This is a genomic window from Paenibacillus barcinonensis, assembly GCF_003217495.1.
Taxonomy (GTDB): domain Bacteria; phylum Bacillota; class Bacilli; order Paenibacillales; family Paenibacillaceae; genus Paenibacillus; species Paenibacillus barcinonensis.
On sequence record NZ_QJSW01000002.1, the window covers coordinates 57,672 to 172,197 of the forward strand.

Consider the following 114,526-nt stretch of genomic DNA (forward strand, 5'->3'; position numbering starts at 1 on the left):
CAGGGTAGGCATGACTTTGAACACATTGCAAACCAATCACACCAATAATCTGTTCATCCACTTCGGCAACAAGCATGCACGCGTTGGGATTGCTCTCCAAATCTTCAATGCGTTCTTTCATAACATTGGTTGTTGTCGGATAGCTGACCTCTCGCATTAATCCCGTTACCGCTTCAGCATCTCGCAGCTCACACTCTCGGATCATCAATACAGGGGCCTCCACATTATTGGACATGATTTACCTCCACTTTCAGCATATTTGCGGCTTGAACCGCTGTTTTACGAGCTTCTTCCACATCTGTTCCAGCACTTAATGCTACAGCCATCCGGCGCCCGACTTTCGTTTCAGGCTTGCCAAACACACGAACCTGGGTACGTGGCAAAGCCAGAGCCTCTTCTATTCCACCAATGGTGAAATTGCTTGTTTCAACCTCAGCCTTGAGCGTTGCCGAAGCTCCCGGTGTCAGCAAATGTACTTCTGTTACGGGGAAACCAAGAATTGCACGCACATGAAGCGCAAACTCTGAGCTATCCTGGGTTACCATTGTGACCATACCTGTGTCGTGCGGACGCGGTGAGATTTCACTGAATACAACACCATCAGCAGTCAGGAAGAGTTCAACACCAAAAAGTCCATAGCCTCCGAGCTCATCGGTTACTGTCTTCGCAATATGACAGGCCTGTGTCCATTGCTCGGATGTCATCGCATGAGGCTGCCATGATTCGACATAGTCCCCATCCTTCTGAATGTGACCGATCGGCGGACAAAACACAGTACCCGACACCGATCTGACAGTAAGCAGCGTAATTTCGCTCTCAAACTTCACAAAGCTTTCCACAATTACACGCACAGATTTGCCGCGAGCCCCTGAAAGTGCAAGATCCCAGCAATTCGCTGCGTCTTCCGGTACACGGCACACACTCTGACCTTTACCGGATGAACTCATGAGTGGTTTAATGACACAAGGTGTGCCGAGTTCACGAACAGCTTCCTGAAGCTGCTCCAGACTATCCGCAAAAAGATAAGCTGCTGTGGGAAGGTTCAATTGTTCGGCCGCCAAACGACGGATGCCTTCGCGATCCATAGTTAAACGGGCAGCACGGGCCGTTGGTACGACACAAAAGCCTTCCTTCTCGAGTTCAAGCAGTGCCTCAGTTGCAATGGCTTCAATCTCAGGTACGATGTAATGCGGTTGTTCCTTACGGATCAATTGTTTCAATGCATCGCCATCCAGCATGTCGATACAGTGAGATCTATGCGCGACCTGCATCGCTGGCGCGTTCTCGTAACGATCAACAGCAATCGTCTCCACGCCCAGACGTGCAGCCTCAATCACGACCTCTTTACCCAATTCTCCGCTGCCAAGCAGCAGCATTTTTTTGGCTTGAGCCGAAAAAGGAGCACCCCACATGTTCTTTCCAATCCTCCCAAAGAGAAATCTTCTATATCTGTCTCTCTATTTTCGGGGTTTTGGTTAAAGATTGCAAGAGTGCTCCCTATTTTTCTTGTGAATTTTACAAGATTTTTTGTGTTTTTTCGATCAATTTTTACAAATTACATTTCTTGATTCGTCACTCCTTCCATTACTCCCAAAATTAAGGATATAAAAATAAATAGACGTGATCAGATAATTATGCATGTTAATTACGAGATTGCAATGATCATGTCTGTTGGTTATGCAAAGCACGATTTTTCTCCCGGAACAGCTCGTTATGCGAGGACACATAGGCCATTCCTGCTGCGTCAGGCTCCAAATACTTTTTTGCACTGTTAACCGCAACAATTGCATCATTAAAAGCACCAGCAATCAGACGCACTTTTCCTTCTCTCATCGCACAGTCTCCCGCTGTAAAAATACCAGGCACACTGGTTTCAGCCAACGGATTCATAACAAACATGCCTTCGTGCATATCCAGACCGCAGCGAGCGAGATTGCTGACATGACTTGTATAGCCATGACTTACGATCACTTCATCCACATCAAGTCGGAGGCTTTCTCCTGTCGCTGTGTTGGCAATGCCAACCTGCTGAATGATTTGTCCGTTACCGTAGAAGCCTTCAATGTAGCAGGGGGTGAGCACATCTGCTTTTCTCTTCATCTGACTTACATTGTGTTCCATAGCGCGAAATGAATCCTGTCTATGCACCACGGTTACCGAGTCAGCCCGTTCCGCAAGCTCAAGTGCCCAATCCACGGCACTGTTGCCGCCACCGGAGATTAGCACTTTTTTTCGCTCAAAATAATCCAGGTTCTGAATTGTATAATGGAGATTACTTCTCTCATAATTCTGCGCGCTAGGAATATCCAGCTTTTGCACTTCCGCTACGCCTCGACCAATTGCCATGATTACCGTGCGGGTAATGTGCGATTCACCTGAATCGGTCTGTAGCTCTATAATTCCATCCTGCAGATGATTCAACGTATCTACCGTTTGCTTCAGCACTATCGTTGGTTCAAATGTACCTGCCTGCTGCACAAGGTGCTCAATAAGCTTGGCGCATTTCATAGGCGGCAGCCCGCCGACATCCCAGAGCGTTTTATCCGAATACGTTTGTAAAAATCCACCCAGCTCGTCCTTACCCTCAATGAGCTTTACTTTCATCTCCCGCATGCCAGCGTAGAACGCCGCATACATTCCCGCCGGACCTCCACCAATAATCGTTACATCATATAAGTCCTGATTATGCATTACGGACACATCCTATTCCTCTTCTCGCCTTTATACCCACTTTCGTATAATCGGCAGCTTGTACCTTGGTCAGTTCTTTTCCTCAAATGCAGCAACAATATCATCAATAACATAATTATCAGCCAGCGGCGCCATGCCTAGATTAAACCACTCTTTACCGCCTACGAGATACAGATGATTTTCCTTGACAGCCTTCAGGTTTTTCCAGATAGAAGTACTTAACATTTCCTCATACTTTTTCTTAATCTGCGGGTTCTCGTTATCATCCAGTTGAATAATCAGGTGATCCGCGTCATATTCAGGCAGCACTTCCATGGAGATGGTCAATGACGCCTCATCTTTTGGAAAATTGCTCAGAGGCTTTAAACCGAGACGCTTGTGAATAAAAGCTCCGCGTGAGAGATTGGGGCCGTTCAGAATGATTTCCTTCTCCATAACTCTCACATACAGCACGGTCTCGTCCCCGATCAGGCTGTGCAGCTTCTCCGCCCCCTGCTTCTCATGCTGCTCCAAATCCGCCATGACTTTTTTAGCTTCCGACTCTTTACCAAGAACTGCAGCGATATCCTGCAATTCCTCTGGCCATTCCTCACGCTCAGGCAGCAGTACGGTTGGTGCAATGCGGGAAAGCTGGTCATAATCCTTCTTTGACCACCATGCAGGTGCAAGAATCAAATCGGGATTGGCGGCAAGAATCATCTCAAAATCAGGTGTTTTGCCAATGCCCATTTTTACAGTGCTCGCAAAGGGCTCCTGCAAATATTTTGGAAACTCTTCATGATAATTTTGTACAGCAACCGGTACAACGCCAAGTGCATACAGCAACTCCGGATATACAACGGACAACCCTACTACACGCTTAGGTGACGCAGGAATTGTAATCTCACCCATCTCGGTTTGCACAACCTTCACCTGACCTGCACTTGACTGTTCAGAATCACTTGTACTTGTATTGGATGTAGCCGCGGTGGACTGACTTGTAACGCCCTCTCCTGAACCGGACGCTTTGGGCTCGGCAGACTGTCCGCATGCACTAAGGAATAACAACAACAAAATAACTCCTGTAAATACCCCATACTTCAACTTCACTTCTTATGTACCTCCTATATAGTAATCAAAATGTGATTGCTGATAATCAATAATAATTATCATTATCAATTAGATATAGGAGTAGTATAGTCAATATCCGAGCCGCATGATATTGACGATTATGACTTTATCTTATGGACAATGTTGCCACAGGTTTAATACTTCGTCCAGCATGAGCTCATGAGTGAAGGCCGTGCACTCCAGCAGAACACCTGAATGCATCATGCCAATACAGCCCTGCTGCACGGCTTTGGTAGCCTGCCATATCTCGGAATTGCTCAGTTCTTGCCATGTCTGTCTTGATGCAGCATTTTCCCCGACGATAATCAATGCCCTGTCTATACATAAATGTGCCAGATCACTTAAATCATTCATATACAGATACTGCTTCTGCCAGATGTGTTCTATGCCTTCCGGGGACTTCAACTGTATATCGGTATAGAAAACGGAAGCGATCGTTTGCGGCCCCATCACATGAATGCAAGTATCCTGAATGCTGATGACAAGCAGCGTTTCCTTGCGAATTCGCTCAGACAGCTGTGAACGCAAGGCAGCAGCCTTATCGTCATACCTTTGCAGCCAAACCTCGGCAGCAGTCGAGCGATTCAAGCATTCGGCAACGGTTCTGAGATGATGCCGCCAATCCCCATCCAACTGCGAAAGCACACATACAGGTGCCAGTGAGCTTAAACGCTGCATCATATTAGGAGACATTTCTTCACGAACAGCAACGATATAATCGGGATGAATGGCCTCTAGCTGCTGCACAGCTCCATCCTCCGTCTCGACCAGAGGGATGACCTTATCTGTTTCATATTTCCTCCTGTAATACGCCGTCCAAGGATGATTCGCTCCTGCTGCACAGGGGATAACCTGAAGTGCCAACAACGTGCCAATCGCTAGTGGATGAACAGCAGCAATACGCTGCTTGCTGTTGCGAATAAAAGCGGCTGGCGGAAGACCTGAAATTTGTTTGAATTTACGGCGGAAATACATTTCGTCCGAAAATCCTACACAGCTCGCAATCTCCTTTAACCGAAGGCTGTGATCATTCCTCATCATGATCTGTGCCTGCTTGATTCGATACATAGTCAAATAGTCCACTGCACTGCAGCCATATCTTTTTTTGAACAAACGCATGAAATGGCGTGAGCTCATCCGTGCGGCGTCAGCCATATCCTGAATCGTTATTTTCTCCATATGATGCTGTTCGATATAATGCTTGACCTGCTCAATAGGCAACAGTGTATCCTGTGTTTCAACATGGAGCATGTCACTGAACATAAGGTATAACAGCTCTTGAAAACGAATCTGGCCATAATACCGCTTCAGGCCCTCTTTAGATTGGATGAGCTGCTCTATTTCCTGACATAACAGGCGAACAGCTGCTGGCGAGCTGCAGCTTCTCTCGCTGTTATTGCTTAGCATGTACATGTGATTCATGGTTTCCTGCACTGATGTACCCACCAGTTCCCCATCATATGTAACTCCAAACTTCATCAGGTACAGCCCCCGACTATCCGCTCCCTGAAACGCTGCCTCCACTAGCTGTCCAGGCAAACCGACATAAAAGGCTCCACTTCGGAGCTCAATAAATTGGCCATCTACCGTCAGCCACCCTTCACCGCTCGCAGCAAAAAGCAGCATATAACTTTCCAGAAAATGTTTACCCAGCCTCCAGCCAGATTCGTACTGGCTTGTAGCTGCTACTTGAAGCTCCTTCAACCTGAAATGCAGCTGGTCAAGCACATCAAAAGATGAATGTGGGCTGTGCTGTTCTGCGCTTTTGTTCTGCATGATCTTCCTCCAGACATCGCTGTAATGTTCCCTGATGTTTAAAATATAACACATTTTACTTCTCACCCAAGCGGTCTGACAAAATGATTCCAGTTGTAATGCAGCAAAAAAAATACACTTCAGCCTTATGATCTCATACTTTCATCAGGACAAGCTGATTGAAAGAAGAGAAGCCCATAAGGCTGAAGTGTGAATTCACACTGATTGATGCTGATTGATACTGATTTACTCTGGTTACTTGTTGATGATCTGATGTTATTGCGATATTTTATAAAAACCGATATTGCGCTTCAATCAAGCCGTTATATACGCCCTGCCTCTGGATGAGCTGTTCATGATTGCCCTCTTCCTTGATCTCCCCGTGATCCAGCACAATAATGTTATCTGCATTGCGAATGGTGGAAAGTCGGTGAGCTACCATAAAGGAGGTACGTCCCTTGAGCAGCACCTTGAGTGCCTCCTGGATTTTCAGCTCGGTTTCTGTATCAATGCTGGCTGTGGCTTCATCCAGAATCAATATTCGCGGATCAGCGAGCAAAGCTCTGGCAAACGATAACAATTGCCGTTGCCCCATAGACAGCACGTTACCACGCTCCTCAACCTCCGTGTCATATCCGCCAGGCAGTTTCATAATAAACTCGTGAGCATTTACGGCTTTGGCTGCCTCCTCTACCTCTTCATTGGTCGCGTCCAGCCGACCAAAACGAATGTTATCGCGGATGGTTCCCGAGAAAATAAATGTATCCTGCAGCACAATGCTGATCTGACTTCGCAGGCTTTCCACCGTCACATCACGAACATCATGTCCGTCAATCGTAAGACGTCCTTCACTGATGTCATAGAAGCGGCTGATCAGATTAATAATTGTACTTTTACCCGAGCCGGTGTGACCTACAAGTGCAATGGATTGCCCGGCCTTTGCCGAAAAGCTGATGCCTTTGAGCGCCTGTCTTCCTTTTTCATATTCGAATACAACATTGTCGAACACGATATCACCTTTAATCGAAGGCAGCGGTTTTGCTCCTGGTTTATCTGCAATATGCGGCTTCTCATCCATAAATTCGAAGATGCGCTCGGATGAAGCCATCGCCACCAGCAGCTGATTATACATCTGTCCCAGACGGTTGATCGGGTCCCAGAAGTTGCCGACATAGTTTGCGAAGGCAACAAGCAGACCGACGGTTAACATTTCATTCTGAATGAGATGTGCACCATACCAGAACAGAATGAGCGTACCGAAGCCGCCCGTGATTTCAATTAACGGACCGAAGCCCTGGTTCATGGCGGAGGCTTTGTCCCAGGACTTTTTGCTGGACATGTTCATATTGTCAAAGTATTTCATATTTTCTTTTTCCTGAGTGTAAGCTTGCGTTACCCGGATGCCTTGAATGGATTCATTCAAGTGTGAGTTAATTCTTGAGTTTTTCATCCGCACATCCTGCCATGCCCGGCGAATCATTACACGCAGCTTGGTGGATATAATAAACATGATCGGCACCGTAATAATTACAGCCAGCCCCAGCTTCCAGTTGATGAGCAGCAGAATAACGATAATACCCAGTAGCTGCACACAGTCGATCATGACATTAACCGCACCATTGGTAAACAAGTCCTGAAGGGAGTTAATATCATTCGTTACACGCACAAGCACTGAGCCTGCCGGCCTTTTGTCAAAAAAGTTAAAGGACAGCTTCTGAATATGTTTGAACAAGTCTGAGCGAAGGTCGTATATAACCCGCTGTCCAATTACATTTGTCAGCTTGATCCGATACGTATTGGCCGCCCACTGAATGATATACAGCAACAGGATTGAACCCGCAATCAGATACAGCAAGGTTACGCTGGGCACTCCGCTTTGCGGCGCAATCGCTTTATCGATAGCCAGACTGATAAGGAACGGTACAGACAATTTCGTAATCGTTCCCAGAATCATCATCAGAATGACAAGCGGCAGCAGCTGCTTCGCATACGGTTTCATATAAGCGAACAACCGCCCGAATTCTTGCCAGTTAAACGGCTTTTCAATCACTTCATCGTCTTGATAGACAAAACGCTCATTCTTTTTGGGATTCGAGGTCCCCTTGACCTCACGCCTGTCTGTTATCGTTTCGGCACTCATGAGTTCACCTGCTCCCCAGCCTCCCGCTTGCCGCGGGAAATGTAATCTGCATATTGAATGTTATAAACATCCTGGTATGGTCCAGGCACCTGTATAAGTTCTGTATGTTTACCACGTTGCACTACGCGGCCTTCATCAAGCACCAGAATCTCATCGGCATGACGCAGGGAAGAGATCCGGTGTGCAATAATAAATGTCGTTCTGCCACGCATAACCTCTTGAAAGCCCGACTGAATCTCATGTTCGGTTTCCATATCCACCGCACTGGTTGCATCATCGAGCACCAGAATTTTCGGATTTTTGAGCAACGCCCGGGCAATAGCAATCCTCTGTTTCTGCCCGCCTGACAGTCCCATACCACGTTCACCCACGACCGTATCATACCCCTCGGGAAACTCCATAATAAAGTCATGAGCCTTCGCCAGCTTGGCAGCACGGATAATTTCATCCATCGTTACATTTTTTAATCCATAAGAGATGTTGTTGCGAATGCTGGAGGAGAACAAAAACGTTTCCTGGAACACGGAAGCAATCTGACTCCGCAAGCTACGAATGCCCATGTCCTTAATGTTTCTTCCATCCAGCTTGATTTCGCCTGAATTGACGTTGTACGCTCGCATCAGCAGCTGAATAATGGTTGATTTACCAGAGCCGGTTCCACCAAGGAAACCGATTACAGAACCGGGTGGAGCATCAAAATTAATATCCGTTACAGCTGGCATTTTGTTGCCGTAAGCAAAGGTTACTGATTCAAAAGTCACATGACCTCTGACCTGATCTGATTCCACAATTACAGGGTCTTCTGTCTCTACAACATCAACAGGGGTGTTCAGCAGCTCTAGCACCCGCTCACCCGAAGCTTTAGACTGTGTATAGTTATTGATATGAAAACCAAGTCCCCACATTGGACCGATTATGTACCAGATCAAGCTGAAGAAGGCTACAAGCTGACCCAGAGTCAGTGTCTGCTGAATCACCATTCTTCCACCAACCACAAGCAAAAGCACAACACTTACCGATGCCAATATCTCCATAACGGGAAAATAACGGCTCCACAATGTAGCAGCATGGATCTGATTGGTTTTGTACCGTTCATTCCGTGTAGAGAATTTCTCTACTTCGTAAGGCTCGCGTGCAAAGGATTTCACTGTTCTAACACCTGTAATGTTCTCTTGTACCGCTGTAGTGAGCGAGCTTAGAGCCAGTCTCATCTCCTGAAAAGCAGGGTGAATTTTGGATTCGAATCGGAGCGCAACGAAGGCAAGCAGAGGAATGCAGACAAGGGTCAGCAACGTTAGCTTCCAACTCATCGTCATCATCATAATTGCGCCGAACACGACCATTAGAACCATGTTGAGAATCTGGGCGAAGCCGAAGCCGATAAAGTTACGGATGGCCTCCAAATCTCCCGTGAGGCGGGACATCAGATCACCTGTTTTGGCCGTATCATAATAACGGAAGGATAAAAATTGAAGCTTTTCATAACATGCATTACGCAGACGGTAAGCTAAATAGTTACCTAGACGTCCACCAAAGAAACCGTGTAAAAATTGCATTCCCGCTTTCAAAATAACAACACCTAACACAGTTAATGCAAGCATGGGAACGTCTTCAAAATTCCGCGGAATAATGACATCATCAATCAGAATTCGCAGCAGGTTCGGGTACACCAATCCAAGTGCGGTCGCTATGGCGAGGAACAAGATTGATACCAATAAATACGTTCGCTTCTCCCAAAAAAAGGTTTGCAGTTGCCTAAGAACATCCATGTTTCTCCTCCTCTGATGTTGCGTTAAATGATATGAACATTTATGAAGTTTATCACCGTCCCTCATTCGCGGCAAAGCGAATATTAGACCATATTCAGGCTGCTTTGAGCTTATTATCGCATTCATGGAGACCAATACCCGACTTTCAATCAAATGTTTGAATATTCTCTATATTTCAGGTTGTTCATACCAAAAAAAGGCTCCCTGTATGCCTTTACAGCGGGAGCCTTTTTGAATGTGTTTTCGCAACATTTTCAAAGTATTGCGGAATCACTCATTTATTTTACAAACGTTTCCATAATCACAACCCATATGTGGTTGACCAGCCTGGTCCCGGAGCACTAGACTACCTGCCGCATATCGCAAGTGATTCGCACAGGTTGATGAGAGCTCCCTAACCTTTTATTCCTGCATCTGTTCCAGTTGTGCAGACAAAGACGCCCATTGCTCGGCCGGAATTCCACTTTCAAGTGTTTCCTGTATGCCGCTAATGGCTTCATCCAGTCTTTCGGTGAGCTGGCGTGCTTGATGCTGCACCGACTGACCAACCTGCGCATCATAAAATTGAACCAGCGTTTGTTCCGAGGCGGGCAGCGCTTCAATAATCATCTGCTTCAGCACAGAATCAAGGGCCTCCTGAAGGCGCTGGCGTCCGTCTCCTTCAAAGAACTGCTTCGGATTACGGAAGTAACTCCAGTAGTTTTTCCAACCAGACGGTTCCTCCAGCCGGATCTCCTCCAGCACCGGTGTGTTCCATTTCTCTTCCAGCGTTAAGGATAAGTCAATGCCACCTGTCAGCTGCTTCACCTCATCTATGCATTCCGTCACTTGTTTGGCAACCCATGCTTGCCCGGTCTGCTCCAGTCTCAGTGTCGTAGCAAGCAATTCCTGCTCAAGCTCAATGCCAATCATTCGCAGCAGTTCCCGGCCACATGCGGCAAAAGCTGTTTTTAGATTGCCCTGATCTTCTCGCAGCACCGAGGGGTGGAACGCTTCTGCCATAAACTGACCGAGCCGGAACGCAAGACGCTGTCTGACATGGAAGAGCAATTCATTGGTTTCCTGTGCCAACTCATCCCTCATCGCCCGTTGTGCCAGTCGCTGTATCCGCTCCCTGGACTGGCCGGATATCGTTTCCAGTTCATTCCGACGCTTACGAAGTGTTTCTTCCCCTTGAGCTGCATCTTCAGCGCGTTGTTTCAACCGCTGAATTACTCTTGCCAGCTCCTCCGAGGCTCCGACTACTGCCAGATCAGCCAGCTCCTTGCCTGCAAACCGATTAAATTCCTCTTCGAAGCGGATAAATCCGGACTGCTGCAGCAGATCCGCATTCCCCTCCATCTTGCCCTCCATCGCCATAATGCTGGATACCGGGAAGAGACGCGGCAAACGAATGCCGTTGCTGCGAAGCTCTGTGCCTACATGCTCCAGCACCTGCTCCAGTTCTTCTTCAGACGACGATAAGTCACTCGCATTCACCACAAAGAACATTTGATCCATGGCAGAGCTGTCCTTGACCCGGCCCAGCTGATTCAGGAACTGCCGATCTCCTTGGGAGAAGGCGTGATTATAATAAGTGACAAAAATGAGCGCATCGGCATTTTTCATATAATTAAACGTTACACCCGTGTGCCGGGCATTGACTGAATCTGCTCCTGGTGTATCCACCAGTACAATGCCCTGTTCGGTTACATCACAGCTGTAATACAGATCAATCGAATCAACAAAACAGGATTTCTTCTCATTCGCTACAAAATTGCGATATCCATTCAGATCGACCAGCACGTCCTGTCCCAGCTGATCCTGCGTCTCCTGCCAGCCAGCCGCAGCAGCTTGCAAAAAGCTGTAATGCGGACGTCCTGCCGGATGAACATCCTGCGGTGTCAGAGACTTCACACGCTTCTGCCATTCCGCACCAGGCTCACCAAGCCCCAGCAGGCGGAAGGAATACGCCAGGTCCTCCTGGAAGGCGTCCAGGGTCTTCATACGGACCCGGGCTGTTCCATGCTCCGCGCCGCCGGCCGGAGCCATAATGCGGTTGATCGCCGCTGTCGTTGGATGCGGCGACACGGGTAAGACGGCTTCGCCCAGCAAGGCGTTGGCGAAGGAGGATTTGCCCGCGCTGAACGCACCGAACAGCGCGAGCGTAAACGTGCCGCCCGCAAGCGAAGCTGCGCGTGCACGCAAATCCCGTACCGCCGACCCCATGGCGGGGTACGGCTCCACCAACGCAGCAGCGGCTTCCAGCCGTGCCGCTGCTGCGTCCAGGCGCCGGCGGCGTTCCGCGCCAGCCGCCGCCGTTGCGCCCTGCGCCGCTGCTGCGCGCGGCGGCGCAGGGGCCTGCGTCTGTGGCTGCGCCGCCACAGACGCGGACGTGCCCGCCTGAGGACCGGGAGCTTCGCCCGGTCCAGGCGCGGGCACGTGCGGGCCCTTCACCTCCGGCAACAGCCCGGAGGTGAGGGGGCCCGCAGGAGGCAGCAGGCTGCGCAGCGCTGCTGCCTCTTCGGCGGCGGCGCGCTGAAGCGCCGTGTAGCGCGCCGCCGCCGCGGATTGCGCCAGCAGCGCTGCGCGGCTGGCGTCCAGCGCCTGGAGCGCGGCTTCGCCCTGCGCAGCCAGCGCCTCCAGGATGCGGTCGGCCAGCGCCATGGCCGACTTGCGATACCGGGCCTCGATCTCGCCCCGGACATCCTTGCTGAATTGCAGCACATACTCAGGCGACAGCTCTGCACTCGCACTTCGTTTCAGTTCAAGCAATTCTTCATCTATTGCAGGCAGCTCGTCATTCAATGCCTGCTCCCACTCTGCCCCCCAAATTTGATGGGCTTCCCCCAGCTGTCTGAGCATTGTGCGCACATGAACCTGCACTTGACTGGAGGTTTGATCCTCTAGCAATCTTACCAGTTCCGAAACCCGACGCTGCTTCTCCTGCTCCGTCTTGCCGCCGGAGAACAGCAATCCTACCCGGAAACCCGGCTTACGGCTTTCCAAGTAACTGCCTGCAGAGCTTCGAATATCCGCAGGTGTAAGATTGGCATTGGCCAGCAGCGAATCAAGCTCTGCTCTGAACTTTTCGCGTATCCGCGAAGGCATCGCCCGAAGGTCAGAAGCTTGTTCATCCAGAAGTGTCAGCTCCCGTGACAACCGTTCAATGCCTTCCTGTCCGCCAATCTCCTCCAGAAGTGCAGTCTCCTCATCTTCCCGTTTCCCAGCCTCGCGGCTCAGGTGCTGCTCTGTAATATGACGAGCCGAACTAGCCAGGCTGTGTGAGATCAGCTCCTCTTTGCTCTTCATCATCTGGGTAATAAGTTCAGGTAGCTGCTGCCACTGATTATATCTGTGCTGTTGATCCCGCAACGAGGTAAACAGCAGGCCATCATAACGCACTTCCCACGCTTCAAAGATGACCTCTACTCCTTGCACATATTGTTCAAACGAGAGCTCACGCTCCCGGTGCTTATCAATCTGGTTCACAATCAGGAACAGCGGCTTGCCCCAATCGGACAAACTTTTCGCAAAAGAAAGATTGGTTTCGGACTGAACATGATTGTAGTCCATCACATAGAACACAACATCCGCCAGATGCAGTGCTGAATGTGTCGCCAGGCTATGCCCACGATCCGTTGAATCTACGCCCGGAGTATCCAGTAACACGGCGTCATCCTGCAAAAGCGGAATATGATCCCATACTTCAATAGAGCTGTATGCCCCACCATTTTTACAGTACACCTCAAGTTCTTCGGGCGAAACCTCCAGTGTGCCTTTATTGCTGTTGTCATTGTCAGCGCTTACGTTCGGAGATGTATAAATAAGTGCTCTCGGCCTGCCATTACGAATGGCAACCACATTGGCACTGGTTGGCACAGGGCTGGAGGGCAGTACCCTTTTACCACACAAGCTGTTAATCAGACTCGATTTGCCTGCCGAGAAATGTCCGCAGAACGCAATCGTCAAATGTTTTGTTTCTGCCTTGCTGATTAAATCCGTTATTGCCTCTACAGCGGTTTGGTCTCCTGTCTTCTCCATTGCTTCACGCAGTGGATTCAAAGGTGTGGCCACTTCTGCTGGGAAATCTGTTCTGGACATGACTGGCCTTCCTCCTGGCTCCTCTAATTTGACATCCATATCGACGTCAATCTCTGTAATATCTCATATAGTTTAACATTATCATGTTTGAATTTGAACGTTTTCACGCGAATCTGCATGTAGATGGATTCCAGATCAATATCATTGCAATACGAGATCATTTCTACCCGCAATCCGTTCTTAACACAATGTATGTACCATTTACATGTATGGATAAAAAAATAAAACCGATCATGTCGGTTTTACAAGTCTGTACTATAGCTTCCGGCTCACACGGAATGTTCATCATCAAAAAACTGACCGCATGACATGCCATCCCATCAGCACATACCACGGAACTAACGTGTCACTGCAGCCAGGTTCTTGATCATAGATTTTGAATTATATAAAACTTAGGATACTGCATTTTCCATTTCAGGAAGCAAAATTTCAAAAACTTGTCCATGCTGCAGAATAGTAATGTTTCTGCCTTTGTCTCTCATCACAACGACTTCTGGTTTAGTAGACATACGCTCCAGATAATGTTCAGGCACATCGCCAGAGTGGCTTACAGTGATGCCCTCCACTTCTTTTTCTTCATTCTCAGCCATATCCTGTTCAACGATCTGTTCAAAAATATCGGAGAAGGCTTCAAAGTTGTCAGTGTACACGGAAATGCATTTCATCATTATTCATCCTTTTCTGCTGTTGAATTTAACTTTCGTTTTCGGGGAGTTACACGTTCCTTATCTTTCCTGATCTGGGACGTTTTCATACGTTTTTTCCCTTCCCTGCATATGTCCAGTAACGGACAGACATGACATTGGGGGGATTGAGCCTTGCAATGGTAGCGTCCAAAAAATATAAACCGGTGATGAGTTATAGTCCATTCATCCCGAGGTACGCGCTTCATCAGTTTCTTCTCGACTTCAAGTACCGAGTCATCCCAACCAGCAAGCCCAAGTCTCTTCGAGACACGTTCGACATGGGTATCTACAGCAATCGCCGGTACTCCAAACGCGTTCGACACAACGACATTTGCGGTTTTTCGTCCTACTCCTGGCAAAGTGACAAGCTGATCATGCTCCTGCGGTACGTCACCGCCATACTGCTCTATTAGAATTCGGCACATGTTCTGGATATGCTTGGCCTTGTTTCGGTACAGTCCAATTCGACGAATATCCTGCTCCAGCTCTTCAAGAGGAACCGACAGATAATCCGCTGGACTTTTGTACTTTTGAAACAAATCTGCAGTCACTTTATTAACCGTTTCATCGGTACACTGCGCAGATAGAAGCACCGCTACCGTCAATTCAAATGCATTGCTGTGATTTAATTCGCAATGTGCATCAGGAAACATGGCTTCCATTGTTTCGAGTATATGTCTAACCGTCGCTGCATTCATGAAGAGCTACCTCCCAAAAAGCTTGCAAAAAAAACGTCTTGATGCGGGAAAGATCCCGCATCAAGACGGTCATTCTTTTGATCCTCGAAAAGAAACGATTACTGTTTTTGAATCTCAAGCACAACATTGTTCAAGAGATACAATACAATATTATCATTATCTCTGAGAGATTGCACGCTTAAAGTATTGTCACCCTGGTGAACAAATACGCTCGAACCCAGTGCAAAACGATAATTGGTGTCCATTGTCGTTTCCCGTTTAACCAAAATCTGGTTTCCTACTCCATCATAGGACCAGAACTGTTTACTCATGACAGTAAGTACCCGGAACCGTGTGGAGTTATCCGTATCTTTGGTCATTTCTACACGATCACCCACTGTGAGGTTACTTAAAGAGGTTAATGTCGAGCCCGATTTCACAACTTTCACCGCTCCCGAGATCGCCACCTTATCTGTCGAACCATTGAACTGCTTCAAGGTTACGGAGGTAGCATCCACCGCTGTCACTTCAGCAAGTGTACGTTTGACAACCTGAACTGCTTTTGGTGTTGCCCCTTCAAAGGTCACATTAATCAGACTACCTGTAACCAGCTGTGCAGGAGTCATCGTTTGTCCGTTTTCATTCGTCAACACCGCTTGGTCCACGTAGAACTGACTTGTGAGCAGATCGGCCTTCACTCGAACACGACCATTGGTTTCCACACCTGTAACTTCAAACTGGGCCGCGGACTTCAGTGCAATCTTCTGTACCACATCCTGATTTGATCCAAGAGTAACGGTAACACTGTCCCCAATCTTCAGATCAGACAAGCTTGCACTGGATTTATTATACATTTCCACCGTCGGAGCCGTTGTGTATGGTACAGACACCGTTTGACTGCCGGATAACAAGCTGATTTTTCTGTTGGTTGTATCAATACTTGTGATCGTTCCCTCGTACTTGTAGATTACCTTTACAGATAATGCACGAGTGCCTACATAGGTCAGATCCAGTTTACGACCGTCGTTCAGCAAGGCTTCCAGTCCCGCCAAAGTCGGCTTCGCTGCGTTATAGTCCATTTTTGTTTTTTCATCCAGTGTAAACACATACGGCTTTTTATTGGCATCCAATACTGTGAGCACTTTTGTTTTGCTGTTGTACGAGACAACTGTAGCTCCGTTCAAAGGCTCCATCTGACGTCCAATGACCTGAATACGTGTCACCTGGTCATCGCTGTTTAACGTAAGCTCAACCTTGTCACCGTTGCTTGCATCTGTAATCAGATCATTCAGTGTTGCATCCTGGATGCCGTTAATAATTACTTCCGGCTTCTCAATCAGAAGCTTGGCTTCAAGGGAGCCTCCATCACGTTTAAACGTCACTGTAGACTGATTGCCACCGATCTCAACAAGTGTTCCGCGAACGGATTGTTCAACCCCTTGAGAGAGCTCAATCGTCTGCAGCACACTGTCTTTTACCGTATACTTCACAGCACTTCCTGCCTTCAGATCAGACAAAGACAGAATGCGATTCTGATAACGAATGATCAGATTATCAGTGTAGGTGTACTGTTCTGTCGCTCCTGCTGTATTGACCAGCTTGATCGTTTTTCCAGAAGTCTGAACTTCAGCAACCACACCGTTATCAGTTTTGTTCACAATACCGGATTTCACACGCACCAATACTGTCTTTTTGTCAGCTGAAAATGTCTCGCGCTGCACTTCAATAATACTGTCCGCCGTAATGTCAGACAATTTAATGGCAGCTCCATTTTGATCAACGAATGCCGTGCTCTCATCATACGCATAGGTTTCATAATTTTCACCTACGAACAGGCCAATTTTATTACCCGAAAGCTTCCGTGCAAACGTTCCTTCAATGCTCTCCACCTGAGGTTTCGCATCAACGACCTCGACGTAAGAGGCACCACCTGCTGAGCCTACAATCAGCACTTTGGTGTACAGCTTCACATCCGATGCAGCTGCTCTTGTTTCACTATCCTTGGTAAAATAAGGGGTACTGCTGTTCACTGCATAGTTCACGGTCTTGCCATCAACCACCAGCGTGATCTGCCCATCCTTTAATCCGGTCACATAACCTGTTGCTGTATTTGGATACTTCGTATCCGTCAACGATTCCCCGCGGCTGAAAAACGTCGCGAGCTGCGCACGAGTTACCGAACCTGTCGGATTAAACTTGTTGCCATCCAGGCCTTTGGCCAGATCCAGACTAACAGCCAGATTTACATACCCTTTAGCACTGTCGGAGATACTTGCATTGTCCGCAAAACCTGTAGACTGATTATTTTGAGCCTTTGCTTCAGCATCCTTGTTAAGCGAGCGAATCAACAGTTTAGTAATCCATTCACGTGTCGCCGGTTTTTGGCCCCATGTTGTTTTGGATACATCCGCAGATGCCTCTTCCGTTTTATCCACGAGTCCCAGTTGAAGTGCGAGCGCAACATAAGGCTTAAAGTAGTTCCCTACTTCCATAGTTGTCGGTAATGCCGTAGCCGTGCTTGTGTTCAATTGGGATTCCATGTTCATAAAACGGACAGCCATCGTTATCGCTTCCTGCTGCGTTACCGCGTCCCCAGGACGGAACAGACCGTTGTTACCGAGAAGAATGCCTTGGTACGCCAGTTTATATACATGTTTCTCAGCCCAAAATCCGGCCTTGATGTCACTGAACAAACCCGTCGGTGCAACCGTGCTGTTCACTGCCGCACTTTGACCCTGCCCAGTCTGTGTTGAGTCTGCTGCCATGGCAGCTCCGCCCGAGCTCAGGGCCATCATGCCTGCAAGCACGACTGATGCTACTTTTTTAGAGTGTGATGGATGATTATATTTAAAAGTCACCTATGATTCCCCTCTCTCATGTAAAACGACCTAATTCCGTGAGTCCACGGTAACACATTAGAAGCAGGACCTAGGACGTGTCTTGAAACCTACTGAAGTGCATCTTTTACCGCCTTTTCGCCCCTGCTGCGTCACTTTCCCTTAACGTGCCCCGGCACGCCTGCGGAAAACTTCCTGGCTTGGAACGAAAATTCAGCAAAATCTGCCGACTTCAACGTTTTCAGACACGCCCTAGTTGGATCTTGTCATTGGATGCTCAAGATCCACATGTCCCATTAAACTTTCAGATGATTTCCCGTCTACCAGCAGATCAAGTGATTTCACTTCTTCGAACTGGAAAAATGTTTGTTTCAGGGCATCCAATGCGAATACTTCGCCACCCGCACCAAGACGTGCTGTATCTGGCATATGAATATCCAGTGTCAGTGCCCCCTCCTTGAACTGAACCGATTTCAGCTCAATGTCTTTAGACCAGAGTGGTACAAGCTTTTCATCCTTACTTTGCTGTAAGGAAGCAAAAGCCGCTTTGTATTTTTCATCCTCCGATGCAAATGCAATCTCGGCTGATGCTTTATGCAGCTCAAGCTCCTCCGGATCAGTGTAGAACACTTCAATGGACTTCTGCTGCTTGCTGTCCGATGTTGAAGGCTTGTCCGTAGACGTTTCACCTCCAGAGCTTGTTCCCCCCGAACTGCCATTTGCCGAGTTGGATGGTGTTGTATTTTCCTCGGAACCCGCCGTCGCAGGGTCGGTAATGACCTGACCATCTACCTCTGTTACGCCGTTTCCTGTTTGTGTCTCTGTTCCCGCACCTTGTGTCTGGCTCGGAGCAGCTGTCGGTTTACTGCCGCATCCAGCAGCTACGGCCATTACGGTAACCAGCAAAGCTGCGATCCATATTTTTTTGTTCATTCTAACTCCGCCTCCTCAGCATAAGGGTTGTCCCTTATTGAATTCCCAGATACTCTTTGATCCCAGCAACAATACCTTTCGCTACATTGTTTTGGAAATTTTCCGTAAACAGTACAGCCTCATCACCCTTGTTGCTAAGGAATCCTCCCTCCAGCAAAACTGCTGGCATGGTTGTTTCGCGGGTTACATGGAGGCTGGCCATCTTAACACCACGGTCTTTCAGTCCCGAAGTCTGCACAAGATACTTATGCATAATGTTAGCCAGTTCCTTGCTTACCGAACGGGAATAATAGGTTTCTACTCCCGATGCCGCGACTGGGCCGCTGTTCGCATGAATAGAGATAAAGATATCTGCATTTATGTTTTGTGCTATTTTCACACGTTCTTTCAATGCGAGAAATGTATCATCGCTGCGAGTTAATACAACGTCGATTTTAGGCTCTTTTTTCAGAAGCGCATCCACTTTCAAGGCCATGGCAAGATTGAAATCTTTTTCTCTTTTGCCCGTAACACCAATAGCCCCTGGGTCTTGATCTCCGTGTCCGGCATCAATGACGACAACCTTTTTGCCATTGTTACCAACAGGGGGAGCAGGTGTACCACCTTGATTGTTCAGATCAATCATGACCATTCCAGAATCGTTCTGCACGCTATATCCTTTCGAGCCTGTCAGATCAATGACAAAACGAATCGTCGAAGGACTGTTACTGAATAAGGAATAACGAATTTGAGATACGTCTGGATAACCGCTAACGACGAGCTGACCATTCTGGTTGCTATCCAGTGCCTGACCTTGGCTGAAGGAATCAGCAAATGCAGTATTCGGCAAGTCAACTACAATGCGATCCGGTCCTGTCATCGTGAAGACGTTCGGCTTCGTACTTCCACTAGTTGCAATCATAAAGCGGTTGTCACTAAAGCTGATGCCGTTCACCAGTACAAGACCTTCCTGATCCGTTCCTCCACCATTACCACCAGAGCTAGGGGGAGTCGTTGTCCCGTTTCCAGAACCTGAATTCTGGGTATCTAATGTTACCGTCTTTGTGGTATTGTTCCAACCCACCTTGAGACCCATTTGCTCTCCGATAAACCGAAGAGGCACCAATGTCGTACCGTTTTTCACGAGGGGCGGGGCATCCAGGTCTACGTTACTGCCGTTCACCGTTGCCGTCTTTTGTCCAACAATCATCTGCATGGCAGTGTTGTCTTTGCTAATCGTCACCGTTTGCGACTGCTGCTTCCAATCCACGGAATATCCCAGACTCTCGGATACGACACGAATCGGTACCATCACTTTGTTGTTGATGTTCTCCGCTTTTGCACCCGCAGGCTGCACGATTTCGTTCCCGTCTAGGATAATTTTCGTGTCTGCATCTGCATGACTATAGCCCGGGAATACAAGCCCGAAGACAAATAACAGTACCAAAAAACCGAACTTCTTCATCCTTCACCCCTACCAATCTCATATTTTTTTGCCGCATGTTGCAGGATCGCAACTTCCACAAGACACGTGGGCATTACCAGACACCTATTAGACGCCTTGCAATCTCAAAAGTTGCGAATATATTCCAACATAACAGAAAAAAAACGTTGACAGATCAAGCTTTTTTTCATTTTAATGTCTGAAATTTTCCTTTTTTATCAAATATGCATCTTGAAACAACGTGTTGGTCTAACCTGCATAATTACGAAACTCTGTTCGTCATACTCAAATATTCTATAATTCCATCTACGATGGCTTGAGCACATTGATTCTGATATGACTCTGATAACATTACAGCTTCGTCAGACGGGTTACTGAGAAAACCCAGTTCAAGCAGGACGGCTGGCATCGTTGTTTCTCTGGTTACATGTAGACTTGCTACTTTTACGCCACGGTCCTTGAGTCCTGTAACAGGCAATACGTGCTTGTGAAGTGTCTCGGCAAGGGTTCTGCTCGCCTCGCGTGTATACAGCGCCTCAATTCCGTTAGGAACAGGCGTCGTAAATTTGTTTCCATGAATAGATACAAATAGATCCGCTTGATTCAGCTTCGCTATATCGACACGTTGCTGAAGCGAAAGCTCGGTGTCATCCTGACGTGTAATTACGGTCTGAATATTCGGATTTTGCTCCAGAAGAGCCTTCACTTTAAGTCCGACAGCAAGATTAAAATCCTTCTCATATGCTCCTGTTACACTGATCGCCCCTGATTGGCGTCCCCCATGTCCCGGGTCAATGACAACTACGGCTTTACCGCTTTTCTCCGGCAAGGAAGGCACGCCTTCAGAGGCTTCACTCCCTGCCATAAGGTCAACGAGAAGCACGTTATTCTCTCCAAGTGACCAATTTGCAACAGCACTTTGGTTTAAATCCAGAACGATACGTACCGTTGAGGGAGAACTGCTGAACATGGCAAACCTTACTTTGGAAACCAGAGCAGAATCAAGAATATTGATCTGTCCGCTTCCGTCAGGACTGGAGGCTTGTCCCTGCACAAACGTTTGTGCGAAGGTTGTATTCGGCAGGTCCACTATAACCCGTTCAGGCCCGCTTATACTCGATACTTTAGGACTAATGCTTCCGCTTGTCGCTATGATCAGGCGATCACCGCTGTAACTTATACTTTGCAGCTCACTTAACCCAACCGGAGCAGACGGATCTACCGGGTCACTGTCACTCTCTGGCTCTACAACAGGCGGTATGCTGAGCAGGCTAACCGTTTTAGTTCTATTGTCCCAGCCCACCTGAAGACCCATGCCCTCACCGACAAAGCGCAGTGGAACAAGTGTTGTCCCTTGTTTAATCAGTGGCGGTGCATCCAGGTTAACTACGTTCCCGTTAACCGTTGCAGCATCTTTGCCCGCAGTCATTGCAATGAAGCTGCTTCCTTTCTGAACGTGCACCGTCTGCGTTGCCTGCTCCCACTTGACGTCGTAACCCAGATTTTCGGACACAATCCGGATCGGCACCATAACGGTTTTACCAATATTCTCTGCTGGAGCTCCCACCTTCTGATCAATTGCGACCCCATCCAGCACAATGGAAGGCACACGATCTGCATGAGCCATCATCGGGAAAAGACAAAGGAACAGGACAAAAAAGACTGCTGCCGACCATTTCTTCATACGTCATCCACCATTCTTATTAGGTTATAAACATTCCACCTGCTGCTTGGGATAAATCTTGTAAAGCGATATGTACCCTTCCATAATCTACTATTCAGTCTATCAGATATTGTCTAATGATCCGGTTACAACGTTGTCATATTTAGTCGGAAAACGGATGTGAAGGATTGTCGCTATGCAAGAAATCATTCACCACTTATAACCTCTAATGATACTCCCCATAAATCACAAAAGCCTCTAAGCACTGCCTGAAAACAACAAGTTTTCAGAGCGCTTAGAGGCGAATTGCTATAAATAAAGCTATAAACCGAGTTCATCAAGCTTCAGTCAGTTGATTTTATAAATCAGATCCATGGCTCAAGCTTTCGATAACAGCGTTCGTTTACCCAAACAATTTGGCTGCATGGCGTTGTTCATAAGCTGTAATGGCATCATCATGCTGAAGTGTCAGACCGATATCATCCAGTCCTTGCAACAGGAACTGGCGGCGGTGCTCATCCAGATCAAAATCAATATGCAAACCGTGTGCATCCGTAATCGTTTTGTTTTCCAGACTAACATTCAGCTCATAGTTCTCATGGTTGGCTGTACGCTGGAACAAGTCCTCTACTTGCTCTTCAGAGAGCTTGATTGGCAGGATGCCGTTTTTAAAACAGTTGTTATAGAAGATATCCGCAAAAGATGGTGCAATCACACAACGGAATCCATAGTCCATGATCGCCCATGGTGCATGCTCACGTGAGGAGCCGCAGCCAAAGTTGGCACGAGAAATCAAAACAGATGCTCCCTGATAACGAGGTTTGTTCATCTCGAAGGACGGGTTGTTATTGCCCTCTTCGTCAAAACGCCATTCATAGAACAAAAATTGTCCAAATCCGGTACGTTCAATCCGTTTCAAAAATTGTTTCGGAATAATTGCGTCTGTATCTACATTGACCCGGTCTACCGGAGCAACGATGCCTTGCAGTGTTTTGAATGCTTCCATATATTCCATTCTCCCTTCTGACAGTTATCGCTTAGATCGCTGCTTCTGTTTTGAAATTCCAGTCACGTACATCTACAAAATGTCCTTTAACCGCTGCCGCTGCTGCCATCGCTGGTGATACCAGATGTGTACGACCTCCGCGGCCTTGACGTCCTTCGAAGTTACGGTTCGATGTTGATGCACAGCGTTGTCCTGGCTGCAGTACGTCCGGGTTCATCGCAAGACACATACTGCATCCTGCATCACGCCATTCAAAACCGGCTTCCGTGAAGATTTTGTCCAAACCTTCTTTCTCCGCCTGAATCTTAACGCGTCCTGAACCTGGCACAACAATAGCAGTTACGTTGCTGGAGACGGTGTGTCCTTGAGCAACCTTCGCTGCTGCACGCAGATCCTCAATCCGTCCGTTTGTGCATGAACCGATAAATACATAATCTACCGGAATTTCAGAGATTGGTGTTCCAGGGGCAAGACCCATATATTCAAGCGCTTTTTCAGCGGCTTTACGTTCATTTTCAGTCGGCAGCTCTGACGGTACAGGTACTTTGGAAGAGATATCTGTTCCCATTCCAGGGCTAGTGCCCCAAGTAACTTGCGGGATCAGAGACTCCACATCAATTTCAACGACGCGGTCAAACTCTGCACCCTCATCTGTTACAAGCTCTTTCCAAGCCGCAACTGCTTCGTCGAACTTCTCACCTGCTGGTACATATTCACGACCACGCAGATATTCAAATGTTGTTTCGTCCGGTGCGATCATGCCCGCTCTTGCTCCGCCCTCAATGGACATGTTGCATACCGTCATGCGCTCTTCCATGCTCAGCTCACGGATCGACTCACCTGTGTATTCAATAACATAACCTGTTGCAAAGTCAGTGCCATATTTGGCAATAACCGCGAGGATCATGTCTTTTGCCGTTACACCCGGATTACGTTTGCCGACAAAACGGACTTCCATCGTTTTTGCTTTCGCTTGCTGCAAACATTGGGTTGCCATAACGTGCTCCACTTCACTTGTTCCGATACCAAATGCAAGTGCACCAAATGCACCATGAGTGGATGTGTGGCTGTCTCCGCATACAATCGTTTTACCCGGATGAGTCAGGCCCAGCTCAGGTCCCATAACGTGTACAACACCTTGGTCGATCGTGTCCAGATCGTACAGCTTCACACCGAAGTCGCGGCAGTTCTGCGACAGAGTGTCAATCTGCTGTTTGGAGATCGGGTCCGTAATGTTGAAGCGATCCTTCGTTGGCACGTTGTGGTCCATCGTTGCAAATGTCAGCTCCGGACGGCGAACTTTGCGGCCGCTCAAGCGAAGACCTTCAAATGCTTGTGGAGATGTTACTTCATGCACCAGATGCAGGTCGATATACAGAATACTCGGTTTTCCTTCTTCCTGATGAATCACGTGATTTTCCCAGATTTTCTCAAACATCGTTTTTTTACTCATCATTTTCACCTCATCATAAGTTCGGTCCTTGGAAGAGCCTCTTGCGTTTGCGTGTAAAAAGTGAAGCTCTTGAATGACATTAATATATCATCCTGTCCTTCATTGTTCCAAGATATAATATCTATAGATGTTATAGGTTAAACCTATAATGGGGAAAATGGAAAGAAACCGCTGTTCATAACAGCAGTTTTAATTGATAACAATTATCATTATCATGTAATCCCTATACTACGTTGCTGTTCTGCTTCTGTCAATGCTTTAGTGTGTAATCTTTTATTTGGCGGCTCCATAAATACTCAGCTCTGTGCCGGCCTTAACCAATGCAGGCCTCATCCAGAGCAAATGCAGTTGTGCTCGTGATCACGAGCGTTTGATCTGGAGTCCAACGAATTTTGGCGTCTTAGTCATGACGAATTTTCAGCCTTTTAATGATATAATAGCCACATCAATGAAAGGAATGACATCAGATTATGGAATTCAGACAACTTCAATATACACTGCAAATTGCAGCTGAACGAAACTTTTCAAGAGCGGCGGAGAAATTACATATTGCGCAGCCTTCCTTGAGCCAGCAGCTATCCAAGCTAGAGAAGGAGCTCGGAGTTCTGCTTTTTCAAAGGAATACCAGTACAGTTGAGTTGACTCATGCGGGAGTCACATTTGTAGAGCAGGCTCAGAAAATTGTCGATGCCGTGGAGCTGCTGCGTCAGGAAATGTCCGATATTTCACAGCTTCGCAAAGGAAAGGTTGTTGTTGGCAGCATGCCAATCACCGGCTCTCATCTGCTTCCGCATGTACTCCCTGCTTTTCAGATGGCGTATCCTGATATAGAGGTCACTTTGCTAGAGGATTCCGGTGTTGCACTCGAAAAGCTGACGGCCAGCGGCAAGGCTGACCTCAGTCTGCTTTCCTTGCCTTTGCAGGAGCCAAGCTTGTCTTATGTTACGATTGGTGAGGAACGCATTGATCTGGCCGTACCACCGAATCATCGCTTGGCGCATCGCGGAGACCCTGAGCATCCACAGCCTGTGCGAATTGATGAGCTTCAGGAAGAGCCCTTCGTCGTATTAAAAAAGGGGCAGGGCTTTCGCAAGCTGACATTTGATCTGTGCGAACAGGCCGGCTTTGATCCACAGGTTGTGTTTGAGAGCACTAACATTGAAACGCTGCAATCGCTGGTGGCAACAGGCATGGGCATCACTCTGGTTCCCCGCTTTATCGCCCGTGCTCCGCGCAGTGAATTCGTGCCCGTGTACGTACCACTTGCCGATCCGACACCGAGCCGTACTCTTGTTGTCGCTTACCGTCAAGGTCGAGTGCTGTCCAAAGCAGCCGAGGCCTTCATTCAAACCTTTCAGCAAACGGTCGCAGCGCTTTCTAAATCCGATAGCTTGCCAGGTTGAGGTGCTGGCTGCCCAGACCGTTTACAGTTTATGGTTAACCTGCTCGTTGCAAGAATACATCGCCATCATCTGTTGAAAACATCTGGTTGGAGCAAGAAGCTGGTCTGAAGCCGATACTGCCTTCAGCCAGCTTGCCGCCAGAGCACCCTTTCCAAGCTTTTCCGACTACTTCCCGCCAAAATAAATACTGGGTCTGCGATCCTCAAACACTGGAATGCGTCCACGGACTTCATCAACCAAAGCAGGACGAATCATGCCCGTTACAATCTCTTCCCCTTCGCCGCCTTCAGCTACAATCTCACCCCATGGGTCAATGATCAGAGAGTGACCAAAAAATTCCGTGTCTCCCCCTTTTCCCACACGATTACATGCAATAACATACATCTGATTCTCAATCGCTCGCGCCGTCAGTAGTGTGCGCCAGTGGTGCATACGCGGATGCGGCCATTCCGCCGGCACAATTAAAGCACGTGCACCGCTCAAAGCAAGCGTCCGGGCCAATTCGGGAAATCGTATATCATAACAGATCGACGCCCCTGCGGTCAGACCATTGCTCAACTCAAACATTTCAGGCAGGGCTCCCGGTTCCAAATATTTTTCCTCATCCATCAAACGGAACAAGTGAAGTTTATCGTAACGGGATACTTCTTCCCCTGCTTCATTATAGACATACATCGTATTGTAGATTTGTGCCTCACGCTTTTCGGCAATAGAGCCGCCCACAATCGAAAGCTCATGCTTCTTGGCAAAAGCAGACAGCCATGCTCTTGACGTTTGCCCCTCCGGGTCAGCCAGCTCATGAATTTGCGGCAAAGCATAACCTGTGTTCCACATTTCTGGAAGCACGGCCAGCTTCAAATCCGGATATTGCTCTACTGCACGTTCCAGCAGCATTTGCATATGAGCATGGTTAGCTTCCGGGTCTCCCAGCTTAATATCCCCTTGAATCAATGCCACCCGCAATTCACCTTGTTGTTCCGTCATACCCCAACACTCCTCCAAAACTTAATACTTGATATCATAGCCTGATCCTGGCAAAATCTGCAACTGTCCTACTGCAAATACCAGCAAACCAATCAGGTGTTTTTTCCATCAGTTTTTCACGCGTCTCGGCAACACTTGAATTCCAGACCAATCGGCAACACTTGAATTCCAGACCAAATCGTTTAATGGATAGACATGGCCTTGCTCTACAGCCGCAAGAGTTCTCCACTCTGGACTTTGCTCAAGCCTTACTCCCTTATCCCCCTATACAGCTCGGGATTGACGTGATAAATTAATAAAAACGTTTGGCTATATAATGAACCTTCGGAGTGATAAATACAATGAATAATGCTGACTACACCTCTTCACGTTCTGCTTTTCCTATTCCATCTGCCGATATGCTGTCACAGCTACCTACGCAATTTTTTGCAACACTTGTGCAAAATGTAAATCGCGAGATTGCAGATGGTCATGATGTAATCAATCTGGGCCAAGGCAACCCTGACACGCCTACACCGCCACATATTGTTACATCGCTGCAAGCATCTGCGGAGAACCCGCTTTATCACAAGTACTCCCCATTTCGTGGATATGCCTTCCTCAAGGAAGCTGTCGCCAAACGTTATAAGGAGGACTACAATGTCGAGCTTGATCCCGAAACCGAAGTTGCTATTCTTTTTGGCGGCAAAACCGGACTCGTTCAGTTACCCCAAATCTTATTAAATCCGGGTGACGTATGCCTTGTTCCGGATCCGGGGTACCCGGATTACTGGTCGGGCGTTGCAATCGCGCAGGCACGTATGAGCTTTATGCCTTTATTGGAAGGTAACGCATTTTTGCCGGATTACGAGGCAATCTCTGCGGATGACCGCCAGCGGGCTAAGCTGATGTTTCTGAATTATCCCAACAACCCTACCTCCGCTACGGCTCCGTTATCGTTCTATGAGGACACCGTTGAATTTGCCATAAAACATCAGATTGTTGTGGCTAGTGATTTTGCATATGGCGCAATCGGATACGATGGGCATCGCCCCGTCAGCTTCTTGCAAGCTCCTGGCGCAAAAGAAGTGGGCATCGAGTTTTATACGTTATCCAAAACGTACAATATGGCTGGATGGCGTGTCGGCTTTGCACTGGGCAATGCAGAGATTATTTCCAAAATCAATCTGCTACAGGATCACATTTACGTTAGCCTGTTTGGCGGCATTCAGGCTGCAGCTGCCACAGCACTCACGGGTCCGCAGGATTGTGTCACCTCGCTTGTAGCCAAGTATGCATCCCGGCGTGATGCGTTTTATGAAGCTCTCTCCTCCATTGGCTGGCAAGCTCCAAAACCGAAAGGTTCTTTTTTCGGCTGGCTGCCTGTACCTGGCGGCTACAGCTCTGCCGACTTTGCAAACCTCCTGCTGAGAGAGGCTAAAGTAGCCGTTGCGCCAGGAATCGGCTTTGGTTCCCATGGGGAAGGGTATGTCCGCATCGGTCTTCTGAGTGATGAACAACGATTGCAGGAGGCAGCAGAGCGAATTGGCAGGCTGCAGCTCTTCAAGTAAACGTATCGTTCATTTTGCATAAGTGCATGGGCACAATCCCTTTGCATATGCCAACTTTCCATGGTATGTTATAAGAAATCGTTAGAACGAAACGTGATGACGGGACCAGTAAGAGTGAACCAGCTGCGTACAGAGAGTAAATTCCATTCGGTTGAGAGAATTTACCGTAGCTTCTCTCCGAAACCTACCCCTGAGCGGCCTGTTGTACACAGGACAGTGCCTTCTGTTACAGGGCATGAAGCCGGATGATCTGATCATCAATAAAGGTGGTACCGCGGAAGTAACGAACTTTCGTCCTTTTTAACCAAAGGACGAGAGTTTTTTTTGTACCTGAACTGGCTGCTCACAATCACTGATTAATTATGTTTAAGGAAGTGAAACCATGACTTCACGTATTGTCGTTAAAATCGGGAGCAGCTCATTAACTACCGAGGAGGGCGGTCTGGATCGCCAGGCGATATCTTTTTTTGCAGACGAAATTGCCGCTCTTGCAGCACAGGGCCACGAAGTTTTGCTAGTCACCTCTGGAGCAGTTGCTGCCGGATTTCGGGAGATTGGATATCCTCAGCGTCCCAAACTGTTGCATGAAAAACAAGCGGCGGCGGCTGTCGGGCAGGCTTTGCTGATGCAGGCATATCAACAGGCTTTTGCAGCGCACCGCGTTACTACAGCGCAAATTTTACTGACCCGTACCGACTTTCACAGCCGTAAACGTATGGGAAATGCAGGGATGACTGTAGAGGAGCTGATCAAGCAGGGTGTCATTCCTATTTTCAACGAAAATGATACGGTATCTATTGACGAGTTGAAATTCGGGGATAATGATCTCTTGTCTGCGTTAGTTGCCAATCTGGTCAAGGCTCAGCATCTTATCATTGTGACGGATACCAACGGCCTGTATACCGCTGATCCGCGCAAAGATCCGGCTGCAACTCGGTATGACCGCATCCCCGAGATTACAGCCGAGATTTACGCCTACGCTGGCGGCTCGGGAACTACCGTGGGAACGGGCGGCATGCGGTCCAAAGTTGATGCGGCCAAGGTTGCTACACGCGGCGGTGTACCTGTTTTTGTAGGCAGTGTCAAAGAGCCAGGTGATATGCAGCTTGCTGTAGATGGAACGGGTAAAGGGACCTATTTTGAGACAAAGCTGGCTTCACTCTCCCGTAAAAAGCAGTGGCTCGGCTTTATGTCTACACCGCTTGGTACAGTCGTGGTCGATCATGGTGCCGAGGAAGCGCTCGTACATGGCGGGCACAGTCTGCTTCCTGTAGGGGTCAAGCGTGTTCTGGGGACATTCCATGCAGGTGATGTCGTGGAAGTGCTTGGACCAGATGATTCACTTCTGGGACGGGGGATCGTCAATTACGATGATGATCAGCTCCGTCAGATTGCGGGAATGGCTAGTGGCGAGGTAATGAAACACCTGAACAGCATACACCGACTTGAAGTTATTCATCGCGATGAATGGATTACATTAAAATAAGACGCCTGAGGAGGAATGAACGATGAGTGAAGTTCGTGAAAAAGCAAGCAAGGCCAAATCTGCCGTTTCCCGGCTGAATCGCTTGACGACTGAGCAAAAGAATACTGCACTGCACATCATGGCTGACGCCTTGATTGCACAATCCGAAGAGATCATTACCGCCAATGTGGAAGATCTGGATCGCGGCCGAGAGCAAGGTACACCTGAGTCCATGCTGGATCGTTTGGCACTTAACAAGGAACGTATTGCGGGTATAGCCGAAGGTCTGCGTCAGATCGCAGAGCTACCCGATCCGGTCGGTGAGGTGCTTGAAACCTTTACCCGTCCAAACGGTCTGCACATCGAGAAGTTGCGGGTTCCTATCGGCTTGATCGGCATTATCTATGAAGCACGTCCTAATGTGACCGTGGATGCCGCAGGGTTGTGCCTCAAAACAGGTAACGCAGTGCTGCTGCGTGGCGGCTCCTCTGCCCTGTCCTCCAATCGCAAAATCGTTGAGGTGCTGCATCAGGCGCTTGCAACAACCGAGATGCCGGCTGAAGCGCTGCAGCTCGTCGAAGACGCCGATCGTGCTTCCGTTGATGAGATGCTCAAGCTGAACGGCCTGCTGGATGTTATCATTCCACGCGGAGGAGCTTCGCTCATTCGCACAGTCGTGGCTAATGCAACCGTACCTGTGATCGAAACAGGCGCTGGCATCTGCCATACGTATGTCGATGAATCCGCAGATGAAACGATGGCAACAGACATTGCAATCAATGCCAAGGCACAACGACCATCTGTATGCAACTCGATGGAAACGCTGCTGCTGCATGCCAATTATGCCGAAAAGCATCTGCCTGCACTGGCAGAACGTTTCCGTGAAGCGAATGTTGTTCTGAAGGGTTGCGAAACGGTTCGCCGCCTTGTGCCGACGGTACAGGAAGCAACGGAGGAGGACTACGCAACAGAGTATAACGATTATATTCTAAACATCCGCGTAGTGAACAACCTGGAAGAAGCGATGCAGCATATTACACAATATGGAACCAAACATTCGGAATGTATTGTAACTAAGGATACCGCCCATGCAGAACGCTTTATGCATGATGTGGATGCGGCCGCTGTATATCATAATGCATCCACTCGTTTCACAGACGGCTTCGAATTCGGATATGGGGCAGAGATCGGAATTAGTACGCAGAAGCTGCACGCACGGGGTCCAATGGGATTGCCTGCCCTAACCTCCAGCAAATACCGGATCACAGGTAACGGTCAGATTCGTCAATAATATTGGAATACCAGTTATATAGGAGGAACGATAATTATGAGCCAAGAGCAGCAGACATTACTACAACAAAAGATTACTTTCCACGGAGCTGGCGCAATGGCCGAGGCAATCGTGCGTGGACTCATTTCCCGTCTTGTCGTTCGTCCTCAGGATATTACGATGCTGAATCGCAGCAATCTCAAGCGTCAGGAGGAGCTGAGCACCCGCTACGCGGTACACACCGGCACAGCTTCGCAATCACAGGACATTCTTGCCTCCTCGCCGGTAATCGTGCTGTGTATGAAGCCCAAAGACGCCGCCGCAGCGCTGCGCGAATTAGGGCCTCTGTTGTCCCCGGACCAACTGATCGTATCGGTTATTGCAGGACTGTCGATTCGTACCATGCAGACTCTGCTCGGCCGCAAGCAGCCTATAGCCAGAACGATGCCTAACACCTCCAGCACCATTGGACTTGGTGCAACCGGACTTGCCTTCTCCGCAGAGATAACTGATGAACAGCGCAGCACTGTCATGACACTTTTCGAAGCTGTAGGTATTGTAACGATTGTGCCAGAGGACAAACTTGAAGTGCTTACAGGTATTTCCGGCAGCGGACCTGCTTACGTATACTATCTCATGGAAGCTATGATTGCAGCGGGAATCCGTGGTGGCTTGTCCAGCCAGCAGTCTCGCGATCTTACGGTGCAGACCGTGCTTGGTGCAGCACGTATGGTGCAACAGACCGGTCTCGAACCGATGAAGCTGCGCAGTGATGTTACCTCGCCGGGAGGTGCAACACAAGCCGCGCTGAAAACGCTGGATGAAGGAGACTTCTTTGAAAATGTCATCGCAGCCGTGGGACGTTGTGCTGAACGCTCACGTGAGATGGGAGCTGCATTGGAAGGAGATTTAAAACATGAATAATATGTGTACTGCCACATATCGTCTGCATGATGATCATGCCGATTTCCACAAAAAAGCCCAGTCCATCGCCATCGGTATGACCGTTGGCAGCTGGACTGAGCTGCCTCAGGCCCAGCGTGAAGCGATGCAGAAGCACTTGGGCGAAGTGCTCAAGGTTGACGTGTATGAAGCCGAAGGCATGGCTCCAGGTGAGCGATATGCGGATATTACGATTGGCTATCCGGATATTAACTTTAGTCAGGATATCCCTGCTCTGCTCGTAACCGTCTTTGGCAAAATCTCGATGGATGGACGAATCAAGCTGATACAGCTTGGCTTCTCGGATGGTTTCTTACGTGCGTTCCCTGGGCCCAAGTTTGGCCTTCATGGTGTACGTGACCTGCTGGGCGTTCATGATCGACCTCTGCTCATGAGTATTTTCAAATCCGTGATCGGACTGAATACGGATGAACTGCGTGAACAGTTTATCCGTCAAGCTCTTGGCGGCGTTGACCTCATCAAGGATGACGAAATTTTGTTTGAGAACCAGCTTACTCCGATTGAAAAAAGAGTTGAGGTCTGCATGAAGGCAGCCGAGCAGGCGCGCCAGGAGACAGGAAAAAAACTGCTCTATGCCGCCAATCTGACCGGTCCTACCTCACGCCTGAAGCAGCAGGCAGAACGTGCTATCGGTGCAGGAGCCAACGCACTGTTATTTAATGTGCTGTCCTATGGTTACGATGTGCTGCATGAATTAAGCAGTGACCCCGATATCAACGTGCCCATCATGGCTCACCCTGCACTTGCAGGCGCACTGTATCCATCACCGCATTACGGAATTTCCGCATCCGTGGTGCTGGGACAGTTAATGCGTCTGGCCGGAGCCGATCTTGTGCTCTTCCCTTCACCCTATGGCTCCGTTACGATGCCTAAGGAGGAAAACATGGCGATTACGGAACAACTTTTGACACCAGATCTGCCGGTAAGACCAAGCATGCCTGTGCCATCAGCCGGAATTCATCCGGGACTTGTGCCGATGATTCTGAGAGACTTTGGCAAGGATGTCATTGTTAATGCTGGCGGCGGAATTCACGGACATCCGATGGGAACCGAAGCAGGTGGACGGGCTTTCTTGCAGGCGATTGAGGCTGCGGGACGTTCCATTCCGCTGGCAGAGCATGCTGCAGAGCACCCGGAACTGAAAAGCGCACTGGATTTATGGGGTGGCGAGCGATGAATAGCGGTAAGAAAACAGCGATATTTTGTGATTTTGACGGAACGATTACACTCTCGGACAACATCGTTGCCATTATGAAGCATTTTAAGCCAGATGGCATTGAAGCAATCATGAAAGACACGATTGAACAAAACATCTCTCTGCGGGAAGGTGTGGGTGCGATGTTTGCTCTCCTGCCCTCCTCGCAAAAAGACGAGATTGTCGAGTTTGTGCTTGGACAAGCAGGCATCCGTGAAGGCTTCGCGGCATTTCTGGAGTATGTTCGCAGCGAGGGCATTGAATTCAATGTAACTAGTGGCGGCATGGACTTTTTCATCGAACCACTGCTTGCACCCTTTCATATTCCGCAGGAGCGTGTGTATTGCAACGGTGCAGATTTCTCGGGGGAAAGGATTCGCATTGAATGGCCCCACCCCTGCCAGCCCCCATGTGAGAATGGCTGCGGGATGTGCAAAACAACCGTGATCCGTTCGTTCCCGTCTGATGAATATAACCGGATTCTGATTGGTGACAGTCTGACCGACTTCGAAGGGGCTAAAATTGCCGATCTGGTCTACTCCCGTTCCATCCTGACGGATAAATGTGTGGAGCTTGGTGTGGATCACGTACCTTTTACAACCTTTTATGACATCATTGAAGATATGAAGCAGAAGCAATCACAAGGAGTGCTGTAAACATGGGTTTTGAAAAGATTACACTGGAACATAAACGCCAGGTGCTCGAAGAGCTGGCGGATGTCAAAGCATTATTCGCAAGCCGGAACTGGTTTCCGGGTACAAGCGGCAATCTGTCGATGCGGGTGGGTGAGTTTGACCCTGAGCAATTTTATTTTGCCATTACTGCTTCAGGCAAGGATAAGTCCCTTCGCACGCCTGAGGATTTTCTTTTTGTAGATAAGGAAGGTAAAGCGATCGAAACGACAACGCTGAAGCCAAGCGCCGAAACGCTGATCCACTGTGAAATCTATCGTTTGACTGGCTGCGGTGCTGTCTTCCATGTGCATACGGTATTCAACAATCTGATCAGTGAATTTTTCGGTGATAAGGGCCACGTGCCTATTCAGGGCATCGAGTTGATCAAAGCCTTTAACATTTGGGAAGAAAATGCGGAAATACGTGTGCCCGTACTGCCTAACTTTGCACATATTCCTTCCATTGCCGAGCTTGTTCCGGGTGTGCTGGACCCCGGTGTTCCAGGAATTCTACTGCGTAATCACGGGATCTATGCATGGGGCAAGGATGCTTTTGAAGCCAAGCGTCATCTGGAGGCCTTTGAATTTTTGTTTGAAGTGATGTACCGTCAGCTGCTCTTGAAAGGTGCAACAAAGTAAGAATTTTGCGTATTAGCGCGGATAGCCTGCTCTTCACTGTAACTGTTACCGTATCGCTAATTACAAAATAATAGCACCACCAAAAACACACCAACGGCGTTTCATGGCCCTTGGTGTGTTTTCATAAGCATGTTGCTCAAATCTCATATCTTTTGAAACATTATTGGTGATTATTGCTTATCCTTGAACACAAAGAGGCTTTCCAGTTCATCGTCTTTGGTCTGAAGCACGGTGGAATGACCTGAAGTCACTGCAGACTCCCGCTGTTTGCCAAACAGCAGCTTTAAACCGCCTAAGATAAGCAGCAAGGAAACAATGACCGTGTTTAAATGGGATCGAATCTCATAATTCAGGAACATTTCAGGGAACAGCTCATTCAGCTGTGGAATAATCAACCGAATCGTTAGATAATACAGTCCAAGACCAGCGATACCCAAGCCGATTAAACGCTGATGCCGCACCCAGTCCTTGAAGATGGGCTCATCCGTGAGCGGCTCACGTCCGTAACGGCTGGAGCATTGAAGACCGTCGAAAAAGCTGTAAAACCAGATCAGCGGTATCATGAACAGGAACACAGATAGACGTAGCAGGTCGAGAATGTAGATGCTGCCCAGGAATAGAAACATCAGCTGCAGTCCTCTTTTTTGCAAACCGAGATACATATGTCCTGCTCCCGGAAAAGCAGAGAGCAACGTCGCCAGCACTTTACTGCGCCGCCCCATAATTCTGCCTGTCTCCAGTTCTTCAAACAAGGTTCTGTCCTGAAGCACTTCCCCCGCCTGCTTTCGATGTACATGCTGAACGGCATCGAACATGCAATATACCCAGATCACCGGCAGAATGAGCAAAAACATCAGAAACACAGACTCATTCGTAATTGTGGAGACGAAAACCATCATTGCAAAGGAACCGAAAAACGCCATCAAGAAAGATAATCCCCGGTGCAGCAATCCGAGATGCAAATGTCCAAGCCCCGGAACAAACGAAAGCAATATGGTAAAAAATCGCTCCCCTTCACTACCTTTTTGGTACATGGGCTGAGACTGGGCATTACCGTCACCTGGATACCCGGCAAACTCCGGAGTCGCCCCGTCTGCATTCTGATAATGCAAGTGACCTTCATTCGGGGTAGCGGCACTGCCATAATGTAGATTACGATCTTGTCCGTAGTAATACCGTTCACTAGCTGTAGGTGCGGAGAGTAGCACAATGATCATATCAAGCATGCTGATCCCCCAAACCAAAAGCATAGCCAGCAGTCCAAGAACAATTAAATCTCGTTCACCCAGCAACCAGGAGAGCATCAAAAAACCGATGCCCGTGCCGAAGAATAACAAGGGATAGAACACAGCCCGAATCTTGCGCCGCCAATACAGGAACCCCAATCCGGGGAACAGATTTAATAAAAATGCAAGTAATTTATTACGATCTGGATGCACAGTCCTCAATCCTTTCTTTATCATGCCTTACCCGACCATTCACGGCTTGGGTTTGAAATTATCGAGCCATGAGGTAGCTGCCTCGGTCCATTTCTCTGTGAACGAACCAGCAGTCTCACCTTCCTGGAATTTATGATAAGGGGCAACTTTGTCAAACAAGCCGGAAGAGAGAAAGATCAATGTCAGACAGGCGGCCACAGTGTAATGAAATGCCCGGTGCTCGAACCAGCGGGGTGTACGTCCGCCACGAGATTGACGCATGCTGCCCATCGTTGGCAAACGTTCAATTGTCTTCATCACAGAATTTGTAAAATCAATCGGATCGGGCAACTCAGGGTACTCCCGTTCCATCCCTAATGCTCTAATGTACGCTTCCATCGCATCTGGTTCATTCAATAGCAACTGCTCCATCAGCATGGCCTGATCACTGCTAACTCGACCTTCAATATAGTCCACCCACTGCTGGACGGTATACATCTCTTTTTTACTCACGCCACTCTTCCTCCTTCCAATGGTTTCGAATCCACTGCCGAGCCCGATATAGTCTGGATTCGACCGTTTTCACAGCCACCTCGGCCTCATGAGCAATTTGCTCGTAATTTTTCTCGCTCAGATAATATGCTGTAATAATATCCCGATGCTGGGCAGGCAGCTGATTTATACGTTCGCGGAGTTGATCCTGTCGCTCTTTGCGTATCACCCTGGCAAGCACGTCTTCCTCCCGCCCTGGTAAATTCACCATCTGGTCTTCTCCACCTAGGTCTTCAGCACTTCTTCTGCCCAGCTTGCGTTTGGCATCAATTGCTTTATGAAAGGCAATCCGGGTTATCCAGGTTTTGAAACCTTCGGATCGATAATCGGGGAGAGATTTATAGATCTGTATGAACGCCTCCTGAGCGGCATCCTGGGCATCCTGATCATTACGTAAGACAGAATACACAACATGATATACATGCTGACTGTATTTATCAATCAGAACACGCATCTGGGATGCATCTCCTTGACGGATTTGTTCAATAATAAGCGCTTCCTCAATAACTCTCCCCTCCTCTCCAATTCAATAGACGACGACATGTCATCAGACCCCTGCATATTTTATCAAATTTATTATCCTTCTGTATGCACGTTCAGAAGTGAGGTGCTGCACACAAAAAAACAGGCACAGAATAAATCTGGCCTGTTTCTCTATAAAACTAACGTCCTCCGTTACGAAAACGCTGCGTATATGCTTTGGCATCCTGCACATTTTTGACACGATTCCTGCTCCACTCCAGCAAAATTCGGTCAATGTACCGGAAATGCACCTTGCCTGCAAAAACAGCTTCCTTCAACGCCAATAGAATCAGCTCTTCCTGATAGCGATCCTGATCAAGCCAGCCGGATATCGTTTCACACTCCATCGGTGACAGAGGTCGTCCAAATTCCTTTTCAAAAATAGAGAACATGTTCCGCTCTTCCTCTTCTTTTTGAACAGTGTTCGAATTAGGATGTGAAGCATGGCTCTTCATTTGTTCAGACCGGACATGCGCGGCCTCGTCCGCAGCACACACCGCAAGCTTTGCGTACAAGCCATACAGGTCATATCGTTCATACTGAATATCCCGTTCCTCATCCCGCTGCTCGCCAATCGTGATATAACCATCCCTTATCAAACGCTGCAACATTCTCGCAATACCTTCAGGAGCCAGTCCCATGCGGACAGCAAGCTCTTCAAGGGTAGGAAAATCATTGAATTCTGCCTGGCGGAATCCGAGCAGTTGAATCAACAGCAGCACCTCTGAATCGGATAACCCTAGCTGGTGGTAGAAACGCAATAACGCATAAGGCAATTGAGCAGTACCTGACGACATCCCGTAAGCCGCCCCGCTTAACCACGCTTTGGAGGTACTGTCCTCCATGTGCTCTTTTCCGTTAAACATTAAGGGTACAGACGATAGAGCATACGTGGGAATGCGATTGTCTCACGAACATGGTCAAGTCCGCAGATCCACGCTACCGTCCGCTCCAATCCCAGACCGAAACCGGAGTGAGGAACCGATCCGTATTTACGCAGATCCAGATACCACTGGTACGCTTCATCCGAAAGATTGTGCTCTTCAAAACGCTGTTGCATCAACTCTGGATCATCAATCCGTTGCGAACCGCCAATGATCTCTCCATAGCCCTCCGGCGCAATCATATCAGCACAGAGAACAACTTCAGGACGATTCGGATCAGGTTTCATATAAAATGCTTTGATTCCAGCCGGATAATGCGTAATGAAGACAGGTGTATTATATTTCTCGGCAATCGCTGTTTCATGTGGTGCACCGAAGTCTTCACCCCAAGGAATGTCGAAGCCTTGTCCATTCAGGAATTCAATCGCTTCGTCATACGTGATGCGAGGGAACGGAGCCGTAATACCTTCCAGCTTGGATACGTCACGTCCGATAGACTCCAGCTCTGCGCGACAATTTTTCACCACAGACTGAACAACATGTGCAATGAACTTCTCTTGTACGCGCAAGCTTTCTTCATGATCGACAAACGCCATTTCCGGCTCAATCATCCAGAACTCAATCAGGTGACGACGGGTTTTGGATTTCTCTGCACGGAACGTTGGCCCAAAGGAATATACTTTGCCCAGTGCCATCGCTGCAGCCTCCATATACAGCTGTCCGCTTTGTGTAAGATAAGCATCCTCGTCAAAATATTTAATGTGGAACAGGTTCGTTGTTCCTTCCGCGGAGGATGGTGTCAGAATTGGCGGGTCAACCTGCGTGAATCCGTTACCATCAAAAAACTGCTGAACAGCACGAATAATCTCGGCGCGGATAACCATAACCGCACGTTGTTTCGTTGAACGAAGCCACAGATGCCGATGGTCCATCAAGAAATCAACACCGTGCTCTTTAGGTGTAATCGGATAATTTTCCGTCAGATGAATGATTTTAACCCCTGTTACAGTCATCTCATATCCAGAAGCACTACGTGGCTCTTCACGGATAATTCCCGTTACATAGACAGAGCTTTCCTGAGTCAGACTTTTGGCATCGTTCCAGATGTCTTCACTAACTTCACTCTTTACAACAACCCCTTGAATATATCCAGTACCATCACGCAGCTGCAAAAACTGAATTTTACCGCTGGAGCGTTTGTTGTTAATCCACGCACCGATCGTAACCGTTTCACCCACATGTTCATTCACATTACGAATTACACAATTCGTATCCATGCCATATCTCCCCTTGGTTCCATAAATTTGAAAATGCAGCGGACAGGTGTAATCCTGCCCTCTGCACTTCCTTGTCATTCTGTATTTACTTTACAGTTAGTTTACTTGGAATTCAATACGATTCGGTGTGTATCACGCGCAATGACCAATTCTTCGTTTGTTGGTACAACGAGAACGTCAACTTTGGAATTTTCAGTTGTGATGCGGCGTGGTTCACCCGAGCGGATTGCATTGAGTGCTTCGTCCAGCTCAACGCCGAGGTATGTCAATTGCTCACATACTTTCTGACGCAGAACAACGGAGTTTTCACCTACACCAGCAGTAAATACAATCACGTCAACACCGTTCATTGCTGCAGCATAAGAACCGATGTATTTGCGCAAACGGTATTCATACATTTCGAATGCAAGCGTAGAGTTCGGCTCGCCTTTCTCCATGCCTTCCGTAATTTCACGCATGTCACTGCTGATCCCGGAGATCGCCAGAAGTCCGCTGTGTTTGTTCAGCATGGAATTCACTTCGCTAACGCTAAGCTCTTCCTTGTTCATTACATACGGCACAATCGCCGGGTCGAGGTCCCCACTGCGTGTTCCCATCATAAGACCTTCGAGTGGAGTCATACCCATTGATGTATCAACAGATACGCCGCCTCTCACAGCAGTCACACTACCACCATTACCTACGTGACAAGTGATGATTTTCAAGTCTTCTAATGGACGGCCGAGATACTCGGCAGCCGCTTTGCTTACATAGTCATGGGATGTGCCATGTGCACCATAACGACGTACTTTATATTTTTTATAGAGTACACGAGGGATAGCATACAAGTAAGCATGCTCAGGCATGGTTTGGTGGAACGCTGTATCAAACACCATAACCTGAGGTACACCCGGCATATTCAATTCAGCCGCACGGATACCCATCATCGCTGCAGGGTTATGAAGCGGGGCCAGGTCAAACAGACGACGAATTTCAGCTTTTGCAGCATCATCCACCAGCGCAGATGCCTTAAATGCTTCACCGCCGTGTACAACACGATGTCCAACAGCCTGAATTTCACTAACGGAATCCAGCACACCGTTTTCTTTATCTGTCAAAATATCTATAACCTTACGGATTGCTGTAGTGTGTTCAAGAATTTCGCTGACTTCCGTAACTTCCTCACGGCCTGTCGGTTTATGCGTCAGAATGGAGGAATCCATCCCGATCCGCTCCACCAAGCCTTTAGCCAGTACGGATTCATCTTCCATGTTATACAATTGATATTTAAGCGAGGAACTTCCCGCATTAATTACGAGTACTTTCACAGTCGGTCACCATCCTTGTCGTACTTGAAGAATCCTTCTCCTGTTTTCACGCCCAGATGACCTGCACGCACCATTTTTTTCAAAACGGTAGAAGGACGATATTTCAGTTCTCCGAACTCACGGAACATTCTTTCGAGTGCTGCCTCAACGGAATCGAGTCCGAAACGGTCAGCCATCTCAAGAGGCCCATGCTGGAAGTTATATCCAATACGCATTGCATCATCAATGTCCTCAGCAGAAGCAACACCCTCTTGCAATACGTGCAATGCCTCGTTAATTAACAGGCAGATCAGACGTGAAGTAACGAAACCAGGCGATTCGTAGATCATAACACCTTTTTTGTCAACAACCTCTTCAACGAAACGACGTGTCTCTTCGAAGGTTGTATCCGATGTTTTCAGTCCGCGAATAATCTCTACAAGATCAACCCGGGATACCGGGTGAATAAAGTGCATACCAATAACACGCTCCGGATACTTGGTCGAGCTTGCAAGCTCGGTCAAACTCAGCGTGGACGTGTTACTTGCCAGAATTACATTGCTTGGACAAACCTGATCCAATTGATGAAAGACTTTCTTTTTCGCTTCCAGGTCTTCCGAAATTGTCTCGATAACCATATCACAAGAGCCCAGTTCAGCGAGATGCCCCACTTTGGTAATCCGTGAGAGAATCAATTTCTTCTCTGCCTTCGTAATCGCCCATTTCTCCAGTTGTTTATCCAGATTGGTCTCGATCATATTGTACGCATGATCCAGCTTTTGTGTTGTGTGCTCCACCAGAAGCACATCAAGTCCTTTGGCTGCAAGCATCTGGGAAATTCCTTGACCCATTGTGCCGCCACCGACAACTCCTATTTTTTTGAAAAACATGGTTCTGCTCCATCCTTTCGGTTCTCTATTTCTCTATTGTACCCTGTTCGCCGAAAATTACAAATTTCGACCCAACAACTAATAATATCTTAGCACGAGTGAAATGTAAAAAAAAATAACCAGCATAAAGAATTTATGCTGGTAAACGGGCACTGTCACGAAATTGACAACGAAATTGTTCGCCTGATAAAACTTCCTCACGCATCAGGATATCCAGCGAATTGTCGAAAATTGTCCGCTGTTCCTCGAGCCGAAGTTTGGTATGCTCCATCAGCTCCTGCAAAATCACTTTGTTCTCACGCATGAGCTCTTCCGTTGTAACCATGTCCATGTTTACGATGCCAAGAGAGGTCAAGCCTGAAGCCATCATCGTCTGTACAACATTGGTCGCCTGCTCAAAGTCGTTGCGCGAACCTGTGGAGCGACCGCCATAATACATTTCTTCAGCGGCTGCACCGGCCAGTGCAATCATGATTTGTTCCTCCAGAAAACGCTTTGTGTATAGAAATTGTTCCTGCTGCGGATTGTGACGCACATATCCCAGAGCCTGTCCACGCGGACTTAAAGCCACCTGACTGACACTGCCCGGACGTACAAGCTCTGCCATAATGGCATGACCGAGTTCATGGATGGCAACCCGTTTTTTCTCCTCAACGCTTGATTCCCGATCAGTTTTCTCACCCATCATCACTTTATCAATCGCAAGCGACAGGTGACGCTGTTCAATCGTAGCCGAGCCTTCACGCATCGCATATATTGCCGCCTCGTTCATCACACTTTCCAACTGTGCACCCGAGAAACCATAGGATTCCTCTGCAGTCTTCTCCAGATTCACTTCCTGTGTTAAAGGTTTGTTTACCGCATGTAGCTCCAAAATATGCTTTCTTCCCTTTTTGTCCGGCAGATCCACCTGAATGTGACGGTCAAAACGCCCCGGACGGGTCAACGCACTATCCAGCATTTCCTTGCGGTTAGTCGCTGCAATCAGCAATATGCGCGGTGTCTCGGAGGTGTATATACCGTCCATCTCCGTCAGCAGCTGGTTTAAGGTCTGATCATATTCACGTTGCTGTCCACCTTCACGCTTACCGCCAATCACATCAATCTCATCAATGAAAATTATAGCATTTTCCTTGTTTTCCTTTGCCGCACGCGCTCTGGCATCCTTAAACAGATCCCGGATACGACTGGCACCTACACCAACGTACATCTCAACAAATTCACTACCCGATGCAGCTACAAAAACGGAATCAGTGTAGTGTGCCGCCGCTTTGGCCATCAGCGTTTTGCCTGTTCCCGGAGGGCCAGTCAGCAAAATACCTTTGAGCGCACGGATGCCAAACTTCTGTATCTCTTCATGACGAATGAGAAAGTCCAGCGCCTCTCTTAGCTCCTGCTTGGCGCTATCCTGTCCTCCTATTTCCTCAAAAGTCAGCTTGGAGGGACCTTTTTTCTTCCGTTTACGCTCCTGCGCTGCACCTACAGTAATTCCTCCGCGCATATTCATCATAAATAACAAGCCACCTACCAGCAGTGCAGCAATAAGAATTGGTACGATATCCACTCCGATAAATGCAAGAAAAATAATCAAAACAGGCACAAATCCAATAGCTGCTTCTTTCGTCCATTTAGGCATTAGGCCACACTCCTATCTGACCGGGGACACGCGGCAGGATAATAAATTTGCTGGCATCTCCGTCTCGAAGACTTACATACACATTGTTGTCATCCATTGCTGTGTTTACTTTGATTCCACCCGTAGCCATTTTCGACAACGTAGGGGTAATGTCTGCATATTGTTTATTTTCCATCGCTTGAGCTACTGTAAACATCGCATCACCCCACCAGTTTTCCAAAGCTTCGTTGGAATGGTCAACGACGTCCAGTTTAAGAGTACGTGAGCCAATCAGGCCCTGCCCTTCTCGATGAATGTATTGCACCAATCTGCCCAAATCCACATTAGGCTTCAGATCAAGTTTCATTTGCACATCGTTACGGTTAATAGTTATTTGAGCACTGTTGACGCCATCATACTGTGTAACCATCTTTTCAATTGGGGTTTGTACGGCAACTTGTCGATATATAAACCAACCTCCAAACAACAGGACGGCAGTAACAACGGCAGTAATAACAATAGGCAATACTTTCAGCTTCAAATGAATTACCCTCCCAGAATGAGCCCATCCTACGATCTACAGGCTTATATATTTTGCTGTACATTGATATCTGCAAAAACTGTTGCAGATTTATTTGCGTTATTCATTAACTCCAGTACACTTTCGAGTATATCACATCGTATATACAATATCGAAGGTGAAAATATGAATAAAATATTAAATTTAACTATATTAAAAGTTTCATCAACGTAAACAACTTCTTCTATTGAACGTTGGAGCTTGAACCGTTTTGGTAGCGTTTCCTTTAATTAACAAGCCAAAGAAACCGGCAGTCGATATATCGACTTGCCGGTTTCTTGTTATATGTTGACATCCTGCTTGCAGAATGATCCAAAATCATTCAGGCTCGCAGTAAGCGGGTTGCTTGCTGCTGCAGGATGCCTTTCCTAACTGTTAGGGACTGTATACACCAGATCCACTTGTTCCCCGTTGCTAAATCGGTAAAACCGATAGTAAGTGTGTGTATCTGCCTTATAATATACCTGCCAAACGTGAATATTGTTCACAACTCCGGGCATGATTCGTTTAATCTCGCCGCCAGGTACGTCAGAGGCGAAGCGACTACGAATCTGTGTTTCAGACATGCCGTTCTGAATGAGCTCACTATGAACCCCGCCCGTACCTTGCACAGGCTGGTTGTTCATATCAAACTTCACCCACACCATAATATTCTGGTTATCTTTATTTTTGGCTGTCATCGTCCAATAGATATTGTCATCGCCTTCTTTTCCACCCCAGACGTATTTACGCAACTCATCCGGTGATGTGATGGCAATCTGGTCCTTAGCCGCCTGAATCGCCAGTGCTTCCTCCTGGCGCTGATCCTGTGTAACGTAGACATAATATTGCTGAAGTCCAAACACAATCAGAATGAGGATGAGCAGCGATATCCAGATCCACTTCTTTTTTTTCTTCAAGAGCTGAACTTCCTTTCCTTAGAAAACTGCCTATTGCAGCCTGTCTCTTCCTTAACGAGCTAGCAGCTGGTCAAATGTCCGCTGAGCTTCTCGCAAAATGCGCTCTTCATCAAGTGTTAGACACTCACCGTGCTTCACTACCTGTTTCCCGTCAACCCAGACGTGCTCCACGTCCTTCGCAGAAGCGGAATAAATCGTATGTGAGATTAGATCCGTATGCGGGTAGAAATGAGCCTGCTCAATATTTAGTGCAATGAAATCAGCCTTCATTCCCACTTTCAGCGAACCTGTATCGTTCAGGAAGATGGACTTCGCACCGTAACCTGTACCAAGCAGCAACGCCTCACCAGCAGGTACAGCTGTCGGATCGCCAGATACGCCTTTATGGATAAGTGCAGCAAGTCGCATTTCCTCAAACATATCCAGATTGTTATTACTTGCAGGGCCATCTGTTCCCAGTGATACCGTCACTCCTGCTTTTAACAGCGCAGGAACACGAGCTACCCCGGAGGCCAGCTTCAGATTACTGCCCGGATTGTGAGATACTGCAACATCATGACGCGCCAAAATTTCAATCTCTTCATCGTTCAGATGCACCGCATGAGCTACCATGGACGGTCGCGAGAAGAAGCCGTGCTTCTCCAGATGCGCCACTGGACGCAGACCATAATCTGTCACATTTTGCTCAACTTCACGTAATGTTTCTGACATGTGTGTATGCAGCGGCAGGTCCAGATCATGCGCTACCTGTACCAGCTTCTCTATGTAGTCTGGAGGACAAGTATATGGTGCATGTGGAGAGATAACTGTTGTGATGCGTCCAGCCGCCTGTCCATTCCACTGACGTGCAAAAGCCGCTGACTCCTCCAGCTTGCGCATCTGCTCTTCTTCCGAACAAAGTCCGATTACACCACGCGCAAGAGCAGCTCTTGCCCCGGACTGTTCTACCACTTTAGCCACCTGATCCATATGATCATACATATCCAGAAATGCTGTAGTTCCACCTTTTAACATCTCAAGCACAGAAAGAGAAGCACCCCAATACACGTCTTCAGAGGTCATTTTGGCTTCCATGGGCCACATTTTTTCCTGTAGCCACACCTGCAATGCCAGATCATCGCCATGACCGCGCAGCAGCGACATCGCTGCATGACCATGCGTATTGATCAGACCCGGCAGGAATAGCAGTCCTTTTCCATCCACTAGGGTCAGGTGCTCGTTTCCTTCCGGCAGCGTCTCACCAATATGCACAATCTTGTCATCCTCAATAACCATATATCCTTGAACTATCGTCCAAGTCGCGCCTTCATTGACAGCGAATTTCCCGTTGTGGATTGCCCATTTATTCGTTGTTGTCATCTTGCTCCTCGTCCTTCCCGTTCTCTAAGTAATAAGCCAAGCTCAGCAAATCTGTTGTAAAATCAGCATGATGGATACGTACATGTGGAGGTGTTTTCAGAATTGTGGGTGCAAAGTTCAGGATAGCTTCAATCCCCGATTCGATCAGCTGATCAGCGACATTCTGAGCTTCTGTGTCAGGAACCGTAATGATGCCGATACGGATGTTATCTTTTTGTACCGATTCCGTCAGCTCCTCCATCGGTTTGACCGTCAGGCTGTTAATTTTGTTGCCAATCTTCGGACCATATGCGTCAAAGATGGCTACAATCTTCATATTATCCTTCAGGTACGCGTTATAGTTAGACAAGGCATGTCCAAGATTACCTGCTCCAACCAGAGCCACATTAATCTGCTGGTCGATTTTGAGAATGTGACGAATCTTCTCGATCAGGTAAGAAACATCATATCCAATGCCTTTACGGCCAAAATCACCAAAATAAGCCAGATCCTTACGAATCTGGGCCGGATTCAGGTCCAGTCGTTGTCCAAGCTCCTGCGAAGAAACCGTTGTGACCTCACGCTGCATGAGTTCATTCAAATAACGTAAATACACAGGCAGGCGTCTTACTACCGCTTCCGAAATTTTATCCGATTTCATTCTTGCTCCCCCTTACCATTGCCACGATAAAATAATAAATAATGCTGCGATATATTCACACATTGAAAAAATGAGCATTCTGTATACTTATGTTTAACTGCACTATTCTTTATATACAGAATGCTCGTAAGGTAAATTTATAAGTTCGTTACGCACTGCCTGAAAATTCTCTTTCGAGTGTAACGCCATGATGAAGCATAATGCAATGCCATAGCTTACAAAAAATGAATAATTTTGCTACTCGGCAGGTCGATCCAGCCACTCGGCAATACGCGGCACCATCTGCTCTGTCAGCATATGTTCCATCTTTGGTCCCGGCAGGGAGTACAGAAAGTACTTGCCATAGTAGGCCTCGATCACCCGTGTATCATACACGATGACAATACCCCGATCCTTACCGGTACGAACCAGTCGTCCAAATCCCTGCTTGAACCGGATGACCGCCTGCGGAACAGAGAGCTTCATGAACGGATTTTTTTTCTGCTCTATCAGCAGTTCGCTCTTGGCTTCAAGAAGCGGGTGGTTTGGCGGCTGAAACGGCAGACGTACAATCGCCAGACAGGTGAGAGCTTCGCCTGGAATATCCACCCCTTCCCAGAAGCTGCTTGTTCCTAGCAGAACCGCCGCTTTGGCATCCTGAAATCTTCGGGTCAGCTTGGAACGATTGCCACTGTCCACCCCTTGGCCCAGCAGAGAGATGTCATTTCCCGACAAGGCCTCCTTGAGCGGGTCATACACTTGGCGAAGCATTTTGTAAGAGGTGAATAACACCATCATTCGTCCACGAGTAGCGATCGCCGCTTCAGCCAGCGAATGCACCAGCATCTGAACAAAGTGTGCATCCCCTACACTGCCCTTCAGACTCGGAAAATCACGCGGAATCACCAGCAAAGCCTGCTCACGATAATTGAACGGGGAAGGAAGCATGGATGTCAGCAGGCGATTATTGTCAGCAGCCTCCTGCAAGCCCAACTGCTCGATCATAAATTGGAAGGACTTGTCCACGGACAAGGTAGCCGATGTAAGCACGACACTTTTCTTTTTGTCAAAAAACATTTCTTTCAACTGTGCACTTACATCCACCGGTACGGCATATAGCTGAAGGGACTTGCTGCGGAACTGCCCGCTAGCCTCCATCCAGTACACTGTCTTGGCATCGTCCATACGCATGAAGAATCTTAAATTCTCCTTCATAATCGTCAAATCCTTCAACAGCCCGGTAATATCTGTAATCAGACTGTCAGCCTGATAATCATCCTGATCTTCCTTCACTTCAAGCAGCAGCTTGTCTCCCTTGCGGACCAAGTCACCCAGCGTGACATAAATCTGGTTCTCCAGATCCTGCAGCTCCTGCCACTTCGCAGGCTTCTGAGATGCCTTCAGACGTAGCGAAAATTGTCCTGTCTCCCCTGGAGATGCATCGCTGCGTTCTGGAAGCAGGCCGAACAGAGCGTCGCTTAGACGGTCCCACAGCTCCTTGACTTCCACAGCAAGAGGGAACATCTGATCCACCATAGAGCCCCACTGCACGCCATTTTCATGCCCTGATAGCTGTGAGCGCAGCATGGGCAGTTGCCCGTTACGGCTATCCTTGAACAAACGTGTGAGTGTATGCACAAGGGTGAAATATTTCATATGCAGACCCAGATGTTTGCCGGCAACGTCCTCGAGATGATGCGCCTCATCAATAACCAGGCTTTCATATGCAGGCAAGAGCTGATGAGCCGCCTTCACGTCCGTGAACAGCTTCGAGTGATTGGTAATCACGATATCTGATAGTCCGGCCTCATGTTTGGCACGATGATAGAAACATTTGCGGAACCACGGGCAGGACCTCCCAAGACATGATTCAGACTCACTCTGAACAGTCTCCCAGAAGTCGCCTCCGCGTGCGCTGAGATTCAGCTCCTCGTCATCCCCTGTTTCCGTTTGCGTCAGCCACACAATCATCTGAGCAGCCGTGAAGTAGTCCTCTTTGGGCGTAGCAAATTCACGTTTGTTAATTTTGTGTTCGAACTTGCGCAGGCACAGATAGTGACCTCTACCCTTAAAGACAGCCGCCTTGAACGGAAATGGAACCACCTGCGTCAGCATCGGGATATCCCGCTCGCGCAGTTGCTCCTGCAAGTTAATGGTGTGGGTACTCACCATCACCTTCTGCTCCTGTTTTACACTTTCATAAATAGCAGGCAGCAAATAACCGAGTGACTTTCCGGTACCCGTTCCAGCTTCCAGAAGAAGGTGCTTCTCCTCATCCAACGCCTGTCTTACACTGCTAAACATCTGTGTCTGTGCCTCACGCTCTTCATAATGCTCCAGCGTATCTTTAAGATTAGCTCTGACCTGATCCATGAACTGTTCAAAGCTTACACCATTCAACGGATTGGCTTCCCTCTCATCACGAGGTGCTCCAATCTCCGTCCAGTCGCTGACGTTAAGCGCCAGTTGGCGATAAAACGTGTGCCCGTCAAGGTCCTGTATCGGCTCGGCTTCCTTCTCGCTCCGCAGCCCATCCAAAAACCAGCCCAGATCAGTATCCTCTGGTGCAAACAGATCACTAAGCCGCTGAATCGTTATTAATGGCAGCTCTCTAAGCTCATCCAGGCACTTGAGCAGCACATAAGCTGTTGCGAGTGCATCGCTGTCCGCCTGATGAGGACGGTCATGCTGGAATCCAAACTCAGCAGATACATAGCCTAGCTGATACGATCCCAGAGAAGGAAACGTAATTTTCAGAAAATCAATGGTGTCCAGAATACGGCCTGTAAAAGGTAAATAACCACACCGATCCAGTGCATTCTGCAAAAAATGAAAATCAAAGGCAACGTTATGGCCCACCAGCACCACATCGTCAAGAAGCGGTACCATCTCCATCATCATCTCTTCGAGTGAAGGAGCATCCGCGACATCGTCCTCTGTAATTCCGGTCAGCCCCGTAATAAAAGGAGGAATGGGTACACCCGGATTTACATAAGAACTATATATTTGAGTTATGCTGTAGTCATGATCTATGATGGCAAGTCCGGCCTGTATAATCTCACCGTCGGACTGCGTGCCGGTTGTTTCGAAATCCAAAACGGCAAATTTCATTGCAATATACGGTCCCTTCCATTCCAGTCTATGTTACAGCATAGCAAAAAAAAGGACATTTGAAAATTAACTGACAAAAAAGCGGTGTTCCCGCCGCTATGCCATAGGAGGAAACACCGTTCTTTTGCCGCCAAATACCCGTCTTAATTCAGAGCAGTCAGCTGATTTGCGTATTGCAGTTTTCCTCTGTTCAGCCTGCAGGCCTCCATGTTATACAGAGGTTCGGTCAATGTCGGGTCATGCTGAAGGGCCCGGGCAAACAAGGAGCAGGCAGCTTCCGGATTCGAAAGCTTGGCTTGAATACAGCCCAGAACATTACATACAAGGCCCTTGAGACGCGCAGAGCCGTTTAACAGCATAATCTGTTGCAGATGCACTTCTGAATCGAATAACTGCTCCAGATTCAGGTGAGCAAGTGCCAGATAGAAGCGGGCCAGAGCGCTTTCCGGGTAGTCATAAACAACCCTTGAGAATTGATCAATGGCTTGAGGATACATCTGTAGCTTGAAGTACCCTTGACCACGGCTAAAGCATTCCAGATGAAGCTCAGGAAGCGTGGTAACTGCCTCTTGCTCCGGCTCCAGCGAAGCCGGCTTTTCAAGCTCCTGCTCTCTAAGCTGGCTCATCTTTTCTTCAAACATCAGCCATTCATCCAGTACACCATCACTCATGCGCTTTAATAAATTCCATTTCTGCTGCAGCTCCTGTTTGTCCAGACCTTTAGCGGAAGGATAGCTCTTGATAATTTCATCTAACATGTCGTTCATCTCGGCGAAAACATGCTGGAACATCGTTTGCATCCCCACCCTTGAAAAATGGATTAGTGCAGTGACCTGTATTCATTTTTTGCTGGATGAGCCGATTTCATTCCCCTTCCCAGCCGATTACAAAATCGTGGCGTGTACTTCCTTTTTCATCGTCTGTACAGGTTTGTTCTGACCGTCCACGAATACCACCGTTGGTTGATGATTATTTGCTTCTTCCTGAGACATCATCGCATAGGAAATGATAATCACCGTATCTCCAGGCTGTACGAGACGGGCTGCCGCGCCGTTCAGGCAGATTACTCCGCTGCCACGAGGACCTGGAATGACGTAGGTTTCAAGCCGCGCGCCATTGTTATTATTCACAATTTGCACCTTTTCATTTTCCATCAGGTCCGACGTCTCCATCAGATCTTCATCAATGGTAATGCTACCCACATAGTTCAAGTTAGCTTCCGTCACCGTCGCACGGTGAATTTTGGATTTCATCAGAGTTCTAAACATGTGACAGCACCTCCATATGTTCGATACGTATATTATCAATCAATCTTGTTTTCCCGAATTTAACAGCCAGTGCAATTAAGAGATCGTCGAACACATGAAGTTCATCCAGATCCTGCAGGGGCTCCAGACTAGGAAAAGCCTGAATCTCTGCATAATCAATAACGGCTTGCGCGGATTTTCCAATGTACTCACGCAGCAGACGACGAACGTCAGCCGCTGTAACGGCCGTTCCTGCCTCTACAGCCTCCTGCACTGCACGCAGCGCCTGAGACAGCACCAGTGCCTCCTTACGCAGCTCTGCGCTCAAATAAACATTTCGGGAGCTAAGCGCCAGTCCATCGTCTTCACGAACAATCGGGCAAGCTACAATCTCAACAGGCACATTAAGGTCATTCACCATTTGTTCAATGACCGCCACCTGCTGCGCATCCTTCATACCGAAGAACGCCTTTTGCGGCTGCACGATGTTAAAGAGCTTGGATACTACTGTCGTGACACCGTCAAAATGTCCAGGACGGGACGCTCCACATAAACGCTCTGTGATTCGAGATACTGAAACTGTTGTTTGAGTCGGCTGCGGATACATCTCGTCCACGGAGGGAATAAATACGATATCCACTCCTTCATTGCGAGCTGTCTCAACATCCCTCGCCTCATCCCGCGGATAACTATCGAAGTCTTCATTCGGACCAAACTGAATTGGATTAACGAAAATACTCAATACAACGATGCTGCTTTGCTGTCTGGCAGCTTTCATCAGGCTGGCATGACCCTGATGAAGATACCCCATAGTTGGCACCAGTCCAACAACAGTTTCTCCAGAGCCACCCGCATGATTTGCCCGCAGCACCTGAATTTCCTGTCTTAATGCTGTGATTGTGCGTATAACTTTCATCAGCGAATATCCACCTTTTCTTTACGTTGTCCATACAATTCCTCCAGCACACCATCCGCTGCATTAAATACATGCTCTTCTGCCGGGAATGAACGATCCTTTACTTCTTTGACGTAAGCTGCGATGCTGCTGCGAATCAGGGAACCTACATCGCCATAGGTTTTGACAAAACGTTTCGGCATATAAGGCGAAGCATACTGAACCACGTCGTGGAAAACGAGCACCTGCCCGTCGCAACCGCGGCCTGCTCCGATGCCAATGGTCGGGATCGACAGCTCTTTCGAGATGGCCTCAGCAACCTCTTCCGTCACCAGTTCAAGCACGATGCCAAAAGCACCCGCGGCCTCAAGCGCTTTTGCTTCATCCATCAGACGCTTCGCATCAGCCGCATCTTTGCCCTGAATCCGGTATCCTCCGATCTGATTCACCGATTGCGGTGTCAGACCTATATGTCCGAGCACGGGAACACCTGCCTGCACCACGGCTTTGACCGTACTCGCAATTTCCATGCCGCCCTCCATTTTGACCGCTTGCGCGTGCCCCTCCTGCATCAGTCGGCGCACCCCTTTCAACGTTTCATCAATACTGCCGTGATACGTCATAAAAGGCATATCTGCCACGATAAATGTATTCTCTGCACCACGTACAACAGATCGTGTATGGTATACCATATCATCAATTGTCACTGGCAGCGTGGAGTTGTAGCCAAGCACAACGTTACCCAGCGAGTCTCCCACCAGAATGATATCAATGCCGGCTTCCTCGGCAAGTAAGGCTGTTGGATAATCGTAAGCCGTAATCATGCTTAGCGGTATACCCTCCTGCTTGTATTTTTTCATTTTCAAAATGTTCAATGCTTGCTTCTTTGCCATATCCTTGTGCCCCTTTCTCTTTTCATTAAGCGCAACAAAAAAACCTTTTAGTTTTTCCACTAAAAAGTCCCGAAAAGTCAAAAAAGAGTCACTTGCGATCGTCCCTTCTGTCTCGGTCCTCTTCGGCTCAGAGCAGAATCCAACAATACATTCGTCGATATGATACTTTTATTACATTGCCTTCTGCTTCTATCAACACAGCAAGCAGAACAAAGATATACTGCCCTACGGAGTGCAGCTCGGTCTGTAACAACCCGATACCGCCTCACGAACACAGTATATCAGAGTTATGCCTGAAATTCACGTCTAATGTTCACATGACCTGTGAACGTTCGACAAATATCAGCCTTTCCAGCTTACTTCACCTGAAACGATGAGCTCACGTTGACCGTCCTGCTTCTCGACGATCAAAGCACCTGAGGGGTCGAGCCCAACAGCCGTGCCTTCAATCATTCCATGTGGATTTGTTATAACTACTTTGCGATCTAATGATACAGACAGCGCCTCCCACAGCGACGAGATGACGCTAAATCCCTCTTTTTGATATAAAAAATAGAGATGCTCCAGCTCGGTCAAAATGGCGGCTGCAAGTGCAGTTCGGTCAACAGGCTGTCCGGTTTCAATCTTGAGCGAAGTAGCAATATGCTGCAAATCTTCCGGGTATTCACCGGCTTCAAAGTTTGCATCCACACCAATGCCTGCCACGCAATATCGAACCTCATGGTCCTCCACTGTCGATTCCAGCAAAATGCCACACATCTTACGTCCGTCAATTAACAGATCATTGGGCCATTTAATGCCCGCCTGAGCACCAGTACACGCCCGAATAGCTCGGCATACCGCGACACCGGTCATAAGCGTTAACTGCGGTGTATGTTGTAAAGATAGTTTCGGTCGGAACAGTACGCTCATCCAGACGCCTTTACCCGGGGGAGAAAACCATTTTCTACCGAATCGACCTTTCCCCCCGGTCTGCTCCTCTGCAAAAACAACTGCACCTTCAGCCACACCTTCCTCAGCCAGTTTCTGAACATCATTCTGGGTGGATTGCGTGGAGGAAAGCATCACGGCCTTACGACCAAATACGGTTGTCTTCAGTGCCAGTTGCAGTGCTGCCGCATCAATGCTGTCCGGCCTCGTAACCAAGCGATATCCTTTACGGGACACAGCCTCAAATTCGTACCCCATATCCCGCAATTTATTCACATGTTTCCATACGGCCGTTCGGCTGATGGACAGATGACGACTGATGTCCTCACCCGATACAAACTGACCGTCAGCATGAAGCAACATATGTAATAAATCCTCATGCTTGCTCATTCGCAGTCACCCGTTTCACTTCAGCACTTAATGCATCACGCTGATTCTTTATATTTCCGATTGCGGTCTCTTTAAGCAAATGTTTCATTAGCTGACCCAGCCAAGGCCCACCCTTGCGATCCACCAGCTTTAACACCTGTTCTCCAGTCATTTGTAATTCCTTCAACTTATGCACAGGCATGGATTGAATCCATGCAGCAGCCTGTGTTTGGATCAGAGTCATGCTACCATATACCTGCTCTGAGACTTCCCGCCACCGTTTAGGGAGAACCTGCTGAAGCTGGAGCCAGTCATTGGCCGCCTGAGCACCACAAGTGAGCACGGTGACAATCCAGTGTGCCCGAAGTGCGGGCATGTCTTCGCATTGTTTCACAAAATCAGTGACCTGCTGCTCGACCTGAAGAACCCCCGTTATCCGGGCGCGTTGCTCGTTAGAGAACGTCCACTGCCGCAATAGCTTGTCCGCCTCTATAGGGTCATAACCGCCTGCAAGCAGCAGACATGACCAGCGCAGCAAGGTGTGCTCTCCTGACAATTGCTCCAGACCCGTCAGCATGCGGTGATTAAATCTCGATGCCTCCACTGGAGCCTTCACATGCTCCAGCGCCTGACTGCGATATAATAATGCCAGTCCTTTCCGCGGATGCGGGCCTGCCATCATCTTCACCATCTCGGTTCGAACCCGTTCCATCGCGATGTGCTGAAGCAATTCCCGCTGGTGCACCAGCCCTTTCCAGGTATTAAACGCTATGCTGAAATCAAATACAGAAGCAAATCGTACGCAGCGCATCATACGCAGTGCATCCTCACCAAAGCGCTCAACTGCCTGCCCGACACAGCGTATCAGTCCTTGCGACAGATCGGTTTGCCCGCCAAACGGGTCAACGATAGCCCCGTTAACATCCATTGCAAGAGCATTCATTGTGAAATCCCGTCGCTGCAGGTCTTCCTTGATATCTTGAACAAATTGTACCGCTGCAGGTCTGCGATTATCCTTATATTCCGATTCTGTGCGAAACGTGGTTACTTCGAAAAAATGGCCTCCTGAACGAACCGTCACCGTTCCATGTTGTAGTCCTGTAGGGATACAATCCTCGAATATGTTCATCACTTGCTCAGGAGAAGCGGAGGTTGTAATGTCCATATCATCAACAGAACGGCCCATTAGCTCATCCCGAACACAGCCTCCAACCCAATACGCCTTGAATCCCTCTTCATTTAATCGTATGAGCACGTTCTCACTTTGTTTAGCCATTTCATCATCTGCTTGAGTCCATCGAACCACCATATATCACCTCTTCTCTTGCCTGCCGTGGTCCCTGAGGCTTACCCGCATACGGGATTCAAACTGGGGATTTCTCTTCCAAGCACACGATAGTAGATCTGTTCATACTCCTGACGAATAGAATCATTGCAGAAATCATGATGCGCACGCTGGAGGCATGCCTCCCGCATATCTGCTGCCAGATGCTCATTGGTCAACAGACGAATGGCGTTCTCTGCCATGGATTTCGTATCCCCGATTGGCGAGAGGAATCCTGTTTTGCCATGTAACACAAGCTCTGGAATTCCCCCAGCCTGTGATCCGATCGTTGGCACACCGCAGGCCATAGCTTCCAGCGCCACAAGGCCAAAGCTTTCCTTTTCAGACGGAAGCATCAAAATGTCAGCCATGGATATCACTTGAGCGATATCATCCTGTCTGCCAAGGAAATGAACCTTGTCACTCAAGCCTAACTCTTTAATTTTACATTGAATCTTGGGCAAGTCTGGTCCCTCGCCTACAAACAACAGCTTAGCCGGAACCTGCTCCTGTACCTGACGAAAGACCTCGACCACATCTTGCGTTCGTTTGACTGGACGGAAGTTGGAGATGTGCATCAATATTTTCTCATGAGGCGCAGCAAAATCACGACGCAAACTCGCCGCATCTCTTGGATAATACACACGCTTGTCAATAAAATTATAAGTCAGGTCAATCGGGCGCTGAATATCCAGCAGTTCAACCGTTTCACGAATCAAATCCTGAGATACGGCGGTTACCGCATCACTCTCATTGATCGCGAGACGGATCAGGTCCTTCAGGGATTCATCCTGAGCCAGCACCGTAATATCCGTTCCATGCAGCGTAGTCACCACTTTAAGGTTGTCCCCGACCATCTGTTTCGCAAGAAAAGCACATACAGCATGCGGCACCGCATAATGGACATGCAGCAGATCGAGCTGCTGCGCCTTCGCCACTTGTGCCATCTTGGTCGCCAAAGACAAGTCATACGGCGGATAACGAAACACATAATAATCGTTCACTTCAACTTCATGATAAAAAATGTTCTTCTGAAATTTTCCTAGTCTGAAAGGAATACTATTCGCGATAAAATGAACCTGATGCCCCTGTTCGGCTAATAACTTGCCGAGTTCCGTTGCGACTACCCCAGATCCTCCGAGGGACGGATAACAGGTAATTCCGATTTTTAACTTTTGATCCATCCGGTTGGACGCTCCTTTGATCTCCCGCTTCATGCAGGTTGATATCAAGCAACGGAAAAATAGATGTTATAATCCGTTAATTGTTAATTATTTTAGTGTAAATAGATACACTTTATATATTCATGGACAGATCCCTTTGGCTTCAAACGCCAAACTGTGTCACAACATACGGTGTTTGGACAGCAAACCCTTCCGCCAATGGAATCAGGCTGCGCTGTCCAAGCAAGGAATCACGCGCTCTCACCCGTTCGATATAACCCTGATTCAGCGGTGTAGACACGATGCCTTCCCCCTGCTCAAATTGAGAGCGATAACAGCGAAGCGACGCTTCCTTCTGTTCATAGTGTTCCGTTATGTCCACAATCAAATCCGTAGGACCGATATCGTTGATAAAATAAAAATATGTTGCCTCTACTTGCACAGCAGGCATATCCGGCATGTAGTTTCGAAGCTTTGCATTAAATACCGCTTCCTGAACAAGTTTACTGCACATGATGTGATCGGGATGCCGATCCTCCCAATAAGGAGCAAAAACGAGGCGTGGTGAATGTCTGCGGATCTCCGCAGTAACCGCTTGTACATGCTCGGGTGTAATGTAAAGTCCGCGATCTGGCAGTCCGAGATTGCTCCGACACGAAAGACCGAGGACGCGGGAGGCTTGCTCCGCTTCCTCGGTTCTGCGCTCGACTGTGCCATTGGAGGACATCTCCGCACGCGTCAGATCACATACGCCTACCTTTAAACCGGCAGCTGTATGTTTCGCAATCGTTCCGGCCATTCCAATCTCGGCGTCATCTGCATGCGCTCCGAAGATGAGAATATCCAGGCTCATTCAGCATCACCTGTTTGAATTCCGGCCTCAGGCTTGTACTTATGTACCAGCTCTCTCCAAGCAAAATCACCGCGATCTAATGCTTTAACAAGAATCTCGGCGGTTGCGATATTCGTTGCCAGCGGAATCCCCTGTACATCACACAGGCGGAGCAGAGCATTAATGTCCGGCTCGTGCGGCTGGGCCATCAGCGGATCACGCAGGAAGATGATCAGGTCCATCTCATTTTGTGCAACCAAAGCACCGATCTGCTGGTCGCCTCCCAGTGGTCCGGATTCAAAACGATGAATCTGCAGGGACGTGCCTTCCATAATACGAAGACCAGTTGTGCCCGTGGAGTATAATTGGTGATCCGTAAACACAGGTTCATAAGCGGTAACGAAGTTTACCATTTCTTCTTTTTTACGATCATGGGCGATAAATGCGATTTTCAACATGACAATCTTAATCTCCTTTACATGACTATCTTTAATTTCGTTTTAATCGATAAAGTTGTCAAAGCCGTATACGAGTCCTGTATATTCCATTACCTTTTGTACGCCGATCTTGACTCCCGGCATATAACCTGCACGCTCATATGAATCATGCCGTATTTTCAGCGACTGTCCATAATCACCGAATACAACTTCCTGCTGAGCAAATACACCTGGCAGACGCACGCTGTGAATGCGGAATCCGTTGTAATATCCACCACGCGCTCCTTCAATCGTCTCTTCCTCGTTCGGATTGCCTTGACGGATCTCTTCACGATTCGCGGCAATCAACTCCGCTGTTTTGATCGCAGTTCCTGAAGGTGCATCCAGCTTCTGATCTCCATGATACTCAATAATCTCCACGTTAGGCATATGTTTAGCTGCCTGTGCGGCAAAACGCATCATCAGGATCGCTCCAATCGAGAAGTTAGGCGCAATCAGTCCGCCAATGCCCTTCTCCTGGCATTGCTTGTCCAACTGCTCGATCTGCTCCGGCGTGAAGCCGGTAACACCCATGACAGGTCTTACGCCATGGCGGATAGCAATCTCTGTATGAGCAAAGGCAAATTGAGGCACTGTAAAATCAACCATGACCTGTGGTTTGGTTTCGGCAAAAGCCATTTCAATATCATCTGTTACCAGTACACCGCATTCTGGCAATCCTACAAGTGTTCCGGCGTCCGTGCCTGCTCCGGAGCGGTTGACAGCGGCTGCAAGCTCCAGATCCGGGTCCTGTAGCACCAGCTTCACCACTTCACGGCCCATACGACCAGCCGCTCCGATCACGGCAACTCTAATCACTTCACTCATCTTGGCTGCATCTCCTTCACTATGTTCGTTCATGTATTCGTCTCAACCCAGCTGCTCATCCCAGACTGTAACACAGACTATGATGATCTCTTACTGCATGGATTTCATACGTTGCTTCGTATCCTGTAACATTTGATACAGCTGCCCATTCTGAGGATCAAGCAGTATAGCATCCTGAAGGGCCTGCATAGCACTTCCGTACTCATTCAGATCACTGCAAGCCAGCGCCAGCATAACATGCGCTTCCACCGACAGCGGGTCCAGTCTGATCGCTTCTTTGAGAAGTGTAGCGGCCTCGACATAAGGCTTGGTTGCCTCTTTCCCCGCCTGCTCAAGCAGCATTTTGGCCCTTACTGTCAGTTGCTTCGCCTCAAGTGTCTGCAGATGAAGCACATACTCTTCTACGCCTTCGGATAACTCCACTGCCTTACGGGCGTATTCAAGCGCAGGCAACAAATGTTTGCTGCGAGCATGTGTAATGGAACAACGGTAATACAATTCTGCATGCTCTGGATGAGCATGGATGGCTGATTCGAACCAGCGAATGGCTTGCTCAAAATCATTTTGCAATATACAGCGATAAGCCTGCTGCATATAATCTTCCGGTTTCATCATCAAGCTGACCCTCCCCATACGGGTGATGGTACAGCATATGTAATTTACGCCTAATCGGTGTTTTTTGGAGTCCACCGATTTGCGTCTCGGGTATTAAATTTATGCATGACTTTATCATGCGCTTCAGCCAAGTCAATGCCAAGCGAGTTGGCAAAACATATGGTGATAAATAAAATATCGCCGAGCTCAAGTTCAATCGAATTCGCTGCTTCGGAAGCCTTCTTCGGTTTTTCTCCGAACTCGTGATTGACTTCACGCGCAAGCTCACCGACCTCTTCAGACATACGCGCCAGCATAGCCAGGGGACTGAAGTACCCCTCCTTGAACTGGGAAATATAGAGGTCAACCTCACGCTGCATTTCTGCCATACTTTTCTCCATGAGAGCAGGTTCTCCTTCTATTCTGATGTCGTGTTTGTTCATAATAATATCAGTTATTGTGGTTCACTTCCACCATCATCCGGTACAAATTCATTTTTAAGGTGCTGCACAAATCCATTTTTAAAGATTGAAGAAACAGGTATACTAGGATGGGAATGATTGCTTCCACATTCTAATTTGAAGTACAGAGAGGGATCTTATGAGCACTACCAAAACATGGGTTCAACTAAAGCTGGTGCTGCCCATCCTGCTGGGTACAGCCTTGTATGCTTTCGGGCTTCTCTATTTTATTATCCCCAATCAGCTGATGGAGGGAGGACTTACAGGGGTTACTGTATTAATCAACTATGCCTTCGGTGTTTCTCCTTCACTGACAACATTGATCTTGAACGTGCCACTGTTCCTGATCGGCCTTAAAGTGCTCGGCGGCAGACAGATGATATACACCGGCATAGGGATTGGGGCGCTAACTGCCTTTCTATGGCTGTTTGAAAAGCTGATTCATCAAGGCTGGATTGAACCGTTACATACCGAGAACGACCTTCTCTTAGCCGCATTGTATGCAGGAGTCACCTTGGGAGCCGGGCTTGGCATCGTTTTTCGCTGGGGCGGGACGACAGGTGGATCAGATATTATCGCACGTATTCTGAACCGAAAATATGGATGGAGTATGGGACGTGTGCTGTTAGGCATCGACTTTGTCATTATCGGGCTCTCGCTCATCTATATTCCGAAGGAAAAAATTCTCTATACACTGGTAGCCGTATTTATTGCGTCCAAAGTAATCGACTTCATTCAGGAAGGCGCTTATTCTGCCCGCGCGTTTATGATCATAAGCGACCACGCCCCACAGATTGCAGACCAGATCACCAGGGATATGGACCGGGGCGTTACACTGATTCCAGCTATCGGAGCTTATTCCAAACAAGCCAAACATATGGCATACTGTGTTATTTCCAGACAGGAGTTCCGCAGACTTCAGACGATTGTGCGCTCCATCGACCCAAGAGCCTTTGTCATTATCAGTGATGTACATGATGTACATGGCGAAGGCTTCAAGGAGAGCTGACACCTGTTATAGACGTGTATAAAACCTTACAAAGAAAACCTCTTCCCGCATGTACGGCCATCAATTTGGCTGCTTTGCGGCAGGAGGTTTTTTATGTACAGAACATTGCGACTACCCATGATATAAATCATTAACGACGATATGTAAAAATATCCTGCTGCTGCGCACGGTATTTACGATACCCCGCATAACTGAGCGCTGCCACAATGACTGAACTGATCATCAGACCGGCAGCCCTTCGGTCAGGACCCTGCACAAAAGGGACAAAGGCGCTCTCATCCTTTTCGCGTCCAAACAGCTGGTTCACCAATTGCTCCCCGTGAGCAATCATGCTCCTTAGCTGCGCAGCATCAGGCTGCTTTGCATGTGTCAGCCCCTTGATGTGAGATAGCCATGCATCCGTTTGTGCAATCTGATAGGGCTCGAGACGAATCATCGCTGCTGGCCGAATCGTTTCATAATGCTGCTCAAGTACAAGATATCGCTTCGCCAGAATGGCAGCGCTCTGGTTTTGATTAGCCGCTAGTGACAACGCGTCCAAGTCATCCTTCACAATTTTATAATATTGCAGCCAAAGCGGCTTCACCCGGTTAGCTAAACTGTCAGCAGCAAGCCTGAGCTTGGCCGAGGCCTCCTGAAGTAATTGTCTGTCTGCCTGTAGCTTGACCGAGGCCTCTTTGACTTCAACTACCGTTTCAGACAAAGCATGAATGCCCTCAACCGAGGTCTGACCTTCAAACGATATATGCTGCAAGCTGCTGCTAATCCTCGCAATACTTGCGCGCACTTCCTCCATATTATTTTCGAGTGCTCGGCGATATAATAGAGCAGCCTCTTCGTTTAGTTGTGAAATTGTATAATTGGAGGACAGTTGCGGGTTCCTGCTCGGATTGGATTCGACGCTTTGCGCGCATACTCTATATGTCATATTTGTCCAAAGCAGCAGAGCCATGAGTGATACGGCCAGTAGTCTCGCTTTACGCATGCTTGTTCTCTTCATGGACATCCCTCCCACCATCAATGTATGGCACGGAGGGAACGATTAGAACAGGCTATGCATGTATCCTCAAGCTCTTTTGGCCTTCCTCAGTGCCAGCCACGCAGCGAGAATGCTGACGATGGTCAACGTAAACGTAAAATTACGAACGGCTTCTACGTGCTGGTAGAGCGCTGCAGGCAACCATGGAAAGATATCATATGTATAATCCATTGTATCATTCAGCAGTGTCCAGAGCCCCGCCACAATCAATGCTAACCAGCGGAAGCCAAAGAATCGTACATACATCAAAGCTTCAATGGCCATCGCACTGTGGGAAGCAATCAGCATCCAGTCCTGCCAGTGCTGCGCTCCTCCTTGAGACCAGCCCGCGAAGATAATAGCCACGGCCCACACCCCGTATTTCACAGAGGTTACCACAGCAAGAGCTTGAATGACATGCCCAATCCGCTGCAGGACAACCGACTTAGCAGGATACAGCACCCACAAAAGTGCTAATGTGAAAAACAGGCTTGCCGTCGGACTGTCCGGTACAAATACAATCTGCCATACCGGCTGCTGCGCAAGTGTCTGCTTCATTTGCTCTCCATACCAGAAATAGCCGTATACGGTGCCCAATGCATTACACCAGAACAATAGCCACAAAAAATACCGGTTTGTCAGAAACTCCTTGCTCCAAAAAAACGATAAAGCCACGTGCATTGCACCTTCTTTCTTCATCATGGTAACCAACTGCTGTTCATTACAAAAGACTTCAAAAAAACCTGATCGATAAACGATCAGGTTTTTTTATTAATTTGATTTTACTGTTCTGCCTTCTGTTTCGCAAGCCATTCCGTAAGATGGATGATCTCGTCATCAGTAACACCTTGAGCAATAGCTTGGTCATACATTGGAGGCATTCCATTGTAGCCTTCTTTAACAATCGTCACAATCTCTTCTTGGCTATGCTTGTCGCCAACACCTCGAAGAGAAGGCGCATTGCCCTGACCTTTCATATCGGCCGCGTGACAACCAATACATCCGGCTTTTTTGTACGTTTCCATCGCAGGATCATCTTTATCAACGATCGCGACCTCCTGCTGTTGTCCAGGTGCACTGGAAGTAGGCAACCCTTGCTCATGCTTCTCAAGCGCCTCTTCCTCCCGCTGAATATGCTCCGGCTTCTGTCCCGACGCTTCAAGCTCATGCTCGTAGTGAGTCCAAGCTACATTGGTCAGGTAGAACACGGAAATAACAGACAGCAGCATCAGGGCCGAAGCAATAGGACGTTTATAGAAACGCCGCTCTTTACCCGTGTCCAGGAAGGGAGCCAGCAGCAATGCTCCAAAAGCAACACCACTGACACCCAGCACGCCCAGCAGGACGTAATCTCCAGATGCGTAAGGATATTTCAAATACTGATACAGGAACAAAAAGTACCAGTCCGGCATCGGAATAACCGATGCACTTGGATTGGCCGGATAGCCGAGAGGTGCAGGCTCCGAAATCGTCAGCACCAGAATACCGACCAGAACAACAACCCCTACCATCCATTCCTTCAACAGAAAGTTAGGAATAAATGCTTCCGATTTGCCAGGATATGCCGTGTAATCAGGCGGAGTAATGAAACCCGACCCTTTGCGGACGCGTGAATCACCGACAAAGATTACCTTTTCCTCATCATTGTTTTTGTGCCCGTGAGCCATTACGTTTCCTCCCTTCTTCGTTTATAGTGGTCCCGAAATGCCCTGTCTGCGGATCATAATAAAGTGTCCGACCAGAAGCACCAGAAGCACCGCAGGGAGGAAGAAGACGTGCAATGCGAAGAACCGTGTCAGTGTCTGTGCACCAACAATTGTTCCCCCTTGCAAGAACTCCTTGATAATGGGGCCAAGCCAAGGCACTGTGTTGGCAATTTCCAGTGTTACTTTTGTTGCAAAGTAAGCTTTGTTATCCCAAGGCAACAAGTATCCTGTCAGACCCAGACCCAGCATGACGAAGAAAATCAACATGCCAACGACCCAATTCATTTCGCGCGGAGCCTTGTAAGAGCCTGTAAAGAATACACGCATCGTATGTAGGAACATCATGACGATAACCAGACTGGCCCCCCAATGGTGCATACCGCGAACAATCTGACCAAAAGCTACCTTTGTCTGCAAATACTCTACACTTGCATAAGCATTAATAATATCTGGCACGTAGTACATCGTCAGGAACATCCCTGACAGAATCTGAATAACTGTAATAAAGAACGTCAATCCGCCAAAACAATACACGAATGCGGAAAAGTGATGCGCCGGGTTTACATGCTCTGGCACTTCATGATCCGCAACGTCCCGCCAGATCGGCGTGATGTCAAGACGCTCGTCAATCCAGTCATAGACATTTTTAAACATCTGCGTTCACGCCTCCTATTTCACTCGGGTGTTCGGAACAATCTCGCCCAGATAAACCCAGCCTTGTTCTTCCTTAACCACATATTCATCCAGCGGTTTCGGGGCTACGGCAAGATTCTTGCCTTCCTTGTCATAGTGCGCGCCATGACATGGACAATGGTACTCATTCGGATAATTTTTGTCGCTGTTCCAGCCTACTGTACATCCCAGATGTTTGCAGATTGGGGAAAGCGCATAAATTTTCCCTTGCTCGTCCTTACGAATCCAGGCCACCAGCGATGCATTGCTCAAATACCATCCATCCTGCTGTTTCAGTTCAAACGTAAATTCTTGAGGTTCATTCGTAATTTTGCTGATTTCAGCCACTTTGACAGAGGTTCCTTCTCCCTTGTGCTGCAAAATCGGGTCCACCGCAAAACGGACCATAGGAAGAATTGCACCGGCGGCCATGTAGGCTGTAGCTCCACCAAGCGTGTACGTCAAAAACTGCCTGCGCGACATTTCCAATCTGCTTGGCGGTTTAATCGAGGCTTCGTGCTGGTCATGCTCACTGCTCATACTGTCTCCAACCCCCTTTGTCAGCCAACTCTCTCAATCGTTTTCATTATCATAAATTCCACGACTTACTAGAACATACATAATCATATAGTAGCCCTAGAACACCGTCAAGAATTTGTCACACATTTTTAAGGTTGAATTGTAAGCGTTGTTAAAAAACTGTTGGAAAATTGTCACATTTGTCATAAAGGCGTCACTTTTTCCACAAATCCCGAATACACTCTCCCACATGGCGAGGAATCGACTCGCGTTCCATCTGTTGGAGCAGATCCTGTTGACTCAATAGCAAGTCTGCATTGGGAATTTCCACCCCCGAAAAAGAACCATCCGCTGACATAATGACCACATATTTGAATCCTGAAGCTTTCAGCTCAGACGACAAGGTATTTAATGTCATTGACATTTCTGTACTTATGTAATGATAGGCTGGATAAGTCATAATTCTGCCTTTGAACGGAATTTCTACTGTGTCTAAGAAATCTCTCAGCCTCTCCAATGCTTCCGTCGCTTCGACTGGTGATTGTTGACCGCTCATAGCCGTGAACGGAACAAGGCATGTATCCAGATATAGCTGCAGTTCTGCCCAGCTGTTGTGATTCATCTCACTGAATTTCAATTCCCTTTATCCCCTTCCTATCCATTTTATTCCCATATTATATATGAGCATATGTTATAAAGCCAGATATTCATTGGATTATCAATGACAGATTTAAAAAAAGAATGCGCGGTTGCGCATTCTTTTGGTTCAGCATACATTGTATATGTTCCGTTCATTGATCCATTAATTGATCGCCTTCAGTTCATCCGTCAGACTCCGGAAAGCTACTTCGTCTCCGGTAGCTAACGCTTTGTCGATTTCCAAATAAAGCTTCTCGCTGCGCTGCTTGCGAAGCGCCTCGTCCCAGACCATCTCGGCCGCCAGCCCCAACATGACTTCATACGTAACTTTCATTTTATCCAATAGGATGCACCTCCAAAACGGATTTAAGAGCTCCTATATTCTCTTCCTTTGATCACATAACCAAGTGTAGTTCTCGACATTCGCTGCAGATCAGCTTCAGTCAATTCTCGAATCACTTTGGCTGGTGTGCCCAAAGCGAGCGTATAGGGCGGAATTTTACTATTTTCAGTAACGACAGAGCCGGCACCGATCAGTGAGAATTCACCGATTTCAGCCCCATTCAGCAGAATAGCCCCCATGCCAATCAATGATCCAGTGCCGATGCTGCATCCATGAATGATTGCAGCATGTCCTACGGAAACATCGTCTCCAAGCACTAAAGGCTGATCGGTATTAACGTGCCCTACAGCATTATCTTGAATATTGCAGCGCTTTCCAATGATGATAGGAGCCAGATCAGCCCGCAGGACTGCATTGAACCAGACGGAAGATTCTTCTCCCATTCGCAAGTCACCTATCAATTTCGAGCCTTCAGCCATGTATATTGAAGGATGTAGCTGCGGTTGTTTACCTTGATATGAAATTATCATCGTATCACTCCTTAATTTGGGAGTGATTCTAACAACTTGTCCCTCACTTGTCAAACAAAATCGGCTTGACATCCCCCGAGATGGAGCGGCAGGAAGCCGCAAGCTTTGAACCCCAGGCTGTCATCTGCACCGTTCTTCCTTGCTCATGCTCACCTGAACGAACCAATCCGAGATGCATCATCATTTTAATCACTCGCTTGTCATAGATATCTTCTGCTGTATCGTAATAGAAGGGCTGAATGAACGGTCCAATTTGCTGAAAGAGCGATTCGATTGTAGACCATTCAGCCGCACACTCCCCCGTCCAATACACGATCGAGGACAGATTGGGAACAGCGCCTTTATAAACTCTTAACCAAAACCGAAAAAGCTGTATCATTTCGGCCGTTTTATCCGCAACCAGCTTTTCTTCCCCCGCCGCTGTCATTCTTAGAACCCCCTGATCTTCCCGAATGAGCCGGTGATGAAATGCGTAATCGTACACCAGTGCAAAGCGGTCTGGATAGTCCTTGAACGAGCGGCCATATCCGAATCGCCATCCACCTCTACCTACCAACTCTTCAGAGATATGCAGATGCTCCATCACTTGCTGTTGCGAACGACGGTACATCATGCCTTCCGCATTAACTGCGACTTCGTGTTGCTGCACAAATCTCAGAAAAAGCTTCAAATCCTCGGCCATCAGATGATATTCTTCACGATATATGGCTGGTTCTGACGTTTTGGTGATGCCGGCTCGTAAATGCGCTGATAATACATCTCTAAATCTTAACTTCAAATCTTGAGGTACTTGATAGAGGTATTTTGTCTGCTGCGTAGTGCCACTGAACAACCAACCGCTTTTGGTAAAGCGAAGGATCAGATCACGCGGACTCGCACCAGCCTCACTCTCCTTCTTGTCCATAGATTGACGGGCTATGGCGATGAGCTCCTCCATGCCGTAATACTGGCGGGGATCAAATAACAGGTTGTTAAGAAACCGCTGGTCTGCCTGAGTTAGCTGTCTTACCTGGTTCTCAAAGAAAGGCTTGCTGCCCAATGTGGTGAGTATGCTCTGGATGAGTTCATGTTTGGAGTTGGGCTTACATTCACATTGATAGTGATCTGCTATTCGATTAAGCTGGCCAATATCAGCAAAGGTTAGCATATCTGCTAGATTCATGGGTCCATCGCCTCGCCCGTTCACTGCTTTCGGCTGCTGATTAAGGCCTGAAACAGTGTGGTTTTGTAAACATCGTTGACGGATTCTCCACAATCTAAACCTCTTTTTGCGATTTTTTTTGATTTATCTTATTCTATGCTTGAGACTATTTGATCAGAAGAAAAAGAAGAGTTATTCCACTGTTCTAGAGCCTCCCCTTAAAAAAGTATAAAAAAAACAACCTGAGGTTTATCACTCAGATTGTTCGACAGTGTCCATAGACAAATGTTTTGTGCAATTATATAGGATTGGAATCCACTCATCAACCTTCTGCTCCAGAATGGTCAACGACAAATTACCAATTCGTTCCGTGTACTTATCTTGGAATAACGCGGTTAACAGATTGGCAAGAAGTGCACCATGCGTCACAATAAGTACATTTTCTTGCCCATGGGAAGACCATAAATCATGCAAAAAAGCCATTGCACGCGCTTGAATATCCGCAATACGCTCCTGCCCTAAATCGAGGGTGTCCCAGGACTCCCCGAAGCGTTTAACTCGTTCCTCTGCTGTAAGCCCCTCAATCTGACCGAAGCCTCTTTCCTTCAAGCGGCCATCCGGTTCAAGCATCGGTACCTGAAGCAAACTTGAGAGGATCTCCCCTGTCTCCTGAGCTCTGGATAAGCCACTTGTAATAATATGATCCCAATGGTAGTCTTCGGACTGCAAACGGCTCCCAAGGCGCTCGGCCTGCATGCGACCTTCCCTATTTAAAGGAATATCCGTCTGACCTTGTATCCGCCCAGCAGCATTCCAATCTGTGAGACCATGACGAACAAGTCCGATCCGCACGTTCATCCCTCATTTCTTCACACGGCAAACGTAAGGCTGAAATACCTATGCACGCACACCCTGTTTACGTTTATTCGTTGATCGATGCATGCGGCCAAGTGAATACAAAGCCATGCCGATAGCAAGTAATGACAGTCCCATCCAATACTCTGGATAAGTAGGAGCCATACTTACAACAAAGGGCTCGATAATACTGCCCTTATCTGCTTGTGGAATGTTGTACTGGTACAATCCTGAAGCAGAAGATTTACTTCCAGCAACTGCTGTCTCAAGTATGCCCGTTGTTACAACATTCGATTTCTCAGCCTCTGACACCTCTGGCTTAAACATCGCCATGTACAGAAAACTGCAGAGAAAAATAGCCAGGAATGCTGCGATCCAGAGTGACATATGTTTACGGATCGCCGCAGAGAAACGATTAACCTTTGCCTCTTCCGGCAATAGCCATGGAGACTCCGCGTATATACGGTCCATAACATTACGGTTGACTCTCTCTGCCTGTTGTTCGGTCACTGGTACAGGGATGCTGTGCAGCAGCAGCTGGGCTTCCTCCCAGACTTCAAACTGCGCCGAACACTCTTCACAACGAGCGAGATGTGCATGAAATGCAATCCGCTGTGGATGAGATTCCGGCAAATCCCAGACCAGTGCAAACAATTCCTGGGCTTCATTGCAATTCATCGGTTCTTCATCCCTTCATATGGCTCGTACATCGGTTCGAAGAAATAAGGTTCCAACTGCGTTTTGACACTTGATCTTGCTCTGAATAGGAGCGATTTCACAGAGCTTACGCTCTGTCCCAGAATGCCTGCAATCTCCTGGTAATCCAGTTGATCATACTCCCGAAGAATGATTGCAGAGCGTTGCTTTTCTGGAAGATTGTTAATCGCATCTCGAACCAGCATCACCCGCTCGTTGCGTAGTACAGCATGCTCTGGAGCATTCTCCTGAGGAGCCACAGGCACAACACCGCTCTCTTCAAGCGGAACATTGCCACTGCGTTGTTTTCGAAGCTCACTCAGTACCGTATTTCTTGCAATAGTGTATAACCAAGTGGAGAATGAAGCATCCACCTCACGGAACGAGTGCAAGCTGCGGAACGCCTTATAGAATGTCTCAGAACAGAGATCTTCTGCAAGCAACTCCATATTGGAACTTTTCAACATATGATATACGAAAGCCAGTATTTTACGCTGATAACGACTCATCAGCTCGGAATATAACTCTACGTTACCTTCCTTGATCTCTCGAATCAACTGGGAATCCGTCATTTGAGTGCGACCCCTCCTCGCCCATCCATGTGCATCTCCCCGTTCGACTCTATCCATGTATTACCGAACAGGCGTAAAAAAGTTGCGGTTTCAACCGCATAAAAAAAGCGTTCAGCGCCATTTCAGGCCCTTCCGCCAAATTCCCCTATGTAATGGCAATTTCCCCAACGTTTCTACATAACAGTAACATTGTACAACGGTCTGCATCATCCTGGCAAATCCATTGCTACCCACTGGAGCCCGACTTGACATACATATGCCGTTAAATGCAATGGCATGCTTCCTTTTATCGCCTCTTGGAAAGCCTCGCTATTTATAAACGTCATAACTCCTAAAAAGGTTACAAAAATGTGATATTTTTTTGATGATTTTTCCTCCGCTCAACCCATCTTTCATATGCCCTGCATTTTTCTCCAAAAGCGCGGCTCCAGGTGAAAGTAATAGGTATCATTGTGCTGAATTTCCGTTGATGCTAAGTTTATACAAATAAACTTGTTCAAAGTGTTGACAAAATGAAAACGTATACATATAATAAAGGTACAGTATGGTTTCTCTCCACTCCTATCCAATAACTGTATTGCTCCACGTGAGCAATGGCCGCTTATGTAAGCGGTCTTTTTTTTGTCTATAAATATGTCGTGTAATTTTTTTATCGAATGACAAAAAAGAGGGCTTCCGCCCTCTCTGTACTTCCTTCCTACACCCACACTTGATAACCCAAAGCATCCAACAGCGTTTTCGCACGCTCCATATCCTCTTCCTGACGGAAAGACAAGCGCATGATTCCGGGCACATCCACCCGGTTCTCAATAATTTCAAGGTTGCTAAGGTTGATATCGTTTGTCCCGAGCTCTGTCGCAATTTTACCAATCATCCCCGGAGCGTCCTGTACATCCGTATATAGATCAAACAGCGGGGAGATCATGCCCTTGCGTCGTTCAGGTAACACACTACGGAACTCACGCGCCTGGCGAAATGCCTCCTCAATCCCTTCACCGTTTTTTTGTTCAAGCATATCGGTAAAAGACAGCATCTGCCTGTTCCAATCCTTCAGCAACCCTAGCAGCACCTCACGGTTACTGAGCAAAATATCCCTCCATACAATCGCGTCACTGGATGCAATCCGTGTAATGTCCCGGAAACCGCCCGCTGCCAGCATTTTATACAGTGGATTGGATTCATTGTACTCCCGCACCTGATTTACCAAAGCAACCGCGATAACGTGGGGCAGGTGACTAATAGCACCCACAATATCATCATGCAACAACGGCTCTACCCGAACAATCTGGGCACGTGTGTACGCCAGGAGCTCGGACAAGCGGCTGTAAGCCTCCTCAGGCACATGTGTAGAAGGGGTCAGCACGTAATACGCATTCTCAAATAATACCGCCGAAGCCGCATCTACGCCTGCACGCTCTGAACCAGCCATCGGGTGGCCGCCAATGAAATAGGCATCCGTCAAGCGGACGTGCTCAGCGCAAGCCGCAATGGAAGCTTTGGTGCTGCCAACATCCGTAATAATGCAACCTTTTTTGAGTGGCAGTCTGGACAGCTTTTCAAAATAGGATTCCAGCAGCCCTACGGGCACACACAAAAAAATGAAGTCGGCATCCTGCACGGCTTCTTCCAAAGAGAGCGTCGCATCGTCCACGACTCCGCTCGCTATGTACTTTTCTTTTAGTTCCTTCAGATGTGCGTAGCCCATCACGGTTAAACCCGGCTTGCCTTTAAAGCAAAGCGCAAGTGAACCGCCGATGAGCCCTACACCTATCATTGCAATTTTTAATGTCATGGTTCCTCACTCATTTCATCGCCAGTATTAAGGGCGTGCTACTGCATTCTCCGCCAGAGTATGCTCCAGCGCTGCTACAAACGCACGATTCTGCTCCGCTGTTCCTACAGACACGCGAATGTACGTTGGATAGACATGAAAGCCAGAGCGGACGATAATGCCCTGCTTCAACAAGGACTGAAACGCTGTGCCGGAAGGCATGCTCAGATCAACGAGAATAAAATTTCCTTGTGCCGGGAAATACGGCAAACCAAGCCGTGCAAATTCATTTTGCAACCACTCCCGATCAGTTGCATTACGCTTCGCGCAATCTTGAACAAACGCCTGATCCTGAAGTGCAGCGATTGCCGCAACCTGACCGAAGCGAGAGGTATTGAAGGGTTCACGCACACGATTGATGAGATCAATAACCTCAGGACGTGCAATGCCATAACCAATACGCAGCGATGCCAGGCCATATATTTTGGAGAAGGTTCGCAATACGACCAGATTAGGATAACGATCAATGAGCTCAACGCTTTGAGGATAGGCTTCATCTGTAACAAATTCATAATAAGCCTCATCCAGCACTACCATCACATTGGACGGTACTTGATCCATAAAGGTGACAAGCTCCTCTGCGGAAACAATAGTTCCGGTAGGGTTGTTTGGATTGCATACCCATATAGCCTTGGTTTTGTCGGTGATCTGAGCCAACATTGCTGGCAGATCATGTGTTCCATTTTTCAAAGGCACCTCAATCGTTACAGCACCTTCGATGTCTGCATTGCTTTTATACACGGAGAAGGTCTGATCGGCCATAATGGTCTCATCCCCAGGCAGAAAAAACGCACGTGTGATCAGAGCAATAATTTCATCCGACCCACAGCCAAAAATAATTTTATTTTGCTCTACGCCCAAGTGCTTTGCCAGCACCTCTGTCAGTACAGCTGCACTGCCATCCGGGTATATACTCACACTCGTCATTTCCTTCGTAATAGCTTCCAGCACAGCTGGAGAACTGCCATAAGGGTTTTCATTGGAGGCCAGCTTGATGACTTGCTCCAGCCCCAGTTCACGTTTCACTTCTTCAATCGGTTTGCCTGGCTTGTACACGGGCAGATTGACAATCTGGGATTTCGGTTTCAACTTGACCGCCTCCTGCTGTTTAAATATAGAGTTCTAACAAACATCATTATCCTTTTAATTGTGCCACAAAGTTGCGAATTTGCAACAGTCCCGACTCACGTGTATCGGGTTTCGCAAGCAACGGTATAGCTTCCTCCACCTGCCGTACAATAGCACTGCCAACCACAACACCATCACAGAGGCGTGAGAAATGCGCTACCTGCTCATGACTGGAGATACCGAATCCAACTGCAACAGGAAGATCAGTTAACCCCTTTACCGTTTCAATAAAGCTCTCTACACCGTCAAAGAAGGATGCGCGTTCCCCCGTCACCCCCAGGGAAGAAACACAATAGATGAAGCCGCGCGCCCCTGTAACTATCCGTTCAATCCTTGCATTCGATGTAGGCGCTACAAGCGGAACAAGATGCACCCCCGCCTGATCGGCGCGGCGGCGCATGTCCTCTGCCTCTTCAATCGGCAGATCGGGAATAATCATACCGCTGATGTCATGTTTGACCAACTCGTCAAAAAACACATCCAGCCCGGTTTGCAACACAGGGTTATAATACGTAAAAAGAACAAAAGGCATGTTCACACCTGCCGCACGAGCTTTCGCCGCAGTCTCCATCACGGTGCGAATCGTAATTTGGCTTTTCAATGCACGCTCAGAAGCACGCTGAATAACAGGGCCGTCGGCCAGCGGATCGGAATACGGAACACCAAGTTCCAGAATATCCGCTCCAGCCAGCTCCAGCTGTTTAATAATATCTATCGTTGTATCCACATCGGGATCACCAACGGTTAGAAAAGGAATAAGTGCAGTACGCTTTTGTTCTTTTAATTGCTGGAAGGTCTGATCCATCAGATTCATTACAAGTTACCTCCCGTGTATTTCATAATGGATTCTACATCTTTATCTCCGCGTCCAGACAGACAGATCACGATAACATCCTCTGCTGACATTTCAGGTGCAAGCTTCACAACCTGAGCCACCGCATGAGCCGACTCCAGTGCAGGAATAATGCCCTCCGTTCGGCTTAACAGCTGCAATGCATCCAAAGCTTCCTGATCCGTAATCGGGACATACTGTGCACGCTTGATGTCTTTGAGATACGAGTGCTCCGGTCCAACTCCCGGATAATCTAGCCCTGCCGAGATCGAGTGTGCAGGCTGTACCTGACCATTCTCATCCTGCAACAGATAACTCATGGAGCCCTGGAATACACCGTGTGTGCCCTTGCTCATTGTTGCCGCATGGTATTCGGTATCTACCCCTTTACCCGCTGCCTCGACACCAACTAACTTCACTGCCTCATCCCCGATAAAAGGATAAAACATACCGATGGCGTTACTGCCGCCACCTACAGCAGCAACGATGACATCAGGCAGTCGCCCTTCAATCTCCTGAATCTGACGGCGTGTCTCATCGCCAATAATACGCTGGAAATTACGCACCATCATTGGGTACGGATGCGGACCAACCACGGAGCCCAGCACATAGAAGGTATCCTCCACATGGCTAACCCAGTAGCGCAACGCCTCATTACCAGCATCCTTCAGTGTACGTGTGCCGGAAGTCACCGGAATCACTTCTGCACCCAGCAATTTCATCCGGAATACGTTCAGCTGCTGCCGTTCAGTATCTTCCTCACCCATAAATACTTTGCACTCCAGACCAAGCAAAGCCGCTACAGTCGCTGTTGCAACACCATGCTGTCCAGCACCAGTCTCGGCAATAACCTTCTTTTTGCCCATTCGTTTGGCAAGCAGTCCTTGTCCAATCGCATTATTGATTTTATGTGCACCTGTATGATTCAAGTCTTCCCGCTTCAAATAAATTTTGGGTCCGCCCAGATGACGGGACAGCTGCTCTGCATAATAAAGCGGTGTCTCCCGTCCAGAGTATTCACTCAGCAGATAGTTCAGTTCCTTGTTAAACTCCTCATCTTCTGAAAAACGGCTATACGCTTCCTCAAGTTCGATCAGAGCGTTCATTAGTGTCTCGGGTACAAAACGGCCTCCGAACGGACCGAAACGACCATGTTGATCCGGCAATTGATGTGTCATGCCTGCTTCACCCTTTCAACAAATGCTTTAATTTTAGTTATATCTTTAAGACCTTCCGTCTCCACGCCACTTGATACATCTACGCCGTAAGGTCTGTACGTTCCTATTAATTGTTGCACATTATCTGCCTGAAGCCCCCCGGCAACCAACATCATGATACCATGCTGATCAGCCCAATTCGCATAGGCAGGTATACGCTCCCAGGCAAAGGTTTTACCAGAGCCACCGCCATACAACGGGTCAAACGTATCAAGCAATATTGCATCAATACAGCCTACATAGGCATTCAGGCTATGCAGCGCTGCATGGTCCGCGTCTTGTCCTGCTTCGTCTTTGGGAAAAGAAACGACCTTGAACACATTCGCATCCCAGCGTTCTTTCACTTGTTTACAAAATACAGCACTTTCCTGTCCGTGCAACTGGATTACATCCAGGGGAGCGGTTTGCATCACATACTCCAGTTCTTGAAATGTCGGATTAACAAACACACCCGCAAGCTTAGGCCGCTCTCCAGCGGACCACTCAAGCAAAACCGATCTTATCTCTGCAGCCTGCTCAGGCGTAATTTGACGTCTGGAATTGGCAAACACAACTCCTATGAAGTCCACAGGCAAGTTTATCATTGATTTTAGCACTTCAACGTCCTGAAGTCCACATATTTTTACGGCCGCAGGCAGCATGCCTTCTTGCTCCCCTGCACGACGACCAGCTTCATCAGATACCGATTTACTCATCACTTCGGCCCCATCAGATCGTAAACGGCGGCTTCCACATCCGCTTTGCGCATAAGATGTTCCCCAACGAGAATGCCGTGAACCCCTGCCTCGATCAGTGGTTTTGTAGAGGCTGCTCCATCAATTCCACTTTCGCTGATCAGCGTTACATGAGCCGGGATCAGCTCCATGAGATCCAGTGTCGTATTCAGGCTGGTCTCGAACGTTTTCAGATTCCGATTATTAATGCCTACAAGCGTTGCATCTGGAATCTCCAGCACCGTTTCCAGTTCAGCCCGGTCATGCACTTCAATCAATGCATCCAGACCGATGCTGTGAGCAAACGTCAAATATTGACGAATCTGTTGTGGTGTAAGAATGCTGGCGATTAACAAAATAGCGTCTGCTCCGAGCAGTCTGGCTTCGGCAATCTGCTTCTCATCAATAATAAAGTCTTTACGCAGAAGCGGGATGTTTACCGCCTGATGAATTGCCTGCAAGTAGTCGTTACTGCCTTGAAAATAAGAAACGTCCGTCAGCACGGATATACAATCCGCCCCTGCCCGTTCATACGCAGCAGCAATTTCCACCGGATGAAAATCCGGGCGGATCAATCCTTTGGACGGTGAGGCCTTCTTCACTTCAGCGATCAGCCCCAGCTTCCGATTCCGTCTGCTGGACAGCGCTTGTTCAAATCCACGTGTTGCTGGTAATTGCTCAATTTTCTGGAGCGCTTCATCCATATGAAAGGTCTGTGCAAGCACCTCAACTTCTTTATGTTTCGTTGCTACAATTCGATCAAGATACATGATTGTACGCCTCCGTTGTATGAATTAACTGTCCCAGCTTACTAGCCGCCTTACCCGAATCCACTGCCTCAGCAGCAATTTTAACTCCGTCTGCAATGCTGTCCGCAAGCCCGGATACGTAAATACACGCACCTGCATTCAGCAGTACAACATCCCGGTAAGCACTGCGTTCCCCCTGGAAGATCCGATGTATAATTTCGGCGTTTTGTGCCGCATCTCCTCCAAGCACCGCATCCAGCGGATGCAAGGATAGGCCCATGTCGCGAGGATCAATGTCATAGGTACGCACTTCCCCATTCCGTAGCTCGGATACCTGAGTTGGTGCGGAGATGCTGATTTCATCCAGCCCATCATGGCTTGCCACAACCAGTGCACGCTTCAGTCCGAGGCGGTTCAGCACTTCCGCAATCATCGGAGTACGAGATCGGTCATACAGCCCGAGCAGCTGACGATCTGCACCCGCCGGGTTTGTTAACGGACCAAGCATATTAAATATGGTTCGCACGCCGAGCTCTTTTCTCGGGGCTGCTGCATGCCGCATGGACGGATGATATACCTGAGCGAAACAGAAGCAAATTCCGATCTCCTCCAGACACTGTCTGGCCTGTTCTCCATTCAGATGGATATTAACACCGAGCGCTTCCAATACGTCCGCACTGCCGGCTTTGCCGGAGGCAGAGCGATTGCCATGCTTGGCTACCCGAACCGATACCGCTGAAGCGATGATAGCAGATGCTGTCGAAATATTAAACTTGTGAATACCTGATCCACCTGTACCACACGTATCCAGCAGCCCTCTGCCATCTGTCAAAATTCGTCCACCCTGTCCACGCATCGCTTGGGCAAAACCAGTGATCTCCTCCACCGTCTCCCCCTTCATGCGCAGCGCCATCAGCAAGCCCCCGATTTGAGCCGGAGTAGCTTCACCTTTCATGATCGAATACATCAGTTCACGAGCCTCGTCCTGCTCCAGATGACGTCCTTCCAAAATTTTGGAAAGGCCTTGCTTCATACCTTCTTCATGGGACAATGATGCTTCCCGTAGCCCCGTTTGGTCGTTCAACATCGGGTTCACGTTCATATCCAGTCTCTCCTCTCTTAGTTCGTTGCAGATGATGGTGTAACAAAATAATCAGCGTTAGCCAGACTTAGCTTGGGATCAGCAGCTTTTACGGGAAACATGGCTTCCGCTGTGCGGATCGCCTTTAACAAAGCTTTGGCTTTGTTCACCGTCTCTTCATATTCCTTCTCAGGCACAGAATCCCATACAATTCCCGCTCCGGCCTGCACATACGCTTTTCCTTTTTTGAAAATAATCGTGCGAATCGTAATACATGCATCCATGTTTCCCGAGAAGCCAAGGTAACCGATCGCTCCCGCGTACGCACCGCGTGCCTCTTTTTCCAGTTCCGCAATAATTTCCATCGCGCGCAGCTTCGGGGCACCCGATACCGTTCCAGCTGGCAAACAGGAGAGGAATGCATCGAAGAAGTCCTTGTCTTCTCTCAATTCACCTGTAACGTTCGACACCATATGCATGACGTGAGAGTAGCGCTCAATCTCCATAAACATGTCACACTTCACACTGCCAAAAGTCGATACCCGGCCCAAATCATTTCTTCCCAGATCAACCAGCATGAGATGTTCTGCACGCTCCTTCTCATCCTGTAGCAAGTCTGAAGCAAGCGCACGATCTTCGGCCTCTGTGGCTCCCCTAGGACGTGTACCTGCGATCGGTCGGGTCTCTACACGATTGCCATCCACCTTCACCAGCGCCTCTGGCGACGTTCCTACGATAATCTCATCATCCATTTTCAAATAATACATATAAGGCGACGGGTTCAACGTCCGCAGTACACGATACACATGTAGAGGCGAGATTTCAGTATCAATGTGGAAGCGCTGAGACAGCACCACCTGAAAAATGTCTCCTGCACGGATATACTCTTTAGCCTGGTCCACATTGTTTATAAATTGTTCTTTCGTCAGATTGGAATGAATGTCTCCCAGCTCCACATCACCGGGGATTGAACGCGGATTCAGATTCTCGCCTGGCCCCTGCTGTTGCAAACGCTCTGCCGCTAGTTCAAGCTTCTCGGAGGTAGCTTCGTATGCCTGACGAATCTCTTCATCCGTTGCCCCATCCTTGACATGTACATTGCCCACAAGCAGCATGTGCTGCTTCACATGGTCAAACACAACGATCTGGTCACAGAACATAAACCGAATGTCATCCATCTTCAGATCATCCAGCGCATGAGCCGGCAGCTTCTCATAATATTGCAGCAGATCGTATCCAAAGAATCCAATCGCACCCCCGGTAAACGGAGGAAGGTCATCCTGCTTGGGACTCCGATATTTGCGAAGCAGCGCTTTGAGCTCTTCGATCGGCTTGCCTGGCAATTCGCGAGTCTCTCCCGCTTCCTCTACGACGATGCGTCCTTTCTTGCCTGAGATCATCAGGAACGGATCTGTACCGATGAAGGAGTATCTGGCCCATTGAATGCCTCCCTCTACACTTTCGAGCAGGAATGCACGGTCATTATCCGCATAACGTCGGAATATACGAATTGGAGTCTCCATATCAGCCAAAATTCGTTTGACAACCGGAATCAGATTATATTCACTTGCCATTTTCAGTACCTGATTAACATTTGGCGTTATCATCAGATCACGTCCCTTCAGACTATTGTAATTTTTTCAGCTTTTTATTGTAACTTTTCTATTGATTTCAAGGTAGTAAACCGTTATGACGACAAAAAACCTCTACCATCAGGTAGAGGTTTGATTTAATAAGCTGTATTCAGGCATGCTGCTTCATAAATAACAAGTCCCTATACTTCTACTAAAGGATGAATATCAGGCTACCGATCCATGGACTCATGTTATGACATGGCCTCAGATATGTTATAGAGAGAACATAGGCTTGATAACATTTCGCTTACCATCATCTTGACGAGTACAAACAACGGCCTGATGAGGGTATACATATGTGAAATGTCACTCCAACGATATGTGAATAAACAATGTCCTCTGACATGTCTACTCTCTCTTCCTGTACTTCTCCTTAGCACGACGTACCGTGAATGCGTTGACCGATTTCAGATGCATCGGCTACCAAACACTGGACTCTGCTATATACTCAACTATACTCAGCTGTCCTCAGCTCAATCTCAAGCTCTACTCAACTGTTTCTCACTATACATGATATTTGTCGGTTTGACAACCATTACCGTTCAAGAAGCTTATCGTGCAGCGAGATCAGGGCGTAATGCCTGCGCACCGTTCAGGTACACATGATGGATCTCGTTTTGTGCTTTGGTTGTATTCACATGCACCATAAAACGAATGCACTTCGCCAAGGCCCCCTCTACAGGTACCTCCAGTGCACACATCAGAGGTACAAGCTCCCAACCGTCCAGCTGACGAATCACCTTTGCGGGAAAAGCCGCATCCAGATCTCCTGTCATGGTGATCCATACACTGCAGATATCTTCCGGTACAATCTTGTTCCGGTCCACAATCTCCTGAAGCAGCACTGCCGTTTCCTTCAAAATCTCTTCTTCATTGTTTTGCGTGACTGTCGTCGCCCCGCGAATTCCCCGTGTAACCATTGCCTTATTCTCCCTTCCTGAGAAGCTCGATAACCTCACGCACTACCGTCACCGGCACATCCTTCACGATTCGGGCTGCTCCAATCCGATCAGGAACAATAAAGACCATATGACCTTCACGGAACTTCTTGTCATGCATCATGGCTGCCATCAAAGCATCTGTACCAAGATGTGCAGGCAACGTTACCGGAAGGCGAAGCGAACGTAGCATACGCACTGTATCATCATACAGGCCTGCTGCCGCTCCAAGCTTCTCTCCTAACAGGGCTGAACCTGCCATGCCAATCGAAATAGCTTCCCCATGCAGAAATTCACCATATCCGGCAATTGCTTCAATCGCATGTCCGATCGTATGTCCGAGGTTCAGGAGTGCACGTTCTCCGTTTTCGCGTTCATCGTTAGAAACAATCTCCGCTTTAATACCACACCCGCGTTCAAGACCGTAGCCCAGTGTATCCGGATCAAGCGCAAGCAGCGCCTCGGCATGCTCTTCACACCAGTGAGCGAAGGCCTCGTCACGAATCAGTCCATGCTTGAGCATTTCAGATAAACCGGCTGATACATCTCTCGGTGGCAAAGATTGCAGTGTATCCACATCATAGAGCACAAGCTCCGGCTGGTGAAAAGCACCGATCATATTTTTCGCGAGCGGATGATTTACTGCCACTTTACCTCCGACACTGCTGTCATGAGCAAGAATCGTCGTTGGAATCTGGACAAACTTGATGCCCCGCATATATGTAGCAGCCACAAAACCAGCCAAGTCACCGACGACCCCGCCCCCAAGAGCGAGGATCGCCGAGCTTCGGTCGAGCTTGCCTTCAATCGCTGCTGTCATCATATCCTGATATACGGCAAGTGATTTGGACGTTTCGCCAGCAGGAACGACCGCAGATACTACGGCATACCCGGCAGCACGCAGCGTCTGTTCCAATGCTGGCAAGTATTTTGGAGCCACATTTTCATCGGTGATGATCATCAACGGACTTTTTTTGGTTAAGCCATATTGTTCAAAAAACGATGGAGCTTGAGCCAGCAGACCGCTGCCAATCAGGATCGGATATGAGCGTTCCCCTAGCTGCACTGTCAACTGACGCATATTAGTAATTCTCCAATTGTGCCTGGTAGCTTGCGAAATTCGCCCGGATCTCTTCCATGGAATCCCCACCGAATTTCTCCAGGAATGCCTTGGCAACTTCCCATGCAACGACATGCTCCATCACAACGCTGGCTGCCGGAACTGCACATGCATCAGAACGTTCAACCTGAGCTGTAAAGGCTTCTTTCGTATCAATGTCCACACTTTGCAGCGGTTTGTACAACGTTGGGATAGGCTTCATGACCCCGCGCACAACGACCGGCATGCCATTAGTCATACCGCCCTCGAATCCGCCCAGACGGTTCGTTGCACGGTGGTAACCACGTTCTTCACTGTACAGAATTTCATCATGAACCTGTGAACCGCGGATCGTACCAGCTTCAAAGCCGATCCCGATTTCCACACCTTTAAATGCATTAATCGACATTACACCCTGAGCGATACGTGCATCCAGCTTACGATCGTACTGTACGTGACTTCCCAAGCCGACAGGAACACCTTCCACGATACATTCCACGATCCCGCCGATGGAATCACCTTCTTGCTTGATCTGATCGATGTAGGCTTCCATCTTTTTCTCTGTCTCGGCATCAGTCACACGAACGGATGAAGCCTCGGTCACAGCAATCAGTTCGTCAATTGGCATCTCCTGATAAGGCGCTTCAATCTCCCCGATGCGAATAACACGTCCTGCCACTTTAATGCCAAACTCTGCGAGGAACTGACGTGCGATGGCCCCACATGCCACACGTACCGTTGTCTCACGTGCACTGGAGCGCTCCAGAACGTTACGCAGATCTTTATGATTGTACTTCAAGCCACCATTCAGATCAGCATGTCCAGGACGCGGACGATGTACTCGGCGCTTCTCCTCATCGCTGCCCTCGATCGGCTCAATGTTCATAATATTCTGCCAATGCTTCCAGTCATTATTTTGAACAACGAGCGCTACCGGCGCACCTGTCGTATATCCGTGACGAATTCCGCCAACAAAATTGGCCTGGTCCTTCTCAATCTGCATCCGGCGTCCACGACCATATCCCTTTTGGCGGCGGTGAAGCTGGAAGTTCAATTCTTCAAAATCAATATTCAGGTTACTTGGCAATCCTTCAATAATTGCGGTCAATTGGGGTCCGTGCGTTTCCCCTGCGGTTAAATAGCGTAAACTCATAATACGTTCCCCCTTTAAACTGTTAAACTTCACATTGCTAAAATCCCATAATTTCTTTGCTTATTATAGTATAGCTGACCCGCTTTGACAAGAAAGTCGCCTTTTCTTATGCAAACAACCGCCCGAGCACATCTTCATGCACCTCAGGCGGTTGATCTTATGTTGATTTATTTTTTCCGATAGAAAAACGTCTCTGCCGTCTCCAGTCCATATTGTCCTGGGGAGAAGATCTGCTCTGTACTACCTACGAACAGCATGCCACCCGGACGCAGACTTGCTGCAAATTTGTGATACAACAGATTTTTGGCTTCCTCGGTAAAATAAATCATGACATTCCGGCAGACAATCAGATCATATCCATCATCAAAACGATCCACCAGCAAATTCTGTTTCTTAAAGTTAATTGAACTTTTCAGTTTCTCATCAATGCGGTACATCATGCCATCCTGCTTGAAATAACGGCTTGCTGTTTCAGGAGGCACATCCTTCAGCGAACGCTCCATATAACGGCCTTCCTTGGCCTTTGCAAGCGCTCCTTCATCCAGGTCACTTGCCGTAATGGAACTTTCTCTCAGGATGCCCATCGTATCGAGAATCATCGCAATGGTGTATGGCTCCTCACCTGTAGAACAGGCGGCACTCCACACCTTAACCTTGCGTTTGGACCCTACCAGTTCAGGCAGAATCTCATCACGTAACACTTCCCAGCGGTTCGGGTTTCGCCAGAACTCTGAGACGTTAATGGTCATACGATCAAGAAACTCATAAAATAACGATTTGTCCTTCTGCATCGCATCAAAAAAGACGGCAAAGGTATTAAATCCGTTTTTATTACGAAGTGTGGTCAGCCGTCTTTTCATCTGACCTTCCTTGTATTGAGCAAGATCAATGCCTGTGCTCTCTTTCACTTTACGAATGAATCCGGTATAATCCGGGTCTAGTTGTTCTTGCTCCAGCATCGTATATCACCCTTTGGCTAATAATTACAACCAGGCTGCGATGCTCTTCTCATAACTTACCAGCTCATCAGGACTGAAAAAATTGGCGGCTTCACGAGTTGCACTTTCCGGCGAGTCTGCCCCGTGAATGAGATTATGCGGTGTATGGCTGGCGAAATCTCCACGAATTGTGCCTGGAGCCGCTTCCTTTACATTCGTTTTACCAATGACAATACGTGCAAGCGCCACAACATCGTCACCTTCCCATACCATGGCAAATACAGGTCCAGACGTAATAAAACGAACCAGTTCATCAAAGAAAGGCTTGCCCTCATGCTCGGCATAATGACGCTTGGCCTGTTCTTGTGTCATCTGTACCAGTTTCCCTGCCACCAGCTTAAATCCTTTGTCTTCCAGACGGCTGATAATACGGCCGATCAAACCACGCTGCACACCATCCGGTTTCACCATCAAAAATGTACGATCCATTGCCAGTTCACTCCTCACTCACGGTTCAAAGTTAATCACTATGTAAACGCAATCCCTTTGATTGTAACATACAAGTCCAATTCCTCCCAATGAGGAATTTCACAATGATATGTTACATGTGAGAAATGATTAACGAGCAGACTGGACACATAACGGTGACTATATGTCGCAAACTTCAAGCGATAGTGGCTGCAAAATCAATGTGTACGCTTAACGACAAAATGAGCAATATCACGCAGGTTTTTGGTGGTCTTGATGTTAGGCAGCTGATCGAGAGCATCGAGCGCTTTCTTCATATATCGGTCAGCCAGGGCTTCCGCTTTAGCAATTCCTTGACTTTGGCGAATCATTCCTATGGCATCCGATGCGCTGGCCCTGCCCTCCTCATGATGCACACGGGAGATTTCCTTGAGCAGCGGCTCACGCAGATGCTCTTCTTCGAGCGCATATAATACGGGAAGTGTGATGTTGCCTTGTTTCATATCACTACCTGGAGGCTTGCCAAGCTGCTTCTCCGTACCGACCAGGTCGAGCACATCATCCTGAATCTGAAAAGCCATGCCGACATTATATCCGTAAGTGTACAGCAAGGACGAAATATGTTCAGGCGCACGTGTAGCCAGTGCACCGAGCTGGCAGCTAACCGCAATAAGCAGTGCTGTTTTACGGCGAATTCGAAGCAGATAGTTGCGCACACTCTGTCCGGTGTTGAAGAAGTCACGAATCTGTTCCATTTCACCAATCGACATCTGAACCATCGCTTTGGCAAGAATGCGATGAATAGCTGGCTCAGACAGCCCCGCTGTCATCTCCAGAGCCTTGCCATAGATGTAATCCCCTGTGTACATCGCAATGCGATTATCCCATTTGGACTTGACCGTTGGTTTGCCCCTGCGTGTCTCTGCATTATCAATAACATCATCATGAACGAGGGATGCCGAATGGATCAGTTCCAGTGGAACAGCAATAAGCTTCAAGCGCTCAATATCGTATGTACCAAACTTGCCGCCTAATAACACAAAAACAGGCCGCAGCCGCTTCCCTCCTGCCTTAAGCAGATGAAGTGAAGTTTCACTTAGCAGCTTTTGTTCGCCTTGAACACTGCGGTACAATTCTTTTTCAATGTAATCCATGTCCTTTTTTAACAATCCGAAAATGTCCAATAGTTTCATTCGTTCACCCGTATCAGCGTATTGTCATTCCAAAATTCCATGCTTACCTTCCCCTCCAGCAAGCCGGGCCCTGCAGGTTAATCGTTCACCCCGGCTTGCCGTTCCTGCTTGTGTTCTTAAACACCACGACTAGTTCTGAATCATGTAAGTACAGAAGTTGCCGGAGCATGGGTCAAGGCTGTGGCTGCTATATGCGACCATCAGCACTCACCGACACCCCGGGAGTCGGGGGATTCTGCCACCAAGCAGCTCCATTCTGCCAAAGCTCAACAGACCAGAACGCTTGGCACATCATCCCCGTTCGTCCGGCTCTCCCCATCTTTTGAACAATTGATGCGGAATACGCAAACTGTCCAGCACTTTCCCCACGAGGAACATGATCAAATCGTCCATCGTCTGAGGTTTGTAATAAAAAGCTGGCATAGCCGGTATCATTCGAACACCAAGACGTGAGAGCTTCAGCATATTTTCCAGATGAATAGCATGCAGGGGCGTCTCACGCGGTACAAGAATTAACGTTCTGCCTTCTTTCATCATAACATCTGCGGCACGCGACATCAGATTGTCCGAAGACCCGTTCGAGATAGACGAAAGAGTGCCCATCGAGCAAGGCATGATAATCATGCCTTCAGCCAGATAGGAGCCGCTTGCAATAGAAGCACCGATGTCACTCACAGGATGATAGACCAGAGTTCCGGCACGATGACCGAATTGCTCTCGTAACACATCCTCCCGATTCGTCACGTCCCAATCCATTTCTTCTTTCAACACACGCCAGCCTGCATTGGAGATAACCAAATGAACGGTATACTCCAGATCAAGCAGCGTTTCAATCAAACGAATACCATATATACTGCCGCTTGCCCCGGTAATTCCGACAACAAGTCGTTTATTCTCCGGCTGTTGCATCATTACTTCACCGCCAAATCGATGAGTGTAAATGTAAATACGACCAGACTAAGCACACTGTTCATCGTAAAGAAGGCCGTTTGTACACGGCTCATATCGTTAGGAGATACAATATAGTGCTCATATAACAATATACCGTACGTAATCAACATCCCTGCACCATACCACCAGCTCAGTTCGGTCATCAGCAGCAATGCGAAGAACCCGATGGCAGTAATAACATGAAAGAACTTGGCAATTTGCAACGATTTAACCAGTCCAAAGCGAGATGGAATAGAATGAAGCCCTTCACCTTGGTCGAACTCCAGATCCTGACACGCATAGATAATGTCAAATCCTGCTGTCCAGAATACAATCGTAACGTACAGCACAATCGCTGTCCAATCCATCGTTCCGGTAACCCCAACCCAGCCACCTAGTGGAGCCAGACCAATCGTCATGCCTAACACCACATGACAGAGCCAAGTAAAACGTTTGGTGTATGAATAAAGCACCAGCATAAATACTGCGATGGGCAGCAGCTGCATGGATAATACATTCAAGTTAGAAGACGCCCAGAATAGCAATATAAACGAAATGATGATGAAAATAATTACTTCACCGTTCTTCAGCAAACCTGCTGGAATAGCTCTCATTGCCGTGCGTGGATTTTTGGCGTCGATCGCCTGGTCAATAATCCGGTTTAAGCCGAATGCTGCGCTCCGTGCACCGACCATCGCGAGCAGCACCCACATAATTTGTAGCCAGCTCGGGAAGGTATGATTTACTACCATCGACCCCAGAATGGCGCCCATAAATGCAAATGGTAAAGCAAAGAGCGTATGTTCAATCTTGATCATTTCTAAAAAGATGCGAATTTTCCTAAACATTCTGATTCTCCTTGGTTCCAATATGCAGTGCCGCGATGCCTCCGGTCAGAGGATAGGCCTGCACCTGCTGCAATCCGGTTTCAACAAAAATGTCTGCCAGTTCCTTTCTTCCCGGGAAAAGTGCCAGAGAGTCCGGCAGCCACTTATATTGCTCATAACGCTTGGCATATATTTTGGCCAGGTTAGGCAGCACATGCTTGAAATAAAAATAATAAATACCTTTGAACGGCTGCCAGGTCGGTTTGGACAATTCCAGACAAACGACCATGCCACCAGGTTTCACAACCCGCTTCATTTCAGACAAAACCTGTTTAAGATCAGGCACGTTACGCAAGCCGAAGCCAATCGTTACATAGTCAAATGTATTATCTTCAAACGGCAATGCCATCGCATTACCCTGAACGAGCGTAATTTGGTTAGATCGTTTCACTGCATCAATTTTGGTTTGTCCTACTTCCAGCATGTTACTGCTGAAATCCAGCCCGTGCATGTGCCCTGTTTCACTTGCTTCTGCCATCGCAAGGGTCCAGTCACATGTGCCACAGCACAAGTCGAGCCCGGTGTCCCCTTTAGACATATTCATCTTTTTCATCGTGAATTTACGCCAGGCCTTGTGCCTGCGGAAACTCAGGATATCATTCATAACATCATACTTGCCAGCGATACTTTGAAAAACCGAATGGACAAATTCTTCTTTCGGTTTCGTCTCTCCGCTCCCCATTCGTCTGTCTCCCCCTCAATCTTCCCTGACTGCCACATGTGAATTCTTCACATAAGACAGATAAGGATCAAGAATTGCATCGAACTCATGTAGACCTTGGCGCAGCCCCTGCTCATCCTGAAGCAAGAGCTGAATACGCTGTACAGACTCGCGAAGCTTGTCCAGCAAAACCTCACTGACACTGTATTTTAGCACCATAACATCCCATGCTCGCACGCTAATCCGCATCTGACGCAGATCGTCACGCTCTGCATCATTGCCCTTCTCATACATATGCCAGAATGCATAACTGTAAATATGCTTCTGCTCATCACGCATAAGGTTCAACTCATCTGCAATCGTCTCACAGGTGCTAAATTCAGTTAATAAGCTGTTCCATAAAGACTTTTCTTCATTACGGATCATATCTGAAAATGAAAGAAACAGCTGCATCCTCAGCTGTACCGTTTCACGCAAATATTCATCAGCCGAAACGAGCAGTTTTTTCATCCGTTCATACAGCGTCATCTTGCGTGCGTTCACTTCAGCAACAGCGCCGCTTAACTTGCCGATCATCTCAATTTTGCCGGCATGGGCTAACAATTGATAGAAACGGCTACTCAGATAATCTCCAGCGAGCACATTCAACTGACGTGAACGCATCTCCTGTTCTCTCCGATCGCCGGATATCGTATCAATTCGATCATGCGTATCCATAGCCAACTGAACGAGCGATGTTGCAAGCGAATATAATTCATGATGCACCTTCTCGTCTGTACGGCCCACAAATACCTGTAACAGACGCGCCCGGCTATCCGGAAATGACGGGATTTCCGTATGTTGTCGAATCATGTCGTAATCCGTATATTTCTTTGCTAGTTGGGGTACGCGATATGAATTCATTTTCATCCTCCGAGGCTTTGCTTTGTCATACCATTTATGCACTACAATCTTATATATTATAGCATATGTTTTTCGGACACGCACTGAATCCTGCTATTTGATTACCCCTGGCTTGTCATTTCAAACTGTTTCTTCCACAGTTCCGTCTGCATCAGATGGAACCAGTCTTTTAATTCCTCCGAAAAAACTGCGCTTTTCCAGGTGCGAAGCATGTCAATTGCATACATCGGCCACTCCCCCCGCCGAATGTCGGCAGCAAGCAGAAGATGACGCCTATGCATCCATTCATCCTCGGCCATGACACGAAGCAACACCTGCTCCACATTTTCGAGACGGCGGAAACTCAGATCGGCTACAGCAGCCATATTTTCATAGATTTCAGTATACGTTGTATCCGTATCCTTCACTTTAAGATCAATCGTTAGAATGGACTGCTTCCATTCCACTCTGGCAATTGGCGTTGACATATGCAGAGCACTTAGCACATCCACCAGATTGTCATTCGTCAGCTCGACCGTCTGGTGAGAAGCTGTAACAGGCTCTGCCTTTTCCCCGCCCCATGTACGTGTATGCAGGCTCTGAAGGGACACGAGCAAAATGACCGCGGCAATCGTTGTCAGCATTGATGCAGTCACAATCATTCCCGGTTTCATACGCGCCTCCTTGCCTTTACCTGTTAGTGTAGTCTGTCCGATAAAGGCTCATACCTCATTGTACAATGAAAAAAAGCAGGCTATGCCTGCAATTTTGATTTCGTTCGCATTCTCTTGATTATTCCGATTCAATCTCCCCATGCTTGGTAATCAGCGTTGCTTTCCCGCGAATTTTAATAGCAGAGGTGTGTGTTGTGAACTGGGCAATCATCACTTCGCCCTTGTCCAGCTTCTCGGTATGATGAAAACGTGTATCCTGTCCGCGAGTTAGTCCAATCACTTGAACACCGTTTTCTTCTGCTTTAATTACGATATAGTCGTTGCCCGTAGAGTGATCCATCGCGCACGTCTCCTTTTCTATTATCCTCAGCGTTAATGATGATCAAGATTGCTCCATTTGTCAACCAGCCTGCAAGAGGAAATATAGCGCAAGAATCGCTCATTTCCGGGTCATACTATAACAGAACAGCCAGGAAAGGAGATCAACATGAAATACACTCCAGCCGTACTTACAGACGAGCATGTGCACCGTATTCAGGAGATGGAACAGCACCTATCCACTGTTATCGGCAAGGAACTGGTATTAATCGCCTACAGTGGCCAGCCGGAGCTTTTGGATGAAATCAAGGACGCGGAGCAGGAGCATATTATAATCCCCCGTGTATAGGCTAGCTCTATGGCTCTATAGGCAAAAGAAAAGGCCGTGAACAAGTCACGGTCTTTTTGTTGACATATGGAATATGTAGAAATCTTATTTAATTCCGTCTTTGAGCGCTTTACCTGGTTTGAACGCAGGAATTTTGCTCGCAGGAATTTCGATTTCTTCACCTGTTTGCGGGTTGCGTCCTTTACGTGCAGAGCGCTCGCGAACTTCGAAGTTCCCAAAACCAACCAATTGTACCTTGTCTCCGTTTTGAAGAGCCTCAGAGATTGCTTCGAATACGGCATCAACCGCTTTCGTCACATCCTTTTTGGACAATTCAGTAGCTTCGGATACATGAGTAATCAAGTCTGATTTGTTCATTTGTTTTTCACCTCCTGAATCAATGTCCTGAATGTTATACTGTGTTTCCGTTTTATAGGAAAATATACGTTCATACGCAAAAAAACGTCGGACATCCTGAGCGATGAACATGAATCTCCTTCTTCGGTAGACAGTCATTTCCAGCAAAATGCCGCCTGAAACAACGGGTGTTTCTGGCGTCGAACAAATTTTATACTAATACAGACAGCACACAATTTCAAGTGCGACTGCGGTTTAAAACATAAAATGTAACCGCCAAAGCGAGAACTAACACTCCACCTTTGACGATATCATGTGTAAAATACTGTACATTCATCATCGTCAAACCGTTGACCAGCACGCCAATCAGAACCGAACCAATAAACGTGCCGATGACATTCGGTTTCCCTGCGCCAAAGACAGAGAAGCCTACAAACACAGCCGCAACCGATTCCATTAACAATGGAGAACCTGCATCAATCTGACCAGACCCGACCTTCGACGCGTAAATGATACCCCCGATTGCCGCAAATATGCCTGCTGCTACATAGGCAAGGGTACGCACCTTTTTCACCTTGATTCCAGAGAGTCTTGCCGCCTCCTCGTTACCGCCTGTAATATACATCTGTCGACCGTATTTGGTGTACGTCAAAAAGATATGAACAGCAGCAACCGTAATCAGCAACAAAATAACCGAGATCGGCATGCCTAACCATTTTCCCTGTCCAATCAACAGAAACGTCGGGTCCATCTCTCCGGCAGCCTTGCTTCCATCCGGGAACTGCATATGATTGTAGATCGTATACCCTTGAGCATAGGTTTTGTGAATCCCCCCGATGATGTACATCGTGGCCAGTGTGGCTAACAGATCGGGAATACGCAGTTTAACGATAAGCAGCGCATTCAGCAGACCAATGACAGCTCCAATAACTAACGGCACAATAATCACAACCGCAAGCGGCTGTTGGTACCAGATCATCAGTGATGCCGTAACTACCGTTGTCAGAGACACGGTCGCTCCGACGGAGAGATCAAAGCCATCCACGATGAGGGACAACGTCACACCAATCGCCACAAAGGTAACAATCGAGATCGAACCCAAAATATCCGTCAGGTTACTGTAAGTGAAGAAATAAGGCAGCTTGATTCCAAAAAATGCGATAACCCCTATAATGACAATAATTGCGCCGTAACGAAACGCAAAATCCATTGATTTATCCTTCATGCTTCCACCTCTTGTCCACCGCTTGCATAATAAAGCAGCTGTTCTTGGCTTGTCTCGCCACGTTTGAACTCCTTCACAATAACTCCTTCACACATCACCGCAATACGGTCTCCAATCCCCAGTCCTTCATCCAATTCACAGGTGAAATAAATAACCGCTTTGCCTGCCAGAGCAAGTTCGTTGATGATACGAAAAATGTCACTTTTCGCCCCAATATCCACACCTTTTGTAGGCTCGTCGAAAATAAATACATCCGCTCCGGTTTCCAGCCATTTGCCGATTGCTACCTTCTGCTGATTCCCACCGCTCAGATACTTTACTTCCTGCTTCACAGAAGAGGCTTTAATGCCCAGCTGGTTCACCAGTGAATCTGCAAGCTGGCGCTCCCGCCTGCGATTAACAAATCCAAATGTGCTAAGGCGAGTAAGCAACGGAAGACTCAGATTTCGTTCCACATTTTCCTGAATCAAAATGCCTTGCTTACGTCGTTCCTCCGGCACAGAAACAATACCCAGAGCAGCAGCATCTGCGGGCTGGGACAGGCGCACAGAACGATTCTGCAGTCGAATCTCCCCTGCCTCCAGCGAGTCTGCACCAATTAACAGGCGGGAGCATTCCGTCTTACCCGCACCTACAAGCCCTACAACCGCAAGCACTTCACCCCGATGCACCTCAAGATCAACTCCCTTGACCTTGCCCCCCCTGCGCAGACCACGCGCTTCCAGCAGCAATTCACCTATCGGCGCTTCGATCTTCGGGAACTCCTCCTCAAACGGCTTGCCCAGCATTTGTGTAACCAGATCATTTATCGTCAGTCCGCTCGTTTCGCCTGTAAAAACATGGCTACCATCCCTCATGACGGTAACCCGATCACAATGACTCGTGACTTCTGCAAGGCGATGCGTAATAAAGATACAGGCTACCCCGCGAGCCTTTAACAGATGTACGATGCGAAAAAAAGCATCGGTCTCCTCCTGACTCAAGGGCGCTGTCGGCTCATCAAAAATAATAACCTTGGCATCCTGAATCAGAATACGCGCAAGCAGAATCATCTGCTTTTCGGCCAGTGTAAGATCAGAGACCTTCCGATGAATGTTTATGCTGTCAGCACCTAGCTGCTGCAATGCTTCCCTGGCACGCTGCTGCAGCGCTCTCGGGCTTTTCCACCAGCCACCGTCAGCGGAAGCCAATTGATCAAGCATGATGTTCTCGGCAGCAGTGAGCTGTGGAACTAAAGCAGCATCCACCTCCTGATATACACAGTGAATGGCACTGGCCTTCGCTTCTCGCGGTGAGCCAAGCTGGAGCTTGTAACCATTCAAACGAATGGTCCCCTCATCCAGTTGATACGCCCCCGACAATATTTTCATCAACGTGCTTTTTCCAGCCCCGTTAGCTCCAAGCAGCGCATGAATCTCACCGCCTATGACGGAGAAACGTACGTCCTTCAACGCCGGTATGCCAGAAAACTGTTTAGAAATATGCTCCATATCCAGCGATATCGGGTCCTTTGTCATGATGATGCCTCCCATCTGCTGTAATTCCTCTGTATTAAAAAAGCGCACCTTGAGGCGCGCCCATAACGCAGCTTACTTCGCAGTAATGCCGTATTCGCTCATCCAGTCCTTGATCCCCTGTGTACTGCCACCCCAACCTTCGACATATTGAGACAGCTCTGACGTCGAGATTTGTTTGTCAGGCAAAGCCTCACGCTGTACATACACCGGGTTAAGCACCACGGAATCTTCAGTCTGGTCTCCATTCAGCTTCTGGTATGCATAACGTACCTGTACACGTCCAATGTCGGTTGGATCAACAGCTGCGGAAGCGACCCAAGGATTTTTCGGGTCCTGAATCATTTGCAAATCCTCGTCACTCATATCAATGCCATATACCTTGATTTCGTCACGGCCCGCTTGTTGAATGGCACGTGCGGCACCTTTGGCAAATTCATCCCAGGCAGCCCATACCGCTGTAATTTCACCCTTTGGATATTGCTTCAGAATCGCTTCCATTTTCGCTTGAGTATCCAGTGCCGGGTTCTGAGCGGAACCAAATGCCGCAATTTCCTTGATCTCCGGGTTGGCTTTCAGGAATGCACCGTAAGCAAGCTGACGACGTTCCATTGGCGCAAAACCCGCCACCCATACTTTGACGATATTACCTTTGCCATTAATATCTTTTTTCATCTGCTCCAGCGTAAGCTCGGCCATTTTCTGGTCATTCTGCGATAACACGGTTGCTCCTGGCACGCTAATTGCTGCATCAAATACAACAACAGGAATCTTTTGCTCAACCGCTTTTTTTACACCTGGCTCCAGTAGCGAATCACCGTGATCCGTCAGAATAACATCGAATTTTTGATTAATGGCACTGTCGAGCAAAGATACCATTTTTGCTTTATCGTTATCTGCCACAAAAGTGGTAAGTTCACCACCGAATTTGGCAATTTCCTCTTTGACCCCTTGCACATACTGTTGTGAAAAAGTTCCTGTATTAAACTCCATGATCAGCGCCACCCGTTTACCGCTTAAAGGCCCTGTCACAGCTTCAGTCTTGGGTGTTTCCCCTGCGGCGCCGGATGCCTGAGATGCTGCGGGCTCCTTTTTAATTCCGCATGCGGATAATGCCAATGTAAATACCAGTAATACGCTCAGCCATAACCATTTCGAATTTGTTTTTCTCATGTCAGTCTCCCCCTGTTTTCGCTCTCTGTGACTTCAATCACAATCGTTGAATATTAATATAACGACTAATCCCCAGTATGTAAATAGGTTTTAATGATTTAAAGCTGAAACTCACTAAGTTTTTTGAAAACAATTCATCTCTTCATCCAGTTCATCCAGTATTAAGAAAAAAACAGACAGAAAAAGACCATGAGGTCATGCCTCACGGTCTTTTGGAAAACTAAAGTATGATGGCGATCAAACCGCCTGAGCCTTCGTTAATAATCCGTCCCAGCGTCTCTTGCAATTTATATCTGGCGTTGTCCGGCATCATGGCAATTTTGCCTTGAATGCCTTCACGTACAATGGAGTGCAGTGAACGGCCAAACATATCTGAATCCCATACCTTGATCGGATCGTTCTCAAAGTCCTGCATCAGGTATCTGACCAGTTCCTCACTTTGCTTCTCTGTTCCGATAATCGGTGCAAACTCTGACTCCACATCTACACGAATCATATGAATAGACGGTGCCGTTGCTTTCAGACGAACACCAAATTTGGTGCCCTGACGAATCAGCTCAGGTTCATCCAGTGCCATCTCGGCAAGAGAAGGAGCAGCGATGCCGTAGCCCGTCGTTTTGACCATCTCCAGCGCCTCCGCAAAGCGGTCATACTCCCTTTTCGCATGAGAGAACTCCTGCATCAGCTGCAGCAGATGATCCTTGCCCCGAATCTCGATGCCGACAACTTCCACGAGAATCTGGTCATACAGTTCATCTGGCGCATAGAGATCAATCTCGGCTACACCCTGCCCCATATTCATCCCACTCAGGCCCGCACGGTCAATGAACTCATATTCCATAAACTGTGAGACAACCCGATCCACGTCACGCAGTCTGCGAATATCCTTTACGGTATCCCGCACCGAATTTTCATAATTGCTGCGAAGCCAGTGTGTATCGTTCAGCACCATCACCCAGCTCGGCAGGTTGACATTCACCTCATGCACAGGGAACTCATACAATACTTCACGAAGTACACCTGTCACATCATCTTCTGTCATGGTAGCCGCGCTCAGTGTCATGACCGGAATGTCGTATTTCGCAGCCAGCTCGCTCCGAAGCTGAAGTGCTTCCTCACTGCGCGGACGAGTGGAGTTGATAATGAGCACAAACGGTTTGCCCACTTCCTTCAGCTCAGCGATGACACGTTCTTCAGACTCCACATAGGAGCTGCGGGCAATCTCGGCAATTGTACCGTCTGTTGTAACGACAACCCCAAGCGTCGAGTGCTCCTGTATCACTTTACGAGTACCAATCTCGGCCGCCTCCTGAAATGGAATCGGCTCTTCAAACCACGGCGTGGAGATCATACGCGGACCATTTTCATCCTCGTATCCCTTCGCGCCCTCCACGGCGTACCCTACACAATCCACCAGCCGGACATTAACATCCAGCCCCTCAGCCACTTTAATCTGGACTGCATTATTCGGTACGAATTTCGGCTCGGTGGTCATGATGGTTTTGCCTGCTGCACTTTGTGGAAGTTCATCCACTGCACGGGCACGATCAGCCTCGCTTGCGATGTTTGGCAATACGATCGTTTCCATGAATCGTTTAATAAATGTTGATTTCCCCGTCCGGACTGCGCCGACAACCCCGAGATAGATATCCCCTCCGGTCCGCTCAGCTATGTCCTTAAAAATGTCCACTTTCTCCAATGAAATCCCCTCCTTAAATTACTCCGAAGGAAAAATGCTAAAGAGCATCCGCTTCGTTTTTTCAATCAGAAGACTGAAATCCCTGCAACGGTAGAGCCGCCTTTGTGAGTGCCCGGAAGTCGTCCGCCGCCGAACGTTGCATTCTGATGAAACCGGCGAGAGCGGCGTTAACTCGTACATGCAATTGGACTAGTATCATCTTATGTATCCGTATGCGGCAATATGACGTGTTTTTTTGTTTTTTTATCTCATGATGGTGACATTCAGAACATCCCCCGATCCCGGACTGCGCGTCTTTATTTCAATCTACTGTATGAGAAAGCTCTTAGGTTTATGACACCCTCTCTCCAGTGCCACTATGTTTGAGCACAGAAAAAAGAGACATCCGTCGTGCACGGAATGCCTCTCTCAACTTCTAATTCTATGATGGATTCTGAACGGCCTGTGCGACAGGGATATTATTCTGCAATGAGTACGGGAGTGATTTGACAGGGACAAAATACGAATGAGTCAGCAAATGCTCACGCAAATCCGATGCAGGCTTGTCCGTAGATGTACCCTCTTCTTTCTCTAATGCCTGCATAATATCAAAAGCATAATCCACGTAGACTGTACCTTGGGCATCCATCATAAAGGGGAGCTCCTGACCTGTGTACACACTATGTAATGTAACAGCACTAGCCCCCGCCTGAGCAGCCTTATTCATATCTACCGCAACCAATCCCGGATACAGCTCTTCACCTGCTGGCAATTTCTGATTATGTACGGATTGATATTGGGTCACCATACGCTGTACATCATTCACCTTTTGCACTGTCTGTAAATCCATCACCTTTACTGTCGGTTTAACCTCTTCATTCAGCACCAGAAAGTAAGCGCTACCGCCATTTTCAAAAGCAGTTCCCGGTATGTCGTCAAGATAACCAAGCTGTTTAAGCTTGGACAAATCTATTCTAAATTTTTCATATTTCGGCGTATCCGCATCTGCATTCAAAATCGGGAGAACGCCCTGATCCTTCTGAAACGCATCCATTGCGCTCTGAATGCGGTTCACGCTTTCGCGATACGCTGTTTTGGGATCCGTATCGTGCTGAGCCTGATACAAGCAGCCACTCGTTGTCATAACAAGCAGCATCAGCAGCACCATTCCTGGTACCCGCTGTAAGAGACTCCTGCGTTTTGTTGCTCTCACCGGCTTGCTTCCATTCGTTATCATCTGCATCCCCCTCAAACATCGAACACATCAATATAAGCCTTCTCCACTTCTGCCATTATACAAACCAGTCGTCATCCTGCTCCTGCTGCTGCCGTTCAAGCTGCTTGCGTATTGCCGCCTTGAGCGGATCTTCAGGAACATGCACGGATAATGCACCACGCACTTTAGCCTGACACGAAAGCCTTGTTCCTTCCTCCAGTAGCCGTCCAAGCTTACGTTTCTCCGCATCCGTGGGCGGAAGCAAAGCCTTCGATTCGCCCTGCTCCACTCTCACCTTACACATCAAACAGGCTGCCTTCCCATCACAACGGGTCGTTATTTGGACACCAGCCCGGCGTGCAGCATGTAGCAGGGTCGTGCCTGGCTTGACCTTAATGGATTTGTTCATAGGTAAAAATGTAACAGCTTCCTGCATCATTGTTCCTCCCCGGCTTCTTCCGACCAAGCAAAGCCTACCAGCTCCTCCACTTCCGATCTGAAGCGGTCTGTCCATACGTTATGCCGACTTAGTACGTTCATGACAGGCTGATGAACCTCCGGCTCCTGACGCATTCGTATAGAGATTGGCACATACCGATCTTCACGTCCACGCAGAAGATTAAATAACAGTTCATGTGCTAGTGGCATCAGTCGCAGCCGGTAATCATAAACTCTCGTTTCAGGCGCATACAGAGCGAGCACATGCTCCACTTGCGTGCGATACCAGCTTTCACGGGCCCACACTTCAAACCCCCCGACCAGCTCCAATGAGCATGCACCTACCTGATAGTGACTGAGCAATGAGGCATATGGACCTGTTGTGTCTACTACAGGCTTGTCCAGTCTTCTTCCCGGTGCATCGTGATGCAGTGCTTTAGCTGCAACAATATCTGCATACACATCAATATCTCTCGGTGCTTGACTCAGCTCCACCCCTTGAAGAAGCAACCCGCAGCTGCCTCCCAGCAGCCAGGTATGCGGTTGGTTGTGCCAGGCTTTGGCCATCTCCAGCAATGCCAAATGTAATTCCGGATAACGCTCCGTCCAGCCCAGCGTTTCATTCTGCCCCACAGGCATACACTCCTCTCATCCGTCTTTTCCATATGTCCGTTCATTAGATGCGCTTATGCGGATGTTCTCTCTCCCGGAAGGGAAATCAAGTCAGAGAAGCGATTCCACCAACAAAACCGACAAGCATAATTAAAAATGCAATAATCGAAAGGATGCCTCGCACGAGCCCTTTTGTTTTGGCACGAGCAAAAGTAATCAAAAATACGGATAGTCCCATAATGAGGATGGCAACCAATGACAGCCACATCTTGTCCATAGCGCTCATAAACCAGCAGTCTCCCCTTCAATTCCGATATTCATCACTGACAATGTGACAATTGCAATTATTATAACATGAAATCGTGCGCATTTTTCCAATAAAAAGACAAAAAGCAAGCCAGCAGCTGCTGACTCACTCTTCGTTATACCTATTACCTACTGCCTTTATCAGGCATCATCTATTATTTTTTTATCATCATCTTCATCAACGATTCCATATTGCTTGGATTCAGTCCGCTTTTCTTGACTGCACTCACAATATCCTGAACCGTATCCTCAGATACCGGTATTTTCGCCATGGCGGATACTTGTTTGATCAATTGGCGTAGCTGAGCCTCATTCTGCATCGTTGTTGGCTTCACTGTACTTGCCAGCTTTTTGACAGCACCTTCCGTGATGGTTTTACCTGTTTTTTTGTTAATAGCCTTCAGTGCTTCTTTCGAAATGTTGTTGCCCATTCGTCTCCCCTCCTCCGGCAATACTCATGTGTATCATATGAGTCTGATGCGGAAAAGGTGAATAAGCTACATCATTTCATACCAAGCTGTCAGCACTACACAATCTACTCAGGAATGCCACTGCTCCCAGGTTTCCAGCTTCATGACCTCCATCTCGGTTTTCGGGTCCCGCCCCATCAAGGCTTCAACCGCATCCCTTGGCTGTCTGTTCTGGAATAATACATGGTACAATTGATCCGCAATTGGCATTTGTACCCCATACTTCTGAGAGATAAAATAGGCGGCCTGCGTGGTTCGAATCCCTTCGACAACCATGCCCATCGACTTCAGCACATCGTCCAGCTTCTGACCCTGGCCTAACATGGAACCCGCTCTCCAGTTACGACTGTGCTGACTTGTAGCAGTAACGACCAGATCCCCGATGCCTGCAAGTCCCGCAAAGGTTAATGGATTCGCCCCCATCTCAACGCCAATACGGGTAATCTCGGCAAGACCACGGGTTAACAGAGCGGCCTTGGCATTATCTCCGAATTGAAGCCCATCCGACATACCTGCTCCGAGTGCAATTATGTTCTTGAAAGCTCCTGCCAGTTCAACGCCGAGCATATCCCGATTTGTATACACGCGAAAATAGGCATTCATAAACAATCCCTGAACGGCCTCAGCAGAATCCTTATCAAGTGCAGCCACAACAACCGTTGTTGGACAGCGCTTTACCACTTCTTCAGCGTGACTCGGACCAGATAATACAACAATCCGTCCCTCTTCACACTCCAGTTCTTCCGAAATGACAGTAGACATCCTCTTCAGACTCTCCGTCTCAAAACCTTTCGTTGCATGAATGATCAGCATCTCAGGCTTGTAGAAAGGCTTGAACTGATGGGCAACCGCACGCATGGCGGATGAAGGCGCAACAATTAATACCGCTTTTGCACCTGCAACAGCCGCTTCCATATCACTGGTTGCCCGAATGCGGGGAGACAGCTCCGCACCAGGAAGATAACGTGTATTGGTATGCTGTGTATTGATCTCAGCTGCCTGTTCATCACTGCGTGTCCACATGACCACGTCCAGTTCGTTTGCGGCCAGCACACTGGCCAGGGCTGTTCCCCAACTGCCGGCAACCAATACAGCAACTTTTTTAGACAACGCGTTTTCCCCCTCCAGGGTTCTTTGATCCCAATTTATTTTCCTGTCCTTTGGCAAGTTTCGCAATGTTGGTGCGATGTCTCCAGAAGGCAAACAGACAAATAATCAGACTGCCCCAGAAAATACTCATGGAATATCCGGGCAAAATCAAGATGAAAACAGGAGTTAATGCAACGAAAATTAAAGAGCCCAGCGATACATAACGTGTCAACACGATCGACAAAATCGCAATGACACCTGCACAAAGAGCAGGCAAAAAGGCAAGGCTTGCCATAACCCCGATCGCTGTAGCAATGCCTTTTCCTCCACGGAAGTTAAAATAGAGCGGCCAATTGTGACCTGCAATAGCAGCAATACCACTGAAGGCAGCAACCCACGGTGAACCGTCACTCAGCCATAAGCCAATCCATACAGCTGCAATACCTTTGATTACATCCAGTAGCAGAACCGCAACAGCCGGCCCTTTACCCAAAATACGAAGTGTGTTCGTAGCCCCGGCATTACCACTACCATGCTGACGTATATCAATCCCCCGTATTGCTTTTGCAAGAAGAACACTAAAGCTGATTGAACCGAGCAGATAGCTCAGCACAATCGCAGCGATTGGTAAAATCACAAACTTCTCCCCTAACCTTCGTCGGACTTCCTCCGAGTAAATATACGAATTGGTGTGCCTTCAAAATCAAACGCTGCACGGATTTTGTTTTCCAGATAACGCTCGTACGAGAAGTGCATCAATTCAGGGTCGTTCACAAAAATAACCATGGTCGGCGGTTTAACCGCTACCTGTGTCACATAGTTAATTCTCATTCTACGCCCTTTATCCGTTGGTGGCGGATTAATGGCAACAGCATCGGATACAACATCGTTAAGCAGATGTGTCTGAACCCGCAGTGAATGCTGTTCTGCTACACGCTGTACCACAGGTAGCAATTTTTGTAAGCGTTGTTTTGTCAGTGCGGACAAAAAGACAATCGGAGCGTACGTCATAAAGAGGAAGTGGTCCCGAATTTTCGTCTCAAATTCCTTCATCGTTTTATCTGTTTTATCCACGATATCCCATTTGTTCACCACAAACAATGAAGCTTTACCCGCTTCAAAGGCATAACCTGCAATATGCTTGTCCTGCTCAATGATGCCTTCTTCGCCATTAATAACAATCAGCACAACATCAGCACGTTCGATAGCACGCATTGCACGCATCACGCTGTATTTCTCCGTCGTTTCATATACTTTACCGCGCTTGCGCATACCAGCCGTATCAATCAGCACATAACGCTGCCCGTCTTTTTCAAAAGGAGTGTCAATTGCATCACGGGTTGTTCCAGCTACGTCGCTGACAATAACACGTTCCTCACCCAAAATTGCGTTTACCAGTGAAGACTTACCGACATTAGGTCGTCCGATCAGAGCTACACGAATGACATCATCATCGTATGTCTCTTCCTCAAGTTCAGGTAATTTCTCCACAATGGCATCAAGCAAATCACCAATGCCTGTACCGTGACTACCGGATACACCAATCGGATCGCCAAAACCGAAGCCATAGAACTCATAAATCAGCTCACTGCGTCCAATGTTATCCACTTTGTTCACGGCTACAACGATCGGCTTGCCCGAGCGATAAAGCATCTCTGCAACTTCCTCGTCAGACTGTGTAATGCCTGCTTTGGCATCACACATAAACACGATCACATCCGCTTCCTCGATCGCCAGTTCCGCCTGCATACGGATGGACTTCATTATGACGTCTTCACCGTCAATTTCGATACCGCCTGTATCAATAATGCTGAATGCTTTACCGTTCCATTCACCGATTCCGTAGATCCGGTCGCGGGTAATGCCCGGCTTGTCTTCCACAATGGCCAGTCTGTCGCCGATAATTCGATTGAAAATGGTGGATTTACCCACATTCGGTCGGCCGACAATTGCCACAACTGGTCTTGCCATACATTCCACTCCTCCTGTCCATACTTACGTTTCTCATCATAGCAAAAAAGCTATGTCTTGGCTAACGTTTCGTAGCAAAAATCTCGCAATAACAACAATCGGCGAACCCGCTAGGGCTCGCCGATCTTGCTTTTATTGTCAGCAAAATATGCAGTATATAACTAAGAACCATGCATGTATAACTTATTTGAATTTGCTGAGTTTGTCGCCAAACAGTTCGCCGAGCGTAGTGCTCATACCTTGATTGTTCAAGGACACGTTAGGATTGTTGATTTCTTCACGAGGCGCATTGTTTCTTGCTGGTCTTTCTGATTTTTGCGGTTGAGCAGGAGCTTCTTCTGTTTCCTTAATGCTCAGGCTTACACGCTGTTCAGCAGGGTTCATGTCCAGAATTTTAACCTGAACCTCTTGACCTTCTTTCAGCACTTCATGCGGAGTGCCAATGTGTTTGTGGGAGATTTGCGAGATGTGCACAAGTCCCTCAACACCAGGAGCGATTTCAACGAAAGCACCAAAGTCAACCAGACGTTTAACAACACCTGTTACGATGTCGCTAGTGTTGAATTTGTCGCCAGCTGTTTCCCAAGGTCCTGGTTGTACAGCTTTCATGCTCAGGCTGATTTTTCCTTTTTCAGGGTCAACTTTCAGCACTTTAACGTTAACTTTGTCGCCTTCCGACAATACGTCAGATGGTTTGTCAACGTGAGTCCAAGCCAGCTCGGATACGTGAACCAAACCGTCAACTCCGCCTACATCAACGAATGCACCAAATTGAGTCAAACGTTGAACAGTACCTTCGATCACTTGACCTTCTTGCAAACCAGCCATAACCTGTGCTTTGTTTGCTTCGAATTCTTGATCCAGAACGTCTTTTTGGGAAAGGATCACTTTGTTGTTCTCACGATCGATCTCTTTCACTTTAACGCGCAATGTGCGTCCTTTGTAATCACTGAAATCTTCAACGAAATGACGCTCAACCATAGAAGCTGGAATAAATCCACGAACGCCCACATCTGCAACCAGACCGCCTTTAACAACATCGCCTACAACAACTTCGAAGACATCTTGATCTTCAAAATGCTTTTGCAGTTGCTCCCATGCGTTCTCACTGTCAATTGCACGCTTGGACAGAACGAGTTTTTCTTTCTCGTCGTCGATGCTAAGAACCTTAGCTTCAACTTCTTGTCCAACTTCTACTGCATCTGATGCGCTGTCAACGTGAAGCGAGGACAATTCGCGAATTGGAATAACACCGTCATATTTATATCCAATGCTTACATAAGCTTGGTTATCTTCCAATTTGACGATGGTTCCTTTTACGGTATCTCCTTTTTTCAAGGAAACGAATTGATCCAACTCATCTTGGGTTGCTTCTTGATTTTTCATTTCTTCCGACATGTCAAATACCCTCCTCAATTCAAAAACCCCATTATATTCAAACCTGCCTTGGCAGAGTTCAAAACACTTTCATGCGAATGCACTTGATATAGCTTCCCTCAAAAATATGGAAACATGCATTCCATACAGACAGCCTTATTTGCTAGGCACGCCCGTTTTCACCATTTCATTAATTTTGGACATAATCTTCTCGGTAGCTCGCTCCAGAGCATCTCCAGATGGATCTTCCTTGAACTCGTCCAGATTAACCGGTGCTCCATATACTACTTTCATCTTACGAAAAATCTTGTAGTTGCCGATAATAGCAGCAGGGATGACCGTAGCACCGCTGCGGAGAGCAAAACTCGCTGCTCCCTTTTTGCCAATTCCTCCATCATTGTGACGACTTCCCGCAGGGAAAATGCCGAGCACCTCGCCACCACGCAAAATGTTAAGTGAGGTTTTGATGGATTCCTTGCTGACGCCTCCTCTTTTCACAGGGAAAGCACCTACAGCTTTAATAATTGGCCCAAGTACCGGAACATCAAACAATTCGCTTTTCGCCATAAATCTCACTTGACGGCGAATTTTGATGCCAACGGTTGGCGGATCAAAGTTGCTGATATGATTGGAGCATAGAAGTACGCCGCCGTCTTTCGGGATATTCTCCCGTCCAACTGCCTCCAGGCGAAAAAGAATGGTGTACAAGATCCGCAGTACTGTTTTGCAAAACGTGTAAATCATAGACCGCCCTCTCCTCTGACCATTGTGCAATAAGATACGATTATGTCAACCACTTCATGGATGTTCATCTCCGTTGTATCCAGAACGATAGCGTCCTCTGCACAACGCAGCGGGGAAACCTCCCTGTTCTCATCCAACTTGTCACGGGTGGCAATGTCTCGCTCCAACTGCTCCAACGTCAGACCTTCGGATGGCTCCAGTTCTTTGAAGCGGCGAAGTGCACGCTCCTCCACACTGGCCGTCATGAAAATTTTCACTTCCGCATCGGGCAGCACTGTTGTTCCGATATCGCGTCCATCCATTACGACGCCCTTGCGCAAAGCCATTTGCCGCTGAGTATCCACTAACTGCGTACGCAGCCCCTCGATTTGCGCATATCGAGACACGATTCCCGTTACTTCACGGGAGCGGATTTCCGAGGTTACATCCTCTCCATTACAGAACACTTTCTGTCCACCCCGATCTGGCTGTAAATCAATAACCAAATCCTGAGCTTCGAGAAGCACCTGAGTCATATCTTCCGGAGAAATATCTTTCCGAAGCATATGCAAGGATACTGCACGGTACATTGCGCCTGTATCGACATAAATGTAACCGAGCGCCTCTGCAACCAAGCGGGCCACCGTGCTTTTTCCGGCACCAGCAGGTCCGTCAATTGCAACGTTCATTTTCCCGTTTTCTGATGTGTTCTGGCTTGCCAACGGGGCATTCCTCCTCAAACGATAAACCTCAATAAAAAAACAGGCATTGCCTGTCATCGTGAAAATTATACCACACTCTACACATGGATGCAAAAACAGACAAATCAGCCAACCCCATCTCTGTTTGTGCTTTGCAAATGAATCGGGGTGCCTTCAAGCCGATCAATCGTTGTCATTATTTTCTTCAAGCCCGGTACAAGCAGCAAGAGCTGGTAAAGGAAAGCAAGGATGATAAGAAATAAAATAAGACGCAGCACCCTCCGCTCCATTCGTTTGGAACACAGGGTGTAGAGCCGTTCAAACCTTCGGGCAGCAAAACGTCTGTTCATGGAATCCGTCTCCTTTTTTGCCTTACGTTTCCCAGGAGCATCCCGCTTTATGCTTGTTTGCAGCCCTATTTGGTATTATTTTATTTCATGCGATAATCCAGTTGACGTTCAAAGCAAAATTTTATTACTTTCTGACGTTCCGAATCCATAATTTGCGAAAACTTCAGCATGCCCAGCTCACGGCCCGATTCCAGCTTTTTGATCCGAACCACCTCAGCCTCGAATTGAACATGGTCAATTCCACCATTGCGATAAGGCACCAGCAGCCAGCATTTCAGCCTCTGTCCCTCCTGAATTTTAAACGCTGGCTCGCAATAAATAGATAGGCCCCCACCGCCGATATCTTCAGTCAGCATTACCGCACGGGTAAGATCCTCCCCCTGAACAGCCAGTTCAAGACTGGCATGCACACGAAGAAAGCTGCGACGCTGAATTTTCGAGATTTCTTCAAGCAGCGGTTTTCTGATGCGAACAAGCCGAATGACGTCCTCCTCAAACCCCGTAACGTACGTGTTGAAATAATGGCGGACTCCGCTCTCGTTTATATAGGATATGGACAGTTCTTCTCCGAAAAAGAGTTTCTTCAAACGGCTGTTGCTTTGTTGCATCGGAACCTCAATCAAAAAACTGTTTTCATCTGCATCTGCAATACGTGACTTGTATTCTTTTTGCTCTTCTTTTTCATCAGCCGATGCGATTTGAATATATAACACTTCGTTTATTTTAGGAAACAATCGGTTCACCGCCAATTATGTATTTATGTATTTATCTATAGCATTGTAATTGCAAGCATTATTATATCATGACACATCTGACATGGATCAAGAAAAAAAACAGGCCAGCTAAGTGACCTGTCTTCAAATACACGTATAGTGTTCTCAGGAAGTTGCGTTCACCGGCTTAATCTCTTCCACTGCTTCTTCCATTCCGGTATTCGCATTAATGTAAATCCGATAGCGCGAACCGTTAATTCGGCCACCAAACTCATGACAAAGCACTTCTTTTCCAAACTCATTCTCGATTAACGATTTACGCACATAATTTTCTTTGAAGTCCGGATTCAGCTTTTGACGTGCCTGCTCAGCTGTAAGACCCGCTTTTGGAATCTCGCGTTTATCATTATGCTCATATACAAAGTCACTTGCCTCGAACCCCGTTACATTCCCTGTATCCAGCCCTACACGCACAGACATCTTCTCAGGGTAAATGAGTGTATCCCCTTGTTTTCGCACATACGTAAGGTTGCCGAGATTGCCAAATTCATCATAATTGACTGCCTGCATATTTTTGTAGCCCTTATTCACCAGAAATTGATCTGCCTGCTTCATTGCCTCTTGTCTGGAAACCTTTTTGGCTCCAACCGGTCGGGTGTCGCTATACGAGATCAGCATTCCACCATTTCGGGTGAAATCCATCATCAATTTTCCGTTTTTCGCATGCTCGGCAGTTGCCGTATACGATTCCCAGTCAGTTCCTTTCCCGTTCTCCTGAACCTGAATTTGACCGGTTTCCATATCCGCAAATTTGGCTGCTTTCGCCTGAATTTGTTCTTTAGATACGGGAAGCCCGCTAAGCTTTTTGACAGACCGTTTAGCAAACACATTGGATACCGAAGGCCCCCAGTCAAGTTCTGGGTATTCCTGCACCTTTTTGTTCACTGTACGGAAGCCATCCACAATTGAATTATCATTCATCTGCCCCTGTGTCGCCATAGCTGTTTCGGCGTCCATCCAGCGCAGCCGGTCAGATAGCACTTTTTGCTGTACTTCCTTCAGATTTTTCGTAATTTCCGAAGAATTTTGATACAGCGTCTTTAAATTGCCTACTTCCTTCTCACTCAGTGGTTCCTTCGTTAAATCACGCATGGATGCATGATACGCAAATTTCGAAATGCGCGAGAGAAACTCCTCTGCATCATTAAAAGGCAGCATCGTCAGAGGCAACTGATTGATCTCATTTTGAGCTTCACTGGTGAGCCTCCAGACATTCATGAGCCCTTTACGATGCATACCTTGTGAGGTTGAATGCACCGCAAGTGTGTTGCCAATCTCCGAATGCAATTTGTCCATATGAAACGAGAGATCATGAAACGCCCGCTGATACTGGTTCTCCGCCTTGATCAGTATCGCATTTTTTTCTTGATTCTCCTGGTATCCCCATACAAGCGCGCCGATCAGGAGAACTGCAAATATCGGAAACATTACTGAACTTAGTCGTTTATACACGGTAGATTCTCCTTTCTTCTAAACCACTGCCTTTATTGTGGATCGAAGAAAGAGCTCTTATGCATGCGATTTCCAGCCAGCACGATTTTTGACTTGTAATAACATGGAGCAAGCCCCATTTGGGAGCTATTCCCGCTTAGTTCAGTTGAAACCCGGTAAGCATACCTTCTTCTTCAATCTCAAACTGATCCTTGTTATCGCAAAGACACTGCTTGAACCCTGTTTCAATCCGGTCTCGTTCCTTTCTGCCTCTCAGTGTAAACCGCTCACCACATTGCTTGCACCTGATTTTGATCTTGATTCTGCTCATCTGACATCCCCGTTTCATATCGTCGTTCCCCAGGTCAGGCTGTGTCTGAAAACGCTGAAGGACGCCAATTTGCCGAATATTCGTTCCAAGCCAGCAGGTTTCAAGACACGCCTTAGTCAATATAAAAAAACACACCGGGGTCTAGGCGCATTTCGCGCTTTATGTCCACCAGTGTGTCCGTATTTTTATAATTTAACCTCTTCCTCGCGCTTTACAAAACGAAAAGGCGAACGGTTATTAGCCCGTGTAATCTTGCCTACTGCTCCGTACCACAGACCCGCCATCAGAGGTGCAATGAACCATAACCAATGATTCACCATCGTGTTCATGATTACATCGTATAAGGCATGCCAGAAGAACGGCAAAACCAAAGACAGTGTAAGGTACCATCGCTTTTTCTTCTCATCGTCAATAAACTTGGCCTTGCCCATATAGTATCCCATAATCACTGCAAACATCGCATGACCGGATACCGGGAGAAGCGCTCTGAGAAACATGGCCGATACCGATGCATTGCCCGCAATTGCATACAATACATTTTCGACCGTGGCAAATCCCAGTGATACAGCAACAGAATATAATATTCCGTCATAAGGCTCGTCAAATTCGGTGTGATTATAAATAATATGATAGATCACAAACCATTTGACAAACTCCTCAACCCCGCCCGAGATTAGAATAGATTCAAGATAGGGATTATCCCCAAGCCAAAGCATCATGCCCCGTTGGATAATCATCACAGGCAGCACAATGAGTATACCCATCAGAAATACCCTCAAAATCATATGAAGCGGCTCATAATCATACCGGTCTTTAAGATAGAAGTATGTTAACAAGGCGAGACCCGGAGCAACTGCTGCGACTAAGACCGAAAACAAAAGCACCGAATTTCCCTCCTCTGACTTGTAACACGATTAGAACCGGTGTTTAATCCTGACGTTTGAAGTGTGTGCAGATTAATTCAACCGCTTGTTCAGACATAACCACTTTCCCGTACTCTTCCATCACGGCAGGAGTAACGGAGGAACCTTCACCAAACTCCGCAAGCAAAGCAATCAATGCGGCATGTTTGGAAGCATCTACGTCATCTGGCTCAAAATGCAAGAACCATTTATTTTTATAAGAATACAGTTTTCCCGCATCCGTAACATGCTGACGTAACATATGGGCAGCCTCAATCAAAACTTCGAAATCCTTGAATGCGTATACGATGGAATCACTTTGCTCCAGTGTAACTTCCATTTCATATACTTCTTCAGGAAGATCATCTTCATGACCTGAACCATATTGTTGCGGATCATATTTTCCACGAGTAACAATGACAACCATCCCTTGAGCGGGAAGTGCGAATACTTCAACAGCCAGCGGACCTGTAGCATCAAAGCCAAGTTCAGAATAAGCCTGGTCCATCATTTCAGTGAACAGTTCATGTACCTTAGGTAACTCCTGCCACATATCTTCTTTTTGTATTCCGCGCTCGCTCAGATCGTCAAAGGTCAGGAAAATCCGTATCTTATCGTGACTTAGTCGTTCTATTTTCATACAGGATCTCCCCTTTATAAGCAAGTCTTATAACAGATTATGAAGCACAAAACAATATGTGCTGAAAATAAATCTATGTAGTTATGTTATCATTTTATACCTCTAAATGCACGAAGTAAAATCAACAAAAAAAAGAATCAATCCACAGCCAATCGAGACTGTGGTTGATTCTTCGTCACTGTTTTGTTTTATAAACCCGGGACGGTGGTGTTGGTTTGACTCAAAATTTGCTCCACCTCATGCTTAACATCCGGGTTCGTGCGAATGAAATCTTTAAGCATGTTCATATTCTCTTCTTTTTCCTGCGGTGATACTACTCTGCTGCTCTTGGGTCCTGTCTTATGGGGTTCAGTATGGTGATCCGGCTTACTGCTGAAACCGTCCATGCCAGGAAAAGTCATCTCCATCATTTTGTGTTTGGCCTGATCAACAACGTTCCGTGATGAGCCTGAAGACAGCATCGGCAATCTGCCTTTGGCTAACCAGGAGCTGGCAGCCACACCGACAACAATACCCCAGAAAAAGGATGACGCCTTCATTACACCAACCTCCTTTAAGTGTTAAATCACATGTAGTGTTTGCCGGGGAGGCCGATCTCATTCCGCATAAATACAGGAAAGCAAAAAGCCCGGCATCTACTGATCCGGGCTTTCTGAGGCAGGTGAGCGCAGTGTAATCAGATGTATCTCGGCGGGGCAACCTAATCTAAGGGGCAGATGATTTGTGCCATACCCTCTGCTCACCAGCATTTTCCCATTTGGAATATCTCGTTTGTTTCGTTTTAAGGAAAACCAGCCGGATGCCACACCGCGGTATGCCCTGTTCAGGAAGATGGGACCAAACCATGGCAACACCAGTTGTCCACCATGGGTATGTCCACTTAATACAAGATCAGCATCTACTTCTAATGCCAGAGCCTCCAGTGGATCATGAATCAAAACAATCGTGCAATCGTGATGTCCCAGGTTTTGAAGCAGCTCTTTTGACTGTCTGGAACGGTAATCCAGCCCTACCAGCCTGAGTTGATCCGCTCCCTTTTGCAAATAAACCGTCTTGTCCTGCAGAAGCAGCACCTTGGAGTCCTTTAAAATCCGGTCCAACTGGGCGCTGCCCGCCTTTTTGTCATGATTACCATATACCGCAAAGGCCGGGGCCAAACTCGACAGCAGACTCATATTATGCCTTACAATCGACCAAGGAATTCCTTCCTCGGCAATATCCCCGCCAATCAACACCCAGTCAGCCTTCCCCTTGCACATCTCAATATCCGAGGTTTTCAGCAGGCGTTTATGCATATCGGATATATACAAAATGGCGGTGCCGTCAAATGCTGATGGAAGATTCATCAGCTCTACGTCATCCTGCTTCAGATCGCATGACCGGGCTTCAAGCCACATATGCAACAGCATTGCAGCTGCTGTTAACGCCATAATTGAAAAAGTGAATATCATTCCCACGGTAAAGGCAGGAAGGTGTTTAAAGGAGGCGCTCCTTTGATGCCCCACCACACCAATCCAACGGTTAACATGATGAAAATAAATATGAGCGAATTAACAAATCTTTTGCTTAACTTCAAACGTCTTGAAGGATGCAGTTCGGTCCGGGTAGGCAATGAGCTCGCCTCTGAAACCGAGTCCTGCTGCTGATTCGCCGCTTTTTTGGAACGGCTCGGTGCCCGCTGCGGTAAAACAGGGCTTTCCAGTGCAGATGCATAGGAATGACGCTGTGACCGTGGCAAAGTGATTGAAGTAATGGGTGGAATACCACCCGTTTCGGCAGCAGCTGCCGTTTCAGCGACCAGACTGGTCTGGGCAATGGTGCGGCGCTCGATTTTCTCTTTTTTATCCGAGTGACGCTGACGTTGACTGCCATATGTTTTCATTCTGCTTAATGGCTGACTCATGATCCCCTCCGAAAACGTATCGCCAAACCGGATACCAGGTCAATCACAAAGTGACATAGAATGGGTGCCCACAACGTACCAGACTGCAAATAAATCCAGCCCAGTCCGTAACTTGAGAGAAAGACCCATCCTGTAGGAATCCAGTGGCGAAGATAACGAATGTGAATAACTGCAAATAAAATACTTGTCCAGTACGGACCTATGACATGTTGTATCGCACCGCGGAACAGCAGTTCCTCGCACACAGCCACAATGGCTGCAATACATACAATATGCCAGATTGGACGCCCGCGAAAAAGAAGCTCGTTAATGCCGCCGTCATCCATACTTTCCTGCGGTATAACATAGGACAGTACCAAGTCCATGACAAGCATAATACCCGCCAGACCAAGACCCCACCATAAAAATTGAAGATGCTCAGGCAAGGCCAGAATCTCTAACAGATTCCTCTTTTGCAGCAGAATCCATACAACACCAATAATTAATGTCAGTCCCTGAGTGAAATAAAGGTTAATTAATAATAAGCGCTCGGTTAACTGCTGCGGTTCGGCCTTCCGAATTTTGAATTTTGGAAACTTCTTATTTTTCATTGCATGCGTCTGTCCCTTAAGTTATTTAATAGCATTAATAATTTCATTGACCAGTTAAAACATTTCCCTCCACCAGGCCCAAAATATTTTGATTCACCAATCTGAAATTATTTCATTCACCAATCCGATAGTATACTAAATGATAGCCAAAAAACCAATCTGGTTCAAGGCCTGTCCCAAGTCCCGGGTATTCACCCTGAAACGTTACTTCATTAATGCGATGAAATTGGTTTCGTGAAACAGCAGGATTAAGTCGTTTTCACTCGAAATCCCCCCTCTTTATGAAAAGGACAGGCTCTATAAATGTGTAGCAGGCTCAACAATTATATAGGTGGAATTAAAACATTTAAGCCTATTGACATGCTCATGTCAGCCATGATACATTATGAAAAAATTAGTCGCGTTAAACACGATGATAATAAAGACGTTAATTACGATGATGGAAAAAAGACGTTGCAGTGTCTTTCAGAGAGCCGATGGTTGGTGCAAATCGGTGGCAGGCAAATGTTCTTGAGCGCTCCTGAGTTATTGCATTGAAACTGGAGTAGGTGCAATCGGTTTAGACCCGTTATCCTCTTCGGTCTTTCATTAGACCGCTAAGACTGTCGTTGCGAAACGGCAGTGAATTAGGGTGGTACCACGACAACTCTCGTCCCTTATTGCGCAAGCAGTATGTGGATTGAGAGTTTTTTTGATTGTTTTTGATAAAATGAGTCCTGTGGAATCACCCTGTTTGTTTACCCTATTCCTCTGCTACAGTACCGCGTTGTTGGAGGGAAGAATCATTTGGTTTTAAGGAGGTTCTCCTGACGGAGATCAATCCTTGACGAATATAGATATACAAATCCAAGGAGGAAGAAACCATGTACAAAGTGTTAGTGTCGGACCCAATCAGTGATCTGGGAATTCAGCAGCTGGTGGATGCAAGTGATGTTGTTGTTGAGAAGAAAACCGGTCTTAGTGAAGATGAGCTTGTTGCCATTATCGGTGATTATGATGCACTCCTCGTTCGCAGTCAAACACGTGTTACCGAACGTATTATGACAGCGGGCACCAATCTTAAAGTCATTGGACGCGCAGGCGTTGGCGTTGACAATATTGAGCTTGAACCTGCTACACAACGCGGTATCATCGTTATTAATGCACCTGACGGAAACACCATTACCACTTGTGAGCATACTTTTGCCATGATGATGGCACTGGCGCGGCACATTCCACAAGCTTATGCCAAGACCATCCAAGGTACATGGGATCGGAAAACCTTCCTCGGTGTGGAATTGAGAAATAAAACGCTGGGTGTGCTCGGTATGGGACGGATCGGCAGCGAGGTTGCCAAACGTGCCAAAGCCTTCGGAATGGATATTCTCGCGTATGACCCTTTCCTTACAGAAGAGCGTGCGGAAAAAATGCAAGTGAAGCTGGCAAGTGTGGATGATATTATCCGCAATGCAGACTTCATGACGGTTCACACACCACTGACTCCAGAAACTCGTCATATGATTTCCCGTCCACAGTTTGAAGTGATGAAAAAAGGGATGAGAATCATCAACTGCGCACGCGGCGGCGTTATTGACGAAATGGCACTTGTGGAAGCTATAGATGAAGGTATTGTAGCCGGTGCAGCATTTGACGTATTTGAGAGCGAGCCACCTGCGGCAGATCATCCGTTCCTCAACCACCCAAGCATCATTGTTACACCGCATTTGGGCGCATCCACGGTAGAAGCTCAGGAGAATGTAGCTATTGATGTATCCGAGCAGGTTCTTCATATTCTTCGTAATGAACCGTTCAAAAATGCTGTAAATATGCCACCTGTAGCACCAGCGGTTATGAACAAGCTGCAGCCATATTTCAAACTGGGTGAGACGCTGGGTAGCTTTGCTGCTCAAATCACACAAAATGCTGTGCAAGAGATTCGCATTGATTATGCGGGTGAACTGTCCGAAGTGGATACATCACCATTAACACGTTATATCGTGAAGGGTGTTCTGGCCAGACATTTGGGCGGAGAAGCCAACATCGTTAACTCCATGCACCTTGCCAAAATCCGTGACTTGAATGTTGTAGTCAGCCAAACCTCGGCCACTAAAGGCTTCACTAACCTGATTACCGTAACTCTGGTGACCAATCAGGATGCGGAAGAACGCCGTGTTGCAGGTACACTTCTTGCCGGGTACGGTGAGCGGATCGTTCGTCTGGACAAATTCCCGGTAGATATCGCTCCGGAAAGCCACCAGATTCTGATCTCCCATAATGATAAACCGGGTATCATCGGGCGTGTAGGTACATTGCTTGGTCAAAATGATGTAAACATCGCCTCCATGCAGGTAGGCCGTAAAATTATTGGCGGTGCTGCGATCATGATTCTGACCGTAGATAAAGAAGTACCAAAAGATGTGCTGGTTCAGCTCACAGCTTTGCCTGAATTGAACACAGCCGTCGAGATTGTATTGGGCTAACATCGAGGCTTTTGTTATACACAAAAAAGAGGCGGGAACGATCATGTTCCCGTCTCTTTTTGCTTTAAAATGTGCATTGTTGTGAAATCGTGAAATATTTTAACTTAATTGAATAATCGTTAATGTTGCCCCTGGTGGCGCAAGAACAGCCGTGGCCACAAGGCCGAAGAGTTGAAGCTGGATCGTTGAGCCAGCAGTAACTGTGATGATGAAGTCTGACTGCAATTGACTCAGGGAAAGAGCAGGTGAGACCACACTCGCCGGAACGGATGCTCCGTTAAGCAATACGCGTGATTGAATTAACGCGGCGGCTGTTAGACTGATTTTGTAAGTGATGTAATAGCGTCCAGCGTTAGTTAAGGTAAAGGTATCGTTAGATCCGTTAACTGTAATACCTGTGCCAATGTTTTGATTGTTGGCCAGCGGGATCAAGGTGCCTCCCAAAATAACAAGGATCGTACCGCTCGTATTTTCTGCAAAAGAGGAGTTTGCCGTTACCGATGTTCCCGTGGCTCCCGTTGCACCGGTATCTCCTGCTACACCCGTTGCCCCCGTTATGCTTACACCCGTAGCCCCAGTGGCTCCGGTTGCTCCAGTCGCCCCCGTGGCTCCAGTTGTACCAGTCGCGCCGGTGATACTTGCACCTGTCGCTCCAGTGACCCCGGTTCCTCCCGTTGCACCCGTTACTCCATCCGTTCCTGTTGCCCCCGTGGCTCCAGTTGTACCAGTCGCGCCGGTGATACTTGCACCTGTCGCTCCAGTAACCCCGGTTGCTCCAGTCGCACCCGTTACTCCATCCGTTCCTGTTGCACCCGTGGCTCCGGTTGTACCAGTCGCGCCGGTGATACTTGCACCTGTCGCTCCAGTGACCCCGGTTCCTCCCGTTGCACCCGTCACTCCAACCGTTCCTGTTGCACCCGTGGCTCCAGTTGTACCAGTCGCGCCGGTGATACTTGCACCTGTCGCTCCAGTGACCCCGGTTCCTCCCGTTGCACCCGTCACTCCAACCGTTCCTGTTGCACCCGTGGCTCCAGTTGTACCAGTCGTGCCGGTGATACTTGCACCTGTCGCTCCAGTTGCTCCAGTTGAGCCTGTATCTCCAGTCGCTCCAGTAGTTCCGGTTATGCTGACGCCTGTAGCACCAGTTGACCCAGTTGATCCAGTTATACCGGTAGCCCCAATTACTCCGCTTGCCCCAGTAGGTCCTGTTGCCCCGGTTCCTCCAGTAGTTCCGGTAGTTCCCGTTACACCAATATTACCCGTTGCACCTGTAATCCCTGTTGCTCCAGTCGAACCTGTGCTGCCTGTAACACTCAAGCCAGTAGCTCCCGTTACCCCCGTTGCACCCGCAGCTGCCAGTAACGTGTAATCTGCCGAAGTGCCTGGCGTTCCCGCTGGTGATGCCACATTTGCAATATATGTGCCGCCATTATATGTCACGATCTGACCTGCTAGATAGGTCGGCGCAACCGCCGGATCAAATGCAACGACGCCCGTTAAGCCCACACCCGTCGCTCCTGTTGGGCCCGTTGCTCCAGTCGAACCTGTGCT

General features: G+C 47.8%; 112 protein-coding genes and 1 other annotated feature (1 of these 113 running past the window's edge). Of the genes, 11 read left to right on the forward strand and 101 right to left on the reverse strand.

Translation table 11 applies throughout. The features are described from left to right. From DFQ00_RS03370 to leuC, 16 genes are all read right to left on the reverse strand, one after another. Positions 1-235: the 5' portion of a GNAT family N-acetyltransferase gene (locus tag DFQ00_RS03370; protein WP_110894181.1), read on the reverse strand. Its footprint begins 224 nt before the window's first position; the window shows 235 of its 459 coding nt (coding positions 1-235); its start codon is at positions 233-235; its stop codon lies off the left edge, out of view. Then, positions 225-1,412: a formate-dependent phosphoribosylglycinamide formyltransferase gene (purT, locus tag DFQ00_RS03375; protein WP_110894183.1), complete on the reverse strand. Its 1,188-nt coding sequence runs from the start codon at positions 1,410-1,412 to the stop codon at positions 225-227. The genes DFQ00_RS03370 and purT overlap by 11 nt, the downstream gene beginning before the upstream one ends. A gap of 250 nt (positions 1,413-1,662) precedes the next feature. Then, positions 1,663-2,691: an NAD(P)/FAD-dependent oxidoreductase gene (locus DFQ00_RS03380; protein WP_110894184.1), complete on the reverse strand. Its 1,029-nt coding sequence runs from the start codon at positions 2,689-2,691 to the stop codon at positions 1,663-1,665. 69 nt (positions 2,692-2,760) lie between these two features. Continuing rightward, positions 2,761-3,780 carry an ABC transporter substrate-binding protein gene (locus DFQ00_RS03385; protein WP_110894186.1) on the reverse strand — a complete coding sequence of 340 codons (1,020 nt, stop codon included), beginning with the start codon at positions 3,778-3,780 and terminating at the stop codon, positions 2,761-2,763. Between the two features lie 132 nt (positions 3,781-3,912). Next, a complete protein-coding gene (locus tag DFQ00_RS03390) occupies positions 3,913-5,577 on the reverse strand; it encodes an AraC family transcriptional regulator (protein ID WP_167433584.1) in 1,665 nt (554 codons plus the stop codon). Positions 5,578-5,845: 268 nt separating this feature from the next. Then, positions 5,846-7,696 carry an ABC transporter ATP-binding protein gene (locus tag DFQ00_RS03395; protein ID WP_110894190.1) on the reverse strand — a complete coding sequence of 617 codons (1,851 nt, stop codon included), beginning with the start codon at positions 7,694-7,696 and terminating at the stop codon, positions 5,846-5,848. Then, on the reverse strand, positions 7,693-9,465 hold the full coding sequence (locus DFQ00_RS03400) for an ABC transporter ATP-binding protein (protein WP_110894192.1): 1,773 nt from the start codon (positions 9,463-9,465) through the stop codon (positions 7,693-7,695). The genes DFQ00_RS03395 and DFQ00_RS03400 overlap by 4 nt, the downstream gene beginning before the upstream one ends. Positions 9,466-9,867: 402 nt before the next feature. Beyond that, a complete protein-coding gene (locus tag DFQ00_RS03405; protein WP_110894194.1) occupies positions 9,868-13,548 on the reverse strand; it encodes a dynamin family protein in 3,681 nt (1,226 codons plus the stop codon). 392 nt (positions 13,549-13,940) lie between these two features. Continuing rightward, on the reverse strand, positions 13,941-14,213 hold the full coding sequence (locus DFQ00_RS03410; RefSeq protein WP_110894196.1) for an NAD/NADP transhydrogenase alpha subunit: 273 nt from the start codon (positions 14,211-14,213) through the stop codon (positions 13,941-13,943). Between the two features lie 2 nt (positions 14,214-14,215). Next, entirely contained in the window at positions 14,216-14,932 is a 717-nt protein-coding gene (gene nth / locus DFQ00_RS03415) for an endonuclease III (protein WP_110894198.1), read from the reverse strand. 98 nt (positions 14,933-15,030) lie between these two features. Then, entirely contained in the window at positions 15,031-17,769 is a 2,739-nt protein-coding gene (locus DFQ00_RS03420; RefSeq protein ID WP_110894200.1) for an S-layer homology domain-containing protein, read from the reverse strand. A 231-nt stretch (positions 17,770-18,000) separates the two neighbouring features. Further along, a complete protein-coding gene (locus tag DFQ00_RS03425; RefSeq protein ID WP_110894203.1) occupies positions 18,001-18,681 on the reverse strand; it encodes a GerMN domain-containing protein in 681 nt (226 codons plus the stop codon). Between the two features lie 34 nt (positions 18,682-18,715). Beyond that, the gene (locus DFQ00_RS03430) at positions 18,716-20,125 is read right to left on the reverse strand and encodes an N-acetylmuramoyl-L-alanine amidase family protein (protein ID WP_110894205.1); all 1,410 of its coding nucleotides are present in this window, start codon (positions 20,123-20,125) and stop codon (positions 18,716-18,718) included. Positions 20,126-20,366: 241 nt separating this feature from the next. Beyond that, positions 20,367-21,788, reverse strand: a complete 1,422-nt coding sequence (locus DFQ00_RS03435; RefSeq protein ID WP_110894207.1) for an N-acetylmuramoyl-L-alanine amidase family protein — start codon at positions 21,786-21,788, stop codon at positions 20,367-20,369. A 382-nt stretch (positions 21,789-22,170) separates the two neighbouring features. After that, positions 22,171-22,773: a 3-isopropylmalate dehydratase small subunit gene (leuD, locus tag DFQ00_RS03440; protein ID WP_110894209.1), complete on the reverse strand. Its 603-nt coding sequence runs from the start codon at positions 22,771-22,773 to the stop codon at positions 22,171-22,173. Positions 22,774-22,804: 31 nt separating this feature from the next. Then, on the reverse strand, positions 22,805-24,226 hold the full coding sequence (gene leuC / locus DFQ00_RS03445; RefSeq protein WP_110894211.1) for a 3-isopropylmalate dehydratase large subunit: 1,422 nt from the start codon (positions 24,224-24,226) through the stop codon (positions 22,805-22,807). Positions 24,227-24,696: 470 nt separating this feature from the next. On the opposite strand from leuC, the gene DFQ00_RS03450 reads away from it, so the two are divergent. Next, entirely contained in the window at positions 24,697-25,629 is a 933-nt protein-coding gene (locus tag DFQ00_RS03450) for a LysR family transcriptional regulator (protein ID WP_110894213.1), read from the forward strand. Between the two features lie 165 nt (positions 25,630-25,794). Here DFQ00_RS03450 and DFQ00_RS03455 read toward each other — a convergent pair whose 3' ends face one another. After that, positions 25,795-26,613, reverse strand: coding sequence for a carbon-nitrogen family hydrolase (locus DFQ00_RS03455; RefSeq protein WP_110894215.1), 819 nt, complete (start codon positions 26,611-26,613; stop codon positions 25,795-25,797). Between the two features lie 341 nt (positions 26,614-26,954). Between DFQ00_RS03455 and DFQ00_RS03460 the strand changes: the two genes are divergently transcribed. From DFQ00_RS03460 to DFQ00_RS03490, 7 genes are all read left to right on the forward strand, one after another. Further along, on the forward strand, positions 26,955-28,163 hold the full coding sequence (locus DFQ00_RS03460) for a pyridoxal phosphate-dependent aminotransferase (RefSeq protein WP_110894217.1): 1,209 nt from the start codon (positions 26,955-26,957) through the stop codon (positions 28,161-28,163). A 382-nt stretch (positions 28,164-28,545) separates the two neighbouring features. Next, positions 28,546-29,649 (forward strand): glutamate 5-kinase, encoded by a 1,104-nt coding sequence (gene proB / locus DFQ00_RS03465; RefSeq protein WP_110894219.1) that lies wholly within the window; start codon positions 28,546-28,548, stop codon positions 29,647-29,649. A 22-nt stretch (positions 29,650-29,671) separates the two neighbouring features. After that, positions 29,672-30,919 carry a glutamate-5-semialdehyde dehydrogenase gene (locus DFQ00_RS03470; protein WP_110894221.1) on the forward strand — a complete coding sequence of 416 codons (1,248 nt, stop codon included), beginning with the start codon at positions 29,672-29,674 and terminating at the stop codon, positions 30,917-30,919. A 36-nt stretch (positions 30,920-30,955) separates the two neighbouring features. Next, entirely contained in the window at positions 30,956-31,822 is an 867-nt protein-coding gene (proC, locus tag DFQ00_RS03475) for a pyrroline-5-carboxylate reductase (protein WP_174812103.1), read from the forward strand. After that, the gene (locus tag DFQ00_RS03480; RefSeq protein ID WP_174812104.1) at positions 31,815-33,038 is read left to right on the forward strand and encodes a 2,3-diketo-5-methylthiopentyl-1-phosphate enolase; all 1,224 of its coding nucleotides are present in this window, start codon (positions 31,815-31,817) and stop codon (positions 33,036-33,038) included. Before proC ends, DFQ00_RS03480 begins: the two co-directional genes overlap by 8 nt. Next, complete coding sequence (locus DFQ00_RS03485) at positions 33,035-33,712, forward strand: 2-hydroxy-3-keto-5-methylthiopentenyl-1-phosphate phosphatase (RefSeq protein ID WP_110894225.1); 678 nt, start codon at positions 33,035-33,037, stop codon at positions 33,710-33,712. The genes DFQ00_RS03480 and DFQ00_RS03485 overlap by 4 nt, the downstream gene beginning before the upstream one ends. Before the next feature lie 2 nt (positions 33,713-33,714). Beyond that, positions 33,715-34,368, forward strand: coding sequence for a methylthioribulose 1-phosphate dehydratase (locus DFQ00_RS03490; RefSeq protein WP_110894227.1), 654 nt, complete (start codon positions 33,715-33,717; stop codon positions 34,366-34,368). A 170-nt stretch (positions 34,369-34,538) separates the two neighbouring features. Here DFQ00_RS03490 and DFQ00_RS03495 read toward each other — a convergent pair whose 3' ends face one another. The 25 genes from DFQ00_RS03495 to DFQ00_RS03615 form a co-directional block, all read right to left on the reverse strand. Then, positions 34,539-35,831, reverse strand: coding sequence for a multi-tm2 domain protein (locus DFQ00_RS03495; RefSeq protein WP_110894230.1), 1,293 nt, complete (start codon positions 35,829-35,831; stop codon positions 34,539-34,541). A gap of 15 nt (positions 35,832-35,846) precedes the next feature. Beyond that, the gene (locus tag DFQ00_RS03500) at positions 35,847-36,299 is read right to left on the reverse strand and encodes a hypothetical protein (protein ID WP_110894232.1); all 453 of its coding nucleotides are present in this window, start codon (positions 36,297-36,299) and stop codon (positions 35,847-35,849) included. After that, positions 36,292-36,792, reverse strand: coding sequence for an RNA polymerase sigma factor (locus DFQ00_RS03505; RefSeq protein ID WP_174812105.1), 501 nt, complete (start codon positions 36,790-36,792; stop codon positions 36,292-36,294). The genes DFQ00_RS03500 and DFQ00_RS03505 overlap by 8 nt, the downstream gene beginning before the upstream one ends. 208 nt (positions 36,793-37,000) lie before the next feature. Continuing rightward, positions 37,001-37,726, reverse strand: coding sequence for a DnaD domain-containing protein (locus DFQ00_RS03510; RefSeq protein WP_244213683.1), 726 nt, complete (start codon positions 37,724-37,726; stop codon positions 37,001-37,003). Beyond that, positions 37,726-39,021 carry an asparagine--tRNA ligase gene (gene asnS / locus DFQ00_RS03515; protein ID WP_090917136.1) on the reverse strand — a complete coding sequence of 432 codons (1,296 nt, stop codon included), beginning with the start codon at positions 39,019-39,021 and terminating at the stop codon, positions 37,726-37,728. Before asnS ends, DFQ00_RS03510 begins: the two co-directional genes overlap by 1 nt. 101 nt (positions 39,022-39,122) lie before the next feature. Continuing rightward, a complete protein-coding gene (locus DFQ00_RS03520; protein WP_110894237.1) occupies positions 39,123-40,328 on the reverse strand; it encodes an acetate/propionate family kinase in 1,206 nt (401 codons plus the stop codon). Next, positions 40,325-41,197 (reverse strand): 3-hydroxyacyl-CoA dehydrogenase family protein, encoded by an 873-nt coding sequence (locus DFQ00_RS03525; protein WP_110894239.1) that lies wholly within the window; start codon positions 41,195-41,197, stop codon positions 40,325-40,327. The genes DFQ00_RS03520 and DFQ00_RS03525 overlap by 4 nt, the downstream gene beginning before the upstream one ends. Positions 41,198-41,330: 133 nt before the next feature. Next, the gene (locus tag DFQ00_RS03530) at positions 41,331-42,833 is read right to left on the reverse strand and encodes an AAA family ATPase (protein ID WP_110894241.1); all 1,503 of its coding nucleotides are present in this window, start codon (positions 42,831-42,833) and stop codon (positions 41,331-41,333) included. Then, positions 42,826-43,353 carry a hypothetical protein gene (locus tag DFQ00_RS03535; protein WP_110894243.1) on the reverse strand — a complete coding sequence of 176 codons (528 nt, stop codon included), beginning with the start codon at positions 43,351-43,353 and terminating at the stop codon, positions 42,826-42,828. The genes DFQ00_RS03530 and DFQ00_RS03535 overlap by 8 nt, the downstream gene beginning before the upstream one ends. Positions 43,354-43,760: 407 nt before the next feature. Continuing rightward, positions 43,761-44,291: a DUF5590 domain-containing protein gene (locus tag DFQ00_RS03540; RefSeq protein ID WP_110894245.1), complete on the reverse strand. Its 531-nt coding sequence runs from the start codon at positions 44,289-44,291 to the stop codon at positions 43,761-43,763. A 51-nt stretch (positions 44,292-44,342) separates the two neighbouring features. Further along, positions 44,343-45,650, reverse strand: coding sequence for an amidohydrolase (locus DFQ00_RS03545; protein ID WP_110894246.1), 1,308 nt, complete (start codon positions 45,648-45,650; stop codon positions 44,343-44,345). Next, positions 45,634-46,290: a redox-sensing transcriptional repressor Rex gene (locus tag DFQ00_RS03550; protein WP_110894248.1), complete on the reverse strand. Its 657-nt coding sequence runs from the start codon at positions 46,288-46,290 to the stop codon at positions 45,634-45,636. Before DFQ00_RS03550 ends, DFQ00_RS03545 begins: the two co-directional genes overlap by 17 nt. 237 nt (positions 46,291-46,527) lie before the next feature. Next, a complete protein-coding gene (gene dinG, locus DFQ00_RS03555; protein ID WP_110894250.1) occupies positions 46,528-49,380 on the reverse strand; it encodes an ATP-dependent DNA helicase DinG in 2,853 nt (950 codons plus the stop codon). Positions 49,381-49,523: 143 nt separating this feature from the next. Next, a complete protein-coding gene (locus DFQ00_RS03560; protein WP_110894252.1) occupies positions 49,524-50,171 on the reverse strand; it encodes a tetratricopeptide repeat protein in 648 nt (215 codons plus the stop codon). Between the two features lie 93 nt (positions 50,172-50,264). Continuing rightward, positions 50,265-50,648: an aspartate 1-decarboxylase gene (panD, locus tag DFQ00_RS03565; protein WP_110894254.1), complete on the reverse strand. Its 384-nt coding sequence runs from the start codon at positions 50,646-50,648 to the stop codon at positions 50,265-50,267. Continuing rightward, complete coding sequence (gene panC, locus DFQ00_RS03570; protein ID WP_110894256.1) at positions 50,641-51,543, reverse strand: pantoate--beta-alanine ligase; 903 nt, start codon at positions 51,541-51,543, stop codon at positions 50,641-50,643. Before panC ends, panD begins: the two co-directional genes overlap by 8 nt. After that, entirely contained in the window at positions 51,543-52,415 is an 873-nt protein-coding gene (panB, locus tag DFQ00_RS03575) for a 3-methyl-2-oxobutanoate hydroxymethyltransferase (RefSeq protein WP_110894258.1), read from the reverse strand. The genes panC and panB overlap by 1 nt, the downstream gene beginning before the upstream one ends. A gap of 342 nt (positions 52,416-52,757) precedes the next feature. Next, positions 52,758-53,735 (reverse strand): biotin--[acetyl-CoA-carboxylase] ligase, encoded by a 978-nt coding sequence (locus DFQ00_RS03580; protein WP_110894260.1) that lies wholly within the window; start codon positions 53,733-53,735, stop codon positions 52,758-52,760. Continuing rightward, a complete protein-coding gene (locus DFQ00_RS03585) occupies positions 53,722-55,023 on the reverse strand; it encodes a CCA tRNA nucleotidyltransferase (protein ID WP_110894262.1) in 1,302 nt (433 codons plus the stop codon). The genes DFQ00_RS03580 and DFQ00_RS03585 overlap by 14 nt, the downstream gene beginning before the upstream one ends. A 38-nt stretch (positions 55,024-55,061) precedes the next feature. Continuing rightward, positions 55,062-56,222 carry an N-acetyl-alpha-D-glucosaminyl L-malate synthase BshA gene (gene bshA / locus DFQ00_RS03590; protein WP_110894264.1) on the reverse strand — a complete coding sequence of 387 codons (1,161 nt, stop codon included), beginning with the start codon at positions 56,220-56,222 and terminating at the stop codon, positions 55,062-55,064. A gap of 142 nt (positions 56,223-56,364) precedes the next feature. Next, positions 56,365-57,054, reverse strand: coding sequence for a bacillithiol biosynthesis deacetylase BshB1 (gene bshB1 / locus DFQ00_RS03595; RefSeq protein ID WP_110894265.1), 690 nt, complete (start codon positions 57,052-57,054; stop codon positions 56,365-56,367). Continuing rightward, on the reverse strand, positions 57,051-57,491 hold the full coding sequence (gene mgsA / locus DFQ00_RS03600) for a methylglyoxal synthase (protein WP_110894267.1): 441 nt from the start codon (positions 57,489-57,491) through the stop codon (positions 57,051-57,053). Before mgsA ends, bshB1 begins: the two co-directional genes overlap by 4 nt. Before the next feature lie 42 nt (positions 57,492-57,533). Then, positions 57,534-58,337, reverse strand: coding sequence for a 4-hydroxy-tetrahydrodipicolinate reductase (dapB, locus tag DFQ00_RS03605; protein WP_110894269.1), 804 nt, complete (start codon positions 58,335-58,337; stop codon positions 57,534-57,536). 90 nt (positions 58,338-58,427) lie between these two features. Further along, a complete protein-coding gene (locus DFQ00_RS03610; RefSeq protein WP_110894271.1) occupies positions 58,428-58,952 on the reverse strand; it encodes a tetratricopeptide repeat protein in 525 nt (174 codons plus the stop codon). Positions 58,953-59,002: 50 nt separating this feature from the next. Next, complete coding sequence (locus tag DFQ00_RS03615) at positions 59,003-59,332, reverse strand: nucleotide pyrophosphohydrolase (RefSeq protein WP_090917174.1); 330 nt, start codon at positions 59,330-59,332, stop codon at positions 59,003-59,005. Positions 59,333-59,531: 199 nt separating this feature from the next. On the opposite strand from DFQ00_RS03615, the gene DFQ00_RS03620 reads away from it, so the two are divergent. After that, positions 59,532-60,401 (forward strand): YitT family protein, encoded by an 870-nt coding sequence (locus DFQ00_RS03620; RefSeq protein WP_110894273.1) that lies wholly within the window; start codon positions 59,532-59,534, stop codon positions 60,399-60,401. Between the two features lie 130 nt (positions 60,402-60,531). On the opposite strand, the gene DFQ00_RS03625 is transcribed toward DFQ00_RS03620, so the two are convergent. From DFQ00_RS03625 to mtrB, 32 genes are all read right to left on the reverse strand, one after another. Then, complete coding sequence (locus DFQ00_RS03625) at positions 60,532-61,401, reverse strand: sporulation protein YpjB (RefSeq protein WP_167433585.1); 870 nt, start codon at positions 61,399-61,401, stop codon at positions 60,532-60,534. Positions 61,402-61,467: 66 nt separating this feature from the next. Continuing rightward, positions 61,468-62,094, reverse strand: coding sequence for a DUF1405 domain-containing protein (locus DFQ00_RS03630; RefSeq protein ID WP_110895408.1), 627 nt, complete (start codon positions 62,092-62,094; stop codon positions 61,468-61,470). A 107-nt stretch (positions 62,095-62,201) separates the two neighbouring features. Further along, positions 62,202-63,086, reverse strand: coding sequence for a menaquinol-cytochrome c reductase cytochrome b/c subunit (locus DFQ00_RS03635; protein ID WP_110894277.1), 885 nt, complete (start codon positions 63,084-63,086; stop codon positions 62,202-62,204). Positions 63,087-63,107: 21 nt separating this feature from the next. Next, positions 63,108-63,779, reverse strand: a complete 672-nt coding sequence (qcrB, locus tag DFQ00_RS03640) for a menaquinol-cytochrome c reductase cytochrome b subunit (RefSeq protein ID WP_017687726.1) — start codon at positions 63,777-63,779, stop codon at positions 63,108-63,110. Between the two features lie 15 nt (positions 63,780-63,794). Beyond that, positions 63,795-64,337, reverse strand: coding sequence for a QcrA and Rieske domain-containing protein (locus DFQ00_RS03645; protein ID WP_110894279.1), 543 nt, complete (start codon positions 64,335-64,337; stop codon positions 63,795-63,797). A 193-nt stretch (positions 64,338-64,530) separates the two neighbouring features. After that, positions 64,531-64,953 carry a DUF2487 family protein gene (locus tag DFQ00_RS03650; protein WP_110894281.1) on the reverse strand — a complete coding sequence of 141 codons (423 nt, stop codon included), beginning with the start codon at positions 64,951-64,953 and terminating at the stop codon, positions 64,531-64,533. Positions 64,954-65,118: 165 nt separating this feature from the next. Continuing rightward, on the reverse strand, positions 65,119-65,298 hold the full coding sequence (locus DFQ00_RS03655) for an IDEAL domain-containing protein (RefSeq protein ID WP_110894283.1): 180 nt from the start codon (positions 65,296-65,298) through the stop codon (positions 65,119-65,121). Between the two features lie 23 nt (positions 65,299-65,321). Further along, entirely contained in the window at positions 65,322-65,828 is a 507-nt protein-coding gene (locus DFQ00_RS03660; protein WP_110894285.1) for a gamma carbonic anhydrase family protein, read from the reverse strand. A gap of 43 nt (positions 65,829-65,871) precedes the next feature. Next, positions 65,872-66,990, reverse strand: a complete 1,119-nt coding sequence (locus tag DFQ00_RS03665; protein ID WP_110894287.1) for a hypothetical protein — start codon at positions 66,988-66,990, stop codon at positions 65,872-65,874. A gap of 231 nt (positions 66,991-67,221) precedes the next feature. After that, positions 67,222-67,821, reverse strand: a complete 600-nt coding sequence (locus DFQ00_RS03670; protein WP_110894289.1) for a histidine phosphatase family protein — start codon at positions 67,819-67,821, stop codon at positions 67,222-67,224. Positions 67,822-67,866: 45 nt separating this feature from the next. Beyond that, positions 67,867-68,502 (reverse strand): anti-sigma factor family protein, encoded by a 636-nt coding sequence (locus DFQ00_RS03675; RefSeq protein ID WP_110894291.1) that lies wholly within the window; start codon positions 68,500-68,502, stop codon positions 67,867-67,869. Then, positions 68,499-69,092: an RNA polymerase sigma factor gene (locus tag DFQ00_RS03680; protein ID WP_110894293.1), complete on the reverse strand. Its 594-nt coding sequence runs from the start codon at positions 69,090-69,092 to the stop codon at positions 68,499-68,501. Before DFQ00_RS03680 ends, DFQ00_RS03675 begins: the two co-directional genes overlap by 4 nt. Positions 69,093-69,789: 697 nt before the next feature. Further along, positions 69,790-70,884 carry a prephenate dehydrogenase gene (locus DFQ00_RS03685; RefSeq protein ID WP_110894295.1) on the reverse strand — a complete coding sequence of 365 codons (1,095 nt, stop codon included), beginning with the start codon at positions 70,882-70,884 and terminating at the stop codon, positions 69,790-69,792. Positions 70,885-70,911: 27 nt separating this feature from the next. Beyond that, positions 70,912-72,012 carry a histidinol-phosphate transaminase gene (hisC, locus tag DFQ00_RS03690; RefSeq protein WP_110894297.1) on the reverse strand — a complete coding sequence of 367 codons (1,101 nt, stop codon included), beginning with the start codon at positions 72,010-72,012 and terminating at the stop codon, positions 70,912-70,914. Between the two features lie 46 nt (positions 72,013-72,058). Continuing rightward, on the reverse strand, positions 72,059-72,865 hold the full coding sequence (trpA, locus tag DFQ00_RS03695) for a tryptophan synthase subunit alpha (protein ID WP_110894299.1): 807 nt from the start codon (positions 72,863-72,865) through the stop codon (positions 72,059-72,061). Then, positions 72,865-74,061, reverse strand: coding sequence for a tryptophan synthase subunit beta (gene trpB / locus DFQ00_RS03700; RefSeq protein ID WP_110894301.1), 1,197 nt, complete (start codon positions 74,059-74,061; stop codon positions 72,865-72,867). Before trpB ends, trpA begins: the two co-directional genes overlap by 1 nt. Further along, positions 74,058-74,741 (reverse strand): phosphoribosylanthranilate isomerase, encoded by a 684-nt coding sequence (locus DFQ00_RS03705; protein WP_110895410.1) that lies wholly within the window; start codon positions 74,739-74,741, stop codon positions 74,058-74,060. The genes trpB and DFQ00_RS03705 overlap by 4 nt, the downstream gene beginning before the upstream one ends. Positions 74,742-74,794: 53 nt before the next feature. Further along, positions 74,795-75,583, reverse strand: coding sequence for an indole-3-glycerol phosphate synthase TrpC (gene trpC, locus DFQ00_RS03710; RefSeq protein WP_110894303.1), 789 nt, complete (start codon positions 75,581-75,583; stop codon positions 74,795-74,797). Continuing rightward, a complete protein-coding gene (gene trpD, locus DFQ00_RS03715; protein WP_110895412.1) occupies positions 75,573-76,613 on the reverse strand; it encodes an anthranilate phosphoribosyltransferase in 1,041 nt (346 codons plus the stop codon). The genes trpC and trpD overlap by 11 nt, the downstream gene beginning before the upstream one ends. A 68-nt stretch (positions 76,614-76,681) precedes the next feature. Further along, complete coding sequence (gene trpE / locus DFQ00_RS03720) at positions 76,682-78,250, reverse strand: anthranilate synthase component I (RefSeq protein ID WP_110894305.1); 1,569 nt, start codon at positions 78,248-78,250, stop codon at positions 76,682-76,684. 578 nt (positions 78,251-78,828) lie between these two features. Continuing rightward, positions 78,829-79,197 carry a chorismate mutase gene (aroH, locus tag DFQ00_RS03725; RefSeq protein WP_110894307.1) on the reverse strand — a complete coding sequence of 123 codons (369 nt, stop codon included), beginning with the start codon at positions 79,195-79,197 and terminating at the stop codon, positions 78,829-78,831. A 4-nt stretch (positions 79,198-79,201) separates the two neighbouring features. Beyond that, positions 79,202-80,296 (reverse strand): 3-dehydroquinate synthase, encoded by a 1,095-nt coding sequence (gene aroB, locus DFQ00_RS03730; RefSeq protein ID WP_110894309.1) that lies wholly within the window; start codon positions 80,294-80,296, stop codon positions 79,202-79,204. 1 nt (position 80,297) lies between these two features. Further along, positions 80,298-81,467 (reverse strand): chorismate synthase, encoded by a 1,170-nt coding sequence (gene aroC / locus DFQ00_RS03735; RefSeq protein WP_110894311.1) that lies wholly within the window; start codon positions 81,465-81,467, stop codon positions 80,298-80,300. Positions 81,468-81,634: 167 nt separating this feature from the next. Then, the gene (locus DFQ00_RS03740) at positions 81,635-82,426 is read right to left on the reverse strand and encodes a CheR family methyltransferase (protein WP_110894313.1); all 792 of its coding nucleotides are present in this window, start codon (positions 82,424-82,426) and stop codon (positions 81,635-81,637) included. Positions 82,427-82,450: 24 nt separating this feature from the next. Further along, positions 82,451-82,894: a nucleoside-diphosphate kinase gene (gene ndk / locus DFQ00_RS03745; RefSeq protein WP_110894315.1), complete on the reverse strand. Its 444-nt coding sequence runs from the start codon at positions 82,892-82,894 to the stop codon at positions 82,451-82,453. Between the two features lie 197 nt (positions 82,895-83,091). Next, on the reverse strand, positions 83,092-84,066 hold the full coding sequence (locus DFQ00_RS03750; RefSeq protein ID WP_110894317.1) for a polyprenyl synthetase family protein: 975 nt from the start codon (positions 84,064-84,066) through the stop codon (positions 83,092-83,094). Between the two features lie 291 nt (positions 84,067-84,357). Then, complete coding sequence (locus DFQ00_RS03755; RefSeq protein ID WP_110894319.1) at positions 84,358-84,978, reverse strand: UbiX family flavin prenyltransferase; 621 nt, start codon at positions 84,976-84,978, stop codon at positions 84,358-84,360. Continuing rightward, positions 84,978-85,844 (reverse strand): UbiA-like polyprenyltransferase, encoded by an 867-nt coding sequence (locus tag DFQ00_RS03760; RefSeq protein ID WP_110894321.1) that lies wholly within the window; start codon positions 85,842-85,844, stop codon positions 84,978-84,980. The genes DFQ00_RS03755 and DFQ00_RS03760 overlap by 1 nt, the downstream gene beginning before the upstream one ends. Further along, the gene (locus tag DFQ00_RS03765; RefSeq protein WP_110894323.1) at positions 85,837-86,565 is read right to left on the reverse strand and encodes a demethylmenaquinone methyltransferase; all 729 of its coding nucleotides are present in this window, start codon (positions 86,563-86,565) and stop codon (positions 85,837-85,839) included. Before DFQ00_RS03765 ends, DFQ00_RS03760 begins: the two co-directional genes overlap by 8 nt. Before the next feature lie 15 nt (positions 86,566-86,580). After that, entirely contained in the window at positions 86,581-87,447 is an 867-nt protein-coding gene (locus tag DFQ00_RS03770; RefSeq protein ID WP_110894324.1) for a heptaprenyl diphosphate synthase component 1, read from the reverse strand. Between the two features lie 101 nt (positions 87,448-87,548). Next, positions 87,549-88,100, reverse strand: coding sequence for a hypothetical protein (locus tag DFQ00_RS03775; protein WP_110894326.1), 552 nt, complete (start codon positions 88,098-88,100; stop codon positions 87,549-87,551). A 118-nt stretch (positions 88,101-88,218) separates the two neighbouring features. Next, complete coding sequence (gene mtrB / locus DFQ00_RS03780) at positions 88,219-88,440, reverse strand: trp RNA-binding attenuation protein MtrB (protein ID WP_110894329.1); 222 nt, start codon at positions 88,438-88,440, stop codon at positions 88,219-88,221. A 147-nt stretch (positions 88,441-88,587) separates the two neighbouring features. Between mtrB and DFQ00_RS03785 the strand changes: the two genes are divergently transcribed. After that, entirely contained in the window at positions 88,588-88,767 is a 180-nt protein-coding gene (locus DFQ00_RS03785; RefSeq protein WP_110894331.1) for a hypothetical protein, read from the forward strand. Positions 88,768-88,851: 84 nt separating this feature from the next. On the opposite strand, the gene DFQ00_RS03790 is transcribed toward DFQ00_RS03785, so the two are convergent. The 26 genes from DFQ00_RS03790 to DFQ00_RS03915 all read right to left on the reverse strand — a co-directional run bounded on the left by DFQ00_RS03790 (position 88,852) and on the right by DFQ00_RS03915 (position 110,516). Next, on the reverse strand, positions 88,852-89,124 hold the full coding sequence (locus DFQ00_RS03790) for an HU family DNA-binding protein (RefSeq protein ID WP_090917341.1): 273 nt from the start codon (positions 89,122-89,124) through the stop codon (positions 88,852-88,854). Between the two features lie 217 nt (positions 89,125-89,341). Continuing rightward, on the reverse strand, positions 89,342-90,328 hold the full coding sequence (locus DFQ00_RS03795) for an ABC transporter permease (RefSeq protein ID WP_110894333.1): 987 nt from the start codon (positions 90,326-90,328) through the stop codon (positions 89,342-89,344). Next, positions 90,325-91,845 carry a sugar ABC transporter ATP-binding protein gene (locus DFQ00_RS03800; protein ID WP_110894335.1) on the reverse strand — a complete coding sequence of 507 codons (1,521 nt, stop codon included), beginning with the start codon at positions 91,843-91,845 and terminating at the stop codon, positions 90,325-90,327. The genes DFQ00_RS03795 and DFQ00_RS03800 overlap by 4 nt, the downstream gene beginning before the upstream one ends. Before the next feature lie 72 nt (positions 91,846-91,917). Next, positions 91,918-93,015: a sugar ABC transporter substrate-binding protein gene (locus DFQ00_RS03805; protein ID WP_110894337.1), complete on the reverse strand. Its 1,098-nt coding sequence runs from the start codon at positions 93,013-93,015 to the stop codon at positions 91,918-91,920. Between the two features lie 220 nt (positions 93,016-93,235). Then, on the reverse strand, positions 93,236-94,714 hold the full coding sequence (spoIVA, locus tag DFQ00_RS03810) for a stage IV sporulation protein A (protein WP_110894339.1): 1,479 nt from the start codon (positions 94,712-94,714) through the stop codon (positions 93,236-93,238). Between the two features lie 421 nt (positions 94,715-95,135). Further along, positions 95,136-95,930, reverse strand: coding sequence for a hypothetical protein (locus DFQ00_RS03815; protein WP_110894341.1), 795 nt, complete (start codon positions 95,928-95,930; stop codon positions 95,136-95,138). Between the two features lie 55 nt (positions 95,931-95,985). Continuing rightward, complete coding sequence (locus tag DFQ00_RS03820; protein WP_110894343.1) at positions 95,986-96,345, reverse strand: 2Fe-2S iron-sulfur cluster-binding protein; 360 nt, start codon at positions 96,343-96,345, stop codon at positions 95,986-95,988. Beyond that, a complete protein-coding gene (locus tag DFQ00_RS03825; protein ID WP_110894345.1) occupies positions 96,345-96,980 on the reverse strand; it encodes a hypothetical protein in 636 nt (211 codons plus the stop codon). Before DFQ00_RS03825 ends, DFQ00_RS03820 begins: the two co-directional genes overlap by 1 nt. Before the next feature lie 85 nt (positions 96,981-97,065). Beyond that, the gene (locus DFQ00_RS03830; RefSeq protein ID WP_110894347.1) at positions 97,066-97,245 is read right to left on the reverse strand and encodes a DUF2768 family protein; all 180 of its coding nucleotides are present in this window, start codon (positions 97,243-97,245) and stop codon (positions 97,066-97,068) included. A gap of 175 nt (positions 97,246-97,420) precedes the next feature. After that, positions 97,421-97,696 carry a stage VI sporulation protein F gene (locus DFQ00_RS03835; protein WP_090917250.1) on the reverse strand — a complete coding sequence of 92 codons (276 nt, stop codon included), beginning with the start codon at positions 97,694-97,696 and terminating at the stop codon, positions 97,421-97,423. A gap of 108 nt (positions 97,697-97,804) precedes the next feature. After that, positions 97,805-98,845 carry an NAD(P)H-dependent glycerol-3-phosphate dehydrogenase gene (locus DFQ00_RS03840; protein ID WP_110894349.1) on the reverse strand — a complete coding sequence of 347 codons (1,041 nt, stop codon included), beginning with the start codon at positions 98,843-98,845 and terminating at the stop codon, positions 97,805-97,807. Next, the gene (plsY, locus tag DFQ00_RS03845) at positions 98,838-99,461 is read right to left on the reverse strand and encodes a glycerol-3-phosphate 1-O-acyltransferase PlsY (protein ID WP_110894350.1); all 624 of its coding nucleotides are present in this window, start codon (positions 99,459-99,461) and stop codon (positions 98,838-98,840) included. Before plsY ends, DFQ00_RS03840 begins: the two co-directional genes overlap by 8 nt. A gap of 11 nt (positions 99,462-99,472) precedes the next feature. After that, positions 99,473-100,795 carry a ribosome biogenesis GTPase Der gene (der, locus tag DFQ00_RS03850; protein WP_110894352.1) on the reverse strand — a complete coding sequence of 441 codons (1,323 nt, stop codon included), beginning with the start codon at positions 100,793-100,795 and terminating at the stop codon, positions 99,473-99,475. Between the two features lie 183 nt (positions 100,796-100,978). Next, complete coding sequence (rpsA, locus tag DFQ00_RS03855) at positions 100,979-102,193, reverse strand: 30S ribosomal protein S1 (RefSeq protein ID WP_110894354.1); 1,215 nt, start codon at positions 102,191-102,193, stop codon at positions 100,979-100,981. 135 nt (positions 102,194-102,328) lie between these two features. Continuing rightward, the gene (locus DFQ00_RS03860; protein ID WP_110894356.1) at positions 102,329-102,916 is read right to left on the reverse strand and encodes a lysophospholipid acyltransferase family protein; all 588 of its coding nucleotides are present in this window, start codon (positions 102,914-102,916) and stop codon (positions 102,329-102,331) included. After that, positions 102,913-103,617 (reverse strand): (d)CMP kinase, encoded by a 705-nt coding sequence (gene cmk, locus DFQ00_RS03865; RefSeq protein WP_110894358.1) that lies wholly within the window; start codon positions 103,615-103,617, stop codon positions 102,913-102,915. Before cmk ends, DFQ00_RS03860 begins: the two co-directional genes overlap by 4 nt. Before the next feature lie 104 nt (positions 103,618-103,721). Continuing rightward, positions 103,722-103,946, reverse strand: coding sequence for a hypothetical protein (locus DFQ00_RS03870; protein ID WP_110894360.1), 225 nt, complete (start codon positions 103,944-103,946; stop codon positions 103,722-103,724). Positions 103,947-104,026: 80 nt separating this feature from the next. Next, a complete protein-coding gene (locus DFQ00_RS03875; protein WP_110894362.1) occupies positions 104,027-104,680 on the reverse strand; it encodes a flagellar brake protein in 654 nt (217 codons plus the stop codon). A 144-nt stretch (positions 104,681-104,824) separates the two neighbouring features. Next, positions 104,825-106,171: a germination protein YpeB gene (gene ypeB, locus DFQ00_RS03880; protein ID WP_110894364.1), complete on the reverse strand. Its 1,347-nt coding sequence runs from the start codon at positions 106,169-106,171 to the stop codon at positions 104,825-104,827. Between the two features lie 136 nt (positions 106,172-106,307). Beyond that, a complete protein-coding gene (locus tag DFQ00_RS28975; protein WP_167433586.1) occupies positions 106,308-106,481 on the reverse strand; it encodes a hypothetical protein in 174 nt (57 codons plus the stop codon). A 185-nt stretch (positions 106,482-106,666) separates the two neighbouring features. After that, positions 106,667-107,365, reverse strand: a complete 699-nt coding sequence (gene prsW / locus DFQ00_RS03890; RefSeq protein WP_110894368.1) for a glutamic-type intramembrane protease PrsW — start codon at positions 107,363-107,365, stop codon at positions 106,667-106,669. A 43-nt stretch (positions 107,366-107,408) separates the two neighbouring features. Then, positions 107,409-108,023, reverse strand: a complete 615-nt coding sequence (locus DFQ00_RS03895; protein ID WP_110894370.1) for a genetic competence negative regulator — start codon at positions 108,021-108,023, stop codon at positions 107,409-107,411. Positions 108,024-108,211: 188 nt separating this feature from the next. Further along, positions 108,212-108,562 carry a hypothetical protein gene (locus DFQ00_RS03900; protein ID WP_110894372.1) on the reverse strand — a complete coding sequence of 117 codons (351 nt, stop codon included), beginning with the start codon at positions 108,560-108,562 and terminating at the stop codon, positions 108,212-108,214. A gap of 96 nt (positions 108,563-108,658) precedes the next feature. Then, complete coding sequence (locus tag DFQ00_RS03905) at positions 108,659-109,432, reverse strand: metallophosphoesterase (RefSeq protein WP_208643742.1); 774 nt, start codon at positions 109,430-109,432, stop codon at positions 108,659-108,661. Between the two features lie 38 nt (positions 109,433-109,470). After that, positions 109,471-109,926, reverse strand: a complete 456-nt coding sequence (locus tag DFQ00_RS03910; RefSeq protein ID WP_110894376.1) for a hypothetical protein — start codon at positions 109,924-109,926, stop codon at positions 109,471-109,473. Further along, positions 109,923-110,516: a type II CAAX endopeptidase family protein gene (locus tag DFQ00_RS03915; RefSeq protein WP_110894378.1), complete on the reverse strand. Its 594-nt coding sequence runs from the start codon at positions 110,514-110,516 to the stop codon at positions 109,923-109,925. The genes DFQ00_RS03910 and DFQ00_RS03915 overlap by 4 nt, the downstream gene beginning before the upstream one ends. A gap of 427 nt (positions 110,517-110,943) precedes the next feature. Further along, positions 110,944-111,176 (forward strand) — a binding site (T-box leader). Positions 111,177-111,379: 203 nt separating this feature from the next. Between DFQ00_RS03915 and serA the strand changes: the two genes are divergently transcribed. Next, positions 111,380-112,975 (forward strand): phosphoglycerate dehydrogenase, encoded by a 1,596-nt coding sequence (serA, locus tag DFQ00_RS03925; protein ID WP_110894382.1) that lies wholly within the window; start codon positions 111,380-111,382, stop codon positions 112,973-112,975. 99 nt (positions 112,976-113,074) lie between these two features. Here the strand turns inward: serA and DFQ00_RS30065 are convergent. Further along, on the reverse strand, positions 113,075-114,526 hold a 1,452-nt coding region (locus DFQ00_RS30065), incomplete at its 5' end, for a BclA C-terminal domain-containing protein (RefSeq protein ID WP_167433588.1).

What these genes read in the sequence shown, in the direction of transcription:
- purT (WP_110894183.1), bottom strand. Translation starts at nt 1,412, where the DNA reads ATGTGGGGTGCTCCTTTTTCGGCTCAAGCCAAAAAAATGCTGCTGCTT.
- DFQ00_RS03380 (WP_110894184.1), bottom strand. Translation starts at nt 2,691, where the DNA reads ATGCATAATCAGGACTTATATGATGTAACGATTATTGGTGGAGGTCCG.
- DFQ00_RS03390 (WP_167433584.1), bottom strand. Translation starts at nt 5,577, where the DNA reads ATGCAGAACAAAAGCGCAGAACAGCACAGCCCACATTCATCTTTTGAT.
- DFQ00_RS03395 (WP_110894190.1), bottom strand. Translation starts at nt 7,696, where the DNA reads ATGAGTGCCGAAACGATAACAGACAGGCGTGAGGTCAAGGGGACCTCG.
- DFQ00_RS03400 (WP_110894192.1), bottom strand. Translation starts at nt 9,465, where the DNA reads ATGGATGTTCTTAGGCAACTGCAAACCTTTTTTTGGGAGAAGCGAACG.
- DFQ00_RS03405 (WP_110894194.1), bottom strand. Translation starts at nt 13,548, where the DNA reads ATGTCCAGAACAGATTTCCCAGCAGAAGTGGCCACACCTTTGAATCCA.
- DFQ00_RS03410 (WP_110894196.1), bottom strand. Translation starts at nt 14,213, where the DNA reads ATGAAATGCATTTCCGTGTACACTGACAACTTTGAAGCCTTCTCCGAT.
- nth (WP_110894198.1), bottom strand. Translation starts at nt 14,932, where the DNA reads ATGAATGCAGCGACGGTTAGACATATACTCGAAACAATGGAAGCCATG.
- DFQ00_RS03425 (WP_110894203.1), bottom strand. Translation starts at nt 18,681, where the DNA reads ATGAACAAAAAAATATGGATCGCAGCTTTGCTGGTTACCGTAATGGCC.
- DFQ00_RS03430 (WP_110894205.1), bottom strand. Translation starts at nt 20,125, where the DNA reads ATGAAGAAGTTCGGTTTTTTGGTACTGTTATTTGTCTTCGGGCTTGTA.
- DFQ00_RS03435 (WP_110894207.1), bottom strand. Translation starts at nt 21,788, where the DNA reads ATGAAGAAATGGTCGGCAGCAGTCTTTTTTGTCCTGTTCCTTTGTCTT.
- leuD (WP_110894209.1), bottom strand. Translation starts at nt 22,773, where the DNA reads ATGGAAGCATTCAAAACACTGCAAGGCATCGTTGCTCCGGTAGACCGG.
- leuC (WP_110894211.1), bottom strand. Translation starts at nt 24,226, where the DNA reads ATGAGTAAAAAAACGATGTTTGAGAAAATCTGGGAAAATCACGTGATT.
- DFQ00_RS03450 (WP_110894213.1), top strand. Translation starts at nt 24,697, where the DNA reads ATGGAATTCAGACAACTTCAATATACACTGCAAATTGCAGCTGAACGA.
- DFQ00_RS03455 (WP_110894215.1), bottom strand. Translation starts at nt 26,613, where the DNA reads ATGACGGAACAACAAGGTGAATTGCGGGTGGCATTGATTCAAGGGGAT.
- DFQ00_RS03460 (WP_110894217.1), top strand. Translation starts at nt 26,955, where the DNA reads ATGAATAATGCTGACTACACCTCTTCACGTTCTGCTTTTCCTATTCCA.
- proB (WP_110894219.1), top strand. Translation starts at nt 28,546, where the DNA reads ATGACTTCACGTATTGTCGTTAAAATCGGGAGCAGCTCATTAACTACC.
- DFQ00_RS03470 (WP_110894221.1), top strand. Translation starts at nt 29,672, where the DNA reads ATGAGTGAAGTTCGTGAAAAAGCAAGCAAGGCCAAATCTGCCGTTTCC.
- proC (WP_174812103.1), top strand. Translation starts at nt 30,956, where the DNA reads ATGAGCCAAGAGCAGCAGACATTACTACAACAAAAGATTACTTTCCAC.
- DFQ00_RS03480 (WP_174812104.1), top strand. Translation starts at nt 31,815, where the DNA reads ATGAATAATATGTGTACTGCCACATATCGTCTGCATGATGATCATGCC.
- DFQ00_RS03485 (WP_110894225.1), top strand. Translation starts at nt 33,035, where the DNA reads ATGAATAGCGGTAAGAAAACAGCGATATTTTGTGATTTTGACGGAACG.
- DFQ00_RS03490 (WP_110894227.1), top strand. Translation starts at nt 33,715, where the DNA reads ATGGGTTTTGAAAAGATTACACTGGAACATAAACGCCAGGTGCTCGAA.
- DFQ00_RS03495 (WP_110894230.1), bottom strand. Translation starts at nt 35,831, where the DNA reads ATGATAAAGAAAGGATTGAGGACTGTGCATCCAGATCGTAATAAATTA.
- DFQ00_RS03505 (WP_174812105.1), bottom strand. Translation starts at nt 36,792, where the DNA reads ATGCGTGTTCTGATTGATAAATACAGTCAGCATGTATATCATGTTGTG.
- DFQ00_RS03510 (WP_244213683.1), bottom strand. Translation starts at nt 37,726, where the DNA reads ATGTTTAACGGAAAAGAGCACATGGAGGACAGTACCTCCAAAGCGTGG.
- asnS (WP_090917136.1), bottom strand. Translation starts at nt 39,021, where the DNA reads ATGGATACGAATTGTGTAATTCGTAATGTGAATGAACATGTGGGTGAA.
- DFQ00_RS03525 (WP_110894239.1), bottom strand. Translation starts at nt 41,197, where the DNA reads ATGTTTTTCAAAAAAATAGGAGTTGTCGGTGGCGGCACAATGGGTCAA.
- DFQ00_RS03530 (WP_110894241.1), bottom strand. Translation starts at nt 42,833, where the DNA reads ATGCCTAAATGGACGAAAGAAGCAGCTATTGGATTTGTGCCTGTTTTG.
- DFQ00_RS03545 (WP_110894246.1), bottom strand. Translation starts at nt 45,650, where the DNA reads ATGACAACAACGAATAAATGGGCAATCCACAACGGGAAATTCGCTGTC.
- DFQ00_RS03550 (WP_110894248.1), bottom strand. Translation starts at nt 46,290, where the DNA reads ATGAAATCGGATAAAATTTCGGAAGCGGTAGTAAGACGCCTGCCTGTG.
- dinG (WP_110894250.1), bottom strand. Translation starts at nt 49,380, where the DNA reads ATGAAATTTGCCGTTTTGGATTTCGAAACAACCGGCACGCAGTCCGAC.
- DFQ00_RS03560 (WP_110894252.1), bottom strand. Translation starts at nt 50,171, where the DNA reads ATGTTCCAGCATGTTTTCGCCGAGATGAACGACATGTTAGATGAAATT.
- panD (WP_110894254.1), bottom strand. Translation starts at nt 50,648, where the DNA reads ATGTTTAGAACTCTGATGAAATCCAAAATTCACCGTGCGACGGTGACG.
- panC (WP_110894256.1), bottom strand. Translation starts at nt 51,543, where the DNA reads ATGAAAGTTATACGCACAATCACAGCATTAAGACAGGAAATTCAGGTG.
- panB (WP_110894258.1), bottom strand. Translation starts at nt 52,415, where the DNA reads ATGGCAAAGAAGCAAGCATTGAACATTTTGAAAATGAAAAAATACAAG.
- DFQ00_RS03580 (WP_110894260.1), bottom strand. Translation starts at nt 53,735, where the DNA reads ATGAGCAAGCATGAGGATTTATTACATATGTTGCTTCATGCTGACGGT.
- DFQ00_RS03585 (WP_110894262.1), bottom strand. Translation starts at nt 55,023, where the DNA reads ATGGTGGTTCGATGGACTCAAGCAGATGATGAAATGGCTAAACAAAGT.
- bshA (WP_110894264.1), bottom strand. Translation starts at nt 56,222, where the DNA reads ATGGATCAAAAGTTAAAAATCGGAATTACCTGTTATCCGTCCCTCGGA.
- bshB1 (WP_110894265.1), bottom strand. Translation starts at nt 57,054, where the DNA reads ATGAGCCTGGATATTCTCATCTTCGGAGCGCATGCAGATGACGCCGAG.
- mgsA (WP_110894267.1), bottom strand. Translation starts at nt 57,491, where the DNA reads ATGTTGAAAATCGCATTTATCGCCCATGATCGTAAAAAAGAAGAAATG.
- dapB (WP_110894269.1), bottom strand. Translation starts at nt 58,337, where the DNA reads ATGAGTGAAGTGATTAGAGTTGCCGTGATCGGAGCGGCTGGTCGTATG.
- DFQ00_RS03610 (WP_110894271.1), bottom strand. Translation starts at nt 58,952, where the DNA reads ATGATGAAACCGGAAGATTATATGCAGCAGGCTTATCGCTGTATATTG.
- DFQ00_RS03615 (WP_090917174.1), bottom strand. Translation starts at nt 59,332, where the DNA reads ATGGAGAAAAGTATGGCAGAAATGCAGCGTGAGGTTGACCTCTATATT.
- DFQ00_RS03620 (WP_110894273.1), top strand. Translation starts at nt 59,532, where the DNA reads ATGAGCACTACCAAAACATGGGTTCAACTAAAGCTGGTGCTGCCCATC.
- DFQ00_RS03625 (WP_167433585.1), bottom strand. Translation starts at nt 61,401, where the DNA reads ATGAAGAGAACAAGCATGCGTAAAGCGAGACTACTGGCCGTATCACTC.
- DFQ00_RS03635 (WP_110894277.1), bottom strand. Translation starts at nt 63,086, where the DNA reads ATGGCTCACGGGCACAAAAACAATGATGAGGAAAAGGTAATCTTTGTC.
- qcrB (WP_017687726.1), bottom strand. Translation starts at nt 63,779, where the DNA reads ATGTTTAAAAATGTCTATGACTGGATTGACGAGCGTCTTGACATCACG.
- DFQ00_RS03645 (WP_110894279.1), bottom strand. Translation starts at nt 64,337, where the DNA reads ATGAGCAGTGAGCATGACCAGCACGAAGCCTCGATTAAACCGCCAAGC.
- DFQ00_RS03660 (WP_110894285.1), bottom strand. Translation starts at nt 65,828, where the DNA reads ATGATAATTTCATATCAAGGTAAACAACCGCAGCTACATCCTTCAATA.
- DFQ00_RS03665 (WP_110894287.1), bottom strand. Translation starts at nt 66,990, where the DNA reads ATGAATCTAGCAGATATGCTAACCTTTGCTGATATTGGCCAGCTTAAT.
- DFQ00_RS03675 (WP_110894291.1), bottom strand. Translation starts at nt 68,502, where the DNA reads ATGAATTGCAATGAAGCCCAGGAATTGTTTGCACTGGTCTGGGATTTG.
- DFQ00_RS03680 (WP_110894293.1), bottom strand. Translation starts at nt 69,092, where the DNA reads ATGACGGATTCCCAGTTGATTCGAGAGATCAAGGAAGGTAACGTAGAG.
- DFQ00_RS03685 (WP_110894295.1), bottom strand. Translation starts at nt 70,884, where the DNA reads ATGACATTAAAAATTGCAATGATAGGTGTAGGGCTCATCGGCGGTTCA.
- trpA (WP_110894299.1), bottom strand. Translation starts at nt 72,865, where the DNA reads ATGAATCTGATGGATCAGACCTTCCAGCAATTAAAAGAACAAAAGCGT.
- trpB (WP_110894301.1), bottom strand. Translation starts at nt 74,061, where the DNA reads ATGACACATCAATTGCCGGATCAACATGGTCGTTTCGGTCCGTTCGGA.
- DFQ00_RS03705 (WP_110895410.1), bottom strand. Translation starts at nt 74,741, where the DNA reads ATGCTGCCTGCGGCCGTAAAAATATGTGGACTTCAGGACGTTGAAGTG.
- trpC (WP_110894303.1), bottom strand. Translation starts at nt 75,583, where the DNA reads ATGTATCTTGATCGAATTGTAGCAACGAAACATAAAGAAGTTGAGGTG.
- trpE (WP_110894305.1), bottom strand. Translation starts at nt 78,250, where the DNA reads ATGATAACGCCAAATGTTAATCAGGTACTGAAAATGGCAAGTGAATAT.
- aroH (WP_110894307.1), bottom strand. Translation starts at nt 79,197, where the DNA reads ATGGTTACACGGGGAATTCGCGGGGCGACGACAGTCACGCAAAACAAT.
- aroB (WP_110894309.1), bottom strand. Translation starts at nt 80,296, where the DNA reads ATGCGTCAGTTGACAGTGCAGCTAGGGGAACGCTCATATCCGATCCTG.
- aroC (WP_110894311.1), bottom strand. Translation starts at nt 81,467, where the DNA reads ATGAGTTTACGCTATTTAACCGCAGGGGAAACGCACGGACCCCAATTG.
- DFQ00_RS03740 (WP_110894313.1), bottom strand. Translation starts at nt 82,426, where the DNA reads ATGCTGGAGCAAGAACAACTAGACCCGGATTATACCGGATTCATTCGT.
- ndk (WP_110894315.1), bottom strand. Translation starts at nt 82,894, where the DNA reads ATGGATCGTACATTTTTGATGGTGAAACCGGATGGTGTGCAGCGTGGT.
- DFQ00_RS03750 (WP_110894317.1), bottom strand. Translation starts at nt 84,066, where the DNA reads ATGAAACTATTGGACATTTTCGGATTGTTAAAAAAGGACATGGATTAC.
- DFQ00_RS03755 (WP_110894319.1), bottom strand. Translation starts at nt 84,978, where the DNA reads ATGATGCAACAGCCGGAGAATAAACGACTTGTTGTCGGAATTACCGGG.
- DFQ00_RS03760 (WP_110894321.1), bottom strand. Translation starts at nt 85,844, where the DNA reads ATGTTTAGGAAAATTCGCATCTTTTTAGAAATGATCAAGATTGAACAT.
- DFQ00_RS03765 (WP_110894323.1), bottom strand. Translation starts at nt 86,565, where the DNA reads ATGGGGAGCGGAGAGACGAAACCGAAAGAAGAATTTGTCCATTCGGTT.
- DFQ00_RS03770 (WP_110894324.1), bottom strand. Translation starts at nt 87,447, where the DNA reads ATGAATTCATATCGCGTACCCCAACTAGCAAAGAAATATACGGATTAC.
- DFQ00_RS03775 (WP_110894326.1), bottom strand. Translation starts at nt 88,100, where the DNA reads ATGAAACCGGGAATGATTGTGACTGCATCAATGCTGACAACGATTGCC.
- mtrB (WP_110894329.1), bottom strand. Translation starts at nt 88,440, where the DNA reads ATGGATCACTCTACGGGCAACGACTATATCGTAATTAAAGCAGAAGAA.
- DFQ00_RS03785 (WP_110894331.1), top strand. Translation starts at nt 88,588, where the DNA reads ATGAAATACACTCCAGCCGTACTTACAGACGAGCATGTGCACCGTATT.
- DFQ00_RS03790 (WP_090917341.1), bottom strand. Translation starts at nt 89,124, where the DNA reads ATGAACAAATCAGACTTGATTACTCATGTATCCGAAGCTACTGAATTG.
- DFQ00_RS03795 (WP_110894333.1), bottom strand. Translation starts at nt 90,328, where the DNA reads ATGAAGGATAAATCAATGGATTTTGCGTTTCGTTACGGCGCAATTATT.
- DFQ00_RS03800 (WP_110894335.1), bottom strand. Translation starts at nt 91,845, where the DNA reads ATGACAAAGGACCCGATATCGCTGGATATGGAGCATATTTCTAAACAG.
- DFQ00_RS03805 (WP_110894337.1), bottom strand. Translation starts at nt 93,015, where the DNA reads ATGAGAAAAACAAATTCGAAATGGTTATGGCTGAGCGTATTACTGGTA.
- DFQ00_RS03815 (WP_110894341.1), bottom strand. Translation starts at nt 95,930, where the DNA reads ATGATAACGAATGGAAGCAAGCCGGTGAGAGCAACAAAACGCAGGAGT.
- DFQ00_RS03820 (WP_110894343.1), bottom strand. Translation starts at nt 96,345, where the DNA reads ATGCAGGAAGCTGTTACATTTTTACCTATGAACAAATCCATTAAGGTC.
- DFQ00_RS03830 (WP_110894347.1), bottom strand. Translation starts at nt 97,245, where the DNA reads ATGAGCGCTATGGACAAGATGTGGCTGTCATTGGTTGCCATCCTCATT.
- DFQ00_RS03835 (WP_090917250.1), bottom strand. Translation starts at nt 97,696, where the DNA reads ATGGGCAACAACATTTCGAAAGAAGCACTGAAGGCTATTAACAAAAAA.
- der (WP_110894352.1), bottom strand. Translation starts at nt 100,795, where the DNA reads ATGGCAAGACCAGTTGTGGCAATTGTCGGCCGACCGAATGTGGGTAAA.
- rpsA (WP_110894354.1), bottom strand. Translation starts at nt 102,193, where the DNA reads ATGTCGGAAGAAATGAAAAATCAAGAAGCAACCCAAGATGAGTTGGAT.
- DFQ00_RS03860 (WP_110894356.1), bottom strand. Translation starts at nt 102,916, where the DNA reads ATGATTTACACGTTTTGCAAAACAGTACTGCGGATCTTGTACACCATT.
- DFQ00_RS03870 (WP_110894360.1), bottom strand. Translation starts at nt 103,946, where the DNA reads ATGAACAGACGTTTTGCTGCCCGAAGGTTTGAACGGCTCTACACCCTG.
- DFQ00_RS28975 (WP_167433586.1), bottom strand. Translation starts at nt 106,481, where the DNA reads ATGAGCAGAATCAAGATCAAAATCAGGTGCAAGCAATGTGGTGAGCGG.
- DFQ00_RS03895 (WP_110894370.1), bottom strand. Translation starts at nt 108,023, where the DNA reads ATGAAAATAGAACGACTAAGTCACGATAAGATACGGATTTTCCTGACC.
- DFQ00_RS03900 (WP_110894372.1), bottom strand. Translation starts at nt 108,562, where the DNA reads ATGAAGGCGTCATCCTTTTTCTGGGGTATTGTTGTCGGTGTGGCTGCC.
- DFQ00_RS03905 (WP_208643742.1), bottom strand. Translation starts at nt 109,432, where the DNA reads ATGCTGTTGCATATGTGGCTTGAAGCCCGGTCATGCGATCTGAAGCAG.
- DFQ00_RS03910 (WP_110894376.1), bottom strand. Translation starts at nt 109,926, where the DNA reads ATGAGTCAGCCATTAAGCAGAATGAAAACATATGGCAGTCAACGTCAG.
- DFQ00_RS03915 (WP_110894378.1), bottom strand. Translation starts at nt 110,516, where the DNA reads ATGAAAAATAAGAAGTTTCCAAAATTCAAAATTCGGAAGGCCGAACCG.
- serA (WP_110894382.1), top strand. Translation starts at nt 111,380, where the DNA reads ATGTACAAAGTGTTAGTGTCGGACCCAATCAGTGATCTGGGAATTCAG.